This is a genomic window from Streptomyces sp. AMJ-169, assembly GCF_055597585.1.
The window spans coordinates 57,672-173,014 of the sequence record NZ_JBVLTJ010000010.1 but is presented as its reverse complement, the minus strand read 5'-3'; the positions used below and the strand labels follow the sequence as shown (position 1 = coordinate 173,014).

The 115,343-nt window shown below is 71.1% G+C and carries 91 protein-coding genes and 1 pseudogene (1 of these 92 only partly in view); 35 read left to right on the top strand and 57 right to left on the bottom strand.

Features of this window, described 5'->3' with window-relative positions; translation table 11 throughout:
* Positions 1-1,482: the 3' portion of an ABC transporter ATP-binding protein gene (locus tag ACYUD3_RS24795; protein WP_470973700.1), read on the top strand. 252 nt of this gene lie to the left of the window's left edge; 1,482 of the gene's 1,734 nt are visible here — the last part of the coding sequence; its start codon lies beyond the left edge, outside the window; its stop codon occupies positions 1,480-1,482.
* On the top strand, positions 1,482-3,410 hold the full coding sequence (locus ACYUD3_RS24790; RefSeq protein WP_470973696.1) for an ABC transporter ATP-binding protein: 1,929 nt from the start codon (positions 1,482-1,484) through the stop codon (positions 3,408-3,410). Before ACYUD3_RS24795 ends, ACYUD3_RS24790 begins: the two co-directional genes overlap by 1 nt.
* A 100-nt stretch (positions 3,411-3,510) precedes the next feature.
* On the opposite strand, the pseudogene ACYUD3_RS24785 reads toward ACYUD3_RS24790, so the two are convergent.
* The 5 genes and pseudogenes from ACYUD3_RS24785 to ACYUD3_RS24765 all read right to left on the bottom strand — a co-directional run bounded on the left by ACYUD3_RS24785 (position 3,511) and on the right by ACYUD3_RS24765 (position 10,238).
* Positions 3,511-4,767: pseudogene (locus ACYUD3_RS24785) on the bottom strand (RNA polymerase sigma factor).
* 104 nt (positions 4,768-4,871) lie between these two features.
* Complete coding sequence (gene dnaG, locus ACYUD3_RS24780; protein WP_470973692.1) at positions 4,872-6,773, bottom strand: DNA primase; 1,902 nt, start codon at positions 6,771-6,773, stop codon at positions 4,872-4,874.
* 45 nt (positions 6,774-6,818) lie between these two features.
* The gene (locus ACYUD3_RS24775; RefSeq protein ID WP_470973686.1) at positions 6,819-8,075 is read right to left on the bottom strand and encodes an NAD(P)/FAD-dependent oxidoreductase; all 1,257 of its coding nucleotides are present in this window, start codon (positions 8,073-8,075) and stop codon (positions 6,819-6,821) included.
* Positions 8,076-8,163: 88 nt separating this feature from the next.
* The gene (locus ACYUD3_RS24770) at positions 8,164-9,417 is read right to left on the bottom strand and encodes a deoxyguanosinetriphosphate triphosphohydrolase (protein WP_470973684.1); all 1,254 of its coding nucleotides are present in this window, start codon (positions 9,415-9,417) and stop codon (positions 8,164-8,166) included.
* A 56-nt stretch (positions 9,418-9,473) separates the two neighbouring features.
* Positions 9,474-10,238 (bottom strand): sirohydrochlorin chelatase, encoded by a 765-nt coding sequence (locus ACYUD3_RS24765; protein ID WP_470973681.1) that lies wholly within the window; start codon positions 10,236-10,238, stop codon positions 9,474-9,476.
* Positions 10,239-10,583: 345 nt separating this feature from the next.
* On the opposite strand from ACYUD3_RS24765, the gene ACYUD3_RS24760 reads away from it, so the two are divergent.
* Both ACYUD3_RS24760 and ACYUD3_RS24755 read left to right on the top strand, forming a co-directional pair.
* A complete protein-coding gene (locus tag ACYUD3_RS24760) occupies positions 10,584-11,456 on the top strand; it encodes a PRC and DUF2382 domain-containing protein (protein ID WP_470973678.1) in 873 nt (290 codons plus the stop codon).
* A 151-nt stretch (positions 11,457-11,607) separates the two neighbouring features.
* On the top strand, positions 11,608-12,279 hold the full coding sequence (locus tag ACYUD3_RS24755; RefSeq protein WP_470973673.1) for a SanA/YdcF family protein: 672 nt from the start codon (positions 11,608-11,610) through the stop codon (positions 12,277-12,279).
* Between the two features lie 257 nt (positions 12,280-12,536).
* On the opposite strand, the gene ACYUD3_RS24750 is transcribed toward ACYUD3_RS24755, so the two are convergent.
* The 3 genes from ACYUD3_RS24750 to ACYUD3_RS24740 are packed head-to-tail and all read right to left on the bottom strand — an operon-like array spanning position 12,537 to position 16,121.
* A complete protein-coding gene (locus ACYUD3_RS24750) occupies positions 12,537-13,298 on the bottom strand; it encodes an enoyl-CoA hydratase-related protein (RefSeq protein ID WP_470973669.1) in 762 nt (253 codons plus the stop codon).
* A 40-nt stretch (positions 13,299-13,338) separates the two neighbouring features.
* A complete protein-coding gene (locus tag ACYUD3_RS24745; RefSeq protein ID WP_470973665.1) occupies positions 13,339-14,598 on the bottom strand; it encodes a ferredoxin reductase domain-containing protein in 1,260 nt (419 codons plus the stop codon).
* Complete coding sequence (locus tag ACYUD3_RS24740; protein ID WP_470973663.1) at positions 14,595-16,121, bottom strand: amino acid adenylation domain-containing protein; 1,527 nt, start codon at positions 16,119-16,121, stop codon at positions 14,595-14,597. Before ACYUD3_RS24740 ends, ACYUD3_RS24745 begins: the two co-directional genes overlap by 4 nt.
* Positions 16,122-16,439: 318 nt before the next feature.
* Here ACYUD3_RS24740 and ACYUD3_RS24735 point away from each other — a divergent pair, with 318 nt between their 5' ends.
* Positions 16,440-18,500 carry a glycoside hydrolase family 36 protein gene (locus tag ACYUD3_RS24735; RefSeq protein WP_470973661.1) on the top strand — a complete coding sequence of 687 codons (2,061 nt, stop codon included), beginning with the start codon at positions 16,440-16,442 and terminating at the stop codon, positions 18,498-18,500.
* 276 nt (positions 18,501-18,776) lie between these two features.
* Positions 18,777-19,316: a hypothetical protein gene (locus ACYUD3_RS24730; protein WP_470973656.1), complete on the top strand. Its 540-nt coding sequence runs from the start codon at positions 18,777-18,779 to the stop codon at positions 19,314-19,316.
* Positions 19,317-19,319: 3 nt separating this feature from the next.
* On the opposite strand, the gene ACYUD3_RS24725 is transcribed toward ACYUD3_RS24730, so the two are convergent.
* Positions 19,320-19,505 carry a DUF397 domain-containing protein gene (locus tag ACYUD3_RS24725; protein ID WP_470973653.1) on the bottom strand — a complete coding sequence of 62 codons (186 nt, stop codon included), beginning with the start codon at positions 19,503-19,505 and terminating at the stop codon, positions 19,320-19,322.
* A gap of 4 nt (positions 19,506-19,509) precedes the next feature.
* The gene (locus ACYUD3_RS24720) at positions 19,510-20,397 is read right to left on the bottom strand and encodes a helix-turn-helix domain-containing protein (protein ID WP_470973651.1); all 888 of its coding nucleotides are present in this window, start codon (positions 20,395-20,397) and stop codon (positions 19,510-19,512) included.
* Between the two features lie 141 nt (positions 20,398-20,538).
* Here ACYUD3_RS24720 and ACYUD3_RS24715 point away from each other — a divergent pair, with 141 nt between their 5' ends.
* Positions 20,539-20,943: an ATP-binding protein gene (locus tag ACYUD3_RS24715; protein ID WP_470973646.1), complete on the top strand. Its 405-nt coding sequence runs from the start codon at positions 20,539-20,541 to the stop codon at positions 20,941-20,943.
* Between the two features lie 72 nt (positions 20,944-21,015).
* Here ACYUD3_RS24715 and ACYUD3_RS24710 read toward each other — a convergent pair whose 3' ends face one another.
* Positions 21,016-22,653 (bottom strand): M4 family metallopeptidase, encoded by a 1,638-nt coding sequence (locus ACYUD3_RS24710; protein WP_470973643.1) that lies wholly within the window; start codon positions 22,651-22,653, stop codon positions 21,016-21,018.
* A 438-nt stretch (positions 22,654-23,091) separates the two neighbouring features.
* On the opposite strand from ACYUD3_RS24710, the gene ACYUD3_RS24705 reads away from it, so the two are divergent.
* Positions 23,092-23,613 (top strand): hypothetical protein, encoded by a 522-nt coding sequence (locus ACYUD3_RS24705; protein WP_470973640.1) that lies wholly within the window; start codon positions 23,092-23,094, stop codon positions 23,611-23,613.
* 212 nt (positions 23,614-23,825) lie between these two features.
* Positions 23,826-24,443 (top strand): class F sortase, encoded by a 618-nt coding sequence (locus ACYUD3_RS24700; RefSeq protein ID WP_470973636.1) that lies wholly within the window; start codon positions 23,826-23,828, stop codon positions 24,441-24,443.
* 10 nt (positions 24,444-24,453) lie between these two features.
* Here ACYUD3_RS24700 and ACYUD3_RS24695 read toward each other — a convergent pair whose 3' ends face one another.
* Positions 24,454-25,236 carry a sulfite exporter TauE/SafE family protein gene (locus tag ACYUD3_RS24695; RefSeq protein WP_470973633.1) on the bottom strand — a complete coding sequence of 261 codons (783 nt, stop codon included), beginning with the start codon at positions 25,234-25,236 and terminating at the stop codon, positions 24,454-24,456.
* A gap of 151 nt (positions 25,237-25,387) precedes the next feature.
* Here ACYUD3_RS24695 and nirB point away from each other — a divergent pair, with 151 nt between their 5' ends.
* Positions 25,388-27,976 carry a nitrite reductase large subunit NirB gene (gene nirB, locus ACYUD3_RS24690; RefSeq protein ID WP_470973627.1) on the top strand — a complete coding sequence of 863 codons (2,589 nt, stop codon included), beginning with the start codon at positions 25,388-25,390 and terminating at the stop codon, positions 27,974-27,976.
* A complete protein-coding gene (gene nirD / locus ACYUD3_RS24685; protein ID WP_470973621.1) occupies positions 27,973-28,323 on the top strand; it encodes a nitrite reductase small subunit NirD in 351 nt (116 codons plus the stop codon). The genes nirB and nirD overlap by 4 nt, the downstream gene beginning before the upstream one ends.
* Before the next feature lie 9 nt (positions 28,324-28,332).
* Here the strand turns inward: nirD and ACYUD3_RS24680 are convergent, their stop codons facing one another.
* Positions 28,333-29,805: a sensor histidine kinase gene (locus ACYUD3_RS24680; protein ID WP_470973615.1), complete on the bottom strand. Its 1,473-nt coding sequence runs from the start codon at positions 29,803-29,805 to the stop codon at positions 28,333-28,335.
* Positions 29,802-30,776 (bottom strand): response regulator transcription factor, encoded by a 975-nt coding sequence (locus tag ACYUD3_RS24675; protein ID WP_470973612.1) that lies wholly within the window; start codon positions 30,774-30,776, stop codon positions 29,802-29,804. Before ACYUD3_RS24675 ends, ACYUD3_RS24680 begins: the two co-directional genes overlap by 4 nt.
* Before the next feature lie 227 nt (positions 30,777-31,003).
* Here ACYUD3_RS24675 and ACYUD3_RS24670 point away from each other — a divergent pair, with 227 nt between their 5' ends.
* Together ACYUD3_RS24670 and ACYUD3_RS24665 are read left to right on the top strand one after the other, a co-directional pair.
* Positions 31,004-31,609 carry a carbonic anhydrase gene (locus tag ACYUD3_RS24670; protein WP_470973607.1) on the top strand — a complete coding sequence of 202 codons (606 nt, stop codon included), beginning with the start codon at positions 31,004-31,006 and terminating at the stop codon, positions 31,607-31,609.
* A complete protein-coding gene (locus tag ACYUD3_RS24665; RefSeq protein ID WP_470973604.1) occupies positions 31,606-33,807 on the top strand; it encodes a SulP family inorganic anion transporter in 2,202 nt (733 codons plus the stop codon). Before ACYUD3_RS24670 ends, ACYUD3_RS24665 begins: the two co-directional genes overlap by 4 nt.
* Positions 33,808-34,199: 392 nt before the next feature.
* On the opposite strand, the gene ACYUD3_RS24660 is transcribed toward ACYUD3_RS24665, so the two are convergent.
* On the bottom strand, positions 34,200-35,405 hold the full coding sequence (locus ACYUD3_RS24660) for an SDR family NAD(P)-dependent oxidoreductase (RefSeq protein WP_470973599.1): 1,206 nt from the start codon (positions 35,403-35,405) through the stop codon (positions 34,200-34,202).
* A 428-nt stretch (positions 35,406-35,833) separates the two neighbouring features.
* Here ACYUD3_RS24660 and ACYUD3_RS24655 point away from each other — a divergent pair, with 428 nt between their 5' ends.
* The gene (locus ACYUD3_RS24655; protein WP_470973595.1) at positions 35,834-37,036 is read left to right on the top strand and encodes an IS110 family RNA-guided transposase; all 1,203 of its coding nucleotides are present in this window, start codon (positions 35,834-35,836) and stop codon (positions 37,034-37,036) included.
* A gap of 248 nt (positions 37,037-37,284) precedes the next feature.
* On the opposite strand, the gene ppdK is transcribed toward ACYUD3_RS24655, so the two are convergent.
* Both ppdK and ACYUD3_RS24645 read right to left on the bottom strand, forming a co-directional pair.
* Positions 37,285-40,005, bottom strand: coding sequence for a pyruvate, phosphate dikinase (gene ppdK, locus ACYUD3_RS24650; protein ID WP_470974203.1), 2,721 nt, complete (start codon positions 40,003-40,005; stop codon positions 37,285-37,287).
* Positions 40,006-40,384: 379 nt separating this feature from the next.
* Positions 40,385-41,617 carry an ROK family protein gene (locus ACYUD3_RS24645; RefSeq protein ID WP_470973591.1) on the bottom strand — a complete coding sequence of 411 codons (1,233 nt, stop codon included), beginning with the start codon at positions 41,615-41,617 and terminating at the stop codon, positions 40,385-40,387.
* A 124-nt stretch (positions 41,618-41,741) separates the two neighbouring features.
* On the opposite strand from ACYUD3_RS24645, the gene ACYUD3_RS24640 reads away from it, so the two are divergent.
* The 3 genes from ACYUD3_RS24640 to ACYUD3_RS24630 all read left to right on the top strand — a co-directional run bounded on the left by ACYUD3_RS24640 (position 41,742) and on the right by ACYUD3_RS24630 (position 47,118).
* Entirely contained in the window at positions 41,742-43,157 is a 1,416-nt protein-coding gene (locus ACYUD3_RS24640) for an MGH1-like glycoside hydrolase domain-containing protein (protein ID WP_470973588.1), read from the top strand.
* Positions 43,154-45,094 (top strand): amylo-alpha-1,6-glucosidase, encoded by a 1,941-nt coding sequence (locus ACYUD3_RS24635; protein ID WP_470973585.1) that lies wholly within the window; start codon positions 43,154-43,156, stop codon positions 45,092-45,094. The genes ACYUD3_RS24640 and ACYUD3_RS24635 overlap by 4 nt, the downstream gene beginning before the upstream one ends.
* A 272-nt stretch (positions 45,095-45,366) precedes the next feature.
* On the top strand, positions 45,367-47,118 hold the full coding sequence (locus ACYUD3_RS24630) for an alkaline phosphatase family protein (RefSeq protein ID WP_470973581.1): 1,752 nt from the start codon (positions 45,367-45,369) through the stop codon (positions 47,116-47,118).
* 11 nt (positions 47,119-47,129) lie between these two features.
* Here the strand turns inward: ACYUD3_RS24630 and dusB are convergent, their stop codons facing one another.
* Positions 47,130-48,269: a tRNA dihydrouridine synthase DusB gene (gene dusB / locus ACYUD3_RS24625; RefSeq protein WP_470973577.1), complete on the bottom strand. Its 1,140-nt coding sequence runs from the start codon at positions 48,267-48,269 to the stop codon at positions 47,130-47,132.
* Between the two features lie 106 nt (positions 48,270-48,375).
* Between dusB and ACYUD3_RS24620 the strand changes: the two genes are divergently transcribed.
* Positions 48,376-49,833 carry an MFS transporter gene (locus ACYUD3_RS24620; protein WP_470973572.1) on the top strand — a complete coding sequence of 486 codons (1,458 nt, stop codon included), beginning with the start codon at positions 48,376-48,378 and terminating at the stop codon, positions 49,831-49,833.
* A gap of 236 nt (positions 49,834-50,069) precedes the next feature.
* Positions 50,070-50,483 (top strand): hypothetical protein, encoded by a 414-nt coding sequence (locus ACYUD3_RS24615; protein ID WP_470973568.1) that lies wholly within the window; start codon positions 50,070-50,072, stop codon positions 50,481-50,483.
* 85 nt (positions 50,484-50,568) lie between these two features.
* On the opposite strand, the gene ACYUD3_RS24610 is transcribed toward ACYUD3_RS24615, so the two are convergent.
* A complete protein-coding gene (locus tag ACYUD3_RS24610) occupies positions 50,569-51,951 on the bottom strand; it encodes a glycine--tRNA ligase (RefSeq protein ID WP_470973565.1) in 1,383 nt (460 codons plus the stop codon).
* 151 nt (positions 51,952-52,102) lie between these two features.
* On the opposite strand from ACYUD3_RS24610, the gene ACYUD3_RS24605 reads away from it, so the two are divergent.
* The 4 genes from ACYUD3_RS24605 (at position 52,103) to ACYUD3_RS24590 (ending at position 55,211) form a co-directional block, all read left to right on the top strand.
* Complete coding sequence (locus ACYUD3_RS24605) at positions 52,103-53,059, top strand: metal ABC transporter substrate-binding protein (RefSeq protein ID WP_470973561.1); 957 nt, start codon at positions 52,103-52,105, stop codon at positions 53,057-53,059.
* A gap of 13 nt (positions 53,060-53,072) precedes the next feature.
* Positions 53,073-53,837, top strand: a complete 765-nt coding sequence (locus ACYUD3_RS24600; RefSeq protein ID WP_470973558.1) for a metal ABC transporter ATP-binding protein — start codon at positions 53,073-53,075, stop codon at positions 53,835-53,837.
* Between the two features lies 1 nt (position 53,838).
* Positions 53,839-54,732, top strand: coding sequence for a metal ABC transporter permease (locus ACYUD3_RS24595; protein WP_470973555.1), 894 nt, complete (start codon positions 53,839-53,841; stop codon positions 54,730-54,732).
* Between the two features lie 62 nt (positions 54,733-54,794).
* The gene (locus ACYUD3_RS24590) at positions 54,795-55,211 is read left to right on the top strand and encodes a Fur family transcriptional regulator (protein ID WP_470973552.1); all 417 of its coding nucleotides are present in this window, start codon (positions 54,795-54,797) and stop codon (positions 55,209-55,211) included.
* Between the two features lie 7 nt (positions 55,212-55,218).
* Here ACYUD3_RS24590 and ACYUD3_RS24585 read toward each other — a convergent pair whose 3' ends face one another.
* The 3 genes from ACYUD3_RS24585 to recO are packed head-to-tail and all read right to left on the bottom strand — an operon-like array spanning position 55,219 to position 58,221.
* The gene (locus ACYUD3_RS24585) at positions 55,219-56,535 is read right to left on the bottom strand and encodes a histidine-type phosphatase (protein ID WP_470973549.1); all 1,317 of its coding nucleotides are present in this window, start codon (positions 56,533-56,535) and stop codon (positions 55,219-55,221) included.
* A gap of 60 nt (positions 56,536-56,595) precedes the next feature.
* Positions 56,596-57,450 (bottom strand): isoprenyl transferase, encoded by an 855-nt coding sequence (locus ACYUD3_RS24580; protein WP_470973546.1) that lies wholly within the window; start codon positions 57,448-57,450, stop codon positions 56,596-56,598.
* 21 nt (positions 57,451-57,471) lie between these two features.
* The gene (gene recO, locus ACYUD3_RS24575) at positions 57,472-58,221 is read right to left on the bottom strand and encodes a DNA repair protein RecO (RefSeq protein ID WP_470973542.1); all 750 of its coding nucleotides are present in this window, start codon (positions 58,219-58,221) and stop codon (positions 57,472-57,474) included.
* Positions 58,222-58,269: 48 nt separating this feature from the next.
* Here recO and ACYUD3_RS24570 point away from each other — a divergent pair, with 48 nt between their 5' ends.
* Positions 58,270-59,472 carry an MFS transporter gene (locus tag ACYUD3_RS24570; protein ID WP_470973538.1) on the top strand — a complete coding sequence of 401 codons (1,203 nt, stop codon included), beginning with the start codon at positions 58,270-58,272 and terminating at the stop codon, positions 59,470-59,472.
* A 94-nt stretch (positions 59,473-59,566) separates the two neighbouring features.
* Here the strand turns inward: ACYUD3_RS24570 and ACYUD3_RS24565 are convergent, their stop codons facing one another.
* Both ACYUD3_RS24565 and leuA read right to left on the bottom strand, forming a co-directional pair.
* Complete coding sequence (locus tag ACYUD3_RS24565) at positions 59,567-60,256, bottom strand: tellurite resistance TerB family protein (RefSeq protein ID WP_470973534.1); 690 nt, start codon at positions 60,254-60,256, stop codon at positions 59,567-59,569.
* Positions 60,257-60,438: 182 nt separating this feature from the next.
* Positions 60,439-62,160, bottom strand: coding sequence for a 2-isopropylmalate synthase (gene leuA, locus ACYUD3_RS24560; RefSeq protein WP_470973532.1), 1,722 nt, complete (start codon positions 62,158-62,160; stop codon positions 60,439-60,441).
* A 317-nt stretch (positions 62,161-62,477) separates the two neighbouring features.
* On the opposite strand from leuA, the gene ACYUD3_RS24555 reads away from it, so the two are divergent.
* From ACYUD3_RS24555 to ACYUD3_RS24545, 3 genes are read left to right on the top strand one after another with little or no spacing between them, the layout of a single operon-like run.
* On the top strand, positions 62,478-63,539 hold the full coding sequence (locus ACYUD3_RS24555; protein WP_470973529.1) for a M4 family metallopeptidase: 1,062 nt from the start codon (positions 62,478-62,480) through the stop codon (positions 63,537-63,539).
* 22 nt (positions 63,540-63,561) lie between these two features.
* Positions 63,562-63,828: a protealysin inhibitor emfourin gene (locus tag ACYUD3_RS24550; RefSeq protein ID WP_470973524.1), complete on the top strand. Its 267-nt coding sequence runs from the start codon at positions 63,562-63,564 to the stop codon at positions 63,826-63,828.
* Positions 63,829-63,847: 19 nt separating this feature from the next.
* Positions 63,848-65,155 (top strand): GH1 family beta-glucosidase, encoded by a 1,308-nt coding sequence (locus ACYUD3_RS24545; protein WP_470973519.1) that lies wholly within the window; start codon positions 63,848-63,850, stop codon positions 65,153-65,155.
* Positions 65,156-65,261: 106 nt separating this feature from the next.
* Here the strand turns inward: ACYUD3_RS24545 and era are convergent, their stop codons facing one another.
* Positions 65,262-66,269, bottom strand: coding sequence for a GTPase Era (gene era, locus ACYUD3_RS24540; protein WP_470973515.1), 1,008 nt, complete (start codon positions 66,267-66,269; stop codon positions 65,262-65,264).
* 174 nt (positions 66,270-66,443) lie between these two features.
* Here era and ACYUD3_RS24535 point away from each other — a divergent pair, with 174 nt between their 5' ends.
* A complete protein-coding gene (locus ACYUD3_RS24535) occupies positions 66,444-67,754 on the top strand; it encodes an ammonium transporter (RefSeq protein WP_470974200.1) in 1,311 nt (436 codons plus the stop codon).
* Positions 67,751-68,089 (top strand): P-II family nitrogen regulator, encoded by a 339-nt coding sequence (locus tag ACYUD3_RS24530; protein ID WP_470973510.1) that lies wholly within the window; start codon positions 67,751-67,753, stop codon positions 68,087-68,089. Before ACYUD3_RS24535 ends, ACYUD3_RS24530 begins: the two co-directional genes overlap by 4 nt.
* A gap of 38 nt (positions 68,090-68,127) precedes the next feature.
* On the opposite strand, the gene ACYUD3_RS24525 is transcribed toward ACYUD3_RS24530, so the two are convergent.
* The 10 genes from ACYUD3_RS24525 to ACYUD3_RS24480 form a co-directional block, all read right to left on the bottom strand.
* Complete coding sequence (locus ACYUD3_RS24525; protein WP_470973507.1) at positions 68,128-69,108, bottom strand: DUF916 domain-containing protein; 981 nt, start codon at positions 69,106-69,108, stop codon at positions 68,128-68,130.
* 164 nt (positions 69,109-69,272) lie between these two features.
* Positions 69,273-70,595 (bottom strand): beta-xylosidase, encoded by a 1,323-nt coding sequence (locus ACYUD3_RS24520; protein WP_470973505.1) that lies wholly within the window; start codon positions 70,593-70,595, stop codon positions 69,273-69,275.
* Between the two features lie 170 nt (positions 70,596-70,765).
* The gene (locus ACYUD3_RS24515; RefSeq protein WP_470973500.1) at positions 70,766-71,242 is read right to left on the bottom strand and encodes a hypothetical protein; all 477 of its coding nucleotides are present in this window, start codon (positions 71,240-71,242) and stop codon (positions 70,766-70,768) included.
* 182 nt (positions 71,243-71,424) lie between these two features.
* Complete coding sequence (locus ACYUD3_RS24510) at positions 71,425-71,778, bottom strand: cytidine deaminase (RefSeq protein WP_470973496.1); 354 nt, start codon at positions 71,776-71,778, stop codon at positions 71,425-71,427.
* Positions 71,779-71,791: 13 nt separating this feature from the next.
* Positions 71,792-72,151 (bottom strand): MmcQ/YjbR family DNA-binding protein, encoded by a 360-nt coding sequence (locus ACYUD3_RS24505; protein WP_470973492.1) that lies wholly within the window; start codon positions 72,149-72,151, stop codon positions 71,792-71,794.
* Complete coding sequence (locus ACYUD3_RS24500) at positions 72,148-73,431, bottom strand: hemolysin family protein (protein ID WP_470973489.1); 1,284 nt, start codon at positions 73,429-73,431, stop codon at positions 72,148-72,150. The genes ACYUD3_RS24505 and ACYUD3_RS24500 overlap by 4 nt, the downstream gene beginning before the upstream one ends.
* On the bottom strand, positions 73,428-73,925 hold the full coding sequence (gene ybeY, locus ACYUD3_RS24495; protein WP_470973487.1) for an rRNA maturation RNase YbeY: 498 nt from the start codon (positions 73,923-73,925) through the stop codon (positions 73,428-73,430). The genes ACYUD3_RS24500 and ybeY overlap by 4 nt, the downstream gene beginning before the upstream one ends.
* A 12-nt stretch (positions 73,926-73,937) precedes the next feature.
* On the bottom strand, positions 73,938-76,067 hold the full coding sequence (locus ACYUD3_RS24490; RefSeq protein ID WP_470973485.1) for a PhoH family protein: 2,130 nt from the start codon (positions 76,065-76,067) through the stop codon (positions 73,938-73,940).
* Positions 76,068-76,216: 149 nt separating this feature from the next.
* Positions 76,217-77,359 carry a carbohydrate kinase family protein gene (locus ACYUD3_RS24485; RefSeq protein WP_470973481.1) on the bottom strand — a complete coding sequence of 381 codons (1,143 nt, stop codon included), beginning with the start codon at positions 77,357-77,359 and terminating at the stop codon, positions 76,217-76,219.
* Positions 77,360-77,591: 232 nt separating this feature from the next.
* Positions 77,592-78,908: a glucarate dehydratase family protein gene (locus ACYUD3_RS24480; protein WP_470973477.1), complete on the bottom strand. Its 1,317-nt coding sequence runs from the start codon at positions 78,906-78,908 to the stop codon at positions 77,592-77,594.
* Positions 78,909-79,045: 137 nt separating this feature from the next.
* Here ACYUD3_RS24480 and ACYUD3_RS24475 point away from each other — a divergent pair, with 137 nt between their 5' ends.
* Positions 79,046-80,254 carry an MFS transporter gene (locus ACYUD3_RS24475; RefSeq protein WP_470973473.1) on the top strand — a complete coding sequence of 403 codons (1,209 nt, stop codon included), beginning with the start codon at positions 79,046-79,048 and terminating at the stop codon, positions 80,252-80,254.
* Positions 80,255-80,397: 143 nt separating this feature from the next.
* Here ACYUD3_RS24475 and ACYUD3_RS24470 read toward each other — a convergent pair whose 3' ends face one another.
* The 4 genes from ACYUD3_RS24470 to ACYUD3_RS24455 form a co-directional block, all read right to left on the bottom strand.
* Positions 80,398-83,031: an immunoglobulin I-set domain protein gene (locus ACYUD3_RS24470; protein ID WP_470973470.1), complete on the bottom strand. Its 2,634-nt coding sequence runs from the start codon at positions 83,029-83,031 to the stop codon at positions 80,398-80,400.
* A gap of 134 nt (positions 83,032-83,165) precedes the next feature.
* Positions 83,166-83,702, bottom strand: coding sequence for a hypothetical protein (locus ACYUD3_RS24465; protein ID WP_470973467.1), 537 nt, complete (start codon positions 83,700-83,702; stop codon positions 83,166-83,168).
* A gap of 106 nt (positions 83,703-83,808) precedes the next feature.
* The gene (locus tag ACYUD3_RS24460) at positions 83,809-84,690 is read right to left on the bottom strand and encodes a hypothetical protein (RefSeq protein WP_470973464.1); all 882 of its coding nucleotides are present in this window, start codon (positions 84,688-84,690) and stop codon (positions 83,809-83,811) included.
* Between the two features lie 69 nt (positions 84,691-84,759).
* Complete coding sequence (locus ACYUD3_RS24455; protein ID WP_470973461.1) at positions 84,760-85,530, bottom strand: hypothetical protein; 771 nt, start codon at positions 85,528-85,530, stop codon at positions 84,760-84,762.
* Positions 85,531-85,616: 86 nt separating this feature from the next.
* On the opposite strand from ACYUD3_RS24455, the gene ACYUD3_RS24450 reads away from it, so the two are divergent.
* Positions 85,617-86,630, top strand: coding sequence for a heme/hemin ABC transporter substrate-binding protein (locus ACYUD3_RS24450; protein ID WP_470973459.1), 1,014 nt, complete (start codon positions 85,617-85,619; stop codon positions 86,628-86,630).
* A gap of 48 nt (positions 86,631-86,678) precedes the next feature.
* Here ACYUD3_RS24450 and ACYUD3_RS24445 read toward each other — a convergent pair whose 3' ends face one another.
* From ACYUD3_RS24445 to hrcA, 9 genes are all read right to left on the bottom strand, one after another.
* On the bottom strand, positions 86,679-87,668 hold the full coding sequence (locus ACYUD3_RS24445; RefSeq protein WP_470973456.1) for an adenosine deaminase: 990 nt from the start codon (positions 87,666-87,668) through the stop codon (positions 86,679-86,681).
* Between the two features lie 76 nt (positions 87,669-87,744).
* Complete coding sequence (locus ACYUD3_RS24440) at positions 87,745-88,650, bottom strand: ribonuclease Z (protein WP_470973454.1); 906 nt, start codon at positions 88,648-88,650, stop codon at positions 87,745-87,747.
* A 6-nt stretch (positions 88,651-88,656) separates the two neighbouring features.
* Positions 88,657-89,010 carry a histidine triad nucleotide-binding protein gene (locus tag ACYUD3_RS24435; protein ID WP_470973452.1) on the bottom strand — a complete coding sequence of 118 codons (354 nt, stop codon included), beginning with the start codon at positions 89,008-89,010 and terminating at the stop codon, positions 88,657-88,659.
* 55 nt (positions 89,011-89,065) lie between these two features.
* Positions 89,066-92,266, bottom strand: coding sequence for a S41 family peptidase (locus ACYUD3_RS24430; RefSeq protein ID WP_470973449.1), 3,201 nt, complete (start codon positions 92,264-92,266; stop codon positions 89,066-89,068).
* A gap of 45 nt (positions 92,267-92,311) precedes the next feature.
* Entirely contained in the window at positions 92,312-92,833 is a 522-nt protein-coding gene (locus tag ACYUD3_RS24425) for a hypothetical protein (protein ID WP_470973446.1), read from the bottom strand.
* Between the two features lie 56 nt (positions 92,834-92,889).
* On the bottom strand, positions 92,890-93,639 hold the full coding sequence (locus ACYUD3_RS24420) for a 16S rRNA (uracil(1498)-N(3))-methyltransferase (RefSeq protein WP_470973444.1): 750 nt from the start codon (positions 93,637-93,639) through the stop codon (positions 92,890-92,892).
* The gene (locus ACYUD3_RS24415; RefSeq protein ID WP_470973441.1) at positions 93,636-94,748 is read right to left on the bottom strand and encodes a nitronate monooxygenase; all 1,113 of its coding nucleotides are present in this window, start codon (positions 94,746-94,748) and stop codon (positions 93,636-93,638) included. Before ACYUD3_RS24415 ends, ACYUD3_RS24420 begins: the two co-directional genes overlap by 4 nt.
* A gap of 203 nt (positions 94,749-94,951) precedes the next feature.
* The gene (dnaJ, locus tag ACYUD3_RS24410; protein WP_470973439.1) at positions 94,952-96,091 is read right to left on the bottom strand and encodes a molecular chaperone DnaJ; all 1,140 of its coding nucleotides are present in this window, start codon (positions 96,089-96,091) and stop codon (positions 94,952-94,954) included.
* Entirely contained in the window at positions 96,092-97,108 is a 1,017-nt protein-coding gene (gene hrcA / locus ACYUD3_RS24405) for a heat-inducible transcriptional repressor HrcA (protein ID WP_470973436.1), read from the bottom strand.
* A 119-nt stretch (positions 97,109-97,227) separates the two neighbouring features.
* Here hrcA and ACYUD3_RS24400 point away from each other — a divergent pair, with 119 nt between their 5' ends.
* Complete coding sequence (locus ACYUD3_RS24400) at positions 97,228-97,962, top strand: MBL fold metallo-hydrolase (protein WP_470973434.1); 735 nt, start codon at positions 97,228-97,230, stop codon at positions 97,960-97,962.
* Between the two features lie 10 nt (positions 97,963-97,972).
* A complete protein-coding gene (locus tag ACYUD3_RS24395; protein ID WP_470973432.1) occupies positions 97,973-98,788 on the top strand; it encodes a DUF3097 domain-containing protein in 816 nt (271 codons plus the stop codon).
* On the opposite strand, the gene ACYUD3_RS24390 is transcribed toward ACYUD3_RS24395, so the two are convergent.
* From ACYUD3_RS24390 to lepA, 5 genes are all read right to left on the bottom strand, one after another.
* Positions 98,766-99,356: a Uma2 family endonuclease gene (locus tag ACYUD3_RS24390; protein ID WP_470973429.1), complete on the bottom strand. Its 591-nt coding sequence runs from the start codon at positions 99,354-99,356 to the stop codon at positions 98,766-98,768. The genes ACYUD3_RS24395 and ACYUD3_RS24390 overlap by 23 nt on opposite strands.
* A gap of 102 nt (positions 99,357-99,458) precedes the next feature.
* A complete protein-coding gene (gene hemW / locus ACYUD3_RS24385) occupies positions 99,459-100,691 on the bottom strand; it encodes a radical SAM family heme chaperone HemW (RefSeq protein WP_470973426.1) in 1,233 nt (410 codons plus the stop codon).
* A 66-nt stretch (positions 100,692-100,757) separates the two neighbouring features.
* The gene (locus ACYUD3_RS24380) at positions 100,758-102,689 is read right to left on the bottom strand and encodes a SpoIIE family protein phosphatase (RefSeq protein WP_470973423.1); all 1,932 of its coding nucleotides are present in this window, start codon (positions 102,687-102,689) and stop codon (positions 100,758-100,760) included.
* 248 nt (positions 102,690-102,937) lie between these two features.
* Positions 102,938-104,812, bottom strand: coding sequence for an AMP-dependent synthetase/ligase (locus ACYUD3_RS24375; RefSeq protein ID WP_470973420.1), 1,875 nt, complete (start codon positions 104,810-104,812; stop codon positions 102,938-102,940).
* Positions 104,813-105,089: 277 nt separating this feature from the next.
* Positions 105,090-106,958: a translation elongation factor 4 gene (gene lepA / locus ACYUD3_RS24370; protein ID WP_470973417.1), complete on the bottom strand. Its 1,869-nt coding sequence runs from the start codon at positions 106,956-106,958 to the stop codon at positions 105,090-105,092.
* 674 nt (positions 106,959-107,632) lie between these two features.
* Between lepA and rpsT the strand changes: the two genes are divergently transcribed.
* A complete protein-coding gene (rpsT, locus tag ACYUD3_RS24365; RefSeq protein WP_470973414.1) occupies positions 107,633-107,899 on the top strand; it encodes a 30S ribosomal protein S20 in 267 nt (88 codons plus the stop codon).
* An 880-nt stretch (positions 107,900-108,779) separates the two neighbouring features.
* Here the strand turns inward: rpsT and holA are convergent.
* The 3 genes from holA to ACYUD3_RS24350 form a co-directional block, all read right to left on the bottom strand.
* The gene (gene holA, locus ACYUD3_RS24360; protein ID WP_470973411.1) at positions 108,780-109,769 is read right to left on the bottom strand and encodes a DNA polymerase III subunit delta; all 990 of its coding nucleotides are present in this window, start codon (positions 109,767-109,769) and stop codon (positions 108,780-108,782) included.
* Between the two features lie 327 nt (positions 109,770-110,096).
* A complete protein-coding gene (locus ACYUD3_RS24355; protein WP_470973407.1) occupies positions 110,097-110,342 on the bottom strand; it encodes a hypothetical protein in 246 nt (81 codons plus the stop codon).
* Complete coding sequence (locus ACYUD3_RS24350; RefSeq protein WP_470974197.1) at positions 110,339-112,858, bottom strand: ComEC/Rec2 family competence protein; 2,520 nt, start codon at positions 112,856-112,858, stop codon at positions 110,339-110,341. The genes ACYUD3_RS24355 and ACYUD3_RS24350 overlap by 4 nt, the downstream gene beginning before the upstream one ends.
* A 79-nt stretch (positions 112,859-112,937) precedes the next feature.
* On the opposite strand from ACYUD3_RS24350, the gene ACYUD3_RS24345 reads away from it, so the two are divergent.
* Positions 112,938-113,570, top strand: coding sequence for a hypothetical protein (locus ACYUD3_RS24345; protein ID WP_470974227.1), 633 nt, complete (start codon positions 112,938-112,940; stop codon positions 113,568-113,570).
* Here ACYUD3_RS24345 and ACYUD3_RS24340 read toward each other — a convergent pair.
* Positions 113,515-114,273, bottom strand: coding sequence for a ComEA family DNA-binding protein (locus ACYUD3_RS24340; protein WP_470973405.1), 759 nt, complete (start codon positions 114,271-114,273; stop codon positions 113,515-113,517). The two genes, ACYUD3_RS24345 and ACYUD3_RS24340, sit on opposite strands and share 56 nt — an antisense overlap.
* Positions 114,274-115,343: the final 1,070 nt, after the last annotated feature.

Genomic DNA, 115,343 nt, shown 5'->3' with positions numbered 1-115,343 from the left:
GCGCTCGGGCGGGACCTGCGGGCGTCCGTGTTCGACCGGGTGCAGTCGTTCTCCGCGCGTGAGGTGGCCCATTTCGGGGCGCCCTCGCTGATCACGCGGACGACCAACGACGTGCAGCAGGTCCAGATGCTGGCGCTGATGACGTTCACGCTGATGGTGTCCGCGCCGATCATGTGCGTCGGCGGGATCGTGCTGGCGCTCGGCCTCGACGTGCCGCTGTCCGGGGTGCTGGTGGCCGTCGTCCCCGTGCTGGGGATCTGTGTGACGCTGATCGTGTCGCGGCTGCGGCCGTTGTTCCGGTCGATGCAGGTGCGGCTGGACACCGTGAACCGGGTGCTGCGCGAGCAGATCACCGGTAACCGGGTGATCCGGGCGTTCGTGCGCGACGGCTATGAGCAGGAGCGGTTCGGGAAGGCGAACGCGGAGCTGACGGAGATCTCGGTGAAGACCGGGAATCTGCTGGCACTGATGTTCCCGGTGGTGATGACGACGGTGAACGTGTCGTCGATCGCCGTCGTCTGGTTCGGGGCGCACCGCATCGACAGCGGTGGGATGCAGATCGGTGATCTGACGGCGTTCCTGGCCTATCTGATGCAGATCGTGATGTCCGTGATGATGGCCACCTTCATGTTCATGATGGTGCCGCGCGCGGAGGTGTGCGCCGAGCGGATCCAGGAAGTGTTCGCGATGGAGTCCAGCGTGGTGCCGCCGCTGGCGCCGGTGCGGGAGCTGCGCCGGCACGGGGAGCTGGAGCTGCGCGGGGCGGGCTTCCGCTATCCGGGCGCCGAGGAGCCGGTGCTGAAGCGAATCGACCTGGTGGCGCGGCCCGGTGAGACGACGGCGGTGATCGGCTCGACGGGCAGCGGCAAGTCGACGCTGCTGGGCCTCGTACCGAGGCTGTTCGACGCCACCGACGGCGAGGTCCTCGTGGACGGGGTGCCGGTCGGCGAGATCGAACCCGCGCTGCTGGCGAAGGCGGTGTCCCTGGTCCCGCAGAAGCCGTATCTGTTCGCGGGGACGGTGGCGAGCAATCTTCGGTACGGCAATCCGGACGCCACCGACGAGGAGCTGTGGCACGCGCTGGAGGTGGCGCAGGCCAAGGAGTTCGTGAGCGCGCTGGAGGGCGGTCTCGACGCGCCGATCGCGCAAGGCGGGACGAACGTCTCCGGCGGTCAGCGCCAGCGGCTGTCGATCGCGCGGACGCTGGTGCAGCGGCCGGAGATCTACCTCTTCGACGACTCCTTCTCCGCCCTGGACTACGCGACGGACGCGGCGCTGCGGGCGGCGCTGGGGCGCGAGACGGCGGACGCGACCGTCGTCATCGTCGCGCAGCGGGTGGCGACCATCCGGGACGCCGACCGGATCGTGGTGCTCGACGAGGGGCGGGTCGTCGGCGTGGGCACGCACCGCGAGCTGATGGCGGGCAATGAGACGTACCGGGAGATCGTCCTCTCCCAGCTGACGGAAGCGGAGGCCGCCTGATGGCCGGACCCATGGCACGCATGATGTCCGGCGCGGGGCCCGACAGTCACTCGCTGGACTTCAAGATCTCCGGGAAGCGGCTGCTGGCCCGCTTCAAGCCGGAACGGTTCACCATCTACCTCCTGCTGGCCTGTGTGGTGGTCAGCGTGGGGCTGAACGTCGTCGGGCCGAAGATCCTCGGCAAGGCGACCGACCTGGTGTTCGCGGGGATCATCGGGCGGCAGATGCCGGCCGGGGAGACCAAGGCGCAGGTCCTGGAGCAGATGCGCGCGCGGGGGCAGTCTTCCGTCGCGGACATGCTCAGGTCGACCGACTTCACGCCCGGCAAGGGCATCGACTTCGGTGCGGTCGGCAATGTGCTGGGGCTCGCGCTCGGGGTGTTCCTGGTCGCCGGGCTGCTGATGGCCGTCGCGACGCGGCTGGTCAACCGGGCCGTCAACCGCACGATGTACCGGATGCGGGAGGACGTGCAGCAGAAGCTGTCGCGGCTGCCGCTGTCGTACTTCGACAAGCGGCAGCGCGGGGAGGTGCTGTCGCGGGCGACCAACGACATCGACAACATCGGGCAGACGCTCCAGCAGTCCATGGGGCAGCTGATCAACTCGGTGCTGACCATCATCGGGGTGCTGGCGATGATGTTCTGGGTGTCGTGGCTGCTGGCGCTGGTCGCGCTGGCGACGGTGCCGCTGTCGGCGTACGTCGCGGCGAAGATCGGCAAGCGGTCCCAGCCGCACTTCGTGCAGCAGTGGCGCACGACCGGCAAGCTCAACGCGCACATCGAGGAGATGTACACCGGGCACACGCTGGTGAAGGTGTTCGGGCGGCAGGAGCAGTCGGCGAAGCAGTTCGCGGAGCAGAACGACGAGCTGTACGAGGCCGGGTTCAAGGCGCAGTTCAACAGCGGGGCGATGCAGCCGCTGATGATGTTCGTGTCCAACCTGAACTATGTGCTGGTGGCCGTGGTCGGCGGGCTGCGGGTCGCCTCGGGCTCGCTGTCGATCGGTGACGTGCAGGCGTTCATCCAGTACTCGCGGCAGTTCTCCATGCCGCTCACCCAGGTCGCCTCCATGGCGAACCTGGTGCAGTCCGGCGTCGCCTCCGCCGAGCGGATCTTCGAACTCCTCGACGCGGACGAGCAGCAGGCCGACCCGGTGACGCCGGTGCGCCCGGCGAAGCTGCGCGGGCGGGTGGAGCTGGAGCGGGTGCAGTTCCGCTACGAGCCCGACAAGCCGCTGATAGAGGACTTGTCGCTGACGGTCGAACCGGGCCACACGGTCGCGATCGTCGGCCCGACGGGCGCCGGCAAGACCACCCTCGTCAACCTCCTGATGCGGTTCTACGAGGTCTCCGGCGGCCGGATCACCCTCGACGGCACCGACATCGCGCAGATGTCCCGGGACGAACTGCGCGCCGGGATCGGCATGGTGCTCCAGGACACCTGGCTGTTCGGCGGGACGATCGCCGAGAACATCGCGTACGGCGCCTCGCGCGAGGTCACCCGGGGCGAGATCGAGGAGGCGGCGCGGGCGGCCCACGTCGACCGGTTCGTACGGACGTTGGCCGACGGGTACGACACCGTCATCGACGACGAGGGCAGCGGGGTGAGCGCCGGTGAGAAGCAGCTCATCACGATCGCGCGGGCGTTCCTGTCCGATCCGGTGATCCTCGTGCTCGACGAGGCGACGTCGTCCGTCGACACCCGTACCGAGGTGCTGATCCAGAAGGCGATGGCCAAACTCGCCCACGGGCGGACGTCGTTCGTGATCGCGCACCGGCTTTCGACGATCCGGGACGCGGACACGATCCTCGTGATGGAGAGCGGGTCGATCGTCGAACAGGGCACGCACACCGATCTGTTGGGGGCGGACGGGGCGTATGCGCGGTTGTACAAGGCGCAGTTCGCGGAGGCGGTGGCCGAAGTCGACTAACGCCGACTGAAGTCGGCTGACGGGGACGGGAGTTGCTGAAGTCCCTTATGGAGCAAGGGAGTTGAGGCGGGGGCCGCGCTCACGGGTGGCGGCCCCCGCTTCAGTCCAGGTAGCCCCGCAGCTGGTCGGCGAACGCGTGGTCGCGCAGCTTGTTCAGCGTCTTGGACTCGATCTGCCGTATCCGCTCGCGCGTCACGCCGAAGATGCGGCCGATCTCCTCCAGCGTGCGGGGCCGGCCGTCGGCGAGGCCGTAGCGCAGCTGGACGACCTTGCGCTCGCGTTCGCCGAGGGTCGACAGGACCGCCTCCAGATGCTCGCGCAGGAGGAGGAACGCGGCCGATTCGACGGGGCTCGCGGCGTCGCCGTCCTCGATGAGGTCGCCGAGCGCGACGTCGTCCTCCTCGCCGACGGGGGCGTGCAGCGAGACGGGTTCCTGGGCCAGGCGCAGGACTTCGCCGACGCGTTCGGGCGCGAGGTCGAGCTGGACGGCGACCTCTTCGGCGCTGGGCTCGTAGCCGCGCTCCTGGAGCAGCCGGCGCTGGACGCGGACGACGCGGTTAATCAGCTCGACGACGTGGACGGGGACCCGGATGGTGCGGGCCTGGTCGGCGAGCGCGCGGGACATCGCCTGGCGGATCCACCAGGTGGCGTAGGTGGAGAACTTGTAGCCGCGCGCGTAGTCGAACTTCTCGACCGCCCTGATCAGCCCCAGGTTCCCTTCCTGGACGAGGTCGAGCATGGTCAGTCCGCGGCCGACGTACCGTTTGGCGACCGAGACGACGAGCCTCAGGTTGGCCTCGATGAGCCGCCGTTTGGCCATGCGGCCCATGACGACGAGCCGGTCCAGGTCGAACGCCAGCTCGCTGTCCAGGTCGGGCTCGGCGCCCAGTTTCTCCTCGGCGAACAGGCCCGCCTCGACGCGGCGGGCCAGCTCGACCTCCTCGGCGGCGGTGAGCAGCGGGATGCGGCCGATCTCGCGCAGGTACTGGCGGAACAGGTCGGAGGAGGGGCTGCCGGTGTCGGCGCTGCGGGCGGGGGGCGGGGCGTCGAAGGGGTCGGGCCCGGTTTCAAGCGCTTTAAGAGGCGGTCCCTCCTCGGGGGCCGCCTCGGGGTGGCGCGCGGCGCGGCTCTGCGGGGGCACCGCGTCCAGAACGGTCTCGGTGTCGGTCTGGGTCAGAGTCTGGGTCTGCACGGGGGCGACCTCCAGGATGATCGCTGCCAGGGCGTTCGGCAGCGGCATTTCGGGGCGGAGAGCGTCCGGCCTGGCCGACTTCCGTCCCGTACGCGGTGAGCGCCGCCGCGGGGGTGGGGGCTGTCCGTGGAGGACGGAACGGTCGCGCTCCGAGTACTCAGGCACCGCACCCCAGTGTGGAGTACGACACATCGCCGCCACGAGGGGCGTGCGGTGACTTTTTGAGTCCGAGGGGTGAGCGGGCTGTGATCGGGGGCGGCGAGGCGGCTCTACAGCGCCGTGACGCCCTGCCCCTGAAGCGCCCGGTCGTACTCCTGGAGCACCCACAACTCGTTCTGGACACCGGTGAGTTGGGCCGGGTCACCGGCTGCGGCGAGGCGGGTCAGGTGGGACTGGATGTCCTGGATGCGGCGGGCCACGGCGCGGCGGCGGACGGTGACGAGCTGGGCGCCGGCGTAGAGGTCGTCGACGCTGCGGCGCATGATCGGCTCGACCGCGAGCTCGGTGACCATGGCGCGTACGGCGTCGTCGGGGGCGATCTCGCGGACGCACATCAGGTAGTCCTGGGCGTCCTCGATGCCGTACTCGGCGCCGCCCGCGTCCAGGATGGCCTGGCGGACGGCCGCGTAGGGGGCGCAGGTGAACTCGTCGACGCCGTACGCGTCGAAGGCCGGGGCGACCAGTTCGGGGCGCTGGAGGGCCAGTTTGAGGAGTTCGCGTTCGGTGGCGTAGACGGGGTTGCGCAGTTGCAGGGCGGGGCCCTTGATCGCGGGGCGCGGGGACTCGTCCAGTTCCGCGACGCGTTTGCGGGTGCGGTCCTGGGGGTTCTGGCCGCCGCTCGCGCCCCGGCGGACCAGGTAGCCGACGCGGTCGACGACGAACTCCTGGTCCAGGATGCCCACCAGGCCCGCGAGCTGGACGGCGACCTCGCGCCGTACGCTGCGCTCCTTGATCTTGGCGACGACCGGGGTGGCCTCGTCGAGGGCGGCGGCGCGGCCTCCGGCGGTGTCGAGGTCGTAGCGGGCGACGATCTGGCGCAGGGCGAACTCGAAGAGGGGCGTGCGGGGTTCGGCGAGGTCGGAGACCGCCTGGTCGCCCTTGGCCAGCCGCAGCTCGCAGGGGTCCATGCCGTCGGGGGCGACCGCGATGTACGTCTCGGCGGCGAACTTCTGGTCGTCCTCGAAGGCCCGCAGGGCGGCCTTCTGGCCCGCCGCGTCGCCGTCGAAGGTGAAGATGACGCGGGCGCTGCCGTTGTCCATCAGCAGGCGGCGCAGGATCTTGATGTGCTCGCCGCCGAACGCGGTGCCGCAGGTCGCGATGGCCGTGGTGACGCCCGCGAGGTGGCAGGCCATGACATCGGTGTAGCCCTCGACGACGACCGCGCGGCTGGACTTGGCGATCGGCTGCTTGGCGAGGTCGATGCCGTACAGGACCTGGGACTTCTTGTAGATCGCGGTGTCGGGGGTGTTGAGGTACTTGGGGCCGGTGTCGGCCTCGTACAGCTTGCGGGCGCCGAAGCCGACGACGTCGCCGCCGATGTCGCGGATCGGCCACATCAGGCGGCCCCGGAAGCGGTCGATGGGACCGCGGCGGCCCTCCTGGGAGAGGCCGGAGAGGAGGAGTTCCTTGTCGCTGAAGCCCTTGCCGCGCAGGAAGCGGGTCAGGTGGTCCCAGCCTTGCGGGCTGTAGCCGACGCCGAAGTGCAGGGCCGCCGACTGGTCGAAGCCGCGCTCGGCGAGGAACATGCGGCCGGTGTCGGCCTCGGGGCTGGTCGCGAGCTGCTCGGCGTACCACTCGGCGGCGACCTTGTGGGCCTCGACCAGGCGGATGCGTTCACCGCGCTGGTGGCTGGGGTTGTAGCCGCCCTCCTCGTAGCGCAGCGTGATGCCCGCGCGCGCGGCAAGCCGTTCGATCGCCTCGGAGAACGTGAGGTGGTCGACCTTCATCACGAACGTGATGGTGTCGCCGCCCTCCTGGCAGCCGAAGCAGTGGAAGAGCCCCTTGCTGGGGCTGACCTGGAACGACGGTGACTTCTCGTCGTGGAACGGGCACAGGCCCTTGTAGTTGCCCCCGCCCGCGCTGCGCAGCTGGAGGTACTCGCCGACCACGGCGTCGATCGGGACCGCGTCCCGTACCGCCTTCACGTCCTCGTCGTTGATCCGTCCTGCCACGCAGGAATTCTACGGGGACGGACTGACAAGCCCGTCCCCGCAGGGTCAGCCGCCGAGGCTCGTGAGGTCCACGCCCGGGTCCGCCAGGGCCTCGGGGTCCACCTGGGTGCCGCTGCCGATCAGTTTCTGGACGGCCTCTGTGACGTCCCACACGTTGACGTTCATCCCGGCCAGGACGCGGCCCCCGCTCAGCCAGAACGCGATGAACTCCCGCTTGCCGACGTCCCCGCGCAGGACCACCTGGTCGTACGAGCCGGGGGGCGCCCAGCCGCTGTACTCCATCCCCAGGTCGTACTGGTCGGAGAAGAAGTAGGGCACGCGGTCGTAGGCGATGTCCTGGCCGAGCATCGCCCGCGCGGCGGCCGGTCCGCCGTTGAGGGCGTTCGCCCAGTGCTCCACGCGCAGCCGGGAGTCGCCGGAGGGGAAGGCGGCGACGTCTCCGGCGGCGTGGATGTCGGGGTCGGAGGTGCGCAGCTGGGCGTCGACGGCGATGCCGCCGCCGTCCGCGCGGTCGGCGAGCGTGAGTCCGGCGGCCTCGGCGAGCGCCACGCGCGGGGCGGCGCCGATCGCGGCGAGGACGTCGTGCGCGGGGTGCTCCTCGCCGTCGTCGGTGCGGGCGGCGAGGACCATGCCGTCCTGGCCGACGATCTCGGTGAGTTTGGCGCCGAAGTGGAAGCGGACGCCGTGCTCGGCGTGCAGGTCGGCGAAGAGCTGGCCCAGTTCGGGGCCCAGGACGCCGTACAGGGGCGTCGGCTCGGGTTCGACGACGGTGACCTCGGCACCGTACGTGCGGGCCGCCGCGGCGACCTCCAGGCCGATCCAGCCGGCGCCGGCGATCACGAGGTGGCCGTTGTCGCGGCCGAGGGCCTTGAGGACGTGCCGCAGGCGGTCGGCGTGGGCGAGGCGGCGCAGGTGGTGGACGCCGGCGAGATCGGTGCCGGGGACGTCCAGGCGGCGCGGTTCGGCGCCGGTGGCGAGGAGCAGCTTGTCGTAGGCGATGACGGTGCCGTCGCCCAGGCGGACGGTCTTGGCCGCGCGGTCGATCGCGGTGACCGGCTGGCCGAGGTGGAGTTCGATGTCGTTGCGCGCGTACCAGGCCGGCTCGTGCACGAAGACGCTGTCGCGCTCGTCCTTGCCGAGGAGGTAGCCCTTGGAGAGCGGCGGGCGCTCGTAGGGGTGGTCGCGTTCGTCGCAGATCAGTATCACGCGGCCGGTGAAGCCCTCGGCTCGCAGCGTCTCGGCCGCCTTGGCGCCGGCCAGGCCTCCTCCGACGATGACGAATGTCTGATCCGCGTCGACCACTTGATGCCTCCTCGTAAGCGTGCCGCCACATGCGAGCGTCCCGCACGCGACGTGTTCGGGGAAGGGGTAGTACCCCGCCGGGGCGATCTCAAGTGGGGCCTATCAGCCTTGTGTGCAAGGACCTTGCGGACGCGTCGGTGAGGGAGGCGATCTGGTCGACGATCACCCTTTTGCGTGACCGGTCGTCGACAGCCGCGTCGTACAGCGCCCGGAACTGCGGCTCCAGGCCGTCGGGCGCCCGCGCGGTGAGCGCCTCGGCCAGCTCCGAGATGACGACCCGCTGATCGGCGCGCAGCCGCTCCTGCGCGGGCCGCTGCATGACGTAGAGGTCGGCGACGGCCTTGAGGACGGCGCACTCCAGGCGGGTGGCCTCGGGTACGACGAGTTCGGCGTCGTAGCGGGTGAGGGGGCCGGTGCCGTGGCGGGCGCGGGTGGCGCCCTCGGCGGCGAGGCAGAAACGGCCGATGAGCTGGCTCGTGGCGTCCTTGAGGCGGGCCTGGGCGGCGGCCGTGCCGTCGTACCCGTGGGGCCACCACTCCTCGTCCTGGAGGCGGTCCAGGGCGGCGGAGAGGGCCGCCGGGTCGGTGTCGGCGGGGACGTAGCGGCCCAGGGCGACGCGGAAGACCTCCTGGCGCTCGGGTTCCGCGTGCAGGCAGTTGGGGTCGATGTGGCCGGCGTGCAGGCCGTCCTCCACGTCGTGCACCGAGTAGGCCACGTCGTCGGACCAGTCCATGACCTGGGCCTCGAAGCACGCGCGCGTGCCGGGCGCTTCCTTGCGGATCCAGTCGAAGACCGGGCGGTCGTCCTCGTAGACGCCGAACTTGCCGGAGCCGGGGTTCGTGGGGTGTGCGCCGCGCGGCCAGGGGTACTTGGTCGCCGCGTCGAGCGTGGCCCGGGTGAGGTTCAGGCCCACCGAGCCTTCCGGGGTGAACCTCTTGGGTTCGATGCGGGTGAGCAGTCTCAGGGACTGGGCGTTGCCCTCGAAGCCGCCGCAGTCGCGCGCGAAGTCGTTCAGCGCCTGTTCACCGTTGTGCCCGAACGGCGGGTGCCCCAGGTCGTGCGCGAGACAGGCCGCCTCCACGAGGTCGGGGTCGCACCCCAGGGCCGCGCCGAGTTCCCTGCCGACCTGGGCGCACTCCAGGGAGTGCGTCAGCCGCGTACGGGGGCTCGCGTCCCACACCGGTCCCGCCGTGCCCGGGGTGACGACCTGCGTCTTGCCCGCGAGCCTCCTGAGCGCCGAGGAGTGCAGCAGGCGGGCGCGGTCACGCTGGAAGGCGGTCCTGCCGGGGCGCTTGTCGGGCTCGGGGGCCCAGCGTTCGGATGACTGCGGGTCGTAGGGCATATACCGACAGTACGTGCTCGTACTGACAATCGGGCTGTAGCCCCCGTGGGGCCCGGCTAGGCGGCCTTGCGGTGGCCGTTCGCCGCCGCGCGCTGGTCGTAGCGGTGCAGGAGCAGGCGGGCCATGGCGGGGTGGGCGCCCAGGGGGGCGGCCGCGATCCAGGGGGCGGCCTGGGCGGACTCCGTGGCGAAGCGGCCGGGGGCGGTGAAGTACGACGCCACGGCGATACGGGTGTAGCCCTTGGCGGTCAGGTCGGCGATCGCCTCGGGGACGGCGGGGCGGGCCGTGGAGGCGTACGCGGGGTGGACCGGGACGCCGAGGCGGGCGGAGAGGAGGTGGGCGGTGCGGGCCGTGTCGGTGGCGTTGTCGGGGTCGCGGGAGCCGGCGGCGGCGAGCACGACGGCGCTCCTACGGCGCTGCGCCGGGGTGGGGTGCGCGGGCCAGCCGGCCTCGGTCAGGCGGGCGGCCAGAGTGTCGATCAGCAAGGGGTGCGGGCCGAGGGCGGGCGCCACGCGCGCGTGGAGGTGCGCTTCGGCGGCCATCTCCGGGATGTCCCGCTTGACGTGGTAGCCGCGCCCCAGGAGGAGCGGTACGAGGACGGCGTCCTGGGTGCCCGCCGCGTCCAGGGCGGCCAGGGTGTCGGTGAGGAGGGGCGCGTTCAGCTCGATGTGGCCCAGGTGCACGGGGAGGCCGGGGCGCAGCGCGCGCACGCGCGCGAGGAGGGCGCCGACCGTCTCCAGGGCGCGCGGGTCGCGGCTGCCGTGGGCGACGACCACCAGGGCGGGGCATCCACGGGCTGCGAGGCTGAACGGGCTGGTCATGTCCCGATCCTGACGGGGGGAGGTTGCGCGGCCGTTGCACGGCCGTCACGGGTGTTTTCGGGGGGATCACCGCGCGGGGAGCGGGTGTGTGAGCCGTGCCCAATAGGGGCGACGAGTGGCCCCTTTGAGGTGCGATATTACCCAAATGGAGTAATGCTGAAAGTCATGGCCCCGGTGGCGCCGCAGCAGAAAGAACGGTCTGCGCACGCATACCGCAGTGGAGCGCCCGGCGGCTGCGGCGCCGGACCTGTGGCGCCGGTTTCCGAGTGGTGCGTCCGGAGCTGCAACGGGCTCTGTGAGGGGTCCGCCGGCCGCGCGTCACTGCCCAAGGGAGCGTGAGTGAACATGACCTCGGACGACGGTTTCCTCAGGACCGAGCAGATCAAGAACCTGACCGCGTACGACCCGAACGGCGAGAAGGTCGGGACCGTCGAGCAGGTGTACCTCGACGACAAGACCGGGCGCCCCGAGTGGGCCACCGTCAAGACGGGCCTGTTCGGTACGAAGGAGAGCTTCGTGCCCCTGGAGGGGGCCCGCAAGAGCGGTGACGGGCTGCGCATCGCGCACTCCAAGGACACCGTCAAGAACGCGCCGCACATCGACGCGGGCCAGCATCTCGACGTCCAGGAGGAGCGCCGCCTCTACACCCACTACGGGCTGACGGCGGGCGGCGGCGCGGCCGGCACCCAGCGCGGCCGGGCGGGCGCCCCCACGACGCCCACGACCACCACCACGGCCGCCGCGGCAGGACGCGGGACCACGGAGCAGCGGACCGCCGTGAACCGGCCCACCGAGCGCAAGCTGGCGGGCATGGGCACCCGGGGCGGCGACGAGCTGATCCGCTCCGAGGAGCAGCTCCGGATCGCCACCGAGCAGGAGGAGATCGGCGTGGCGCGGCTGCACAAGGTCGTCGTGACGGAGAACGTCACGACGACGGTGCCGGTCATGCACGAGGAGGTCCGCGTGATCCGGGAGCCGATCCAGGCCGGTGAACGCGTCAGGGCCGAGATCGGTGAGGCGCACACCGAGGTCACGCTGCACGCCGAGCGGCCGGTCGTCCGCAAGGAGACGGTGGCGGTGGAGCGGGTCCGCCTCGACACCGAGCAGATCACCGAGCAGCGGGAGATCTCCGACACCGTCCGCAAGGAGCGTGTGGAGTACGACAGCGGGATGCCCGGAGAGGGCGGCATCCGTCGAGGCCGGCCTGGCGAACGCTGAGGTCTGTCCAAGGCTCACCGGAGGGGCTGTTCCGTTGCGGCGGGACGGCCCCTCCGGTGTGCCCGCGAACCCTTGGGGACGATCTCACGTGAACCGGAGCGCCCCGGTGGACGTCTTTGCTGGTCGAGGCTTTCCGGGGAGGGGATTCAGCATGGGGAGACCGGTCATACGCGGCCCGCGCGCGGGACGTCGTCGGCTCGTGCAGGGGGTGATGGCCGTGTGCGTGCTCGCGCTGTTGCCGTCGACCTGGCTGTTCGTGTCGACGTCCGGCCGGTTCGGGGACGTCGGTGACGCCCCGCGCGCGGATGTCGCCGTCGTCTTCGGCGCGGGCCTGTGGAACGGCGAGCCGTCGCCGTACCTCTCCGACCGGCTGGACGCGGCGGCGGAGCTGTACCGGGAGGGGCGGGTCAAGGTGCTGCTCGTGACCGGGGACAACAGCCGTGAGGACTACGACGAGCCGGACGCCATGCGCGCGTACCTCGTGCGGCACGGGGTCCCGGACGCGCACGTCGTCAGCGACTACGCCGGGTTCGACACCTGGGACTCCTGCGTGCGCGCCAAGAAGATCTTCGGCGTGGACCGGGCGGTGCTGGTCAGCCAGGGGTTCCACATCCGCCGCGCGGTCGCGCTGTGCGAGGCGGCGGGCGTGCGGTCGTACGGGGTCGGGGTCGAGGCGAAGCACGACGTCACCTGGTACTACGGCGGCACCCGAGAGGTCTTCGCAGCGGGCAAGGCGGCCCTGGACGCCGTTCTGCGGCCCGATCCGACATTCCTGGGGCCCCGGGAGCAGGGGGTGGCCCGGGCGCTGGGAGGGGGGCGCTGAGGGGGTTTCGGTGAGGCGGCGGGCTCTGCCGGGGGCGGCGGAGGCCGGGCGGCGTCCTCAGCGGCTGGCTGAGCCGGCCTGCGGGCATCGCCGGCGCTCGCCCGCGCAGGCCTGCTGGGGGCGCCGGCGCTCGCCGAGGCAGGCCGGTCGCCGCGTCTTCGGCGCCCGGCTTCGGCGCCCGGCTTCGGCCGGCCGGCGTCGCCGGTGCAGACCGCCCGGCGCAGCCGACGCCCACCGGAGTTCCGCCCCCCGCCCCCTCAGCTCCCCCCGAACCGCGCCGCCCGCTTCTCCAAGAACGCCGTCATTCCCTCCCGCTGGTCCTCCGTCGTGAACAGCCCGTGGAACGCCCGGCGTTCATAGCGCACCCCCTCCCGCAGCCCGCTCTCCAGCGCCCGGTCGACGCAGTCGCGTGCGGCCCGTACCGCGATGCGGCCGTACGACGCGATGAGCGCCGCCGTCTCCAGGGCCTCGGGGACGACGCGTTCGTCGGGGACGATCCGGGAGACCAGGCCCGACGACTCGGCCTCGGGGGCGTCCATGAGGCGGCCGGTGAGGATCAGGTCCATCGCTTTGGCGCGGCCGACCAGGCGGGTGAGGCGTTGGGTGCCGCCGATGCCGGGGATGACGCCGAGCTTGATCTCGGGCTGCCCGAAGCGCGCGGACTGACCGGCGATGACGAGGTCGCACATCATCGCCAGCTCGCAACCTCCGCCCAGGGCGACGCCGTTGACGGCCGCGATCTTCGGGACGCGCAGGTCGGTGAAGTCCTCCCACGCCCCGAAGTAGTCCTCGGCGAGCATGTCGGCCGCCGATTTCCCGGCCATCTCCTTGATGTCGGCGCCGGCGGCGAACGCCTTCTCGGAACCGGTGATGACGACACAGCCGACCTCGTCCTCCAACGGGCCCAGCACGCCGAGGAGTTCGTCCAGTACCTGGGAGCCCAGGGCGTTGAGGACGTGCGGGCGGTTCAGGCGGACGAGGACGACGTCGTCGTGGCGCTCGGTCTTGATGTGCTGCACGGTGAATTCCCTTTCGGCTCAGGCTCGTTGACGAGATCGCTCAGGAGTCCCAGATCGCCCCGTACGCGGGTATGCCGCGCCGTTCGAGGCCGTGCACGACCTGCCAGGTGAGTTTCTTGTTGGAGATGCAGATGACCGCCTCGGCGCCGAAGTCCCGGTACGCCTCGTAGGCGAGCCGGACCATGTCGGGCTTGCCGTCGCGGGAGGTGTCCCAGACGACGGCGTCGGGCTGGACGGCGAGGATCTCGTCGACGAGCGCGTCTCCGTAGGTGGTTCGGGGGGCGCGGGTCGCCCAGACGAGGCGGGAGGGGACCTCGGCGGCGAGGAGGTGGGGCAGGCAGGGGCCGATGCCGCTGCCGGTGGCGACGTACACGACCTTGCTGAACAGGACCTCGATGTTGGCGACACCCGCGGTCGTGATTCCCTTGACCCAGACGTGAGTTGGGCGGTCGTCGATGAACCTGCCCGTCCAGTCGCCCGCCCGCGAGATCGTCAGGCGGAAGCCCGGTTCGCCCGGGGAGGGGACGTTGGCGAAGGAGTGCCACTCCAGGAGGGGGCTGCGGCTGACGGCCGTGGAGGAGCCGGCGAAGGGGGTCTCGCCGTAGTCGAAGCGGGCCAGCACGACGTGCGGGGACGGGCGTTCGACGCGGACGGGGACCTTGCGCAGCCGCAGCCAGGGCAGCGCCACACTGAACGTCACCACCGCGAGCACCGCCGGTTCCAGCGGGCCGGTCGCGGTCAGCAGCGTGTGCGTCCAGAAGAGGGCGAGCGCGCTCCAGCCGCCGAAGCGGTGGATCTTCTCGAAGTGGTCGTGGTGCCGGGAGCGGAAGGGCGGCAGAGCCGTCAGCAGGATTCCGGCGAGCAGGAGCAGCAGCGTCCAACTGACCGCCACCAAGGGCGTGTTGCCGCCTTCCGCCGTCACGGTCACCGTCAGTGCCACGAACCACGCCGTGCCCGCGAGCGCCCCGCCGACGTGCAGTCCGCCGAAGTGGTACACCTTCCCCAGCGTCCAGCGCACCTTCAGCGGCCAGCTCACCGGGGCCGAAGTCGCCAGCTTGAAAAGGGCGTTGATGACGTACTGCTGGCGGATCAGGATCGCCAGCGCGAAGTTCGCCAACACCGCGCGGGCCATGGGGACTTGGCCGATGGGCCAACTGAAGCCCAGCCAGAGCACGTTGGCGAGCAGGACCGTGCCCGCGAGCCGGTTGTAGTGCATCAGGCGCGGGTGCTTGAGGACGCGGCGCGGCCAGGAGGTCGGCCGGGGCAGCGGGGTTCCGGTGCGGTGGAGTTCGGTGGTCATCGGGCCACCGCCGTCCGGTCCAGGGCGAGTTGGAGGAGGGCCTGCTTGTCGGTCTTGCCCCGGTCCGTCACCGGCAGTGCTGGCAGGGGCATGACATTTTCGGGGACGCAGTAGTACGGCAGCGCGTCCGCGACCGCGCGGCGGGCGGTGTCCGGGTCGACGTCGGCGGGGCAGACGAAGGAGACCAGGGTGCGGTCGTCGCGCTTGAGGGTCACCGCGCGGGCGCAGCCCGGGACCCGCTCCAACACCGCCGACACGGAGTCGAGTTCGACCCGGAAGCCGCGCACCTTGACCTGGTCGTCGGTGCGGCCGAGGTGTTCGAGGCGGCCGTCGGAGGTCCAGCGGCCGAGGTCGCGGGTACGGAACATCCTGCGTCCGCCGCCGAGGAACGGATCGGGGGCGTACCGCTCGGCGTTGAGCGCGTCGTCGTCGAGATAGCCCGCCGAGACACAGTCGCCGCCGGCCCACATCTCGCCCGACTCCCCTATGGGCAGGGGCCGTCGGTCGGCGTCGAGGATGTACACCGTGTTGTTGGGGGTGGGGCGGCCGATGGTGAGCAGGGGGTTCGTGGGGTGGTGGCGGGCCATGGTGTTGACGATCGTCGTCTCCGTGGGGCCGCAGCAGTTGTAGAAGGCGGCGCGGCTCGCCCACGCGTCGGCCAGCGGGCGCGGGCAGGGTTCGCCCGCGACGGCGACCGCGCGCGCACGCGGGCAGGCGGCGGGGTCGATGCCGGCCAGGACGGTCGGGGTGGCGATGAGGACGGTGGCGGTGCGGGCGGCGGCGGGGATGTCCTTGCCGCGTACGACGAGGGTGGCGCCGTGCGCGAGGCAGCCGAGGATCTCCCAAGCGGCCATGTCGAAGGCGATGTTGAGGAGTTGGGCGACCCGGTCGCCGGGGCGGATGCCGAGTGAACCGGGCTGGGTGAGAAGGATGTTGGCGAGGTTGCGGTGGGTGACCTTCACCCCGTTGGGGCGGCCGGTGGTGCCCGAGGTGAACAGGACGTACGCGCCGTCGCCGGGCCCTGGGGCCGGGAGTCCGGCCGGGGCGGCGGGGGTCGGCAGCGGCTCGTCGAGGCTGATCAGGCGGTGGCCCGGCGGGAGCGGGACGCGGTGGGCGTGTTCGGCGCGGGTGAGGATGACGCGGGTGCGGGCGGTGCGGACGACGTGGTCGAGCTGGGCCGGGGGCGCGAGGCCGATGTCCTGCGGGACGTAGGCGGCGCCCGCCTTGAGGATGCCCAGCAGGCCGGTCAGCATCGGCAGCGAGCGGCGTACGAACAGGCCCACGTGGTCGCCGACTTGGACGCCTTCTTGACGCAGGCGGGCGGCGATCGCGTCGGATCTGCGGTCCAGTTCGCCGTAGGTGAGGATCTCGCCGCGGTGTTCGGCGGCGGGGGTGTGCGGGTGGGCGGCGGCCTGGCGGGTGATCGCGCGGTGGATCAGCGGGTCGGGTACGGGGACGGCGGGGCCTTGGCCGTAGTGGAGGAAAAGCCTTCTGTCGCGGGGGGTGAGGTGACGCAGTGGCATGGTCGGGGGACCTCCAGGCTGCTTCGAGGTGTCGGTGACATGGCCGGGGACGGCGGCATGCCCGGGATTTCGAACGCCGTGCGGGGTCGTGCGGATCGCACCGAGGGGCTGCTGGAGAGCCCGTGGCGATCGACTGTAGCGGGGGCCGACGGCGTCCGCTCATGGCGGTTCGGCCAACTAGCGGTGCGGAACAAGTCACTTGTGACATCGTTCGTCACAGCGGCCACGCGCGGGCGGGTCATGGCGGATGAGAGCGTTGGTGAGAAGTGCCCGCAGGGCAGGCCCGTTCTGCCCGGCCGAGCTCTAACCTGAGCCGCTATGACACGTTACGCGCACTCTTACCGCTGGGGCCACTCGGCCCTCACCCTCGACCTCGACCTCACGCCGACGGCCCCGCGCCTGCTGCGGGTGACCCGCCCCGGCGACCCCGAACTCCCCAGTGCTGGGCTGCCGTTGGCCGACGTGATCCTGCTCGGCGAGGGAACCGGCTGGTCGGGCCCCCATTTCACCGGCACAGCGCTCACCGCCCGCCTGCGCTGTCGTACCCACCACGCGGCGTACGACGGGGACGGCCGTCATCACCTCACCGTCGAACTCACCGATCCCGAGGAGCGGCTGACGGTCTTCGTCGAGTACTCCTCGCCCGAGGGGATACCGGTGCTGCGCTCGCGGGTGCGGGTGCGCAACACCGGCGACACCGCGTTCGCGCTGCGGCACGTGGGCAGTCTGCTGCTCGGCGGGCTGCCCTCCCCCGACGTCCTCGATGTGCACTCAGCGCGCAACGACTGGCTGGCGGAGTGCCGTTGGGGCTCCGCGCCGCTGCGGGAGGCGGTGCCCGACATCGGCCGGGAGTTCCACGAGCACGACTCCCGGTCCGCGTTCCGCCTTGCGGGCCAAGGGAGTTGGCCCACCGACGGGCATCTCGCCATGGGTGCGCTGAGCGGGCCCGGCGGCGCGCTGGTCTGGCAGATCGAGTCCGGCGCCGGCTGGTCCTGGTCGGCGGGCGAGGCCGCCGGGCACACCTGGATCGGCCTGGGCGGGCCGTCGTACGACGCCCATGGCTGGCGGCAACTCCTCGCGCCCAGTGAGGAGTTCGCCTCCGAGTACGCGGCCGTCGCGTTCGGGGACGACTTCGAGGGGGCGGTGGGGGCGCTGACCGCGTACCGGCGGCACATCCGGCGTCCGCATCCCGATCACGAGCGGCTGCCGGTCGTCTTCAACGACTACATGAACACGCTCATGGGCGATCCGACGACCGCGAAACTGCTGCCGCTGATCGACGCGGCGGCCTCGGCGGGCGCCGAGTACTTCTGCGTCGACGCCGGGTGGTACGACGAGGAGAACGGGGGGTGGTGGGACAGCGTCGGCGCCTGGGAGGCGGCAACTTCCCGCTTCCCGAGGGGAATTGGCGAAGTCCTTTCCCGGATCCGGGAGCGGGGGATGACCGCCGGGCTGTGGCTCGAGCCCGAGGTGATCGGGGTGCGCAGCCCTGTCGCGCGTACGTTGCCCGAGGCGGCGTTCCTCCGGCACGAGGACGGGACGCGGATCACCGAACAGGGGCGGCATCAGCTGGACTTGACGCATCCGGCCGCTCGCGCGCACCTCGATGCGGCCGTGGACCGGATCGTGGGCGAGTGGGGGGTCGGGTATCTCAAGCTCGACTACAACATCACGACCACCTCTCCTCAGTTGCTCGCGCATACGCGGGCCTGGCGGGAGTGGGTGGGGGCGCTGCTCGACCGGTATCCCTCGCTGGTCGTCGAGAACTGCGGGTCCGGGGGCTTGCGGATGGACGGGGCGTCTCTGGCGCTCGTCCAGCTTCAATCGACCTCCGATCAGCAGGACTTGATGCGGTATCCGCCGATCGCCGCGTCCGCGCCGACCGCTGTGCCGCCGGAGCAGGGGGCGGTGTGGGCCTATCCGCAGCCGTCGTTCAGCGATGCGGAGATCGGGTTCACGATGGGGAGTGCGCTGCTCGGGCGCGTTCATCTCTCCGGGCATCTGGATCGGATGTCTTCTCGGCAACTCGGGCTTGTGCGGGAGGGGTTGGAGGTCTACAAGCGGATTCGGGGGGACCTTGCGGTGGGGGTGCCGTTCTGGCCGTTGGGGTTGCCCAGGTGGACTGATGACTGGCTGGCGTTGGGGGTGCGGGCGCCGTTGGGCGGGGTGTCGTACGTGACCGTGTGGCGGCGGGGTGGGGAGGAGGCTGAAGTGCGGGTGCCTGTGCGGCACTTGGGTGGGGTGAAGGAGGTTCGGGTGGAGGTGTTGTACGGGGAGGCGTCCGCTGTGTGGGAGGGGGATGGGGTGTCGGTGCGGGTGGGGGAGGCGCCGGGGGTGGTGGTGTTGGGGGTTCGGGAGGCTGTTGAGGGGGGGTTGTGAGGGGGTTCGGGAGGCGGCCGTGGCGAGGGGGGGCGTTCCGTGAGGGCGGCCGTGGCGAGGGGGGCCTTCGTGAGGCCGTCGTGTCGAGGGGGCCTTCGCGGGGCCGTCGATCCGCTCGGTGCGCTCGATCCGCTCGACGCGCTTTCGCTTTCACTTTCACTCGAACGGGAGCGGTGGCGGGGGCAGGAGGTGACAGGCTGGGGGGCAGAACCCCCGACGGGGGTGCCGGTCGGAGGAACCGCGCCCCCGCGACGATCGATTGGGCTGGTGGCCGGAATGAGCGAGTGGCTCCTGCTGGGCGACGGGCCCGTGTACGCGGTCCGGCTGGCGCCGAGCGACTTCCAGGCGGTGCTGCGCGTCGAGATCGACTCCGAGGTGTTCCGTGCGGCGCGGGAGCGGTACGGGTCCTTCGGCGTCCTGACGGTTCGCGCGGAGGAGGCGCAAGGGGGCCTGTACTCCGGGGAGTTGTTCTTCGAGGGGGAGTCTCTCGGGCAGGTCTCCGGGGAGGTCGAGAAGACCCTCTACTACCGCCGCGCCGACGACACCGCCGCGCCGGCCCTGCGGTATCTCCTCTTCGGCGAGCGGGAGATGTTCCTTCAGCATGTGCCGGGCGGCGGTGCGGGGTTCGATCAGGTGCTGCGGGTTCGGTTCACCGCGTGGCGGGATCCGCTGCTCGATCCGGATGCGGCCGTGGTGGTCATCATCAGCGGGCGGGAGGACGCGGCGGGGGATCGGCTGACGCCCGGGGAGAAGATTTCGGTGCTGCGGGAGGATGTGCGGGTGGTGGCGGAGGTGTATTTGAGAACGGAGAGGTAGGGGCTAGAGGGCGCCTTCGGCGAGGGCTGCTTGGAAGTTGGTCCAGGTGGCGGGGGTGAGGGTGAGGTGGGGGTGCGCGGGGGCTTTCGAGTCGCGGACGGCGATGAGGGTAGGGATGTTGGCGGCCACTTCGACACACTCCCCGTTCTCATGGCTGTAGCTGGACTTGCGGTACTCGAACACGGGCACGGGCTCACAGTTCCTTACGTAGCTCATCGAGCAATGCCACCGACTCTCGCTCACTCAGCGAGTGTACGGCGATGCTCTCGAACAAAGCATCGTAAGCAGCTGCGCCGTCCCCTCCCTCTACCCAGCGCTCGTTGAAGGGAGACTCCATGTAGACGACATCCATGGCGCCGGGTTCGGCGAACGAGATGATGGTGAACGGGCCGTTCAGGCCCTGATGCGTCCCGGCGCTGAAGGGAAAGATCCGCAAGCTGACGTTCGGCGCCTCGGCCACCCGTGACAGCTCTTCGAGCTGGACCCTGGCGGTCGCCGCCCCACCTGGGATGTTGCGAAGGGCGGCTTCATAGATCACCGCCTGGAATGCGAGCAGCGGCTCCTCGCGCAGACGGCGCTGGCGAGCCAGCCGTGACTCGACGAGTTCGTCGTCCGGCTGTGATTCCTCCGTCACTACGGACATCGGGGCCTGCCTCGTCGCCCTTACGTATTCCGGAGTTTGGAGCAGCCCTGGAAGGTAGCCCGGCTGCCAAGCCTTGATGACGGTAGCCGCGTTCTCCAACGCCACGTACTCCTGAAGGACGCCGGACATCGAGTAGTCGTCCCACCAACCCTTCGCTCTGCGCCGCTCTCGGTCGAGCCTCGCCAACTCCAGCAGTCCACCCACGACTCCGGGATCCCGCACCCCATACAACTCACACAGAGCCCGAATGTCAGGGTCCCGCATCGAGACCCAACCGCCCTCCATCTTCGCCACTTTGGTCGTAGAGGCCGTCAACACCTTGGCAGCATGTCCCTGCGTCAGCCCGGCCGCTATGCGCAACTTGGCCAGCTCGCCGCCGAGTCGGCGTCCCAGGACCGAGGACGTGCTGTTGCCCTGCGTCAGTTGCTGTGTGCTCACGGCGATCAGTCTGGCCTCCTATACGACACCGCGCAAACCCCGAAAGGATGAATTCCTCCTTCGCTGCCTTGCGATGGAGGAATGCCTCCCCCTACCTTCAGTGACGTACCAGTAACGCATCTCCGTGTGGGAGGCAGCCCCATGCCCGTACCCGAAACCCCCCTCCACCAAGACCGCACCTACTACACCCCCTATCCCAAAAACGTCTCCACCGCCCGCCACCGAGCCCAACGCCTCATCGAAGACTGGGGTCACCCCGAACTCTCCGCCGACACCGGCCTCCTCGTCTCCGAGCTCGGTGGTAACGCCGTCTTCCACGGCACCCTCCGCGGTCGCCTCTTCCGTGTCGGACTCGCCCTCACCGGCACAGCCGTCCGCATCGAAGTCACCGACCCCCGGGGCGAGTTGCTCCCCGCCCTCAAGACCGCCACCCCCGACCACCTCTTCGGCCGCGGCCTCCGCATCGTCGAGGAGGTCTCCGACCGCTGGGGCGTCAGCGAACTCGTCGTCGGCAAAACCGTCTGGTGCGAACTCGACCTCCCCTGACCTCGAACCCCGTCCAAGGGAAACAGCCGCCCCGGTCAACTCCCTTTACCAGAGCGGCCGTCCACTCCCCCGCTAGTTCACATTCACCGCACTCCAAGCAGCCCCCACCGCGCCATATTCCGCGCTCCCGCTGCCGTACAGATCCCGCGCCGCGTTCAGCGTCGCCGTCCGCGCCGCCGCGTAGTTCGTCGACGACGTCATGTAGACCGTCAGCGCCCGGTACCAGATCGCCCCCAGCTTGTCCCTCCCGATGCCGGTGACCGTCGAGCCGTTGTACGTGGGCGAGTTGTACGTCACGCCGTTGACCGTCTTCGTGCCGCTCCCCTCCGCCAGCAGGTACGCGAAGTGGTTCGCCACCCCGGACGAGTAGTGGACGTCCAGGTTTCCGACCGAACTGCTCCAGTAGTCCGCCGAGTTGCCGTCCTTGCTGGGCTTGTCCATGTAGCGGAGGGCGTCGCGGCCGAAGCCGGGGCGGACCACCTTTTCGCCGATCAAGTAGTCGCCGGGGTCTGAGGAGTTGGCGGCGTAGAACTCGACGAGGGTGCCGAAGATGTCGGAGGTCGCCTCGTTCAACCCGCCTGATTCGCCGGAGTAGTTGAGGCCGGCGGTCTTGGAGGTCACGCCGTGGCTCATCTCGTGGCCGGCCACGTCGAGGGAGACCAGCGGGCCGAACTGGGTGCCGTCGCCGTCGCCGTAGGTCATGCAGAAGCAGCTGTCGTCCCAGAACGCGTTGGCGTAACTGCTGCCGTAGTGAACGCGGTTGTAGGAACCCTTGCCGTCATTGCCGATGCCGTTGCGGCCGTGGACGTTCTTGTAGTAGTCCCAGGTGACGTCAGTGCCGTACTGCGCGTCCACCGCCGCCGTCGCCCGGCTCGTCGTCGCGCCCGTGCCCCAGTGGTTGGTCGTGCCGGTGAACAGGGTCGCGGGGGCGCGGCTGATGCAGATGCCGAAGATGCAGAGGTCGGTCTTGTTCTCGGCGTCGCCGGTGTACGTGTTGCCGCGCGTAGGGTCCTTGAGCTGGTACGTCGTCCCGGAGAGCGTCGTCTCCAGCGGGACCGTGCCGCCGTACAGGGACTGGCCGTCGCCGGCGACGTTCTCGATCGTGCTCCACGCGTCGATCTGGGCGCCGGAGCGGGCGTCCGTCAATACAGTGCGGGCCACCGGGTTGCCCTGTGCGTCGAGGGCCACCACGTCGGTGCGCCACGCCAGCTTCGGGGTGCCGTGCGCGGCGTCAACTATCAGCTGGGGCCTGGACTTTATCTGCTTCAGCGGGACGCCGAGGTGCGCCGCCTTGAGCGCGTTCACCGCCTTGTCCGCCGCCGTCGGCGCGGAGACGGCCGGGGTGATCGTGGCCAGCTGGATCGCCGTCCGCGTTGCCCGGTCCGTGCTGCGGTAGCTGCCGTCGGGGGCTAGGTGGACCACGAAGTCGCCGCCGAGGACCGGGAGTTGGCGGTACGTGCGGTCGTACCGGACATGCTGCGTGCCGTCCTTGTCGACGATCACGTCCCGGACGCTGGTGGCCTCCGCCGGGGTCAGGCCCAGGTGGTCGGTCACCGCCTGCGCCGCGTTGCCGATCGCGTCCGCCCGGGTGGGGCGGACCGCCGCGTCGGCCGTGGGTGAGAGGACGGCCGCCAGCATCGTGGCCGTGGTGACGGCGATACCGGCCGTGGCGAGACGGGAACCCCGGGCGTGCTGCCGTATCCGGCTCATCTGTCTCCTCAGAAAGCCTCAGGGAGGCTCGGGAAGGCGCCCTCAGGCGCGGACGGGATGGCGCTGACTGACGTAGCCAGAGATTTAAGTGGGCATGACATGGCATGTCCATAGCGCCTCCACAGAGGGCTCCGGGTGCGGCCGGTACGAGGGCGCCGGGTGCCGTCTGTCCGAGGGCACCGGAAGACCCGCCGAAGGAGACCCGGTCACCCGTTCACACCTCCCCGGAAAGCTTTTCCGAAAGCATCCCCCACCACCCCCCTGACCTGCCGAAACGCCCCCCGACCCACCCCCCTCACCACCCCCTCCCCACCTTTCTGACACCCCCTCAGGGAGCGCGCCCGGCGATCTGCCCCTTACCTCGGAAAGGACGGCTCGAAGACAGCTCGTCGAGGAGCGCGGAGCCTCGTCGAGAAGCGAGGAGCAAGGAGCACGCGCATGCGACGTACCGCTCGGCTGCTGGCCGCCGCCGCGCTCGCCGGGGTCGCGGCGGGCGGGGCCGCGGCGCCCGCGTTCGGCGGGGACGCCGGGAGGCTCGAGGTGTTCCCGTCGACCGTGCTGCCGGGTGGGCAGGTCACCGTCAACACCGCCGCCTGCGGGGAGGGCGGGAGTGCGAACGGGGACGCGGGGGCTGTCGGCGCGGGGCGGTTCACGCTCGCGCCGTCCGCCCATGAGGGCGACGCCATCGGGCAGTTCAAGGTGCCGCCGAGCGCGCAGCCGGGGACGTACGAGATCGTCGCCGTCTGTGCCGAGGGGGGCAAGCAGGTCGCCGGGGACCTCGTCGTCACCCTCGCCGCGCTGCACAACCAAGTCCAGCCCAGGGGAAGTGTCAAGACGGGGGTCGGTGGCGCGCTGGGCCCCGACCCCGTGCAGACCGCGGCAGGTGTGGCGGCGCTCGCCGTCGCCGCCGCGGGCGGTACCTGGCTCCTGCATCGCCGGGCGAGAGGCGACGGGATCTGACGGACACCCTCCGCTGTCCGTCCCACCGGTACCGCTTCCCTCCCCCTCCGGGCCCGACGCCCCTCGCGGCCCGGAGGGGGGTACGGGGGTCGGCCGAGAGAGGGTCCGCCTCAAGGGCGGGCCAGTCGAGCGAGGGCCCCTCTCGAAGCGGGCCCATTGAGCGAGGGCCCGAGGCCGAGGCGAAGGCCCAGCCCAGAGAGGGGTCACACGCCATGCCCAAAGTCGGCAACACCGCGATAGCCGCCGTCACCGTCACCGCCCTCTGCTCCGGCGCCTGGCTGCTGCACAGCGCGGCCGAGACCAGCGCCCCGCCCCAGCCCTCCGCCGCGCAGGCCGGCACCGGCCCCGGCGACCCGCGGGCCGCCCCCGCGCTCGCCCCCTCTCCCCCGGACCGCATCCGCATCCCCTCCCTCCGCGTGGACGCGCCGCTGATGGGGCTCGGGCTCACTGCGGGCGGGAGCCTGGATGTGCCGCCCGCCGCGAAGAAGAACCTGGCCGGCTGGTACGAGGCCGGCACCACCCCCGGCGAGACCGGCACCGCCATCGTCGCGGGCCACGTCGACAACTCTGAGGGGCCCGCCGTCTTCTACTCGCTGGGCGCGGTGAAGAAAGGCGCCGCGATCGAGGTCGAACGGCGGGACGGGAGCGTCGCCGTGTTCACGGTGGACGCCGTCGAGGTCTACCGCGCGGACGCGTTCCCCGACAAGAAGGTGTACGGAGCAGCCGCGCGCCCGGAGCTGCGGGTCATCACCTGCGGCGGCGGATACTCACGCACGACCGGATATCAGGGCAACGTCGTGGTCTTCGCCCACCTCATCACCTCCCGCTGATCATCAGCTTTCACGCCAGCCACTGCTGATACGCCAGATTCGCCACCAGCGCGAACACCACCGTCAGCAACACCACCCGAACAAACCCACTCCCCCTCTTCAACGCCGTCCGCGCCCCGAGAGTTCCCCCCGCCAGATTGAACACCGCCATCACCGCCGCCAGCTTCCACATCACCGCCCCCTGCCACGCGAACGTCGCCAGCGCGCCCGCGTTCGTGCAGCAGTTGACGATCTTCGCGGTGGCCGACGCGGTCACCAGGTCCAGGTGGAGGACCGCCGTGAGGGTCAGGACGAGGAACGTCCCGGTGCCGGGCCCGATGAGGCCGTCGTAGAAACCGATGCCCACGCCCGCCAGGCCGATCGCCGCCAGGACGCGGCGCGGGCCCGCCGGGCCGGTCGCGGGGGCCGTGCCGAAGGCCGGGCGGGCGATGACGAAGGCCGCGACCGCCAGCAGGACGACCATGATGACCGGCTTCAGGACCGCCGTGCTCATGCCGGCCGCGAGGAACGCGCCCGCCGAGGAGCCGAGCAGCGCGGCGACGCCGATGCGGACGGCGAGCCGGACGTCCACGCGCGTCCTGCGGGCGTACGTCACCGCCGCCCCGGACGTCCCGACGATCGCGACCGCCTTGTTGGTGCCCAGCGCGTGCGCGGCCGGGGTGCCGGCGGGCAGGCCCAGCAGGAGCGCGGGCAGCAGGAGGAGTCCGCCGCCGCCCACGACCGCGTCGATCCAGCCGGCGGCCAGGGCGGCGAGGCAGAGCAGGGCCAGGGTGGCCAGGGGTATGTCGGGCATGATCGCGACTTTATGCGGCCCGTATCTCCCCTCACATCCCGCCCCCTCCCCCGCTGAGGGCAGCGTTCCCCCCGGGAAACAGCCGTGATGCGGCCGGGAAACCTCCGCGTCGCACGCTCGGGGTCATGACCTCGGACGACGGAGGCTGCTGATGCCCACGGACACCCCCACGATCGTGCTTGTCGGCCATGGCATGGTCGGCCAGCGCTTCCTCGAAGCGCTCGCCGCGCGCGGCCTGACCGCCACGCACCGCGTGGTCGTGCTGTGCGAGGAGACGCGCCCCGCGTACGACCGCGTCCGGCTGACCTCGTACTTCTCGGGCACGACCCCGGACGAACTCTCCCTGACCGACTGGGAGTTGATCGCCGAGCACGGCATCGAGCTGTACCTGGGCGACCCCGCCGAACACATCGACCGCACGGCCCGTACGGTAACGTCCCGCTCCGGCCTGGAAGTTGCGTACGACGTCCTCGTCCTCGCCACCGGCTCCTACCCCTTCGTGCCGCCCGTCCCGGGCAAGGACGCCGAGGGATGTTTCGTGTACCGGACCATCGACGACCTTCTGGCGATCGAGGCGTACGCGAAGTCCCGCGCGCGTGTGGGCGCGGTGGTCGGCGGCGGGCTGCTCGGGCTCGAGGCGGCGGGAGCGCTCCAGGGGCTCGGACTCACCAGCCACATCGTGGAGTTCGCGCCCCGGCTGATGCCCGTGCAGGTCGACGAGGGGGGCGGTGCGGCGCTGCTGCGGACCATCGAGGGGATGGGGCTGAGCGTGCACACCGGGGTGGGCACGCAGGAGGTCGTCGTCGGGGACGACGGCGCCGTCACCGGGATGAGGCTGTCCGACGGGTCCGAACTCGCCGCGGATCTCGTGGTGTTCAGCGCCGGTGTGCGCCCGCGCGACCAACTCGCCCGGGACTGCGGCCTGTTGGTCGGTGAGCGCGGCGGGATCAGTGTGGACGAGCAGTGCCGTACCGTCTCCGACCCGCACGTGTTCGCGATCGGCGAGTGCGCGCTGGCCGCCGACGGGCGGGTGTACGGGCTGGTGGCGCCGGGGTACGAGCAGGCGGAGACGGCCGCCGCGACGATCGCCGCCGACGAATCCGCCTTCACCGGCGCCGACTTGTCGACGAAGCTGAAGCTGCTCGGCGTCGACGTGGCCTCCTTCGGCGACGCGCACGGCACGTCCGGCGACTGCCTGGACGTCGTCTACTCGGACGCCCGCTCCGGGCTCTACAAGAAGCTGGTGATCGCCCGCGACGGCACCCTGCTGGGCGGCATCCTGGTGGGCGACGCGGACGCGTACGGGACCCTGCGCGCGCTGACCGGTTCGGTGCCGCCGGTCGCCCCCGAGTCCCTTGTCCTGCCCGCCGGTTCGGGCGGCGGCGCGCAGCTCGGGCCCTCGGCGCTGCCGGACGAGGCGGTGATCTGCTCCTGCAACAACGTCACCAAGGGCACGATCCGGGGCGCGGTCGCCGAGCACTCCTGCACGACCGTCCCCGAGGTCAAGAAGTGCACCAAGGCCGGTACCAGCTGCGGGAGTTGCGTCAAGGTCCTCGGCCAGCTGGTCACCGCCGAACTGGAGGCGTCCGGCGTCGAGGTCGACAAGGGGCTGTGCGGCTGCTTCGCGCAGACCCGCGAGGAGCTGTACGAGATCGTCCTGGCGCTGCGGATCGGCACGTACCAGGGGCTGTTGGACCGCTACGGCCGTGAGAGCGCCCGGGGCGGCGACGGCTGCGAGGTGTGCAAGCCGACCGTCGCTTCGATCATCGCCTCCCTCGCTCCGGCGATCGGCGCGAGCGGGTACGTCCTCGACGGCGAACAGGCCGCGCTCCAGGACAGCAACGACCACTTCCTCGCCAACCTCCAGAAGAACGGCTCCTATTCGGTCGTCCCGCGCGTCCCCGGCGGTGAGATCACCCCGGAGAAACTCATCGTGATCGGCGAGGTGGCCCGGGACTTCGGGCTCTACACGAAGATCACCGGCGGTCAGCGCATCGACCTCTTCGGCGCCCGCGTCGAACAACTCCCGCTGATCTGGGCCCGGTTGGTGGACGCCGGCTTCGAGTCGGGGCACGCGTACGGCAAGGCGCTGCGGACCGTGAAGTCCTGCGTGGGACAGACCTGGTGCCGTTACGGCGTGCAGGACTCCGTCCGGATGGCGATCGAACTGGAGCTGCGCTACCGGGGGTTGCGCTCGCCGCACAAGCTGAAGTCGGCCGTCTCCGGCTGCGCCCGCGAGTGCGCCGAGGCCCAGTCGAAGGACTTCGGCATCATCGCCACCGCCGGCGGCTGGAACCTGTACGTCGGCGGCAACGGCGGCGCCACCCCGCGCCACGCGGACCTCCTCGCCCAGGACCTCACCGACGCCCGACTCGTCCAGCTCATCGACCGGTTCCTCATGTTCTACATCCGTACGGCCGACCGGCTGGAGCGCACCTCGACCTGGCTGGAGCGGCTGCCCGGCGGCCTCGGCCACGTCCGTGAGGTGGTCGTCGAGGACTCCCTCGGCATCTGCGAGGAGCTGGAGTCGCTGATGGCGGCGCATGTCGCCGGGTACCGCGACGAGTGGGCCGAGACCATCGACGACCCTGAAAAACTCGCCCGGTTCGTGTCGTTCGTGAACGCGCCCGACACCCCCGACCCGGTCGTCGGCTTCGTGCCGGAGCGCGGCCAGATCAAGCCCGACCTGCCGCTGCTGTCCATCGGCACGCGCCCCATGGAAGGAAGCGTCCCGCGATGACCCTGGCCCCCGAGACGACCACGCTGAAGGTCCAAGTACGCCTGGAGGAGGGGTGGTTGGCGGTCTGCGACCTCGAACTCCTGCTGCCGGGGCGGGGGGTGGCCGCCCTGCTGCCGGACGGGCGTCAGGTGGCGCTCTTCCGGGACCGGGCGGGCGCGCTGTACGCCATCGACAACCGTGATCCGTTCGGCGGGGCGGCCGTGCTCTCGCGCGGGCTCACCGGGACCCATCAGGGACGGCCGTTCGTCGCCTCCCCGCTGCTGAAGCAGCGGTTCGACCTGGTCAGCGGGGAGTGTCTGGACGATGCTTCGGTGCGGGTCGCCGCTTATGAAGTGCGGGCCGCCTGAGGGGGGTTGCTAGGTGCGGGCCAGCTGACGGGAGTCGGCCCGGGGTGCCGTCGGAGGTTTCCCGGCCCGCCGCTCCTCGTCCGCGACCGCCTGGAGCCGTACGAAGGCGTCCAGGCCGCCCAGCGGTGCGGTGCGCAGGGCCGCTTCGCCGCCGCCCGCGTGGGCCAGCCGCTGGACCAGGGCGAGGCCGAGTCCGGTGCCGCCCTTGGGGGCGTCGGGGGCGCGCCAGAAGCGGTCGAAGGCGCGGCGGCGCTGCTCGGCGGTCATGCCGGGGCCCTCGTCCATGACGTGCACCTCGACGTGGGCGGGGGTCAACGAGCGGGCGGTGAACCGGCGTTCGGTGCCGCCGGGGCGGCGGGTGTCGATGCAGACGGTGGTGCCGGGGGGCGCGACGCGCAGGGCGTTGGAGAGGAAGTTGTCCAGGATCTGCTCCAGCGCGCCGGACACGGCGGTGGCGCGGCCGACGTGGTCGCCGGTGAACGCGAGCCGTACGCCGTGCTGTTGGTACAGGGGCAGCCATGCGTGGTGGCGTTCGGCGCAGATCAAGTCGACGTCGACCGCTTCGAGTTGGGCCGCCTTCTCGTCGAGGCGGGCCATCGCGAGCAGGCCTTCGACCATGCGGGCGAGCCGGTCGGTCTCGGTCATCGCGGCGGCGAGGCTGCCGCGGGCCTGGAGGGCGATGTGGTTCTCCAGGTTCTCAAGTCGCAGGCGCAGCGCGGCCAGTGGCGTCTTCAGCTGGTGCGACGCCTCACCGGCGAACGCCCGCTGGGAGGACAGGAGGTGTTCGAGCCGGGCGGCGGTGCTGTTGAACGTGGCGGCCAGGCTGCGCACTTCGGGCGGCCCGGCGGTGACGGCGACCGGCTTGGCGCTGCCGCCCGCCGCCAACTCGTGCGTGGCACGCTCCAGTTCACGGATCGGGCGGCCGGTCCAGCGGGCGATGGCGAAGCCGATGACGGCGACGGCGGCGAGCGCGGCGGCGCCGATCCCGGCGAGCAGCAGCCAGAAGTGGTGGACGCGTTCGTGGACCATGCGGGTCGGCAGGATGATGCGGACCGCGCCCTGGAGTTCGGCGCCGTGCAGGATCGGCCGGGCGACGGACAAGTACTGGACGCCGCCGATGTCGGAGGTCCGTACATCCGCCGTGGAGGTGCCCTTGAGGGCGGCGGTGATGTCGGGCCCGGTCTCCTCGCCCTGCTCAAGGGGGTGGGAGGTGGCGAGGAGGGCGCCCGCGGTGTCGACGATCAGCACTCTGCCGCCGATCCGCCCGGCGCAGTGCGCGGCGCGGGCGGGCAGGTCCTGGGCGGCTGTTCCGGCCTCCAGCGAGAGGGAGGCGTAGGCCGCCACCGACTCCGCCTCGTCCTGCGCCGAGTTGAGGACCCGCTCGCGTTCGGCGCCGGAGTAGATGTAGCCGAGGGGCAGTTCGAGGCTGAGCAGGAGGAGCGCGGCGAGGGTGAGGTAGCTGAGCAGGAGGCGGCGGGTCATCGCGCGGCCGTCCAGTCGTAGTCGCTGTGGTAGTCGCGGGAGCCGGAAGAGCCGTAGGAGGCGGTGGAGTTGGGGGAGCCGGAAGAGCCGTAGGAGGCGGTGGAGTTGGGGGAGCCGTAGGAGCTGTAAGGGTTTCCGTACGCCGGCTCGGGGGCGGGCGCCGGGGCCGGCGGGCGGCCTTGCACCGCGAGGCGGAAGCCGACTCCGCGCAGGGTCTGGATCCACGCCGGGTTGCCCAACTTGCGCCGCAGCGTGGCGACATGGACGTCCAGGGTCTTGGTCGGGCCCTGGTAGTGCGGGTCCCACACCCGGTCCAGGATCTGCTGCCGTGAGTAGACCGCGCCCGGGTCCTCGGTGAGCAGCGCGAGGAGGTCGAACTCCTTCGGGGTGAGGATGACGGTGTCCTCCCCCACCCACACCTGCCGGGTCCGCCGGTCCACGACCAACGGGCCGGTGAGACCGCCTTGTTGGGGTTGTGGAGGGATGTACGGCTGCTGCGTGTACGAAGGCTGGGGCGGCGGGGTGTACGAAGGCGTCGGTGTGAACGGCTGGGCCGCGTACGCCTCTTGGGTCTCGTTGCCGTGGTCCCCGGTGAACTCCCCGCCCCCGGAGACGCGTTGGGAGCGGCGGGTGACCGCGCGGACCCGGGCCACCAGCTCCCGCATGCTGAACGGCTTCGCGAGGTAGTCGTCGGCGCCGAGTTCGAGACCCAGGACCCGGTCGGCCTCCTCCCCCCGGGCGCTGAGGATGATGATGGGCACTTCCGAGACCTGCCGGATGCCCCGGCAGACGTCGATGCCGTCGATGTCCGGCAGGCCCAGGTCGAGCAGGACGACGTCGCCGTACGGTCCCCTCAGCCCCTCGGTCCCGTTGGGGACGTGCTGGACGGTCAGTCCGAAGTGGCCGAGACCCTCGACGAGCGGTTCGGCGATCGTGTGGTCGTCCTCTATGAGCAGGACTTGTACGCCCATACGTTCCGTCTCTTCCCGTTGTCTGGCCTGCCCCGGTCAGCGGCTCGGCGGATTCTTCACAGTACAAGAAAGCGGAGGCAAAAAGCCCTCCCTCCGTAAAAATGTCCGGGTCCTGTCTGCGATTTAGTGTTCCTCTAACCTTCCGCTGGGAGACCCCCCTCTACTGTCGAAGCATGCGGCTCTGACCTGCGGATATGGTCCGCAGTCCGGCTTCTTCGGGAGGAATCGTGCAGGCATTGCTGGAGCGGGCCCGGGCGTTCAAGCGTCGGGTCGACTTCGAAAGCGGCGAATACCGGAAATTGGCGGACGGACAAAGTCCGGAGGTCCTGTTCATCACCTGCTCGGACTCGCGGGTGATACCGGCGCTGATCACCGGAGCGCGGCCGGGTGAGATATTCGAGCTGCGTAATGCGGGGAATATCGTCCCGCCGCACGACGGAGCCGGCCCCTCCGGTGAGGCCGCCACCATCGAGTACGCGCTGGAGGTGCTCGGCGTTCAGGACGTCGTGGTGTGCGGTCACTCGCACTGCGGGGCGATGGGCGCGATCACCGCCGGGGACGACCTCTCCGAGCTGCCCGGTGTCGCGGCCTGGCTGGAGCTGGCCCGGCCGGAGCTGGCCGCCGCCCTGGACGTCGTACGCGGCGAGCGGTCGCTGCTCGGGGTCACTCAGCTGAACGTCGTCAACCAGCTTCAGCGGCTGGCGAGTTACCCGGTTGCGCAGCGCCGGATCGAGGCCGGGGAGCTGCGGTTGCACGGGTGGTACTACGAGGTGCACACCGGTCAGGTGCAGGAGCTGGGCGCGGACGGGGCGTTCCGGGTGCACGCGGCATGAGCGGGACGCATGCGGCGCGGACGCGGGGGGAGCGGGCGGCGGGCCGGGGCGGCTTCGCCGGGCCGGCGAGTTATCCGGGGTCGGCCGGGTATCCCGGGGGTTCTGGATACGCCGGGGGGTCCGGGGGGTCCGGGTACGTCGGGGGTTCCGGGTACGCCGGGTCCTCCGGGACATCCGGGGGTTCCGGGTCCTCCGGGACATCCGGGGCTGCCGGGTACACCGGGTCCTCCGGGGCATCCGGATATGCCGGTCCCTCCGGCCGCCCCGACTCCTCAGCCTCGTCCGGACACTCCGGCTACTCCGGGTCCGCCGAATACTCCGGCTCCTCCGGCCGGCCGGGCCCCTCCGGATACTCCGATCGCCCCAACTCCCCTACCTCCCCCGGCTATTCCGGATCCCGCGCGGCCCGCCCCGGCCCCTCCCCCAAGGGCTCCGCCCAGAAGGGCCCCAAGGTCGATCTCGCCACCGAGATCACCGCCTCCCTCGTCGTCTTCCTCGTCGCCCTCCCCCTGTGTATCGGCGTCGCCGTCGCCTCCGGGGTGCCCGCCGAGCTCGGGATCATCTCCGGGGTGATCGGCGGGCTCGTGGTCGGGGCGGCGCGTGGGTCGACGCTTCAAGTCAGCGGGCCCGCCGCCGGGTTGGCGGCGCTGGTGGCGGAGACGGTGCTGGAGCACGGGGTCGCCATGCTCGGCGTGATCGTCCTGTTCTCCGGGCTGCTCCAGATCGTGCTCGGGCTGGTCCGGCTCGGGCGGTTCTTCCAGGCGATCTCGCTGGCCGTCGTACAGGGCATGCTCGCCGGGATCGGGCTGCCGCTGATGTTCAGCCAGGCGTATCCGATGATGGACTCCAAGGCGCCGGGTACGCCGCTGGAGAACATGGCCGGTATCCCGGGGCTGCTCGCCAACACCCTTGCGGATCCTCAGGCGTTGATCGCGGCGGGGCTCGGCGTCGTCACCGTCGTCCTCAGCTTCCTGTGGAAGAAGGCGCCGGGTCCGGTCAAGAAGGTGCCGGCCGCGCTGGTCGCCGTGGGCATCGGGATCGCGGTGGCCTCGCTGCCCGGGGTCGACGTGAAGACGCTCCAGGTGGGGAATCTGCTGGCGTCGGTCAGCGTGCCGGGACCCGCCGAGTTCGCGGGGCTCGCGGACGTCGGGATCATCACGGCGATCCTGACGTTCACGGTGATCGCGTCCGCCGAGTCGCTGTTCACGGCGGCTGCGGTGGACCGGATGCACGACGGCGCGCGGACCCGGTACAACCCTGAGCTGATCGCCCAGGGGGCCGGGAACACCATCGCCGGGCTGCTGGGCGCGCTGCCCATCACCGCTGTCGTGGCCCGGAGTTCGGCGAATGTGCAGGCCGGGGCGAAGACGCGGCTGTCGCGGACGCTGCATGGGCTGTGGCTGCTGGCGTTCGCGCTGTTGCTGCCGCAGGTGCTGGCGCTGGTGCCGATCTCCGTGCTGGCGGGGGTGCTGGTGCACAGCGGGTGGAAGCTGTTCGCGCCGGAGGAGTTCCCGAAGATGTGGCGGCAGGACCGGGGGGAGTTCGCGGTCATGACCGTGACGACTCTTGTGATCGTCGCGACCGCGCTGCTGGAGGGGGTCGTCCTCGGGCTCGCCGCCGGGATCGTGCTGGCCGCCGTCCGGATGTCCAAGACCGTCATCCGGCGGCAGGTGAAGGACGACACCGCTGTCGTGGTCATGGCCGGGAACGCGACTTTCCTGCGGCTGCCCGAGGTGATCGAGGCGCTGGAGGGGGCCGCCGAGTCCGGCAAGGACCGCATCCGGCTGGACCTGACCGGCGTGACCCACCTCGACCACGCCTGCCGCAGCCAGGTGGAGGAGTTCACGGCACAGCAGCGGAAGAAGGGGCTCCGGGTGGAGCTGCTGATGCCCGGGGGCGCGAAGGCGGCGGCTCCTGCCGTGGAAACGGCCGAGGAGAGCGGGGAGTTCCCCGGGTACGACGACTTCCCCGCCTACCCGGCCTACCCCGACTCACCACCGGACGTGTCGGCCACGTACGCACGGCCCGGACAGGGGTACGGGGAGCCCCCGCTCCCTCGCCGCACCCCAGCACCGGCCGCACCCGCACCCGCACCCGCCGGACCGCCGTCGCCCACGGCGGAGTGGTTCTACTTGGACACGACACCGATGCCGGAGGATTTCGCGGAGCGGTATGCGGAGGGGTATGCGTATCGGTAGGGGGGAGGAGGGGGCTGGGGAGACCGGCGGGCCGGAGGGGGGCGGCTGGCCGGGGAGGCCGGCGCGGCGAGGGAGCCGACCCGGTGAGGGGGGCGGCTGGCCGGGGAAGCCGACGCGGCAAAGGAACCAGCCGAGCGAGAAGGCCAGCCGACCAGGGAAGCCGGCACGGCAAAGGAACCAGCCGAGCCAGGACGCCAGTTAGTCGGGGAAGCCCGCGCAGCGAAGGAGCCAGCCGTCCGGTGGATCGGAGGGTGTCCGGGCGCACCGCCTACGGCCGGCCCCGCTCACCCCCTCCGCGTCCCCGCCCGCCGACCGGTCAGGACATCCCCAGCCGCCGCCCGTACGCCGACCCGGCGCAAACCCCACAGCTCAAGACACCCGCACCCCGCCCCTCAAGACGCCCCCACCCCCTCCCCGTACACCACCCCCGTCAACCTCTCCGACACCTCCCACAGCCACTCCGCCAACCGGTCGTCCCGCGTACGCGGCGCCCGCCAGGACGGGGCGGGGGCGCCGCGCCACAGGGCGAAGGACGGGCCCGTGAAGGAGTCGGGGCGGACGCCGGGTGCGGTGGCCGCGTACAGCAGGGGCAGCGCGCCCGTCTCCGCCGGCTGGGCGAAGACCTTGTCGCCGACCTCCATCAGCGCCCGGCCGGCCCGTCCCCCGACCCCGGAGGACAGGCCGGTCGCGGCGTACCCGGGGTGGGCGGCGGCCACGACGACACCGGAGCCCGCGTCGGCGAGGCGGCGGGCGAGGGCGTGCGTGAACAGCAGGACGGCCGACTTCGAGCGGGCGTAGGCGGTCCAACGGTGGTAGCTGCGCAGGCCGTTGGGGTCACGGAGGTCGACGTTGGACATGGCGTGCATGGCGCTGGAGACGTTGACCACGCGGGGGACGGACGTGTACGAGGCTCCCAGCACATCCGCGCCCCCGGCCACCCCAACTCTCGCGGCCCCCTGCACCTCCGCCGCCTCTGCCACCCCGGCCCTCGCAACCCCCTCCGCCTCTGTCACCCCTTGCACATCCGCGCCCCCGGCCACCCCAACTCTCGCAACCCCCTCCGCCACCCCGGCCCGCGCGCCCCCCTCCCCCTCCGCAGCCCCCAGCACATCCGCAACCCCGGCCCCCGCAGCCGCCCCAGTCCCCACAGTCCCCTTCGCCTCAGCCGCCCCAGCCCCCTCCGCCGCCCCCAACAACCTCGGCAACAACAACCCCGTCAACGCGAAGTGCCCCAAATGGTTCACCCCGAACTGCGTCTCGAACCCGTCCGCCGTCGTCCCGTACGTCACCCCCATCACACCCGCGTTGTTGACGAGCAGATCGACCCGGTCGTACGGGAACCCCTCCGCGAACCGGCGTACCGAGCGCAGGTCGGCGAGGTCGAGGAGGCGGAACTCGGTCTGGGCGTCGGGGACTTCCGCGCGGAGGCGGTCGCGGGCGGCCCGGGCGCGAGGTTCGCTGCGGCAGGCGAGGATCACCGTCGCCCCCTTGCGGGCCAGCTCCCGCGCGGTGATGTACCCGAGTCCGGTGTTGGCCCCGGTGACGACCGCCACCCGGCCGCTCTGATCCGGGATCTCCCGCGCGCTCCAGCCGCCCATGCCCCGCAGCCCCCTTCTCCAGTGGTGATCCTCTCCACACTAGGAGGGAGCGTGTCGGGACGGCGTATGTATGTTGCGGATTACGACCGGTTTCGGACGGTTCGTCTACGCGCGTCCGGCATTCCTCGCACGCACGTCCGGCATCCCCTCCCAGAATCCCCGGCCCCCCCGTTATCTTCTACACGGTCCTGCAAGAGGGCCGCTGGCCTCCGGGCCCGGCATGACTGTTCCCCCCTGTCGAACGGATGACCTGGGGGGTGGTGTTCACCGGGCCCGAGAGGTGTTGTCGGAGACGCTGATGAGAGGCCCGGCCACCGTCCGGTCCGGTGCAATGCCGGGCAGTTCGCGGGCGGCAGGTCTGCATAACGTGGATGCGCGAGAACGACACCGACACCGAAGGCCAGCCGCACCAGAGGAGTTGAAGCACGATGTTCGACACCGGCGACGTGGGCGTCTTCCTCGGCCTGGACGTCGGCAAGACCGCTCACCACGGCCACGGGCTGACCCCGGCAGGGAAGAAGGTCTTCGACAAGCAGCTGCCCAACAGTGAGCCCAGGTTGAGGGCCGTCTTCGACAAGCTGGCCGCGAAGTTCGCCACCGTGCTGGTGATCGTGGACCAGCCCGCCTCGATCGGAGCCCTGCCCCTGACGGTCGCCCGGGACGCCGGCTGCAAGGTCGCCTACCTGCCCGGACTGGCCATGCGGCGGATCGCCGACCTCTACCCCGGCGAGGCGAAGACCGACGCGAAGGACGCCGCGGTGATCGCGGACGCCGCCCGCACCATGCCGCACACCCTGCGCTCGCTGGAACCCACCGACGAGATCACCGCCGAGCTGACCGTGCTCGTCGGCTTCGACCAGGACCTCGCGGCCGAGGCCACCCGCACCTCCAACCGCATACGCGGCCTGCTCACCCAGTTCCACCCGTCGCTGGAACGCGTCCTCGGACCCCGCCTCGACCACCAGGCCGTCACCTGGCTCCTGGAACGCCACGGCTCCCCGGCCGCCCTGTGCAAAGCCGGACGCCGCAGGCTCGTCGAACTGGTCCGGCCCAAGGCTCCGCGCATGGCCCAGCGGCTGATCGACGAGGTGTTCGACGCGCTCGACGAACAGACCGTCGTGGTCCCGGGCACCGGCACCCTCGACATCGTGATCCCGTCCCTGGCCCGCTCGCTCGCTGCCGTCCACGAACAACGACGAGCCCTGGAAGCACAGATCGGACAGCTGCTGGAGGCCCACCCTCTTTCCCCGGTCCTGACCTCGATTCCGGGAGTCGCGGTCAGGACCGCCGCCACCTTGCTGGTCACCGTCGGCGACGCAACCGGCTTCCCCACCGCCGCCCACCTCGCCTCCTACGCCGGCCTCGCCCCCACGACCAAGTCGTCGGGCACCTCGATCCACGGCGAACACGCACCCAGAGGCGGCAACCGACAGCTCAAACGCGCGATGTTCCTGTCCGCGTTCGCCGCCCTGCACGACCCCGCCTCCCGCACCTACTACGACAAATGCCGGGCCCGCGGGAAAACCCACACCCAAGCCCTCCTCCGCCTCGCCCGCCAGCGGATCAACGTGCTCTTCGCGATGCTCCGCGACGGCACCCTCTACGAACCCAGAACCCCACGCCCCGCTTGACGAAAGACATAGAGGCACCCCCCCAGAACCTCCGCCCCCCCAGAACCTCCGCCCCCCTCGGAACCTCCGGCACCCCCAGAACCTCCGCCCCCCTCGGAACCTCCGGCCCCAGAACCTCCAGCCCGCCCGTCGACCACACCCCCGCACAGAGGGCGGCACCCCCCGCACAGGGATGCCGCCCTCTCTTGTGTACCGGGAGCCGCCGCCGATCGGTGAGGGTCGGGGACCGGCCGCCGCTCTCCGGGGCCTCAGCGGTGGTCGCTGCCCGCCGACTGGGTCGCCGCGCGGCCGGCCTCCAGGCGGGCGACGGGGATGCGGAACGGCGAGCAGGAGACGTAGTCCAGCCCGACCTCGTGGAAGAAGTGCACGGACTCGGGGTCGCCGCCGTGCTCGCCGCACACCCCGAGCTTCAGGTCGGGCCGGGTGGCCCGGCCCGCCTCCGCCGCCGACTTCACGAGCGAGCCGACGCCGTCGCGGTCGATGGTCTCGAAGGGCGACACCCCGAAGATGCCCTTCTCCAAGTAGGCGGTGAAGAAGGAGGCTTCGACGTCGTCGCGGCTGAACCCCCATACGGTCTGCGTCAGATCGTTGGTGCCGAAGCTGAAGAACTCGGCGGCCTCGGCGATCTGACCGGCCGTCAGAGCGGCGCGGGGCAGCTCGATCATCGTGCCGATGGCCAGCTTGAGTTCGGTCCCGGTGGCCGCCTCGACCTCGGCGACGACCTGGTCGGCCTCCTCGCGGACGATCTCCAGTTCCTGGACGGTGCCGACGAGCGGGATCATGATCTCGGCGCGCGGGTCGCCCTTGGCGGCCTTGCGGGCGGCGGCGGCCTCGGCGATGGCGCGCACCTGCATGGTGAACAGGCCGGGGATGACGAGGCCGAGACGGACGCCGCGCAGGCCGAGCATCGGGTTCTGCTCGTGGAGGCGGTGGACGGCCTGGAGCAGGCGCAGGTCGTTCTCGTTGTGGTCCTTGCGGGCCTCGGCGAGCGCGACGCGGACCGACAACTCGGTGATGTCGGGCAGGAATTCGTGCAGCGGCGGGTCCAACAGGCGGACGGTGACAGGGAGTCCGTCCATCGCCTCGAACAGCTCGATGAAGTCCTGCTTCTGCAAAGGGAGTAGGGCCTTCAGTGACTCCTCGCGCTCTACCTCGGTGTCCGCGAGGATGAGCCGTTCCACCAACTCCCGCCGGTCGCCCAGGAACATGTGCTCGGTGCGGCACAGCCCGATCCCCTGGGCGCCGAACCGCCGTGCGCGCAGGGCGTCTTCGGCGTTGTCGGCGTTGGCGCGCACCCGCAGCCGGCGCTTGCGGTCGGCGAACGCCATGATGCGGTGCACGGCCTCGACGAGCTCGTCGGCCTCCTCGGCGCCCGCGTGCATCCGGCCCTCGAAGTACTCGACGACCGGGGAGGGCACGACGGGCACCTCACCGAGGTAGACCTTGCCGGTGGAGCCGTCGATGGACAGGACGTCGCCCTCCTCGATGACGTGCCCGCCGGGCACGGTCATCCGGCGCCGCTTGGTGTCGACCTCCAGCTCCTCGGCGCCGCAGACACAGGTCTTGCCCATGCCGCGCGCGACGACGGCCGCGTGCGAGGTCTTGCCGCCGCGCGAGGTCAGGATGCCCTCGGCGGCGATCATGCCGTCGAGGTCGTCGGGGTTGGTCTCGCGGCGGACCAGGATGACCTTCTCGCCGGAGCGCGACCACTTGACGGCCGTGTACGAATCGAAGACGGCCTTGCCGACGGCGGCGCCCGGCGAGGCGGCGATGCCCCGGCCGACCTGCTCGGCCTTGGCGTCCTCGGCGAAGCGGGGGAACATCAGCTGGGCGAGCTGCGCGCCGGTGACGCGCTGGAGGGCCTCGGTCTCGTCGATGAGGCCCTGGTCGACGAGCTGCGTCGCGATCCGGAACGCGGCGCCCGCCGTACGCTTGCCGACGCGGGTCTGGAGCATCCACAACTGGCCGCGCTCGATGGTGAATTCGATGTCGCAGAGGTCCTTGTAGTGGTTCTCCAGCGTGGTCATGATCCGCATCAGCAGGTCGTACGACGCCTTGTCGACCGTCTCAAGATCGGCGAGGGGGACGGTGTTGCGGATGCCGGCGACGACGTCCTCGCCCTGGGCGTTGGCGAGGTAGTCGCCGTAGACGCCCTGGTAGCCGGAGGCGGGGTCGCGGGTGAAGGCGACGCCGGTGCCGGAGTCGGGGCCGAGGTTGCCGAAGACCATGGAGCAGATGTTGACGGCGGTGCCGAGGTCGCCGGGGATGCGTTCCTGGCGGCGGTAGAGCTTGGCGCGGTCGCCGTTCCAGGACTCGAAGACGGCCTTCACCGCGAGGTCCATCTGCTCGCGCGGGTCCTGCGGGAAGTCGCGTCCCGTCTCCTGCTTGACGATCTTCTTGAAGGTGGCGACCAGCTTCTTCAGGTCGGCGGCCTCCAGGTCGGTGTCGACCGTGACCTTCTTCGCCTGCTTGGCCTTCTCCAGCGCCTCCTCGAAGCGGTCGCCGTCGACGCCGAGGACGGTCTTGCCGAACATCTGGATGAGCCGCCGGTAGGAGTCCCAGGCGAACCGCTCGTCCCCGGCCTGCGCGGCGAGGCCCTGCACGGAGGTGTCGGAGAGGCCGATGTTGAGGACGGTGTCCATCATGCCCGGCATGGAGAACTTCGCGCCCGAACGGACCGACACGAGAAGGGGGTTGTCGCTCTGGCCGAGCTTCTTGCCCATCCGGGTCTCAAGGGTGTCGAGGTGCGCGCTCACCTCGTCACGCAGTGCCGCCGGTTCCGCGCCGCTGTCGAGGTAGACCTTGCAGGCGTCGGTCGTGATGGTGAATCCAGGGGGGACCGGGAGGCCGAGGTTGGTCATCTCGGCGAGGTTGGCGCCTTTGCCGCCCAGGAGGTCCTTGAGGTCCTTGTTTCCTTCGGTGAAGTCATAAACGAACTTCGTGGTCCGCGGTGTTCTGTTCTCCGACACGGTTCTCGACTCCCTCAAGGACGCGACGGCTGCCCTGACGACGAGGAACATACCCAGATCCCAGGCCTGCGGGGAGGTCCGGCCGGGTGTCGCGAGCCGGAGTCCCGCCATGTACCAACGGTTCACAGGTCAAGGCCGAGCAAAGGACGGCGACCCCTTTCGTTCACTTCCTGAAGGCGGCCACATCTTCCCCACCCGGCATGACGCTCACGTGAGCGACATTCCACACGTATGAGTTCGCCCGGTGAACACTCAAGGAGTGGCACCCAGTGCCACCCCTTGAGGAAGTGCAGCCACCCACGATTCGCTCATGTGAGCGCAACCCTTATCAAGAGTGGCGAGTATCACGCCCCCTACCGGCGCCCCCGATACCGGCGCCCTAATACCCGAGCGCCGCCAACCGCCGCTCCACCCGCTCCGGCGCATACAGATGCTCCACGACCAGCGCCCCCGCCCCCACCAGCCCCGCCCGGTCCCCCAGCCGTGAGGTCACGACCTCCAGATGGGCGGTCGAGCGCGGCAGCGCCCGCTGGTACAGCAACTCCCGCACCCCGGTGAGGAACGGCGTCCCCGCGAGGTCCCCGGCGATCATCAGCACGCCCGGGTTGAGCAGCGTGACGACGGTCGCGAGCACGTCGCCGACCTGCCGCCCGGCCTCCCGCGCGAGCGCCGCCGCCTCCGTGTGCCCGGCCGCCAGCAGCTCCCGCACATCGGACCCGGACGCCGCCGGCACCCCGGCCTCGGCCAGCCGCCGCGCGACCGCGCCCCCGCTGGCGACGGCCGCGAGACAGCCGTACGAGCCGCAGCGGCACAGGGCGTCGGCGCCGACCCGGATATGGCCGAGGTCGCCCGCGCCGCCGTCGACGCCCCGGAAGATCGAGCCGTCCACGACGACCCCGGCGCCGATCCCGGTCGAGACCTTGACCAGGACGAACGCCGAGCAGTCGGGGTGGGCGGCGCGCTGTTCGGCGTACGCCATGAGGTTGGCGTCGTTGTCGACGAGGACGGGGACGGCCGGCGCGGAGGTGTGCTCGGTGAAGGCGCGGGCGAGCCGGCCCCTTATGTCGTAGCCGTCCCAGCCGGGCATGATCGGGGGCTGGACGACGCGGCCGGTCTCGGTGTCGACGGGGCCGGGTACGGCGAGGCCGATGCCGCACACCTCGTCCGCGCGGTGATCCGCCTTCGCCAGCAACTCCTTGAACCAGCGCCCGAGTTCACCGAGGACCTGTTCGGGTCCCTCCTCGACGACGAGGGTGCCGGAGAGTTCGGCGAGCACGTCGCCGGTCAGCGAGAGGACGGCCGCGCGGGCGTGCCGGGTGTCGAGATCGGCGGTGAGGACCACCGCGTGGGAGGCGTCAAACTCCAGGGTGATGGACGGGCGTCCGCCCAGGGGCGAGTCGACCGGCCCTCCGGCGCCCTCGCGCAGCCAGCCCGCGCGGAAGAGGCGGTCGAGGCGCTGGCCGACGGTCGCGCGGGACAGTCCTGTCGCCTGCTGGAGGGCGCCGCGCGTGGTGGCGCGTCCGCTTCGCACCAGTTCGAGCAGGTCTCCGGCGCTGCCCTGACCCCGAACCTGACCCCGAACCCCGCTACGGCCCTGCGTTCGATTCGTCATGCGCACCCCCTTGTGTTTCCCAACCCTGCATTACATATTGAGTTTTGCGTGTTAAATAGACGTAACCATACGGCGGCACCTGCCGAACCGGCCGGTGAGCCATGTCGCCTTCGGGGAGCCCCGAGTGGATCGCACCACCAAGTCCCGCACCAGCGCCGCCGCGTACGACTCCGGCGGACCACTGCACCAGGGTGCGGTACGGGTGCTGGAGGAGAACTGGACGGGCACGTCCACGGTCCCCTCGCGCAGTCTGTACCCGCACCAGTGGTCGTGGGACTCGGCGTTCATCGCGATCGGACTGCGCCATGTCGCGCCGCTGCGGGCCCAGTCGGAGCTGGAGACCCTGCTGGCGGCGCAGTGGGGCGACGGGCGGATCCCGCACATCGTGTTCAACCCCTCCGTCCCGCTCGACGCGTACTTCCCGAGCCCCGACTTCTGGCGCTCCTCGACCGCAGGGCGCGCGGCGGGCGCCCCGCGCACCGTACAGACCTCCGGCATCGTGCAGCCACCCGTCCACGCGCTGGCCGCCTGGCTGGTGCACCGGGCGGACCCCGCGCTGTCGCGGGCGCGCGGCTTCCTGGCCCGGGTGTACCCGCGGCTCGCGGCCTGGCACCGCTATCTGCGCCACCGCAGGGACCTGGGCGGGGGCGGGCTGGTGTCCGTCGTCCACCCCTGGGAGCAGGGGATGGACAACTCCCCTTGCTGGGATGCCCCGTTGGCGCGGATCACACCCGCGCCGGCCCGCTCCTTCCGCCGGGCGGACCTCGACCACGGGGCTGCCGAGGACCGGCCGACGGACCTGGACTACGGGCGGTACGTCCGCCTGGCGGCCGACTACCGGGACGGTCAATACGCGGATGGACAGGGGGAGTTCGCGGTCGAGGACCCGGCGTTCAACGCCCTGCTGATCGCCTCGGAACACGCACTCGCCTGTGTGGCCGAGGAGTTGGGCGCCCCGGGCACCGCCCGCCACGCCCGCGCGCGGCACTTGACGGACGTCCTGCTGGAGCGCCTGTGGGACCCGGCGGAGGGCATGTTCTTCTGCCGGGACGTGAAGGAGGGCGCCCTGATCCGCGAACGCGGCGTCTCGGGCCTGATCCCGCTCCTGCTGCCGGACCTGCCGCGCGACACGGTGAAGACCCTCGAACGCACCCTGGCGGGCCCGCACTTCGGCCTCGGTACGACGACCCGGCTCGCCCCGTCCTACGACCTGCTCGGCGAGGCGTTCGACCCGCACCGCTACTGGCGCGGCCCGGCCTGGTTCAACACGAGCTGGCTGCTGGAGCGGGGCCTGAGGCGGCACGGCGAACTCGCGCGGGCCGACGCGCTGCGCACCGCGTTCCTGGAGACGGCGGGCGCCTGCGACTTCGCGGAGTACGTCGACCCGCGCACCGGCGCGGCCTGCGGGGCGACCCGCTTCGGCTGGACGGCCGCACTCACGCTGGATCTGCTGCACGACAAGGAAGTTGACGAGGCGTCAGACATGGTGGCGCCCGTCATGACGATCGCGGGGACCACCAAGGGAGGGGACCTGGGATGACGGACCGGCATCATCTGCTCGTACACGGCGGGACGTTCGCCGCCATCGGCGACCGTGGGGACATCAGCGGCGTACGCGGTGCCGGCGCCTCTCCGGACGGGCTGTTCGTGCGGGACGCACGGCACCTGAGCCGCTGGCAGCTCACCGTCGACGGGGCGGTACCGGAGATACTGACCCCGGTCGCGGACAGTGACAGCGCGTCCTGCGTGCTCGTCCCGCGCGGCGGCCGGACCGAACCGCCCTCCTGCACCCTGTTCCGCGAACAGGCGGTCGGGGACGGCTCGTTCATCGAGTCGCTGCGGGTGGTGAGCAACCGCCCGGTGCCGACGACGGTCCGCCTCGCGGTGACCGCCGACGCCGACTTCACCGACCAGTTCGAGCTGCGCTCCGACCACCGCACGTACGCCAAGTCCGGCGCCGTCCGGCGCCGTCATGTCCTGGACGACGGCGTGGAGTTCACCTACCGGCGCGGCGAGTGGCGGTCCTGCACGACCGTCACGGCGGACCCGGCGCCCGACGGCGTCGAGGAGACCGGCACCGGCGCGCGCCGCCTGGTGTGGGACGTGGACCTCGAACCGCACGGCGCGGCCGAGCTGACCCTGCGGGTGATGGCGCGTCCGCACGGCGAGAAGCGCGCGCTGCGGGTGCCCAGCTCTCCGCAGGCCCTGCGCGGCGAACTCCTGTCCTCCGAGGGCGAGTTCATAGAGGGCGTCGCCTTCCCCACCGGCTGGCCGGAGCTGTCGGCGGCCTGCGCGCGCGGCCTCGCCGACCTCGCCGCGCTCCAGGTCGCCGCGCACGGACCGGACGGCGAGGAGCTGCGCGTCCCGGCGGCCGGCGCCCCCTGGTTCCTGGCGCTGCTCGGCCGCGACGCCCTGCTGACCTCCTTCTTCGCCCTCCCCTACCGCCCCCAGCTGGCCGCCGCCACGCTGCGCGCGCTCGCGGCGAGCCAGGCCACCGAGACGGGCCCGCAGACGGTCTCCCAGCCCGGCAAGATCGTGCACGAGCTGCGGCACGGCGAGCTCGCCCACTTCCAGCAGGTCCCCTACGGCCGCTACTACGGCTCGGTCGACGCGACCCCGCTGTTCCTCGTGCTGCTCGGCGCGTACGTGGAGCAGACCAGGGACGTGGCGCTGGCCCTGCGCCTGGAGCGGCACGCGCGGGCGGCCGTCGACTGGATGCTGGACCACGGCGGCCTCTCCTCGCGCGGCTATCTCGTCTACCGCGCGGACCAGGGCGGCCTGGCCAACCAGAACTGGAAGGACTCCCCCGGCGCGATCTGCGGCGCCGACGGCACCCGGGTGCGCGGCACGGTGATGGCGGCGGGCGCCCAGGGCTACGCGTACGACGCCCTGCGCCGCACCGCCCACCTGGCCCGCACGGCCTGGCAGGACGAGACGTACGCGGCCCTCCTGGAGCAGGCGGCGGCCGATCTGCGCGACCGCTTCCAGCGCGACTTCTGGATGCACGGCGCGGGTTTCCCGGCGCTGGCCCTGGACGGCGAGGGCCGCCATGTCGACGCCCTCGCCTCCGACGCGGGCCACCTGCTGTGGTCGGGCCTGCTCGACAAGGAGTACGGCAAGGCGGTGGGCCGGCGGCTGCTGGAGCCGGACTTCTTCTCCGGCTGGGGCGTGCGCACACTGGCGGCCGGGCAGCCGGCGTACCACCCGCTGTCGTACCACCGGGGTTCGGTGTGGCCGCACGACAACGCGCTGATCACGCTGGGGCTCGCCCGGTACGGGCTGCACGACGAGGCCCGTACGGTCGCCCACGCGCTCGTCGACGCGGCGACCGCGACCGGGCACCGGCTGCCGGAGGTGCTCGCCGGGTACGGGCGGGAGGCGCACGCGGCGCCGGTGCCCTATCCGCACGCGTGCATCCGCGAATCCCGGTCCGCCGCCGCGCCGTTGGCGCTGCTGACGGCGGTGGGCGGGGCCTGAGTCCGGTGTCCGCCGGGGCACTTGGGCGGGCGTTTGCCCGGTGTTTGCCGAGCGCTGTCCCGCGGAACTGAACACGCGCGCGGGACAGCCCGTACGAAACGGTGGCGGACCCGGCCCTCCACACCGGGTCCGCCGTTCCACCGGGTTTCGTACGGAAGGACCTTCGGGTGCCGGTCTCCACACGCTCACGTCAACTGCCGGAACCGGAATCGGAGCCTTCCGAGGGGGCCTCTGCGGGGGGTGAACCGGAGGCGGCGGATACGGTTGCCGGTGTGACAGGTGAGGCAGAGGGCGCTGTGCGGGTCAGCCTTGAGAAGGCTCCGCCGACTGAGACCCCCGAACCCCGGTTCGCCGCGCTGCGTTCGTGGCGGTCCTGGCGGGAGCGCTTCCCCCGCGCCGCCCGGATCGTGTGGTGGAGCGGGACGGTTCTCTCCGTGCTGTTCGTCTACGCCGCGATGCTGCTGCCGGTGCAGCCGGACGTCATGGGGCCTGCCGCGTTCGTGCGGGTGCCGGGTGAACTCATCGTGCTCGCCGTGCTGTTGATCGCGCTGCCGCAGCGGGCGCGGACCGTGCTGGCCGTCGTCAGCGGGGTCGGGATCGCCGCGCTGACCGTCGTCAACCTCATCACCATGGGGTTCTGGTCGTATCTGGGGCGCAGCTTCAACCCGGTGCTCGACTGGGGGCTGTTGGACGACGCGAAGTCGTATGTGGCGGACTCCATGGGGAAGTTGACGGCGAATCTGCTGGCCGCCGGGGTGGTCGTCCTCGTCGTGGTGGTGTTCGGCGGGATGGTCGGGGCGCTGCTGCGGATCGCCGCGGTTCTCGGGCGGGATGTCCAACTCGCCACGCGGGGGACCTTGTTGGTGGGGACCGTGTGGATAACCTGCTCGATCCTCACGCTGGATCTCGCCGGGCAGCCGATCGCCACGTACCGGGCCGCGGACTCGCTGAACTTCCAACGGCGGCAGGTCCAGGAGACGTTGCGGGACGAGGCCGAGTTCGCGAAGATCGCCAAGAGCGACAAGTTCGGGAACACGCCCGCTTCCCAGCTGGTGCCGGACCTGCGGGGCAAGGACGTCATCTTCACGTTCATCGAGAGCTACGGGCGCAGCGCGATCGAGGACCCGATCATGGCGCCCGGCGTCGACCAGATGCTCACCGAGAACACCGCCGCGCTCGCGAAGGCCGGCTTCCACGCGAAGAGCGGCTGGCTGACGTCGTCGACGTACGGGGGCGGGAGCTGGTTCGGGCACTCAACTACGCTCTCCGGGCTGTGGATCGACAACCAGCAGCGGTACCGGACGGTCATGGCGAGCGATCACCTCTCGCTGACCAAGGCGTTCCAGAAGACCGGCGCCTGGGACACCGTAGGGATCATGCCCGGGGTGCAGAAGAGCTGGCCGGAGCAGCGGTACTACGGGCTCGACCGGGTCTACAACGCCTTCCAGATGGGTTACCAGGGGCCGAAGTTCAGCTGGTCGACGATGCCGGACCAGTACGCGCTGGAGGCGTTCCAGCGGCTGGAGCACGGCAAGAAGCGGGACAAGCCGCTGATGTCCGAGATCATCCTGACGTCGAGCCACCAGCCGTGGGCGCCGCTCCCGAAGCTGGTGGACTGGGCGGACGTCGGGAACGGCTCGGTCTTCGACGCCATCCAGAAGGAGGGCCTGCACGTCTCCGACATCTACAACGACCAGACCAAGTCCCGTGCGGAGTACGGGAAGTCGGTCCAGTACTCGGTGACCGCGCTGACGCAGTGGATGCAGCGGTACGCGTCCGACAACACGGTTCTGGTGTTCCTCGGCGACCATCAGCCGATCGCCAAGGTGAGCGGCGACAAGGCGAGCCGGGACGTGCCGATCTCGATCGTCGCGAAGGACCCGAAGGTCCTGGAGAAGGTCGGCTCCTGGAACTGGACGGACGGGCTGCGCCCGGCGCACGACGCGCCGGTGTGGAAGATGGACCTCTTCCGGGACAAGTTCCTGACGGCGTACGGGTCGGTCCCGCACCCGACCAAGAACTAACCCTCTTTTTCTCAGCCCCCGGACGTGTCCAGTTCCGCGTCCTCGCTGATGCCCGCGCAGTCGTAGGGGTCCTTCAGCCAGCCGTCCGGCAGCACCACCCGGTTGTTGCCGGACGTACGGCCCCGCGGGCCGTCCGCGCCCAGGGGCCAGGCCTGGTCCAGGTCCAACTCCTGCAAGCCCTCGGCCAGTTCGGCGAGCGACGACGTGATCGCCAGCCGCTTGCGCATCTCGCTGCCGACCGCGAAGCCCTTGAGATACCAGGCGACGTGCTTGCGGAAGTCGACGACCCCCTTCTGCTCGTCCCCCAGCCACTCGCCGAGCAGCCGCGCGTGCCGGACCATGACCTCGGCCACTTCCCTGAGCGCCGGCCGCGCGTACTCGGTACGCCCCTCGAAGGCCGCCACCAGATCCGCGAACAGCCACGGCCGCCCCAGACAGCCCCTGCCGACGACGACCCCGTCGCAGCCCGTCTCCCGCACCATCCGCAGCGCGTCGTCGGCCGACCAGATGTCACCGTTGCCGAGCACGGGGATCTCGGGGACGTGCTCCTTCAGCCGGGCGATGGCGTCCCAGTCCGCGGTGCCGCCGTAGTGCTGGGCGGCGGTGCGGCCGTGCAGGGCGATCGAGGTGACGCCCTCCTCGACGGCGATCCGGCCGGCGTCGAGGTAGGTGATGTGGTCGTCGTCGATGCCCTTGCGCATCTTCATCGTGACGGGGAGGTCCCCGGCGCCGCTGACCGCCTCGCGCAGGATCGCGCGCAGGAGGTTGCGCTTGTAGGGGAGGGCCGAGCCGCCGCCCTTGCGGGTCACCTTCGGGACCGGGCAGCCGAAGTTCAGGTCGATGTGGTCGGCGAGGTCCTCTTCGGCGATCATGCGGACCGCTTTGCCGACCGTCGCGGGGTCGACGCCGTAGAGCTGGATCGAGCGGGGGGTCTCGGTGGCGTCGAACCTGATGAGCTGCATCGTCTTGTCGTTGCGCTCGACCAGGGCCCGGGTCGTGATCATCTCGCTGACGAACAGGCCTTTACCACCGCTGAATTCCCTACAGAGAGTACGGAAGGGCGCGTTGGTGATCCCGGCCATGGGGGCCAGGACGACCGGCGGCCGGACGGTGTGGGGGCCGATCTGGAGGGGGGTCACGGGCTCGGGCATTCCCCCATTGTCCCGCATCCGGCATGGTCACTTGTACGGGTGAAAGATTCCTCATGTAGCGACCATTAGTTAGACGCACTATCGAAATCGGCGTAGGGTGGCACACATGACCGAGCTGAGCCCGCGCCGCCGCATGCTGGTGCTCGTGATCTGCTGCATGAGCCTGCTGATCGTGAGCCTTGACGTCACCGCCCTCAATGTCGGCCTGCCCGTGATGCAGCGCGAACTGGGCGCGAGCACGGCAGGCCTCCAGTGGACGATTGACGCGTACACGCTGGTGCTCGCCTCGCTGCTGATGCTCGCGGGGTCGACGGCGGACCGGATCGGCCGCAAGAAGGTCTTCATGGTCGGCCTGGTGATCTTCACACTGGGCTCGCTGCTGTGCTCGCTCGCGCCGAATCTGGAGTCGCTGATCGCGTTCCGGATGCTCCAGGCGGTGGGCGGTTCGATGCTCAACCCGGTCGCGATGTCGATCATCACGAACACCTTCACCGACCCGCGCGAGCGGGCGCGGGCGATCGGGGTGTGGGGGGCCGTCGTCGGGATCTCGATGGCCGCCGGGCCGCTGGTCGGCGGGCTGCTCGTGGAGTCGGTCGGGTGGCGGTCGATCTTCTGGGTCAACATCCCCGTGGGCACCGCCGCGCTGCTGCTGACGCTGCGGTTCGTCCCGGAGTCCCGCGCCCCCAAGGCCCGCCGCCCCGACCCGGTCGGGCAGGTGCTGGTGATCGCCCTGTTCGGCTCGCTGACCTACGCGATCATCGAGGCGCCGACGGCCGGGGTGGGTACGGTCGTGCCGTTCGCGGCGATCGCCCTCGCCGCCCTGATCGGACTGCTGCGGTACGAGCCCCGGCGCGCGGAGCCGCTGATCGATCTGCGGTTCTTCCGCTCGGCGCCGTTCTCGGGGGCGACGGTGATCGCGATCTGCGCGTTCGCCTCGCTGGGCGGGTTCCTCTTCCTGTCCACGCTGTACCTCCAGAACGTGCAGGGGCTCAGCGCGCTGCACGCGGGGCTGTGGATGCTGCCGATGGCGGTGCCGATGTTCCTGTGCGCGCCGCTCGCCGGGCGGCTGATCGGCAGCCGGGGGCCGCGGATACCGCTGGTCGTCGCGGGGGTCGCCATGACCGCGAGCGCGCTGCTGTTCGCCGCCTTCCAGGCGGAGACGTCCGTGCCGGGCCGGCTGATCGGCTACACCCTCTTCGGGATCGGCTTCGGCTTCGTCAACGCGCCCATCACCAACACCGCCGTCTCCGGGATGCCGCGCAGCCAGGCCGGGGTGGCCGCCGCCGTCGCCTCCACCAGCAGGCAGCTCGGCTCGACCCTCGGGGTCGCCGTCGTCGGCGCCGTCCTCGCCTCCGGCATAGGTTCGTCGTCCTACCGCGCGACCTTCGTCTCCGCGGCGGGCCCCGGCTGGTGGATCCTCGCCGGCTGCGGCCTCGCCACCCTCGTCCTCGGTCTCCTGACCAGCGGCAGCTGGGCCCGGGCCACGGCCGAGCGGACGGCGCAGCGGCTGGAGATACGCGAGCCGGGGGCGGAAGAGGCGGCGACCGTCTCGGCGGCGGGGTGACTCCTGCAAAAGCGGCGGCCACTGTCTCGCCGACGGGCTGACCCCGGCTTCCCGCGTAAGAAACTTCCCCACCCCCGCCCACTCCCCACCTGCGCCTTTCCCCCCGCCCCCGGCCCCTTCCCGCCCTCCCCTCACCTCCCCGACTCGCGCCCTGACCCGAGCCGAGGAAACCTGGGAGGTGCGGCCCGGATCACCGGGCGGTTCACCCGGGGGGACACAGAGACCGGGAGTCATACATGAACGCCCTGCTCAGCCGCAGCACCCATGCCCTCGCCGCCGGCGCGCTCTCCGTGGCGCTGCTGTCGGCCGGTTCGGCGGGCGCCTTCGCCGCGAGCTCGCCCAAGCCGCACCCCTCGAACAGCATGTCCCCGATGACGATGGGGAGCATCACCGTCAAGGCCGACAAGACCACGGTGAAGTCCGGCGACGAGGTCACCTTCACCGGCCACACCAAGGGCCTGAAGATCGGCTCGAAGCTGACGCTCCAGCACCAGAAGGGCAACAAGTGGACGACGCTCAAGGGCTCGACCACCGTGAACAAGGGCAGCGGCTACACCCTCAAGCACAAGTTCAGCAACAAGGGCACCGAGCATCTGCGGATAGCCTCGGGCAAGGTCTACTCGCCCACCGTCACCCTCAAGGTGAACTGAGCCCGCGCCCCCACGCACCACAGCGCGGACGTGACAAGGCCGGGCCCCTCATCAGCAGAGGCCCGGCCAGTCCCCGCAGCGAAGATCAGCAGCCGACCAGACGGCTCGCGAGGTACCCCTCGATCTGGTCCAGCGAGACCCGCTCCTGCTTCATCGAGTCCCGCTCGCGCACGGTCACCGCGTTGTCCTCGAGCGTGTCGAAGTCGACGGTCACGCAGTACGGCGTACCGATCTCGTCCTGGCGGCGGTAGCGGCGGCCGATCGCGCCGGCGTCGTCGAACTCGATGTTCCAGTTCTGCCGCAGCGCCTGCGCGAGCCCCTTGGCCTTCGGGGACAGCTCGGGGTTGCGGGAGAGCGGGAGGACCGCGACCTTCACGGGAGCCAGGCGGTGGTCGAGGCGCAGCACCGTGCGCTTCTCCAGCTTGCCCTTGGCGTTGGGCGCCTCGTCCTCGACGTACGCGTCGAGCAGGAACGCCAGCATCGCGCGGCCGACACCGGCGGCGGGCTCGATGACGTACGGCGTCCAGCGCTCGTTGGCCTCCTGGTCGTAGAACGACAGGTCCTGGCCGGAGGCCTTGGAGTGGGCGCCGAGGTCGTAGTCGGTGCGGTTGGCGACGCCCTCCAGCTCACCCCACTCGTTGCCGCCGAACTGGAAGCGGTACTCGATGTCGGCGGTGCGCTTGGAGTAGTGGGAGAGCTTCTCCTTGGGGTGCTCGTACCACCGCATGTTCTCCTCGCGCATGCCGAGGCCGGTGTACCAGTTCCAGCGCTCCTGCATCCAGAACTCCTGCCACTTCTCGTCCTCGCCCGGCTTGACGAAGAACTCCATCTCCATCTGCTCGAACTCGCGGGTGCGGAAGATGAAGTTGCCGGGCGTGATCTCGTTGCGGAAGGACTTGCCCATCTGGGCGATGCCGAACGGCGGCTTCTTGCGCGAAGCGGTCTGCACCAGCGCGAAGTTGGTGAAGATGCCCTGCGCGGTCTCGGGGCGGAGATAAGCGACGGAGCCGGTGTCCTGGGTCGGGCCGAGGTGGGTCGACAGCAGGCCGGAGAACTGCTTGGGCTCGGTGAACTGGCCCTTGTTGCCGCAGTTGGGGCAGTTGATGTCGGCCATGCCGTGCTCGGGGAGGCGGCCGTGCTTGGCCTCGTACGCCTCCTCCAGGTGGTCCGCGCGGTACCGCTTGTGGCAGGCGGTGCACTCGGTCAGCGGGTCGGAGAAGGTCGCGACGTGACCGGAGGCCACCCAGACCTCGGAGGCCAGGATCACGGACGAGTCGAGACCGACCACGTCCTCGCGCGACGTCACCATGTAACGCCACCACTGGCGCTTCAGGTTCTCCTTGAGCTCGACACCCAGCGGGCCGTAGTCCCAGGCGGCGCGCTGTCCGCCGTAGATCTCACTACAGGGGAAAACGAAGCCACGGCGCTTGCTCAGGCTGACGATGGTGTCGATCTTGTCGGCGGCCACGGTGCTCTCTTCATAACGAGGATTACAGGGGTGCTCGGAGCGAATCCTCAGCGTACCGGCGGGGCCGCCCCTTGAACCAAATCGTTGCCTTCACTTCCTCTTACCCAAGGCTTGTTGACAACGGTTTCCATATTTGTTGAAAATGGCTTTCATGAACGTACGACGACTCATATCGGGCACCGCCCTCACGGCGGCCGGCGCCCTCTCCCTCGCCGCCCTCACCGGCTGCTCCTCCGACTCCGCCGCCGCGAGCAGCGACGGCAAGCTCGACGTCGTCGCGTCGTTCTACCCGATGGCCTTCCTCGCCGAGCAGATCGGCGCCGGACATGTGAGCGTGACCAGCCTCACCGAGCCCGGGCAGGAACCGCACGACCTGGAGATCAGCGCCAAGCAGACCGCGCGCCTGGAGAAGGCCGACGCGATCGTCTACCTGAAGAACCTCCAGCCGTCCGTCGACGCGGCCGTCCAGCAGTCCTCCGTGAAGACGAAGGTCGACGCCGCCTCCCTCGTCTCGCTGGAGAAGCACGGCAACGAGGTCGGCGGGCACGCGGCCGAGGCCGACCACACCAAGAACGACGAACTGGCCGGGCTCGACCCGCACATCTGGCTGGACCCGGTGCGCTACGCGCAGGTCGCCGAGGGCGTCGGCAAGGCCCTGGAGAAGGCCGACCCGAGCCACGCGGGCGACTACACGAAGAACACCGCCGCCCTGGTCGCGAAGCTGAACGCCCTCGACGCGCAGTTCAAGACCGGCCTCGCGGACACGAAGACGAAGGTCTTCATCACCACCCACGCCGCCTTCGGCTACCTCGCCGAGCGCTACGGCCTGACCGAGGAGGCCATCAACGGCCTCGACCCCGAGTCGGAGCCCAGCGCGGCGCGCGTGAAGGACCTTGAGAAGATGGCCAAGGCCGACGGCGTCACCACGGTGTTCTACGAGACGCTCGTCAGCGACAAGACCGCGAAGACCATCGCCTCCGACGCCGGACTGAAGACGGACGTCCTCGACCCGCTCGAGGGCATCACCGCGAAGTCCCGCGGCAAGGACTACTTCTCGGTCCAGGAGGCCAACTTGACGGCGCTGCGGACAGCCCTGGGGGCGAAGTGACTTGGAGGACGCCATGAACGGCACGAACGAGCCCGTCATAGCCCTGCGCGGGGTCCGCGCCGAGCTGGGCTCGCGGCCCGTCCTCCGCGGGATCGACCTCACCGTGCGGCGCGGTGAGGTCGTCGCGCTGCTCGGCGCCAACGGCTCCGGCAAGTCGACGGCCGTGCGCACCCTCATCGGGCAGGTCGCGGTCAGCGCCGGCGAGGTCGAGCTCTTCGGCACGCCCCGCAGGCGGTTCCGCGACTGGTCCCGGGTCGGCTACGTCCCGCAGCGCACGACCGCCGCCGGCGGCGTCCCCGCGACCGTCACCGAGGTCGTCTCCTCCGGCCGCCTCTCCCGCGCCCGCTTCGGGATGCTCCGCAAGGCCGACCACGCGGCCGTGCGCCGGGCCCTGGAACTCGTCGGCATGGCCGACCGTTCCAAGGACAACGTCGACGCGCTCTCCGGCGGCCAGCACCAGCGCGTCCTGATCGCCCGCGCGCTCGCCTCCGAGCCCGAGCTGCTGATCATGGACGAGCCGATGGCCGGCGTCGACCTCGCGAGCCAGGAAGTCCTGGCCGAGACCCTGCGCGCCCAGGTCGCGGCGGGCACGACGGTCCTGCTGGTGCTGCACGAACTCGGGCCGCTGGAGCCGCTGATCGACCGGGCGGTCGTCCTGCGCGACGGCTGCGTCCTGCACGACGGACCGCCCCCGCAGGCCGTGGGACAACACGCCCTGCCGGGTCACGACCACGTACACCCGCACGAGCCGCTGCACACCACGGGACTGCTGAGCTGACATGGACTTCCTCGACTACGCCTTCATGCAGCGGGCCCTGCTCGCCGCCGTCCTCGTCGGCATCACCGCCCCCGCCGTCGGCATCTACCTCGTCCAGCGCCGCCAGGCCCTCATGGGCGACGGCATCGGGCACGTCGCGATGACCGGCGTCGGCCTCGGCTTCCTGCTGTCCTGGTCCCCGATCTGGATGGCCACGCTGGTCTCCGTGCTCGGCGCGATCCTCATGGAGCTGATCCGCTGGTTCGGCCGCACCCGGGGCGACATCGCCCTCGCGATGCTCTTCTACGGCGGCATGGCCGGCGGCGTCATGTTCATCAACCTCGCCCCGACCGGCTCCAACGCCAACCTCACCTCGTACCTCTTCGGCTCCCTGTCGACCGTCTCGCAGTCCGACGTCACCGCGATCTGCCTGCTGGCCGCGTTCGTCGTGCTCGTCACGCTGGGCCTGCGCCGGCAGCTGTTCGCCGTCAGCCAGGACGAGGAGTTCGCGCGGGTCACCGGGCTGCCCGTGCGCGCGCTGAACCTGCTGACGGCCGTCACGGCGGCGGTCACCGTGACCGTCGCCATGCGGGTCGTGGGGCTGCTGCTGGTATCGGCACTGATGGTCGTACCCGTCGCCGCCGCACAGCAGTTGACCAGGAGTTTCGCCGCCACCTTCGCCATCGCGGTGGCCATCGGGGTGAGCGTCACGCTCGGCGGCACGATCACCTCGTACTACCAGGACGTACCGCCCGGCGCGACGATCGTGCTGCTCACCATCGGCGCGTTCATCCTGCTGACGGCGCTGTCGGCGCCGCTCGCCCGGCGGCGCGCCCGTGCCGCGGACCCGCTCGGGGACCCCGCGGAGTGCGCGATTCCGGCCAGCCGTCGGGCTGGTGCCAAGACCGGCGTCTGACCAGGCACAGTCCGGGCTGGCACAATGGCCCGGGCAAGTGCCCAGACGTTGAGGAGGCAACGGTGACGACCGCTGGACCACCCGTTAAGGGCCGCTCCACCAGGCAGCGTGCCGCTGTGGCCGCGGCACTCGACGAGGTCGACGAGTTCCGCAGCGCCCAGGAGCTCCACGACGTGCTGAAGCACAAGGGCGACTCGGTGGGCCTCACGACGGTCTACCGCACGCTCCAGTCACTGGCCGACGCCGGTGAGGTCGACGTGCTGCGCACCTCCGACGGGGAGTCGGTGTACCGGCGCTGCTCCACCGGCGACCACCATCACCACCTCGTGTGCAGAGCCTGCGGCAAGGCGGTCGAGGTGGAGGGGCCCGCGGTGGAGAAGTGGGCCGAGGCGATCGCGGCGGAGCACGGGTATGTGAACGTGGCGCACACGGTGGAGATCTTCGGGACCTGCGCGGAGTGCGCGGCGGCGATGCGGTAGCCGAAGGTCACGCCCTTCCGAAGCAGCGCTCCAGCTCATCCAGCGCGTAGAACGTGCTGCCCTTCTTCACCGGCGTGCACCCCGCCTTGAAGGGCACCTCCTTCTCGTTGTACAGCATCCTGACCAGGTACTGGTCGCCCTTCGCGTACACGTCCCACTGGATGTTCGCGCCCAGCGGCGCCACCGCCGCACCCCGCCAGGGGTTGTTCTCGTACGTGTAAGGCGTACCCGGCGCCGCCGCGGCCGTGCTGCCCGGCAGGCCCATCAGGGCCGCCAGCGGGATGATCTCCTCGGCGTGGGTGAAGCGGAGTTCGGCGCCCAGGGTGCTGGTGCCCGCCCTCTTCGCCTCCGCCTTCTTGAAGAAGTCGTCGAGCAGGACGCCCGCCATCTTGTAGGTGATGTCGGAGTCCTTGAAGCCGGGGCCCTTCTCGTAGAAGTCCTCGGCGTCCCCGAGGTAGCCGAACCAGGAGGCGTCCGTGCGGGAGAGGTAGCGGTCCATGCCCCAGCCCTTGCCGCCGGGGCTCTCCTGGCTCATCGCGGGGGCGATGGCGTACAGGTTGTAGACGGCCTCGGCGGCGGCGACCTGGTCCGTGATGCCCGCTACGAACGCCGGCTTGAAAAGCTTCCGCAGAACGCTCACCGCCGCCTGAGACGTCTTCGGCTGCTCCTCGACCGACTTCAAAGTCGCCGCCAGCCGCTGGTCGCCCGCAATGTAGTCCCGATAAGCGGCCCCGCCCGCCGCCTTGTGGAAGTACAACAGGTCCTTGTCGGTGCGGGTTTCACCGATCAGCGGCTTCAACGCCGGGTCCTTGGCTGCGAGTTCACCGGCGTACTCGTTCGCGCTGTCGATCGCCCGGCCCTGCCCCGAGCTGACGACGTCGATCTTCTCGCCGCCCGCCGCGATCCTCGTGAACAGCGACGGCAGCCGGGCCGCCATACGGTCCGCCGTGTCCCGCATCTCCTCGCGGCCCCGCCCGCTGAGGTTGCCGTACCCGACCTTCGCCATCGCGGCCAGCAGCGCCCGCACCTTGGGCCCGAACTCCTCGCCCTTGCCGGTGAGTTGACCGGACGCGGCGGCCTTGTCCCACAGCCCCAGGATCAGGTCCCCGTCCTCGCTGTCGGTGGCGGCCCGGGAGCCGTGCCGGGAGACGTTCTCCGTGAAGACGGGAGCGAACCCGGCGGGCGCCTTCGAGTAGGAGGTCTGCTGCGGGGAGTACGGCGCCTTGGTGCCGTAGCTCTCCAGGTGGGCCGGGGGCGCGGCGGAGGCGGGGCCGGCGGTGGCGAGCAGGGCGCACAAGGCGACGACGGGGGTTACGGGCTTCATGGGCGGATCGTCCGTGAGCCGCGTGAACCCCCGGCCGCCGGGGGCGTGAACCAGAGGCGACTACGGGGTGTCGTCCGACTCCCCGCCCGCCGCCGCCTCCATCGCCATCAGCTCCTCGTTGGGGATCGCCCCGCCGAACCGCCGGTCGCGGGAGGCGAATTCGAGGCAGGCCCGCCACAGGTCACGGCGGTCGAAGTCGGGCCACAGGACGTCCTGGAACACCATCTCGGCGTAAGCGCTCTGCCAGATCAGGTAGTTGGAGGTGCGCTGCTCGCCGCTGGGGCGCAGGAAGAGGTCGACGTCCGGCATGTCGGGGTAGTACAGGTACTTCGCGAGGGTCTTCTCGTTGACCTTGGACGGGTCGAGGCGGCCCGCCTTCACGTCCTCGGCGAGCGCCTGCGCGGCGTCGGCGATCTCGGCGCGTCCGCCGTAGTTCATGCAGAAGTACAGGGTCAGCCTGTCGTTGCCCTTGGTCTGCTCCTGGGCGACCTGGAGCTCCTTCGCGACCGACTTCCACAGCTTGGGCATCCGCCCGACCCAGCGCACGCGGATGCCGAGCGCGTCGAGCTGGTCGCGGCTCTTGCGGATGAAATCGCGGTTGAAGTTCATCAGGAAGCGCACCTCGTCGGGCGAGCGCCGCCAGTTCTCGGTGGAGAAGGCGTACAGCGAGATGTTCTTCACACCCATCTCGACGGCGCCCTGGAGGACGTCGAGGACCTGCTCGGCGCCGACCTTGTGCCCCTCGGTGCGGGGCAGCCCGCGCTGCTTGGCCCAGCGGCCGTTGCCGTCCATGACGATCGCCACGTGCTCCGGCACCAGCTCGCCGGGCAGCTTCGGCGGGCGCGCGCCGGAGGGGTGCGGGTCCGGCTCCCGGTACTCGCGCCGCTGCCGCCCCAGAATCCCGCGTACGACCATGACCTATCTACTCCCTACCGATCAGGACTTCTCTACGTACCGCAGTGAGCGCAGCCCGCGCTCCAGGTGCCAGTGCAGATAGGCGGAGACCAGCCCGCTGCCCTCCCGCACGTGCCGGGGCTCGCTCGCGTCCGCGGTCGCCCAGTCCCCCGTGAGCAGCGCCCCGAGGAGGACCAGCGTCTGAGGCGAGGGTACGACGCTTCCGGGGACCCGGCAGTCAGGGCATATCGAGCCGCCCGAGGCCACGGAGAAGAACCGGTTCGGCCCGGGCAGCCCGCACTTGGCGCAGTCCCCGAAGCTGGGCGCGTACCCGTTCACGGCGAGGGAGCGCAGCAGGAACGCGTCGAGGACGAGATGCGGCGCGTGCTCCCCGCGCGCGAGAGTGCGCAGTGCTCCCACGAGGAGCAGGTACTGCTGGACGGCGGGCTCGCCCTCGTGGTCGGTGAACCGTTCCGCCGTCTCCAGCATGGCCGTCCCGGCGGTGTACCGGGCGTAGTCGGCGACGATCCCGCCACCGTACGGCGCGATGGTCTCACTCTGTGTGCACAACGGCAGGCCCCGGCCGACCAGTTCACTGCCCCGGGTGAAGAACTGCACGTCGACGTGGGAGAACGGCTCCAGCCTGGCCCCGAACTTGGACTTGGTGCGGCGCACACCCCGGGCGACGGCGCGTACTCTGCCATGGCCGCGGGTGAGGAGAGTGATGATGCGGTCCGCTTCGCCGAGCTTCTGGGTGCGCAGCACGATGCCGTCGTCGCGGAACAGACTCATGGGCCCATTCTCGCCTACGCGGGGACGCGGAAGGGAAACGTACAGAGCGTGACGCGGGATTTCCGGTGGCTGTGGGGGGCCTATGCGGTCAGTGTGCTGGGGACGTGGCTGGCGTTCGACGCGTTCCCGCTGATCGCGGTGCTCGTGCTGGACGCGCATCCGGCGCAGGTGTCGCTGCTGGCGGCGGTGGGCCCGGCGGTGGGCGCGCTGGCCGCCGTGCCGCTCGGGCCGTGGGTGGAGTTCCGGCGCAAGCGGCCCGTGCTGGTCGGGGCGGATCTGCTGCGGTGCGCGGCGATGCTGAGCGTGCCGCTGGCGTACGCGTGCGGGGTGCTGGGGCTGGCGCAGCTGCTGGTGGTGTCGATGGTCGTGGCGGCGGCGGACATCACGTTCACGGCGGCCAGCGGGGCGTACGTGAAGTGGCTGGTGCCCAAGGAGCAACTGCTGGGCGCCAACTCGTGGTTCGAGTCGACGACGTGGACGGCGACCATGCTGGGGCCGCCGCTGGGCGGGGCGGCGATCGGGATGTTCGGTCCGGTCGTGACCGTCGTGGCCAACGCGGCCAGCTTCCTGCTGTCGGCGCTCGGCATCCGGGCGATCAAGGGGCAGGAGCCGGAGCCGCGCAAGGCGCCCGTGATGAGCGGGCGGGAGGTCCTTGAGGGCTGGCGGTTCATCCTCGCGCACCCGGGGCTGCGCCCGCTGTTCTGCAACGTCGTCCTCGTCAACGGCCTGATCATGGCGACCGCCCCGCTGCTCGCCGTCCTCATGCTGGGCCGGCTGGGCTTCGCGCCCTGGCAGTACGGGCTCGCGTTCGCCCTGCCGTGCGTCGGCGGGCTGCTCGGCTCGCGGCTGGCCCGGCCGCTGACCGCGCGCTGGGGGCGGCGCCGGGTGCTGGTGTGGGCGGGGACGCTGCGGGCGTGCTGGTCGGTGGGGCTGGCGTTCGTCGGGCCCGGGGTCGCCGGGCTCGCGCTGGTGATGGCCGTCGAGTTCGTCCTGATCCTCGGCGTGGGCGTGTTCAGCCCGCTCATGGCGACGACCCGGCTGGAGCTGGTCCCGGCCGACCGGGTGACCCGGGTGCTGTCGGCGTGGTCGGTCAGCACGAAGGCGGGGATCGCGTCGCTGACGGCGCTGTGGGGGGTGCTGGCGGGGGTGGTCGGCACGCGGACGGCGATCGGGGCGGCGGGGGTGCTGCTGATGCTGACTCCGGTGCTGCTGCTGGCGGTTCGGGAGGAGGGGGTGCTGGCGCCGGCCTGACTCCCTTGCGTATCGGCCTTGTTGGCCGGCTCCCGCGTTTCAGGAAGGCGCCCCCCGTCGCCAACTCCCGCGTTTCAAGAAGGCGTCCGCAGCTTCAGGAAGGTGTCCGCGCCGCCGCCAGCAGCCGTGTCACATCCTCCGCGCAGATCGTCAGCGCCGCCCCCACCGTCGCCAGCGTCTCCCGTTCCGCCGGGGTGTACGGGCCGTCCGCGAGCGCGATCCGCGCGCCCTGCAAGAGGATCGACTCCCGTCCCACGCACGCGAGATGGGGTGCCAGCGGGTCCAGCGCCTCGTGCAGCTCTATCGCCAGTCCCGGCCCGCAGGGGGTGCCGTACGCGCGGCCGGTGTCGGCGGCCACCGCCTCGACCAGGGCGACGAGTTGGTCCTCCGTGCAGTCCGGGAAACCGGCCGCCCGGACCGCGCCGACGGCGGTGTCGAGGGCCGTGCGGGAGGTGGTGCCGCCGGCGGAGAGGACCGCGAGGGCGACGGTGTGGACGGCGTCGCGGAGCATCGCGGAGAAGCGGGTGGTGGTCGGGTGGGTGAGGACGTCGAGGCCGTGGTGGCGGCGGCAGGCCGCGCACTCGATCACCGGCCCGGCCTCGCCGCGGGGCAGTACGGGCACGCCGAGGCAGGTCAGCCGCCGTCTGCCGGTGAGCCGTTGGTAGTTGCGGTCGCCGCCGCAGCCGGGGCAGAAGAACTCCCCGTCGCCCACGGGCGTCCACGCGGTCCGGGTGCCCAGGAAGCGCCTCGTCATACGGCCGTCTCGTCCCCGTCCTGGCAGCACGTCGCACCTCCATCCCGCCGCGGCCCCATCGCCACGTCTGCGTGATGTTAGCCACATCCGGGACGTGCAGTCAGCCCTTCTGACGAGACCGGTCCGTTACCTGGGGGCGTGGGTGGCCGATATGCGTCGGGGCCTTGACCGTCGTACACAACGGTCAAGGCCCCGGTTCACCGGCGGGTGAGCTACCTCGTCGCGCGGTTGACGGCGGAGACGACCGCCTTCAGGGACGCGCGGGTCGTGTTGGCGTCGATGCCGATGCCCCACAGCACCTTGTCACCGACGGCGCACTCGATGTAGGAGGCGGCCTGCGCGGAGGCGCCCTCGCTCATCGTGTGCTCCTGGTAGTCCAGCAGCCGTACGTCGATGCCCAGGCTCTGGAGGGCGGCGAAGAAGGCCGAGATCGGACCGTTGCCCGAGCCGGACAGGACGGTGTCCTCGCCGTCGACGGTCGCCTCCACCGTCAGCGTGTCCACGCCGTCCGTGTCGGTCGTCGACTGCCCGGTCTTGACCTGGATACGGCCCCACGGGTTGCCGGGGTTGGGCAGGTACTCGTCCTGGAAGACCGTCCAGATGTCGGCGCCGGTGACCTCGCCGCCCTCGGCGTCCGTCTTCGCCTGGATCAGCTTGGAGAACTCGATCTGCATCCGGCGCGGCAGGTCCAGCTTGTGGTCGTTCTTCAGGACGTAGGCGATACCGCCCTTGCCGGACTGGGAGTTGACGCGGATGACGGCCTCGTAGGAGCGGCCGACGTCCTTGGGGTCGATGGGCAGGTACGGCACGGCCCACTCGATGTCGTCGACGGTGACGCCCTTGGCGGCGGCGTCGGCCTCCATCGCGTCGAACCCCTTCTTGATGGCGTCCTGGTGGGAGCCGGAGAAGGACGTGTAGACCAGGTCGCCCACGTACGGGTGGCGCGGGTGGACCTCCATCTGGTTGCAGTGCTCCCACACGCGGCGGATCTCGTCGATGTCGGAGAAGTCGATCTGCGGGTCGACGCCCTGGGAGAAGAGGTTCATGCCCAGGGTGACCAGGTCGACGTTGCCGGTGCGCTCGCCCTGTCCGAACAGGCAGCCCTCGACGCGGTCGGCGCCGGCCATCAGCGCCAGTTCGGCCGCGGCGACGGCCGTACCGCGGTCGTTGTGCGGGTGGACGGAGATCACGACGTGCTCGCGGCGGGAGAGGTTGCGGCTCATCCACTCGAAGCGGTCCGCGTGCGTGGAGGGGGTCGAACGCTCCACCGTGGCGGGCAGGTTGAGGATGATCTCGCGGCCCGGGCCCGGCCGGTAGACGTCCATGACCGCCTCGCAGACCTCCAGCGCGAAGTCCAGCTCGGTGTCGGTGAAGATCTCGGGGCTGTACTGGTAGCCGAACTCCGTCTCGGGGCCCAGCAGTTTGTCGGCGTACTCCATCACCAGGCGGGTGCCGTCGACGGCGATCTGCTTGATGTCGTCCTTGGAGCCGCGGAAGACGACGCGGCGGAAGACCGGCGCGGTCGCGTTGTAGAGGTGGACGGTCGCGCGGTGGGCGCCCTTCAGGGACTCGACGGTCCGCTCGATCAGGTCCTCGCGGGCCTGGGTCAGTACGGAGATCGTCACGTCGTCGGGGATCGCGCCCTCTTCCTCGATGATCGAGCGCACGAAGTCGAAGTCGGTCTGGCCGGAGGCCGGGAAGCCGACCTCGATCTCCTTGTAGCCCATCTTGACCAGCTGGTCGAACATCCGGCGCTTGCGCTCGGGCGACATGGGGTCGATCAGGGCCTGGTTGCCGTCCCGCAGGTCGGTCGACAGCCAGCGGGGGGCTTGAGTGATGCGCTGCTCGGGCCACGTGCGGTCGGGGATGACGACCTGCTCGTACTGACCGTACTTGTGGATCGGCATGTTGCTGGGCTGCTGGCGGTTCGCCATGATCGCGAGGCTCCTCAGGGGGTCCGGAAGGCCGGCCGACTGTGCAACACGAAGCTCCGCGGGGAGGGAGTCGACCTGTCTACAGGCCCTCGCCGCGGCAGCTAAGGAGAAGCAGCCCGAAACGCATAGTGATCGAACTGTAGCTGAGCTTGCCGTGCCGTGCGGCTCCGTCCCAGTATGCGGGACCGCTGGGACGAACGGGACAAAACGTGCGCTGTACCACACAAGAGCATGGATCACCGCCCTATGTCACCGTATTTCACCAATCATGGTGGCCGGTAGTGACAGCTTCATGACTCAGTGCCAAGGTGCGGGGCATGACCACCTCCGGGGGCCTTGAGCCCGTCTTCTGCACGATCATCCCGCCGCACGTGCTCGACCAGCTGGCCCAGCACGACAACGCGGACGTCGCCGACCGCGTCCGGCGCACCCTGGAGCACGACGCCGCCCAGCGCACCCGCCGCCGGATCACGGCCCTGCGCGCGACCGCGGTGGCCCCGACCACGGGCACCGGCAAGCCCGACCGCACCATCTACGACGCCGGGCACACCACCACCCTCCCGGGCACCGAGGTCCGCGCGGAGGGCGCCGACCCCGTCCAGGACGCCACCGTCAACCGCGCGTACGCGGGCCTCGGCGCGACCTTCGACCTCTATCTGAAGGTTTACGCGCGCGACTCCATCGACGGCGCGGGCCTGCCCCTCAACGCCTCCGTGCACTACGACCAGAACTACGACAACGCCTTCTGGGACGGCACGCAGATGGTCTTCGGCGACGGCGACGGCGAGGTCTTCCTCGACTTCACCATCCCCGTCGACGTCATCGGCCACGAGCTGACCCACGGCGTCACCCAGCACACCGCCAACCTGGAGTACTACGGCCAGTCCGGCGCCCTCAACGAGTCGGTCTCCGACGTCTTCGGCTCCCTCATCAAGCAGTACGCCCTCGGCCAGAGCGCCGCCGACGCCGACTGGCTGATCGGCGCGGGCCTGCTGGCCCCCGCGATCCACGGCACGGCCCTGCGCTCGATGAAGGCCCCGGGCACCGCGTACGACGACCCCCAGCTCGGCAAGGACCCGCAGCCCGGGACGATGGACAAGTACGTGCGGACGAGCCGCGACAACGGCGGCGTCCACATCAACTCCGGTATCCCCAACCACGCGTTCTACCTCTTCGCCACCGAACTCGGCGGCAACGCCTGGGAGAAGGCGGGGCAGGTCTGGTACGACGTGCTGACCGGCGGGGAGTTGCAGTCGGACGCCCAGTTCACGGACTTCGCGAAACTCACGCTGGCGGCGGCGAAGGCCCGGTACGGGGACGGTGATGCGGTCCAGGCGGTGACGAAGGCGTGGTCGCTCGTAGGGGTGCCGACGAGTTAGCCGATGCGTTAGACAGGACCCCATGCGGATTCAGGTGACGCGCACCGGCGGTTTCGCCGGCATCGTACGGCGGGCCGAGGTGGACACCGAAGGGCGTCCCGACGCGGCGGAGTGGCGGGCCCTGGCCGAGCGGGCGCTGACCGCCGGCCAGGGCACCCGCCCCTCGGGAGTGCCCGACGGCTTCAGCTACGAGATCACCGTCGGCACAAAAACCGTCTACGCGGCGGACCCGAAACTGTCCGAGGCGCAACGGACCTTGATCTCAAGGGTGTTGAAGGAGGGGGCGTAGGTGACGGATGATCCCGCCCATGGCGACTGATCCTCAACTCCCCCGTTTCCCCGAGGACTTCCTCTGGGGCGTGTCCACCTCCGCCCAGCAGATCGAGGGCGCGGCGGGCCGTGAGCCGTCCATCTGGGACGAGTTCGCGGCCCGGCCGGGGGCGGTGAAGGACGGCTCGGACACCGCGGTCGCCTGCGACCACGTCCACCGCTACCGCGAAGACGTCGCCCTGCTGGCCGGCTTGGGCGTCGGCGCGTACCGCTTCTCGATCTCCTGGCCGCGCGTACGCGCCGAGGGCGGGCTCGGCTTCTACGACCGGCTCGTCGACGAACTCTGCGCGGCCGGCGTCCGCCCGGTCCCGACCCTCTTCCACTGGGACCTGCCGACGGACCTGGACTGGCTCCAGCGGGACACGGCGGCGAAGCTCGCGGAGTACGCGGCGCGGGTCGCCGACCGTCTGGGCGACCGCGTCAGCAAGTGGATCACCGTCAACGAACCCGCCGAACACACCTTGCTGGGCCACGCGTTGGGCACCCACGCCCCCGGCAGGCAGCTCCTCTTCGACGCGCTCCCCGCCGCCCACCACCAGCTCCTGGCCCACGGCCTGACCGTCCAGGCCCTGCGCGCGGCCGGCGCGGACGACATCGGCATCGCCAACTCCCACGGCCCGACCTGGCCGGCGTCCGAGGACCAGCCGGACGTGGAGGCGGCGGCCTTCTACGACCTGCTGCTGAACCGGCTGTTCGCGGAACCGGTGCTGCTGGGTGAATACCCGGACGGGATGGGCGAGTTGATGCCCGGCGATGTCGCGGCCGACCTGAAGGTCATCTCCGAGCCCGTCGACTGGTACGGGATCAACTACTACGCCCCGACCCGCGTCGGCGCTCCCCAGGGCGCCGAGATCGACTTCGGCGGCGTCCGGATGCCGGCCGAACTCCCCTTCTCCGTACGGGAGATCGAGGGCGTCCCGAAGACGGACTTCGGCTGGCCGGTCGTGCCCGAGGCGCTGACGGAGCTGCTGACGGGCTTCAAGTCCCGGTACGGCGACCGGCTTCCGCCCGTCGTCATCACCGAGAACGGCTGCTCCGGCGACGGCGTCGACGACCGGCACCGGATCGAGTACCTGAGCGGCCACCTCGGCGCCCTGCACCGGGCGATGGCCGAAGGCGTGGACGTCCGGGGCTACTTCGTGTGGTCGCTGCTCGACAACTTCGAGTGGGCGGAGGGGTATGCGCGCCGGTTCGGCCTGGTCCACGTGGACTTCGCGACGCAGGCGCGGACGCCGAAGTCGTCGTACACCTGGCTCCGCAGAGCCCTAGAAGCCCAGTCGGCGTAGCTGCTTGGGGTCCCGCTGCCAGTCCTTGGCGACCTTCACGTGCAGATCGAGGCTGTATCAATTTGCGGCTACCGCCGCGCGGCCGGCGTACACCCCGATCTGCCGATCAGAACCCCAGACGACGCAACTGCTTCGGGTCCCGCTGCCAGTCCTTGGCGACCTTCACGTGCAGATCGAGGAAGACCGGCGTACCCAGCAGCGCTTCGATCTGCTTGCGGGACTTGATGCCCACGTCCTTCAGGCGCTTGCCCTGGGGGCCGATGATGATGCCCTTCTGGCTGGAGCGCTCGATGTAGATGTTGGCGTGGATGTCGAGGAGGGGCTTGTCGGCGGGGCGGTCCTCGCGGGGGAGCATCTCCTCGACCACCACCGCGATGGAGTGCGGGAGTTCGTCGCGGACGCCCTCCAGCGCGGCCTCGCGGATCAGCTCGGCGACCATGACCTGCTCGGGCTCGTCCGTGAGGTCGCCCTCGGGGTAGAGCATCGGGCCCTCGGGGAGCAGCGGGACGAGGAGGTCGGCCAGCAGGCCGATCTGCTTCTCCCCCACCGCCGAGACGGGCACGATCTGCGCCCACTCGATGCCCAGCTCCTTGCCGAGCTGGTCGACGGCGATGAGCTGTTCGGCGAGTGTCTTGGAGTCGACGAGGTCGGTCTTCGTGACGATCGCGACCTTCGGCGTCCGCTTGATCCCGGCCAGCTCCTTGGCGATGAACCGGTCGCCGGGGCCGAGCTTCTGGTCGGCGGGGATGCAGAACCCGATGACGTCGACCTCGGCCCAGGTGGTCCGTACGACGTCGTTGAGCCGCTCGCCGAGCAGCGTGCGCGGCTTGTGCAGCCCCGGGGTGTCGACCAGGATCAGCTGGGCCTCGGGGCGGTGGACGATGCCCCGGACCGTGTGCCGGGTGGTCTGCGGCCGGTTGGAGGTGATCGCCACCTTCTTGCCGACGAGAGCGTTCGTGAGGGTCGACTTGCCCGCGTTGGGCCGGCCCACGAAGCATGCGAAGCCGGAGCGGTGGGCGGGTTCGCCGGAGCGATGGGCGGGTTCGCCGGACTTCGCCCCCGGCTTTCCGGTCGGCTTGCCGGCCTCCGGCGATGACTGATTACGAACGCTCATGCTCCCATTCTCCCTGATCCCCACGGCCCCGCCGCACACGCGCTCGGACCCGTCCCCCAACGGTGAGCTTCCGGAAACCCACCTGCAACGAAACGCCACCGAAACACCGGCGTACGCGACCGGAAACGCACACCGGTGAACCTCTGACGAGCCCCGCACCCGTTGGAGATCACTGTGTACCTAGCCGCCGCGCAGGTGGACACCGGCGACACCGCCTGGCTGCTCGCCGCGACCGCTCTTGTTCTGCTGATGACTCCGGGCCTGGCCCTCTTCTACGGCGGCATGGTCCGTACGAAGAGCGTGCTCAACATGCTGATGATGAGCTTCGTGTCGATCGCGCTGGTCACGGTGGTCTGGCTGGCCGCCGGCTACTCGCTGGCGTTCGGCGAGGACGCGGGCGGCGGGCTGATCGGCGGACTGGAGCACGCCGGGATGGCGGGCCTCGGCCCGGACAGCGTGCACGGCACCGTCCCCACCCTCCTCTTCGCGACCTTCCAGCTGACCTTCGCGATCATCACGGCCGCCCTGGTCAGCGGCGCCATCGCGGACCGCGCGAAGTTCGGCGCGTGGCTGGTCTTCGTCCCCGTCTGGGCCCTCCTCGTATACGTTCCCGTCGCCCACTGGGTCTGGGGCCCCGGCGGCTGGATCCTGGAGAAGCTCGGCGCGCTGGATTTCGCGGGCGGACTGCCGGTCGAGATCACTTCGGGCGCGTCCGGGCTGGCGCTCGCGCTGGTCCTCGGCCCGAGGCTGGGCTTCAAGAAAGACTCCATGCGCCCCCATAACCTCCCCATGGTCATGATGGGCGCCGGCCTCCTCTGGTTCGGCTGGTTCGGCTTCAACGCCGGCTCCGCGCTCGGCGCGAACGGCCTGGCCGCCGCCGCGTTCCTCAACACGATGGCCGCCGGCTGCACCGGCCTGCTGGGCTGGCTCTTCGTCGAGCAGAAGCGCGACGGCCACCCCACCACCCTGGGCGCGGCGTCCGGCGCGGTCGCCGGCCTGGTCGCGATCACCCCGTCCTGCGGCTCGGTCTCCCTGCCGGGCGCGCTGGTCATCGGCCTGGCGGCGGGCGTCGTCTGCTCGTACGCCGTGAGCTGGAAGTTCAAGCTGAACTACGACGACTCCCTGGACGTCGTGGGCGTCCACCTGGTCGGCGGCATCATCGGCACCCTCCTGATCGGCGTCTTCGCGGCGGCGGAGATGACGGGCGGCACGGACGGGCTGCTGTACGGCGGCGGGATCGGCCAGTTGGGCAAACAGGCGCTCGCGATCGTCGTCGTAGGGGTCTACGCCTTCGGGGTGACGTACGGGATCGGCAAGGTCATCGACAAGCTGATCGGGTTCCGCGCGGACGAGGAGCACGAGCACACCGGCCTGGACCTTACGGTGCACGCCGAGACCGCCTACGATCACGGGGTCCTGGGCCATGGCGCCCCGGTCGCCCACTCCGTCCTTCCCTCCGCCCAGAAGGTGACGCCCCCGGCATGAAGCTCATCACCGCGATCGTCAAGCCGTACCGCCTCGAAGCGGTCAAGACGGCGCTCCAGGAACTCGGGGTGCACGGCCTGACCGTCACCGAGGCCAGCGGGTACGGCCGGCAGCGCGGGCACACCGAGGTGTACCGGGGCGCCGAGTACCAGGTCGACCTCGTGCCCAAGGTCCGTATCGAGGTGGTGGTCGAGGACGACGACGCCGAGCCCGCGATGGAGGCGGTCGTCAAGGCGGCGCGGACCGGGAAGATCGGGGACGGGAAGGTGTGGGCGGTGCCGGTGGAGACGGTGGTGCGGGTACGGACGGGGGAGCGGGGGCCGGACGCGCTTTAGCGGTCCCCTAGGGGGCGAGGCGGTCCCCTAGGGATTCCCTAGGTGGCGTTCGCCGGGGTCGGGGCACCCTTAGGGGTCGCCGTCGGCCTCCGGCGCCTCGCCTTCGCGAGGACGACTCCCCCGGCGATCCCGGCCCCGAACGCCACCCCCACCGCGAGCCACGGCACCGCCAGGAACGACGCCCCCGCGGCCTCCTTCGTCCCGGTCGCGCTGGCCGTCAACGTCACGTCCCCCCAGTCGAGTTGGGGCGCGTCCCGCCATGGTTCGCTGAGCCGTACCTTCTGCCCCGGCAGCAGCTCCGCCGGGATCCTGGTGAGCCTCCGTTCGAGCAGCGTCCGCCCGAACAGTCCCTTCGCCTTCAGCTCCACCTGGGGGTGGAGGGTGACGTTGCCGGTGTTGTGGAGGGTGTAGGAGACGGTCGCGGAGCTGTCACCGAGCCCGGGGACCAGCGGCTGGCGGTGTCCGACGCGGACGTCCTCCACAGCGAGCGCGGGCAGCTTCGCCCCGCTGACCTGCAAGTAGACCCGCGCCCCGACAGCCCGCCGCACCCCTAGGGCAACCCCCGGGCCGGCCTTCGCCACCTGCTCGTCCAGCGCGACGATCGCCCCGGGATGATCTCCGGGTTCGGCCCCTAGGGGTACGGAGATGCTGAACGGGACGGTCACGGACTGCCCGCCGGCGACGGTGACCGCCGACTCCGGCAGCTTCGCCCACGCACCGACTCCCAGCATCCTCTCCCCGGCCGACTTCACGGCGAAGCCCCCGTCGCGGGCGGTGTTGTAGGCGTCGGCGGCGTAGAGCCGGAAGGTGAGGGGGCCGGCCGTCTTGTTGGCGACGACGACCTTGTCCTCGACGGTCCGGCCGGGGGCGGTGGAGAGGTAGAAGTAGGGGCGGGCGGAGACGGCGGTGGCGACGGGGTAGACGGACCAACTCCCGTTGTCGGCGGCGTGACTTGGCGCCGGGGAGCCGAGCAGGGCGAGGAGGAGGGCGCCGAGGATGACGTACAGCTTGTCCCGCATGGGCGGCAACTCCTCGCGGAGGGAAGGGGGTTGGGCGGCCGGACGGGTGCGGGCCTCCGGTGCGGGAGGCGCCCGGACCGCTTGTCGGACTCGGACCTGAACTCGGGCTCGGGCTCGGCTCAGCTAAGGTTCGGGCCCAGGCCCAGCCCAGCTCAGGTTCGGGCTCAGGTCAGCGTCAGTGTCAGCACCCCCGCGTACGCCCCCGGCGGCGTGAACGCCGGTACAGCAAGCGAGAGTTGCGCGTCCGCCGTGAACTCCCCGCCGGTCATCGTCCCGTCGGGCGTCGAGGCGAGCGTCGCTCCCCCGCTGCCGACGACACCGGCGCTCCCGGCCTGGCACACACTCGGCGACCCCGTCTTGGTCGCGCACTTCGGTGTCCAACTCAGCTTGTCCGCCCCGATCTTGGCGCCGGACCCGGTGAAGTCGGTGACCTTGCCGGTGAGCGACCAGCCGGCCGGGCCGCCGCGGAAGTCCTTGACGGTGACGGTCTGGAGCGCGCCGGTCGAGGAACCGCCGCTGCCGAAGTCGACGGCGGACAGCGCGACCGAGTCCCCGGCCTGGGACATGGAGAGCGTGCCGGCCTTGACGGTCGTCGTCACCTTCTGGCTGTTCGCCGGGATCGGCGTGTTGTCGATGACGACGTACGCGACGGGCCCGGCGCCTTTGTCCGCGCTCCACGCGCCGCCCTCGTAGGCGACGATCCCGGTGGTGGTCAGGTCACTGACGGTCAGTGAACCCGTAAAGGAACCAGCTGAGTTGGCGGTGGCCGTCGCCGTGTCCTGGGTCTGGGCGGTGCCGGAGCGGCCGGCGAGGGTGACGGTCGCGCCCGGGGTGAAGTTGCTGCCGGTCACCGCAACTGCCGTACCGGGGCTGCCGGATGCCGAACTCAGGGAGATCGCACGGGTGTTGGCGGGCGGGTTGGCGGCGGCGGTGACCGTCTCCGACACCGGGGCGGGCGGGTTGGTGACCGTGCAGGGGGTGTCGAGTTCCAGGATGTAGCTGGTGTGGATGTTGTAGTCGCCCGGGGAGAGGGTGATCGCGCCGGGGGCGGTGACGGTGAACGTGCCGGTCATCGAGAAGGACGGGAAGGTGCCGCGGCCGGGCACCGGGTCGTTCTTCTTGGGCCCGGCGACGGTGACCGTGCCGGTCTGGGCGCCGCCGAGGACGACCTTGCCGGTCGGGGTCATGATGTCGGCCGGGAGGGCGAGGTCGGTGGGGTTGTTCGCGGCCGGGGTGACGACCGTGTAGGTGACCGTGACGGTGTCGCCGACCTTGGGCGCCGTGTTGTCGACGTCGATCCGGGCGGTCGTGGTGCCGTCGATGGGCGGCAGGCCCGCGACGGCGGGCGGGATGCAGTGGGTGGCGAAGTCGACGTTCTGCCCGGCCGCGCCGGCGGGACAGGCGAACGCCGCGCCGGCGGCACCGGCCAGCAGGACCGCGCCGAACAGCGATATGAGGCGCCGTCTTCGAGTGGGTGTCGAACCCATGGGTGCCCCCTCCTTCCAAGGGGTCGGCTTCGTCCGCGCCGACAGGGGGCATTGACGGGCAGCGGCGGCGAGAAGTCAATGGAGCGGGAGAGGGAAACTGACGGTCAGTCAGCTTCAGGAACTGACTGACCGTCATATCACTTTGCTTCGGCGCGGATTGGACCCGCGGCTCAGCTGTAGACGAACGGCCCCGGCGACTGCGCGGCGCTGGTCGTACAGGTGACGGTCACCCCGAAGATGACCATCGAGAGGCTGCCGCCGTAGAAGTCGAGGCTGTCGCCGGAGGCGACGGTCCCGGTCAGCGGGCCGACGGTGACGGGGTCGCCGGCGGCCAGCGCCGGGTTGACCGTACCGGTGAACACCCGGTTGGAACCAGTGGAGTTCGCCATCGTGAGGGTCGAGGTGATGCTGTTGGCGCCGAGCGCGAGCGGTGTGGTGACCGCGCTGGACGAGAGGGTGAGGGTGCCCGTGGTGCCGCTCTGGGTGGCGGTGAGGGTGGCTGCGCCGCCGCCGAAGATGCCGCAACTGGCCGTGAACGTGGCGGTTCCCGGGCTGACGGCCGCGGCGGCGGGCGCGAACGCCAGCCCCGCGGCGGCGAGTACGCCCACCGCCACCGCCGCACCTGTTCCGATTCGCTTGCCTCTCATGGCTTTCCGGCTCCTTCCGGATCTACTGCGAGAGACGGACGGCCGGAGGCGGGGCGGGCGGGTGCGGTCACCGGCCCCGTGGGGGGTGGATCTGACGGTCCGTCGGAATCAACGGTTCCATTGATACGTGCGGGACACCCCCCGGCAAGGCACATTTTCGGCCAACGGCGGGGCTTGAGAGGTCAGTTGACGGTAAGGGTCTCCCGCACGACCCCGTCAGGACCGGCCACCAGCACCGCGGTCCCGGCCCCGCCGAGATCCCGCACGACGTCGAGATCGGCGTCGCCGACCGCGTCGCCGGAGGTCACCAGCGCCGCCGCCTCCAGGGCCTGGGCCCCCGAAGCCGCCGCCATGGCGACAGCGGTCTGCAACGCGCTCAGCTTCAGCGAAGGCAACGCGACGGTCGAGGCGACATAGGTCCGCCCGGTCTCGTCCCGCACGGCCGCCCCCTCAAGGGCCCCGTTCCGCGCCCGCGCCGAACGGGCGAGCGTGACGATCTTCTGGTCCTCGGGGGCAAGCGCGTTGCTGTCGGTCATGGTCAGAGCATAACTAGGGCCGGTCCAGCCGCAGCCGCTCCGCCCTCGGCAGTCCCGCGACGACGAGGTCGTACGAGTCCTCCACCAGCTCCCGGATCAGCCGGGGCGGGAGGTCGCCGTCGAGGCGGACCGTGTTCCAGTGGCGTTTGTTCATGTGGTAGCCGGGGGTGATCAGGTCCGGGTGTTCCGCGCGCAGGCGGATCGCGTCCTCCGGGTCGCACTTCAGGTTGACCTTCAGGGGACGGTCGTCCAGCCAGCTCAGCGCGAACATCTTCCCGGCGACCTTGAAGACCGAGATGTCCGGGGAGAACGGGAAGTCCTCGACCGCCGCGTTGAAGGAGAGGCACAGCGACCTCAACTCCCGCTGGTTCACGACGACTTCTCCCCCACCGGCTCGACCAGGACCGTCACGATCTTGTTGCGCCGCCCGGCGGCGGCCTCGGCGGTGAGCCGCAGATCACGGTCGTCGGGGAGGCGTACGACGCTGGAGGCGCCGGCGATCGGGACGCGGCCCAGGTGCTTGGCCAGCAGGCCGCCGACGGTCTCGACGTCCTCGTCGTCGTACTCCTCCAGGCCGTACAGCTCGCCCAGGTCGGTGATGTCGAGGCGGGCCGTGACGCGGTAGCGGTCCTCGCCGAGGTTCTCGACGGGCGGGAGTTCGCGGTCGTACTCGTCGGTGATCTCGCCGACGATCTCCTCCAGGATGTCCTCGATGGTGACGATGCCTGCGGTGCCGCCGTACTCGTCGATGACGACGGCGACGTGGTTGCGCTCCTGCTGCATCTCGCGCAGCAGGTCACCGGCGTTCTTGGTGTCGGGGACGAAGGCCGCCGGGCGCATGGCCGTGGAGACCAGGTCGGACTCGGCGTCGCGGCTGATGTGGGTCTTGCGGGCCAGGTCCTTCAGATAGACGATGCCGACGATGTCGTCCTCGCTCTCCCCCGAGACCGGTATCCGGGAGAACCCCGAGCGCAGAGCCAGGGTCAGGGCCTGGCGGATCGTCTTGTAGCGCTCGATGACGACGAGGTCGGTGCGCGGGACCATGACCTCGCGCACCAGGGTGTCGCCGAGCTCGAAGACGGAGTGCACCATCCGGCGCTCGTCGTCCTCGATCAGCGACTCCTGCTCGGCGAGGTCGACCAGCGCGCGCAGCTCCGCCTCGGAGGCGAAGGGGCCGCGGCGGAAGCCCTTGCCGGGGGTGAGGGCGTTGCCGATGAGGATCAGCAGGGACGGGATCGGGCCCATGATCCTGGCCAGCGGCAGCAGGACGTACGCGGCGGCCGTCGCGGTGTTGAGGGGGTGCTGGCGGCCGATGGTGCGCGGGGAGACGCCGACGGCGACGTACGAGACGAGGACCATCACGCCGATCGCGGAGAGCAGCGCGGCGGCGGTGCCGTCGATGGACCTCAGGCAGGCGTACGTGACGAGCGCGGCGGCGGCCATCTCGCAGGCGACGCGGACCAGCAGGGCGACGTTCAGATAGCGGGTCGGGTCGGCGGCGACCTGGGCGAGCTTGGCGCTGCCGCGGCGGCCGGACTTGACGGCCTCCTCGGCGCGGAAGCTGGAGACGCGCGCGAGGCCGGCCTCCGCGCAGGCGGCGAGCCAGGCGACGACGACCAGGGCGACGGCGCCGGCGACGAGCTGGACGCTCATGAGACGGTCGGGGCCGGGGAGGGACCGGTGAAGCCCTTCTCGGCGCGCCAGCCGTCGACGATCGCCGCCTGGAGGCCGAACATCTCGGCCTTCTCGTCCGGCTCCTCGTGGTCGTAGCCCAGCAGGTGCAGCACCCCGTGGACGGTGAGGAGCTGGAGCTCCTCGTCCATGGAGTGCTGCGTCGGCGCCTCGGCGCCCTGCTTGGTGGCGACCTCGGGGCACAGCACGATGTCGCCGAGCAGCCCCTGGGGGGGCTCCTCGTCGTCCTTGGACGGCGGACGCAGCTCGTCCATGGGGAACGACATGACATCCGTCGGTCCGGGCAGGTCCATCCACTGCACGTGCAGCTGCTCCATGGCGTCGGCGTCCACGACGATCACCGACAGCTCCGACAGCGGGTGGATCCGCATCCGCGCCAGCGCGTAGCGGGCGATGTCGAGGATCGCCTGCTCGTCGACCTCGGTTCCGGACTCGTTGTTGACGTCGATCGACATGCGCTGGTTTCGCTACTTCCGTTTGGGCCGGCCGCCCTTGTGGCCGCCGTTCTCCGTACCGTTCTGGCTGTCGTACTTCTCGTACGCGTCGACGATACGGCCCACCAGCTTGTGCCGGACGACATCCTGGGACGACAGCCGCGCGAAGTGCACGTCGTCGACCCCTTCCAGGATGTCCTGCACCTGCCGCAGCCCACTCTTGGTCCCGCTCGGCAGGTCGACCTGCGTCACGTCACCCGTGATGACGATCTTCGAGTCGAACCCGAGCCGGGTGAGGAACATCTTCATCTGCTCGGCGGAGGTGTTCTGAGCCTCGTCGAGAATGATGAAGGCGTCGTTGAGCGTGTTGTGGGTCAGCAGGTAGTCCGTGGTGACGTAGAGGCTGTCCTCCGCCGCCACCTGGATGCAGACGGTCTCCTCCCGGCCCGCCGGCTCGATCGAGTCGATGAACCGCATCGGGCGTCCGCCGCCGCCTGCCGCGAGGTACTTGTCGCGTTTGCGGGCGAGGCGGAAGGGGGCGATGTCTTCGGGGAGGCGGATGTCGACGACGTGCGCGTCACGACGGTGCGCGCCCAGCGCGCTTCCCTGCTCACGTCCCTCCGCCATGCGGCGGCGGGTGTACGCCACTCCGCCGAGCGACTGCACGAGAGCGATCACATCGTCCCGGAGCATGATCGACGTCGTCGAGTACTGGATGCGGCAGGTGCGGTCCTTCTGGACGACCGGGCCGCCGTCGGAGTCGAGGAGGCCCTGAAGGACGGCGAGCCGTACCTCGGCGGAGTTGTACAGGTAGGCGTCCGGGACGAACTTGGTGTGCGAGCGGGTGCGCAGGAGATCGAGTTCACGCAGGACCCGGGTGACCGGGTTCTCCAGGGTGACGACATCCCCAGGGGACTTGACCCGGTTGATGATGTAGTCGGGCCCGCTCTTGTGCCGTACGTGGACTCCGGGCAGCGCCGATTCCAGCGCGACCGCCAGTTCGGGGTCCTCCGTGGCGAACGAAGGCGTGGTGGAGCCGGTCAGGCAGCCGTCGCCCAGCAGGAGCCCCAGCGCGTACGGGTCCATGGGGACCGCCTGCTCGGGGAGGCGCACCGGCGCCGTGAGCATCGGCAGCTCGTACCGGCGGGCATGGCCCGCGCGCAGGTTGCCGATCATCTCCTGGGTCTCCAGGACCCGCCACGGCTTGTCGCGGCGCTTGTCGTCGCGGGTGCGGACGGTCCAGAGGTGTTCACCGCAGGCGAGGGTCCAGGAGCCGTCCTGGGCGGTGACCCGGTAGATGTCCTTCTCGCCCTGCGGGTAGACGCCCAGGACCGGGGTCGGTTCGCCGTTCGAGCCGATGACCAGGTCACCGACCTGGAGGTCACCGATGGGACGCCAGCCGTCAGGCGTCAGGACGTTCGTGAACACAGCCTGCGCGCGGCCCCGCATGTACGCCAGCGGCGCCACCTCGATCGTCCCCGCTGCCATCAGCCTCGGGATCGAGTCGGGGTCCAGCATGTCGTGGAGGGCGTCGTACAGGGGGCGCAGGTACGGGTCGATCTTTTCGTAGAGGGTGCCGGGGAGGAAGCCCAGGCGTTCGCCCGCCTCTACGGCGGGGCGGGTCAGGATGATGCGGTTGACCTGCTTGGACTGGAGGGCCTGGACCGCTTTGGCCATGGCCAGGTAGGTCTTGCCGGTGCCGGCGGGGCCGATGCCGAAGACGATCGTGTGTTTGTCGATCGCGTCCACATAGCGCTTCTGGTTGAGCGTCTTCGGGCGGATCGTGCGCCCCCGCGAGGACAGGATGTTCTGTGTGAGCACCTCGGCCGGGGTCTCCTGGCCGTCGCTCGTCCCGTTCTCGCTCGCCCGCAGCATGGCGATCGAGCGTTCCACCGCGTCCTCCGTCATCGGCTGCCCGGTGCGCAGCACGAGCATCATCTCGTCGAACAGGCGCTGGATCAGGGCGACTTCCCTCGGGTCGCCGACCGCGCTGATCTCATTGCCCCGGACGTGGATGTCGGCCGCCGGGAAAGCCGTCTCGATCACGCGCAACAGGGAGTCTCCGGAGCCCAGCACGGACACCATCGGGTGCTGAGCGGGGACCGTGAACTGCGCTCGCGCCTTCCCCTGAGCGGGGGGCTGGGCTGTGGGTGTCTGAGTCATAGGCCGGCCCGAAAGCCTCTACGTCCTCCCGGATGCGTCTCGCCTGCCACAAGGGCGGCCTGGCGATTTCAAGAGTACGCCTTGCCACTGACAAGACCGCAGGGGTTTTCGCGCACCCGTTCGCCCGCCCGACCACCCCGTTCAGCCCCCTACGCCGACCTCCTGAACCCGATCGTCGGCACCGCTCTCCGCAGCGGCCACGGCCTCGCCGTCGACTCGTCCAGCAGCCCCGCCAGGAACGCGTACCGCTGGAGCGCCTCGGGGTCCTGGCCGTCCAGGGAACGCACCTTGCGCCACCACGCCGCGACCTCCGCCCAGCCGGGGGCCGAGAGGGAGCCGCCGAACTCCTGGACCGACAGGGCCGCCGTCAGGCCGGCGAAGGCCAGGCGGTCGGAGAGGGGCCAGCCGGCGAGGGTGCCGGTCACGAAGCCCGCCACGAAGACGTCGCCCGCGCCGGTGGGGTCGAGCGCCTCCACGGCGATGGCGGGGACCTCCGCCGTCTCCCCCGTCCGCCGGTCCACCGCGTACGCGCCCTGCGCCCCCAGCGTCACCACGGCGAGCGGCACGTGCGCGGTGAGCGCGTGGGCCGCCGCGCGCGGGCAGTCGGTGCGCGTGTAGCGCATGGCCTCCTCGGCGTTGGGGAGGAACGCCTCGCAGTGCTCCAGGTCGGCGAGGCCCGCGAGGTCCCACTTGCCGGTGTCGTCCCAGCCGACGTCGCCGAAGATGCGGGTGCCTTTGGCGGCGGCCTGGGCGATCCAGGGTTCGCGGCGGCCGGGGGTGAGGGAGGCGACGGCCGCGCGGGAGTACGGCGGGCAGGCGGGCGCGGACTCCTCGGGGGGCGGTTCGTGGCCGTGGGAGACCATCGTGCGCTCGCCCTCGTACGCCATGGAGACGGTCACGGAGGAGTGCCAGCCGGGGACCGTGCGCGACGGGGAGAGGTCGATGCCCTCGCCCTGTTCGAGGGCGTCCCAGCAGTACTCGCCGTAGTGGTCGTCACCGAAGGCCGCCGCCAGGGACGTACGCAGGCCCAGGCGGGCCAGGGCGGTGGCCATGTTGGCGACGCCCCCGGGGCTGGAGCCCATGCCGCGCGCCCAGGACTCCGTGCCGCGCACGGGGGCCGAGTCGAGGCCGGTGAAGATGATGTCCAGGAAGACGGGGCCGGTCAGGTACACGTCCCACGGAGGATCGTCCGGAGCGCGCACGGCGGCCAGCGGGTCCAGCGGACACGGCCGGGCCCATGAGTGCGTGCTCCTCGGTGCGGTCTCTCCTGCCGACGCGGCGGACGGGGTCACGGTGCGCTCCCTGCGAGTGGTGCCGATCCAGCCAGTCTGCACCACCCCACTGACATCACCGCCCACAACACCGCGAGGCCGCGCGCGGATCAGCAACCCGCGCGCGGGTTCACGAAAACGACATGAACGAAACGAGCGAACGCCCGCGCGCGGGACGACGAAAGCGCCAGTACCGATCAACTCCGGTCAGCCCCGATCGCGCCCTCACCAACGGCCCCTCGTCAACGCCCCCTCACCAACGCGGCACCCCCGGCGTCACCCACCCCGCCTCCGCCACCCGCATCGCCGCCGCGTCGTCCCGCTCCCGCAGCCCCCCGTCGTCCTCCACCCACCGCCGGTGCAGGAACTCCAGCTTCCCCCGGTCGAGTTCGACCCCGAGCCCCGGCGCGTCCGGCACCCGCAGCCTGCCGTCCTCGAACTCCAGCCGCGAGGTCAGCACGTCCTCCGACTGCCACGGATAGTGCGAGTCGCACGCGTGGTGCAGGTTCGGGACGGTGGCCGCCACATGGGTCATCGCCGCGAGCGAGATCCCGAGGTGCGTGTTGGAGTGCATGGACACCCCGACCCCGAACGTCCGGCAGATCGCGGCGAGTTGCTGGGTGTTGCGCAGCCCGCCCCAGTAGTGGTGGTCGGAGAGGACGACCTGGACGGCGCCCTTGGTGAACGCCTCGGGTATCTCCGCGAACGTCGTCACGCACATGTTGGTCGCGAGCGGCACGCCCGCGCGGGCGGCGACCTCGGCCATGGCCGGGGTGCCGAGGGCGGGGTCCTCCAGGTACTCCAGGACGTCGCCGAGCTCCTTGGCGACCATCAGCGAAGTCTCCACGGACCAGGCGCCGTTGGGGTCGAGCCGCAGCGGGTGCCCGGGGAACGCCTCGGCCAGCGCGCGGATCGCGGCGATCTCCTCCTCCGGCGGGAAGACACCCCCCTTGAGCTTGAACGACGTGAACCCGTACCGCTCGGTGAACTTCCGCGCCTGCTCGACGACCCCGGCCGGGTCGAGGGCGGCCCCCCAGTCGTCGCGCTCGGCGGCGACCCCTTCCGGGTGACCGGCCCACTTGTAGAACAGGTAGGCGCTGTACTCGACGGCGTCGCGCACCTTCCCGCCGAGCAGCGCGTGCACGGGCTGCCCGACCGCCTTGCCGTACGCGTCGAGACAGGCCACCTCGAAGCCGGAGACGACGGACAGCCGCAGCTTGTCGGCGGTCTGGACGCCGCGCAGCCCGCCGACGTCGACCTGGTCGGAGACCCGCGCGCGGTCGACGTCGATCCCGTCCATGACTGTGAACAGCCCGTTGAGATCGGCGACGGACCGCCCGACGATCCGCTCCGCGAACGGCCGCGCGAGTTCGAGGTACTTGGTGTCGCCGTAGGTCTCCCCGGCCCCGACCACCCCGTCGGCCGTGACGACCTCGACGATCAGCCGGGGTGTGTACGGCTGGTGCACACCCTGGGTGTTCAGCAGCGGCGGGTCGGCGACCAGGATCGGCGTGAGGCGTACGTCCGTGACGGTGAGGTCCACCTGGTCCACTCCCTCGGTAAACGGCATCCACATACAGGAACAGAGGCTAGATACCTGAACAACAGCCGTCAATGGCTCCGTCGGCCATCCCTCACACCCCCGACACACACCACTCTCACCCGCCCCGGCCCCCACCGCCCCCTCACCCCTGATACAACTTCGCCGTGTACAACCGCACCACCCCCTGGCCCGCCGTCGCCCTGTTCACGGCCGGGTACCTCGCCCCGTATCTCCTCCCCACGATCGTCGGCCGCCTCGGCAGCGGACTGCCCCTCACCCCGACCGAGGCCGGCGCGGTGGGCAGCGGACTGCTCCTCGCCTCCGCCTCGGCGGGCTTCCTGCTCGCCGCCCGCGTCGAACGCATCGGCCCGCGCACCCTCGCCCGCGCGGGCCTCGCCCTGTCCGTCCTCGGCTACGGCACGGCCGCCCTCTCCGGCTCACTCCCGGTGGTCGTCGCGGCGACCGTCCTGGGCGGTTTCGGCTCCGGCACGGCGACGACGGTCGCCGCGACCCGCGTCGCCGCCGCCCCCGACCCGCACCGCGCCTCCACCCTGGGCCTGCTGACCGTCAGCGCCCTGGCGGCGGCCCTCTACCTCACGGTCCCCCACCTCGGCCCCGGCCACGCCCAGCCCCTCGCCGCCATCGCCCTGACCGCCGTGGCCGCCTGGCCCTGGACCGCCGCACTCCCCGACCGCCGCGCGCCCCGCCCCGAGGGGTACGACGACCAAGGCGCCCGCCGGCTGCCGAACCTGCGCCCGGGGATCGCGCTGGCGCTGGCCATGCCGTGCTGGGCGCTCGTCCAGAACTCCCTGTGGGGCGTCAGCGGGCGCATCGGGCTCACCCAGGCGGGGCTCGGGGAGGCGGCCGTAGGGGTCGTCTTCGCGGTCGCCCTGGGGGCCGGGCTCCTCGGGGTCCTCGGCGCCGGGGCGCTCGGCGCGCGGGCCGGGAAGGCGGTGCCCATCGGCGGCGGCACGGTCCTGATCGCCGCGTGCGTGACGCTGGCCGCCACCTCACGCGGGCCCCTGACGTTCGCCGTCGGCGAGATCCTCTGGAACGCCGTCTACCCGGTCGTCATGTCGTACGTCATCGGCCTCGCCGCCGCGCTGGACGGGCGGGGGCGGTGGGCCGTCCTGGTCGGCTCGGCGGGGTCCCTGGGGACGGCGGCGGGGCCGCTCACCGGGAGTCTGCTCGCGCAGGGGCTCGGGTTTCCGGCGATGGGGAGTCTGCTGGGGGTGGTGCTGGTGACGGTCGCGGTGCCGATGACGCTGGTCGCGCTGTACGTGGAGGGACGGCCGGGACTCAGAGTGGTCCCGGCCGCCCGGACGGGGGTGGGGGCGGAGACGGTCGACCGTGCGGTGCCTCGGGTGCCCTAGAGGTGGGGTCCCTTAAGGGGGAGCTGTCCCCTAGGGGAGCTGTCGCCCCTTAAGGGATCTCCGGCCCCTAGGGGATTCGCCGTCCTTTAGGGGAGTTGCCGTCCCTTAGGGGAGTTGCCGCCCCTTAGGGGATTCACCGTCCCTTAGGGGGCCTCCGGCCCCTTCGCCGCTCGTGCGCGCCGCATCGCGAACCAACCCGCCGCCGTCAGCAGGGCCGCGAGCCCGGCCATCGTCCCGACCGTCGCCCCGGTCGAGGCGAGGCTGCCGCCGCCCGTGGTCGTCGTGCCGGTGCCGGTTCCGGTGGAGCCCGTGGAGCCGGTCGTGCCCGTGGCGCTTCCGGTCGAGCCTCCGGAGGACGTCGTGCCTCCGGTGCTGTCCGAGCCGCCGGTCCCGCCGGTCCCGCCGGTGCTCCCGCCCTCGGGGTCCGTCTCCACCGGGGCCTGGCCGACGAAGCTCACCGGGACCTTCACGTCCTGCGAGCGGTCCCCGGAGAGGGTGTGGTCGGCCCTCGTCGCCAGGACGCACGTCACCTTGAAGCAGTCGGTGTACTCGTCCTTCGCGTCGACGGTCAGCTCCACCGAGAAGGTGCCGCCGTCTCCGTACGGGGTCGCCAACTCCTTGCCGTAGTCAGGCGGGTTGGAGGAGATCCAGGCCGACGAGTGCGAGGCGCCGGTCATGTCGACGCCGCCGACGCAGGGGGTGGGGAGTTCACCGGGGCCGTTGTCGACGCAGAGGGCGGCGTAGATGCCCTTCTCCTCGTCGTACCCGGCGCCGCTGACCTTCAACTTCTGCTGTTCGGTGGCGAGTTGGTTGACCGGGGTGACGGTCAGGGTCTGCCCCTCGGGCCCGGTGACCGTACGGGTCCCGGACGGTTCGCCGGTGCCCGGGGTCTCCCCTCCCCCGCTGCTGCCGCCGGCCGCGCCCACCGTCAGCGTGAACTCCGAACTCCGCGTCGTACCGGCCGAGTTGGTGAAGACGACCCGGTAGCGGTAGCCGTCCTGGGCGGCGCGGGCGGTGAAGGTGTACGTGTTCGACGTCGCGCCCTGCACGGTCGTCCAGGTCTGCCCGCCGTCGGGGCTGACCTCCCACTTCAGGGCCGGCGCCGGGACGCCCTCGGCCGCCGCGACGAAGGTGACCTGGTCGCCGGCGGTGACGGTCTGGTCGGTCGGGGTCTGGGTGACCTTCGGGGAGACCCGCAGGTCCAGCTTGACGACCTTGCTCTCCGCGTACTTGGTGAGATAGACGGACGTCGCGCCGGGAGTGACTGCGACGCCCGCGTAGGTGGAGCCCGCGATGCTGCCGGGCAGGGCGACCGCCGCGGCCGCCTCTTCGAAGGTCGCGTGGTCGAGGATCTGGAGCGCGCCGGCGCCGTCCGCGCCCTCGGCCTCGGTGCCGTAGTCCTCGCGCAGCACGAAGGCGCGCCCGGAGGTCTTGTCGAAGGCCATCGCGAGCGGGCGGTCCTTCGCGGTGAGCGTCTTCAGCGGCTTGCCGTCGCGGTCGAAGACGAGGACGTCGTCCCCGCTGCCCACCCAGACGTTGCCGTTGGCCGGGTCGGTCTCCACGAACCAGACGGATCCGGCGGGGAGTTGGGCGGTGGCCGTGACCTGGAACGCGGCCGTCCCGGTGTCGACGCGGCGCAGGACCTTGCCGGTGCCGTCCGAACCGACCGACCAGGCATAGCCGTTGACGGTGTCGGTGCCCAACTGGGCGCCGCCCTCAAGGGAGATGGTCCGCTTGACCGTGCCGGTCGCGGTCTCGACCTCGGAGAGCGCCGCGCCCTGGGCGACGAGAACGGTGGTGGCGGTGGCGGGCCCGGTGCCGGTGACCGTCGAGCCGTTCAGCCAGACGCCCTGCGCGACGCCGTCGCCGTCCTTGGCGGTGGCGAGGCCGCGCAGCGGGAAGTGGAAGACGACGCCGTCGCCGGGCAGCGGCGCCACGAGCTGCCGGACCACGCGCGCGGCGAGCGCGCCGCCCGCGCCGGGGGCCTGGGCGATGTGGCTGAGGACCTTGCCGTCCGCCGGGTCGAGGGCGTAGAGGCCCTGTTCGGCGATGTCGGCGGTGTCGGGGATGTTGTCCGAGCCGACGTACAGCTTCCCGGAGTCGGGGTGGATCAGCAGGTCCAACGGCCGTCCGGCGGTGGTGAATTCGGCGCTCTTCACATAGCTGACGGTCCCGGCCGGCACGTCGACGCCGGCGCCGCCGTCCTCGCCGCCGCCGGTGTCCTGGCCCTGGAAGGTGACGGGGATGCGGACGTCCTGGGAGCGGTCGCCGGCGCCGTTGTGGTCGACGCGGGTGACGACCGCGCAGCTGACCTGGGTGCAGTCGAGGCCGCTGTCCTTGGCCTTGATCCCGAGTCCGACGTCGAAGGTGCCGCCCGCGCCCCACTTCTCGGCGACCCCGGCGGGGGCCTCGGCGGAGTCGGCGGGGACGATCCACTTGGAGGCGCCGCTGCCGCCGGTCTGGTCGGCGCCGCCGACGCAGGGCGTGGGGACGCGGTTGTCGCCGTTGTCCTTGCAGAGGGCGACGTAGATGCCCTTGGTGACGTCGTAGCCGGAGCCGGTGACCCTGAGGGTCTCCCCCTCCGGGTCGAGGTTCGCGGAGGCGGCGACGGTCAGCTTCTGGCCGTCCTTGCCGAGCGCGGTCCGGGGGGTGTCGGCGGCGTGCGCGGCCGGGCCCACCGTGACCGCGACGGCGGCCGAGGCCACGAGGGCCGCCGCGCCGAGCAGCGCGGCGGGGCGCCGCGGCCGCCGGCCCCGGCCGGGGGTGTCGTCTGTCATGGGGTGTCCTCGATCGAGGGGCTGGCGGTCGGGAACGGGCCGGCCGGGTGGGGCGGCCGGCCCGTACGGGGACCCGTACGGGTCTCAGGGGGACGCGTACGGCCCCTGGGGGAAGCCCTTAAGGGGCCGCCGGACTACTGGAAGCTGATCGGGACGTGCACGTCGTAGCTGCGGCTGTTGGTGTTGAAGTGGTCGGCGCGGGTCACGACCGCGCACTCGACGTCCTCGCCGCAGACGCTGCCGTCCTCCAGGGTGGCCTTCACGAAGATGCTGACACTGAAGGTGCCGCCGGTGGAGAACTTGGAGCTGTTGGCGAAGAGGCCGCCGAAGGTGTTGTTCACCCAGTGCGAGGCGCCGGTGGCGCCGGACTCGTCCTGGCCGCCGAGGCAGGGGGTCGGCTTGTTGACGCCGGCCGCGCCGTCGACGACACAGAGGCCGACGTAGATGCCCTGGCCGGTGTTGTAGCCGGAGCCGGAGACGGTGACGACCTGGCCGGCCGCGGCGGCGGTGGCCGGGGAGGTCAGCGACAGGTTGTAGGTGACACCGCCGTCGGTGACGGTGCGCGTCGAGGTCGCGGCGGAGGCGGAGGTGGCCAGGCCCAGGGTCAGCGCGGAGGCGGCGGCGACGGCGAGGCCGGCGCGGGCGGCGGTACGGGCGGAGGCGACTCTCATGAGGGAGGACCCTTCTGATCGGTCCGAGCCCGAACGGCTCGAATTTAGGTAAGGCTAACCTAAATACGATCTTCGGTTGTTTGTCAATGGACGGTAAAGAGGAGGTTCAGCTACCGGCCGCGCTCACCGTGAACTCGGCTTCCAGCGACTGGAGTTCACCGGTGACGGCGGTCACGACGACCGTGTGCGCGCCTTCAACAGCGCTGTCGTACACGGGGAATTCGACCGCGAACCTCCCGTCCGCGCCGGCCACCGCCTGGTACCGGGTGTCCCCGTCGATCGCGACGAGCACGACGGTCCCGGGGGCGAACTCCGTGCCGCTGAGCTGCTGTTGACCGCCCGGCGGGAGGGCCGGACGCGCGAGGGACACGGCAGCGGCGGCTTGGGGCGCGGCCTCCTTCTCAGCAGGCGCCGCCGGAGGCTCCTCCGCAACGGGAGCCTCCGACGGCACCGCCTCCGGGGCCCCGACCGTCACATCGAGCACCCCGAGCTCACCCCCGGCCACGAACTCCCGCCCGCTCCAGGCGGCCAGCAACTCGGCCCCCTCGGAGGAGAGTTCGGCCCTCAGTCCGGCCCGGCCGGCCGTGGTGACCTGGGCCAGCGTCAGCACCCGGGCCCGCCCGTCGACGACCGTACGGGTCTGGAGAGCGCCGGCACCCACGGTGAGGTGGAGGGTCAACCCCGCGAGAGTCAGGGGCTGTCGGGCGCCGGGGGCGGAGAGCTGGACGGCGCCGCCCAACCGGACGTCCCCGTTGGCCTGTTCGGCGTCGAGAGTGCCGCCGACGACAGGGAAGGAAGCGCCCGCCGATTCGACAGCGGGTTCTGTCACAGCGAACGAGACGCCCAGCGCGGTGAGTTGGGCATCGACGCCGGTCCAGCTCGCCCGCCCCTCGGAGCTCCCGGCGGATGGGCCGGCCAGCGCACCAGGGCTGCCCAGCATGAGCGACGCCCCGGCCGTCAGCGCGACAAAGGCCATTCTCTTGGCCATGTTCAGTTCTCCCTCAGCTGTATGAGGATCAGTCAGTTCATCTGTCAGGGGCGACCGGCGCAGCCCCGCTCAGCCCGCCGTCGACCGGCGCCGCCACGCCCACCACCACGCCCCGCCGCCCAGCGCCAGCAGCCCCGCCGACGCGAGCCCGAGCGGCATCGCCAGGCCGCTGCCGGTGCTGGCCATCGAGCCGGACGGGTCGGCGGAGGCCGATGAGACGACCGTCCCGGAAGCACTCGCGCTCGGTGTCGCGGACGGCGAGACCCCCGTACCCCCCGTCCCCGAACTCCCGGCGGCCGTACCGGAGTCGGCCGTACCGAACGTGACCGGAATCCGTACCGTCTGGCTCTGGTCCCCGCCCCTGGTGTGGTCGTTGCGCGTGATGACCGCGCACGTCACGCCGGCCGCCGTGCAGTCCGTGTTCGCGTCCTTCGCCCGTACCTTCACCTGGACGCTGAACGTCCCGGCGTGCCCGCTGCCGCCGTACGGCTTGGCGAGGCCCTCGCCGTAGGAGGGCGGGTTGGAGGAGACCCACACCGAGGCGCCCGACTCGCCGGACATGTCGACGCCGCCGACGCAGGGCGTGGGCGTCTTGCCGGGGCCGTTGTCGACGCAGAAGGCGACGTAGATGCCCTTCTCGGTGTTGTAGCCGGTGCCGCTGACGGTGACCGTCTCGCCGGCGGCGGCGAGGCCGGACGTTTTCGACACGGTGAGTTTCTGGCCCTCGGGACCCGTCGCCGTACCGCTCGCGGCGGATGCCTGTGAGACGACCGCGAAGAGTGCGACGGCCGTCAGAGAACACACAACTCCGTGACCGCGCAGGCCACTTGCCGGTGCCATGAGAACACTCCCACCAGGAGGAACTAAGGACAGCCTAACCTAAACTAATTCTCAACCGGATGCCAGGCGACTGGAAAGGAAAGACCATGCGGAGACGGCTGGCCGCCCTCGGGCTGGGCCTCGCACTGCTGACGGGCGCGTGCGGCGGAGGCGGAACGACGACGGCCGACGCGACCCCCGGATCGGCGGGCGCACGCGCCGCCGCGGCGGTGGAACAGCTCGCGAAGAACTCGGTCGTACCGCTCGAAGGACCGGCCCCCACACCGGAGTTGCCGGTCACCGTCGACTCCTCCGACGGGCGGAAGGTGACGGTGAAGGACGCCTCGCGGATCCTCCCTCTCAACGGGGGGATCGCCGAGATCGTGTTCACGCTCGGCCTCGGGGAGCAGGTCGTCGGCCGGGACATCACCGCCACGTTCGCGGAGGCCAAGAAGCTTCCCCAGGTCACCAAGGCGCATGACGTGAGCGCCGAGAGCGTGCTGTCGCTGCGGCCGACGGTCGTGCTCGCCGACACCGACACCGGGCCCAAGGAGGCGATCGACCAGATCCGGGACGCCGGGGTCCCCGTCGTCGTGCTCGACCCGGCGACCAAGCTGTCCGACGTCACGACCCGAACGACCCGCGTGGCGGCGGCACTTGGGGTTCCGGACGCCGGGAAGGCGCTCAACTCGCGGATGAGCGAGGAGCTTTCGCAGGCGAAGGCGAACGTCCCCGCAGGGAGCAGGCCGAAGGTCGCGTTCCTCTACATGCGGGGCAGCGCGGCCGTGTACCTCATCGGCGGGAAGGGGTCCGGCGCGGACTCACTGCTCGAAGCCGCCGGGGCCCAGGACGCCGGGGTGGCGGCCGGGTTCACTCGGCCCTTCACGCCGATCACCACCGAGGCGCTGGCGCAGACGAGTCCGGACGTCATCCTCATGATGACCAAGGGGCTGGAGTCGGTCGGGGGCGTCGACGGGCTGCTCCAGGTCCCCGGGATCGCCCAGACCCCGGCCGGCATGAACAAGCGGGTCGTCGACCTGGAGGACGGCGTGCTGCTGAGCTTCGGCCCGCGCACGCCGCTCGTCATCGACATCCTGGTCGACAGGATCCACCGGAAGTGAAACCGGCCAGAACACCCCCAGCCCCGTAAGCCTCAGAAGGCGTAAGCCTCAGAAGACGTAAGCCTCCACCTCCGCAAGGTACTTGGCCCGCAGCTCCTCATCGTCGTCCAGGAACGACGCCACGAACGAGTTGCGGGCCAGCTCGCGCAACTTCTCCTCCGACAGCCCGAGTTGAGCGGCCACCGCGTCGAAGTTGTCCCCCGCGTACCCCCCGAAGTAGGCCGGGTCGTCGGAGTTCACCGTGCACAGCAGCCCCGCCTCCAGCATCGCCGGCAGCGGGTGCCCGGCCAGGACGTCGACCGCCCGCAGCCGTACGTTCGACAGCGGGCACAGCGTCAGCGGCACCCGCTCCCGCACCAGCCGCTCCACCAGCGCCGGGTCCTCCATGCAGCGCAGCCCGTGGTCGATCCGCTCCACGCCGAGGACGTCCAGCGCCTCGGTGATGTACGCGGCCGGGCCCTCCTCACCGGCGTGCGCGACGCGGCGCAGGCCCAGCGCGGCGGCGGCCTCGTACACCTCGCGGAACTTCACCGGCGGGTGCCCGACCTCGGCGGAGTCCAGGCCGATGCCGGTGATGCGGTCGAGGTACGGCTTGGCCGCGTGCAGCGTCCGCATCGCCGACTCGGCGGACTCGTCGCGCAGGAAGCACATGATCAGCCGGGTCGAGACGCCGTGCCGCGCCTCGCTCGCGCCCAGCGCCCGCCACAGCCCCTCGACGACCGTCCCCATCTCCACGCCCCGCGCGAGGTGCGCCTGCGGGTCGAAGAAGATCTCCGCGTGCCGCACCCCCTGCGCGGCGGCCCGCGCCAGATAGGCGTCGGCGAGGTCGGCGAAGTCCTGCTCGGTGCGCAGGACCGCCATCAGCGCGTAGTACAGGTCCAGGAACGACTGGAGATCGTCGAAGTCGTACGCCCGCCGCAGCGCCTCGGCGTCCGCGTACGGCAGCTCCACGCCGCCCCGTCCGGCCAGCGCGAACGCCAGCTCCGGTTCCAGCGTGCCTTCGATGTGCAGGTGCAGTTCTGCTTTGGGGATGGGCATCGAAGTATCCTACGCCCGCTTTGCCGGAGTTTCGAAACCGGCGCCCACAACCTCGGAGCCGGCGCCCGCCGGAAGCTCACCGCCGCTTCGGCACCGGCACCCTCAGTAGATCCCGCGCCACACTCAGCTCCCCGGTAAACCCGGCAGCCCGCGCCTGCCGCTCGAACTCCTCCGGATCGCTGTACCGCTGGCTGAAATGCGTCAGCACGAGATGCCGCACCCCGGCGTCCCGGGCCACCCCCGCCGCCTGACCCGCCGTCAGATGCCCATGATCCGCCGCCAGTTGAGCGTCCTCGTCGAGGAACGTCGACTCGATGACGAGCATGTCGCACCCTTCCGCGAGCGCGTACACGCCCTCGCACAGCCGGGTGTCCATGACGAACGCGAACCGCTGCCCGCGCCGCACCTCGCTGACGTCGTCCAGCGAGACGCCCCCGAGGGACCCCTCCCGCTGGAGGCGGCCCACGTCGGGCCCCGCGACTCCGTGCGCCGCGAGCAGCTCGGGCAGCATCCGCCGCCCGTCGGGCTCGACCAGCCGGTAGCCGTACGCCTCGACGGGGTGCGAGAGCTTGTGGGTCTCCAGCGTGTACGAAGGGCCAGCCGCGACAGAGCCGTTCTCCGAAACCGGCGCCTCCGTCACCCCCACGGTCTCCCGGTACGCCGTCGAGTACCGCAGCCGGTCGAAGAACCGCTGGCCGGAGCGGGGGTAGTGGGCCACCACGGGGTGCGGGACCTGGTCGAGGTTGATCCGCTGGATCACGCCCGCGAGCCCCAGCGAGTGGTCCCCGTGGAAGTGCGTGACGCAGATCCGGTTGAGGTCGTGCGCGGCGACCCCGGCGCGCACCATCTGCCGCTGGGTCCCCTCGCCGGGGTCGAAGAGGATGCCCTCGCCGTCCCAGCGCAGGAAGTACCCGTTGTGGTTGCGGTGCCGGGTGGGCACCTGGCTCGCGGTGCCGAGCACCACCAATTCACGTACGGACATGGCGAGTTACCCGGGCGGCCACTGGAGGCCGCGCCCGGCGAGGACGTGCGCGTGCGCGTGGAAGACGGTCTGTCCGGCGCCGGCGCCCGTGTTGAAGACGATCCGGTAGCTGCCCGCCTCCTCGCCGGCGGCGACCTCGCCCGCCTCCCGCAGGACGTCGGCGGCGGCCTCGGGGTCACCGGCCGCGAGGGAGGCCGCGTCCGGGTAGTGCGCCTTGGGGATCACCAGCACATGGGTGGGCGCCTGCGGGTTGATGTCCCGGAACGCGACGGTCGTGTCGGTCTCCCGCACGATGGTCGCCGGAATCTGCTTGTCGACGATCTTGCAGAACAAGCAGTCGTCCTGCGGCTCCCCAGCCATACGCGTGCCTCCTAGAGTGTCGTGAGGGAAATGGTAATGGCCCGGAAAAAGCGGGCTACGGCCGCTCCGGCGCTACCTTCGCCGGCCGCTCGCCCAGCGCCTCCAGCGCGATCCGCACGGCCTCGTCCAGCTGGACGTCGCGCCCGGCGGCGTAGTCCTGGGGCCGTACGACGACCTCCACGTCCGGCGCGACCCCGAAGTTCTCGACGCCCCACCCGAACCCTTCGAGCCAGATCGCATACTTCGGCTGAGTGACCAGCGTCCGGTCGACGAGCCGGTAGCGGCTGTCGATCCCGACGGTCCCGCCCCAGGTCCGCGTGCCCACAACCGGCCCGATCCCCAAGGCTTTTATGGCCGCGTTGACGATGTCCCCGTCCGACCCCGAGAACTCGTTGGCGACGGCGACGACCGGCCCCCGGGGCGCGTCCGCCGGATACGTCGTCGAGGTCATCCCCCGGGCCGCCTCCCACCCCACGACCCGCCGCGCCAGCTTCTCCACGACGAGCTGCGAGGTGTTCCCGCCCCGGTTCTCCCGCACGTCGACGACGAGCCCCTCGCGGGCCACCTCGACCCTCAAGTCCCGGTGGATCTGGGCCCATCCGGGCGCCTGCATGTCCGGCACGTGCAGATACCCAAGCCGCCCACCGGACTTCTCGTGCACATAGGCCCGCCGGCCGGCGACCCACGCGTGATACCGCAACGCCTCCTCGTCGGAGATCGGCACGACGACGGGATGCCGCACCTCGCCCCCGCCGGCCGGCGACACGGTCAGCTCGACGGGCTTGCCCGCAGTCCCAACGAGCAGTGGGGCAGGGCCGGTTACCGAGTCGACAGGGTGCCCGGCGACGGCGACGATGGCGTCCCCGGCCCGTACGGCGACTCCAGGCGCGGCGAGCGGTGAGCGCGCGTCCGGGTCGGAGGTCTCCGACGGCAGGATCCGGTCGATCCGCCAACTCCCGTCCGCGTGCCGGGAGATGTCGGCGCCGAGGAGACCTTGCCGGGGCTCCCGCCCGTACGGGCGCGACCCGACGTACGCGTGCGAGGTCCCCAACTCCCCCTGGACCTCCCAGAGAAGGTCGACGAGATCGTCGTGCGTGGCGACCCGTTCCAGCACCGGCCGGTAGCGGTCGAGCACTCCCGTCCAGTCCACCCCGGCGAGGTCCTCCCGCCAGTAGTTGTCCCGCATCAGCCGGCCCGCCTCGTCGTACATCTGCCGCCACTCGGCGGCCGGGTCGACGGTCTGGCGGACTCGGGCGAGGTCCACGGTGACGTTGCTGTCGCTGTCCTCGTCCCCGGAGGCGCGGCGGTCGCTGGGGACGACCTTCAGCTTGCCGTCGGTCCACAGCAGCAGCCGCTTGCCGTCGCCGCTGACCTCGAAGCCGTCGGCGTCGTCCGCCAAGTGCTCCACGCGCCGCTGGGCGAGGTCGTAGCGCTCCAACTCCGTGGTGGGGACCGGGTCTTCGGGGGTGGCCCGGGAGGCGCCGAGGACGCCGTGGACGGGGTGGCGCAGCCACAGGACGCCGTCCTTCGCGGCGCGCAGGGCGGAGTAGCGGCCGGCCTCGACGGGGAACGGCACTATGCGGTCGGCCAGGCCCTCCAGGTCGATGCGGGTCGCGGGGGTGCCCTCGCTGTCGGGGGTCTCCTCCTTGTCCGGCGCCTCGAAGGGGCGGCCGTGGCGCTGCGGGCCGAAGGGGGACGGGGTCGTCGCGGCGAGGGTGATGAGGTGCGGGCGGGCGCCGGAGACGAACGACAGGTCGAAGACGTGCTGGTCGTAGACCGGGTCGAAGGCCCGCGTGGACAGGAACGCCAGGTGCTTGCCGTCGAGGGTGAAGGCGGGCGCGTAGTCGTGGAAGCGCAGCGGGGTCGCCTCGGTGACCGAGAGGTCGGTGGTGTGCGCGAGCTTCAGCTGGGCGAGCGGGGCGGGGCCCGGGTGGGACCAGGCGAGCCAGGCCGAGTCGGGCGAGAAGACCAGGTCGGAGACCTCGCCGTCGGCGCTGCGGGCGACCTCGCGGACCTCGCCGGTCTCGCGTTCGACGAGCAGCAGCCGCCCGTCGTGCGCGGCGACGGCGGCCCGGCTGCCGTCGGGCGCCATGGCCAGCTCCAGGACCCGGCCGAGCCGCCCGCCCGCGAGCCGGCGCGGCGGCGAGCCCGGCGCGAGCCCGGTGGACGGGGCGAACTCCAGGGCGTCCTCGCCCTCCGCGTCCGTCACCCACACCGCCCACTCCTCGCCCTCCGGGGTGCGGAAGACGCGCGGCGAGCGCGCCCGCACCCCCGGCTCGGCGGCGAGCGCCCGCGCGGGCCCGGCCCGGTGCGTCACCCAGTGCACGGCCCCGCGCACCTCGACGGCGCTGCCGCGCGCGGTGTGATCGGGCGCGGCCTCCTCGACCCACCCGGCCGCGTTGACCGTACGGGGCCGCCGGTCCAGCCGCTGCCCGCCGAGCCGTACGTCCAGCCGGCGCGGCTCGGCGCCCTCCAGGTCGTCCAGGATCCACAGCTCACCGGCCGCCGCGTACACGACCCGCGTGCCGTCACCGGCGGCGTGCCGGGCGTAGAAACCGTCCAGCGGGGTGTGTCTGCGCAGGTCGGAGCCGTCGGCGAGGGACGAGTACAGCGCGCCGGTGCCCTCGTGGTCGGACAGGAACGCGATCCTCTCGCCCGCCCACACCGGGCACTCCAGGTTCCCGTCGAGATCCGCGTGCAGCCGTACGAAGTCGCCCTCGCCGCCCGTGTCGATCCACAGCTTGCCGGCCATGCCGCCCCGATAGCGCTTCCAGTGGGCGGCTTCCCGGCCGCCGCGCGCGGACAGCAGGACCGGGTGCGGGCCGAGGGCGACGGTGTCGACGACGCCGTAGGGCAGGACCGTCGCCGGGCCGCCGTCGAGGGGGACGGCGCGGGCCCAGCTGCGGGAGCGGGAGGCCTGGTCGTGGGTGGCGACGGCGAGGACGTGCCCCTCGGGGGTCCAGCCGCACACGCGGGTCGTCGAACTGCCCCAGTGGGTCAGGCGAGTTGACGGGCCGCCGGCGACGGGCGCGGTGTGGATCTCGCGGGCGCCGTCGCGGGTGGAGGTCCAGGCGAGGGTCTTTCCGTCCGGCGCGATGCGGGGCGTGGCGACGGGGGTGTTGTCGGCGCTCACCCGCCAGGCCCGGCCGCCGTCGAGGGGCGCGAGCCAGACGTCGTCCTCGGCGGTGAAGGCCGCCAAGTCGCCGTGCAGGTGCGGGAATCGGAGATACGCAGCGGGCGTCGCGGACTGTGTCACCCGATCACCCTATGCAAGGAACGCCCGGACAGACACCGTTTCGGATCACTTGCCCTGCGCCGGCCAGCACGTCGGATCGCCCTTGCACCACACGGTCTTGGTGACCGTGACGGTGACCCGCCCCTCGGGCCCGCCCGTCGACGGCGGGTTCACGGGCGACGGCGACGAGCAACTGCCCAGCCCGCTCACCCGGAACACCTGCTTGCCCGCGACATCGGCGACCAAGTCCCCGCGCACGCAGGCCCCGTCGACGGCCCGCGTCACCCTGCCGGTGACGGTGATGGCCTTGCCGTCCTTGGTCTGCCCGGTGCAGTCCACGGAGACGATGGTGTCCTCACCGGCGCTCGGCGTCGCGGACACCCCTGAACTGCCGTACTTCCCGGTGCAGTTGAGCCAGTTGACGTTGACGTCATGCTGCTGGAGCTCTTTGGTGGCCGTCGTGCCGGTCGTGTAGGCGACGTCCGTCGCCCCGATCCCGCCGGTCGGGTCGCACGCCGCCAGCGCGCCGACGAGGACGGTTCCCGTCCCCGTGACGACGGCCGCTCGCATCCACTTCGATGCACGCATACGGCAAGCTTCCCACCACGGGGGCGGACGTACCAGAGCCCTTCAAAAGAGGGGGGTCAGCTCCAGCGGCCGGTGCGGCCAAGTACCAGTGCGGCGGCGGCCGTTCCGGCGGTCGACGTCCGCAGCACGCTCGGCCCCAGCCGGAACGTCTTCGCCCCGGCCTCCCTGAACAGCGCCAACTCCTCGGGGGAGACGCCCCCTTCGGGCCCGACGACCAGCAAGATCTCGCCCTCGGCGGGGAGTTCGGCGGTCGCCAGCGGCTCGCTCCCGTACTCCCGGTCCTCGTGCAGCACGACGGCCAGGTCCGCCTTCGCCAGCAGCGCGGCGACCTGCTTGCTGCTCGCCGGCTCGGCGACCTCGGGGAAGCGCACGCGCCGCGACTGCTTGCCGGCCTCCCGCGCGGTGGCCCGCCACTTCGCGAGCGCCTTCTGCCCGCGCACGTCCTTCCACTGCGTGACACAACGGGAGGCGGCCCAGGGGACGATGGCGTCCACACCGACCTCGGTCATCGTCTCGACGGCGACTTCACCCCGGTCGCCTTTGGGGAGGGCTTGGACGACGGTGATGCGGGGCTGCGGCGGCGGCTCCTCCGACAGGGACTCCAGGTCCATGACGGTCAACTGGTCCTTGCCTTCAGCGGACTTGACCACGCCCTCGATCCAGCGCCCGCGCCCGTCGGTGAGGACGACGTCCTCGCCAGGGCGCAGCCGCTTCACGGACACCGCGTGCCGCCCCTCGGGCCCGTCGAGCACGAACTCGGGCCCGATGCCGAGGAGTTGGTCGACGACGAAGACCGGCGCCGTCATCGCGCGATACCCCCGTCGGCGGTCGGCGCGTCGTCCGGCACCGGAGCCGTCGCGGACAACGCGCAGCGCGCCGCGTCGAGTTCATCGGCGAGGACCGCCACCAGCTGCCCGGCGGGCAGCTCGCGCGCCATCCGGTGCCCCTGCCCCGCCCACAGCGCCATGCCCTGCGCGTCTCCCGCCTTCGCCGCCGCCTTGCGCAGCGGGGAGGTGAGGTGGTGCAGCTCGGGGTAGGCGGCCGGGGCGTAGGGGCCGTGCTCGCGCAGGAAGCGGTTGACGAGGCCGCGCGCCGGGCGCCCGGAGAAGGCGCGGGTCAGCTCGGTGCGGGCGAAGAGGGGATTGGTCAGGGCCTGCTTGTGGACGGCGGCGGCGCCGGACTCGGGGGTGGCGAGGAACGCCGTGCCGAGCTGGGCCGCGCACGCGCCGGCCGCCATGACGGCGGCGATCTGGGCGCCGCGCATGATGCCGCCGGCGGCGATCAGCGGCAGGGAGACGGTCTCGCGGATCTGTGTCAGCAGGGTCAGCAGACCGGTGCCGGCGCGGTCGTTCTCGGGGTTGTCGCGGTGCGTGCCCTGGTGGCCGCCGGCCTCGACGCCCTGGACGATCACCCCGTCCGCGCCGGCCCGCTCGACCGCGTGGGCCTCTTCGGGGGTGGTCGCGGTGACGAGGGTCAGTGTGCCGGCCCGGCGCAGCGCGGCGAGGATCTCGGGGGCGGGGGCGCCGAAGTGGAAGGAGACGACCGGGACCGGGTTGTCGAGCAGGACGGCGAGCTTGGCGTCGAAGCCGTCGTCGCGTCCGCTGTCGGGGTCGCCCAGCTCGGTCTCGTACCAGGTGCTCTCGCCGGCCAGCTGGTGCGCGTACAGCTCGACCGCGCCGGCCTCGGCGTACTCGGGCTGCGGCAGGAACAGGTTGACGCCGAACGGCCGTGAGGTCAGCCCTCGCAGCTGTTTGATCTCCTCGTACATCCCGTCGGCCGTCTTGTACCCGGCGGCGAGGAATCCGAGGCCCCCGGCCTCGGCCACGGCGGCGGCCAGTTGGGGCACGGAGACACCGCCCGCCATGGGCGCCTGCACGATCGGGAGCGGGAGGAGACCGGTGAGTGCGGAGGACATGACGGCATGGTGTCACGTCCCCCGGACCACATCGAATCGGGCCCGCGTTTTGGCATACGCCAAGTTCAGCGCTGCCTCACGTACGCCCGTTGAACGCGTCCTTCAGCCGCGAGAACAGCCCCTGCTGCCCCGGCTGACTGTGCCTTCCCGGGGGACGACCCCCGGACCCCCAGCAGTGGCTCAGCTCCCGCCGACTCGCATCCTCACGTACGCCCGTTGAACGCATCCTTCAGCCGCGAGAACAGCCCCTGCTGCCCCGGCTGGAACTGCCCCTGGGGCCGTTCCTCGCCGCGCAGCTTCGACAACTCCCGCAGCAGGCGCTCCTGTTCGGGGTCGAGCTTGGTCGGGGTCTGGACCTCGACGTGGACGATGAGATCGCCCCGCCCGCCGCCGCGCAGATGCGTGACACCCCGGGCGTGCAGCGGGATGGACTGGCCGGACTGGGTGCCGGGCCGGATGTCCACCTCCTCCAGGCCGTCCAGCGTCTCCAGCGGCACCTTCGTGCCGAGCGCCGCCGCCGTCATCGGGAGGGTGACCGTGCAGTGCAGGTCGTCGCCCCGGCGCTGGAACATCGCGTGCGGCAGCTCGTGGATCTCGACGTAGAGGTCACCGGCGGGACCGCCGCCGGGCCCGACCTCGCCCTCGCCGGCCAGCTGGATACGGGTGCCGTTGTCGACGCCCGCCGGGATCTTGACGGTCAGCGTCCGCCGCGAGCGGATGCGGCCGTCGCCGGCGCACTCGGGACACGGGGTCGGGACGACCGTACCGAAGCCCTGGCACTGCGGGCAGGGCCGGGACGTCATGACCTGGCCGAGGAACGAGCGCGTGACCTGGGAGACCTCGCCGCGCCCCCGGCACATGTCACAGGTCTGCGCGGTGGTGCCCGGAGCCGCGCCCTCGCCGTTGCAGGTGTTGCAGACGACGGCGGTGTCGACCTGGATGTCCTTGGTGGTGCCGAAGGCCGCCTCGTCGAGGGTGACCTCCAGGCGGATCATCGCGTCCTGGCCGCGCCGGGTGCGCGAGCGGGGCCCGCGCTGGGACGCGGTGCCGAAGAACGCGTCCATGATGTCCGAGAAGTTCCCGAACCCGCCGGCGCCGAAGCCGCCCGCGCCCGCGCCGCCGCTCGCCGAGAGCGGGTCGCCGCCGAGGTCGTAGACCTGCTTCTTCTGCGGGTCCGACAGCACCTCGTAAGCGGCGTTGATCTCCTTGAACCGCTCCTGGGTCTTCGGGTCCGGGTTGACGTCCGGGTGCAGCTCGCGCGCGAGCCTGCGGAACGCCTTCTTGATCTCATCCTGGGACGCGTCGCGGCGCACGCCGAGCACGGCGTAGTAGTCCGTGGCCACTTACGACTCCGCCAGGATCTGTCCGACGTACCTCGCCACTGCGCGTACCGCTCCCATCGTTCCCGGGTAGTCCATGCGGGTCGGTCCGACCACGCCGAGCTTGGCGACTGCCTCGCCGCCCGAACCGTAGCCGACCGACACGACGGACGTGGAGTTGAGTCCCTCGTAGGCGTTCTCGTGCCCGATACGCACGGTCACGCCCGGATCTCCGGCCTCGCCCAGCAGCTTGAGGAGCACGACCTGCTCCTCGAGGGCTTCCAGGACGGGCCGGATGGTGAGGGGAAAGTCATGTCCGAAGCGGGTCAGATTGGCGGTTCCGCCGATCATCAGCCGCTCCTCGTTCTCCTCGACGAGCGTCTCCAGGAGAGTGGAGAGCACCGTCGAGACCGTACCCCGGTCCTCGCGCTCGAAAGCCTCCGGGAGGTCCTCGACGAGCAGGGGCACATCGGTGAAGCGGCGGCCCGCGACCCGGCTGTTGAGCCGGGCGCGCAGATCCGCCAGCGAGGACTCCCCGAACGGCGCCGGGCAGTCGACCATCCGCTGCTCGACCCGTCCCGTGTCCGTGATCAGCACGAGCATCAGCCGCGCGGGCGCGAGCGCCAGCAGCTCGACGTGCCGGACGGTGGAGCGGGTGAGGGAGGGGTACTGGACGACGGCGACCTGCCGGGTGAGCTGCGCGAGCAGCCGTACGGTCCGCGCGACGACGTCGTCGAGGTCGACCGCCCCGTCCAGGAAGTGGTGGATGGCGCGCCGTTCGGGGCCGGTCATCGGTTTGACCCCGGCGAGCTTGTCGACGAACAGCCGGTAGCCCTTGTCGGTGGGGATGCGCCCCGCACTCGTGTGCGGCTGCGCGATGAACCCCTCGTCCTCCAGGACCGCCATGTCGTTACGGACGGTGGCCGGCGAGACGCCGAGGTTGTGCCGCTCGGTGAGCGCCTTCGACCCCACCGGCTCCTCGGTCCCGACATAGTCCTGGACGATCGCGCGCAGCACCTGAAGCCTGCGTTCACTCAGCACCGCGCCCACCTCCAGAAGTCGACCCCGACGGCACCTGGCACTCTTCACATACGAGTGCCAGTGTACGGCGGCCAGGCGGTACCGAGGCAAGGACGGCCGCTGACGGTTAGCGTCGCGGTATGACGGTGACTTGGGAAGAGCTGGGCTGGGAACGGCTCGCGGGCGGGGTCGGGCGGGTGCGGCTGCCCGGGTGGGACTGTACGGCGGGCCTGGTGATCGGCGCGGGCGGGGTTCTCTTGATCGACGCGGGGTCGAGTCTCGCGGAGGGCGCGCGGCTGCGGCGTGATGCAGAACACCTCGCCGAACGCAATGTGACCCATCTCGCGCTGACCCACCCCCACTTCGACCACGTCTTCGGCGCGGCGGCCTTCCCGGACGCGGAGATCTGGGCGGCGGGGCGGAGCCTCGGGGAGCCGGAGGAACTGCGGGCGGACGCGGTGCGCAATGGGCTGCCGCCGGAGGAGGCTGAGGCGGCGGCGGGGGTGCTGGCGGGGGTGGCTCGGGTGATCACGGCGGAGGGGGAGCTGGAGCTGGGCTCCTCCGAGCAGGTCCGGCTGGTCAACTTGGGGCCCGCGCATGCCCCGTACGACATGGTGGTCCGCGCCGGCGGCGTCGTCTTCTGCGGCGATCTCGTCGAGGAGTCCGGGGAGCCGCAGGCCGGTCCGGACGCGGCGCCCGCCGCCTGGCCCGCCGCGCTGGACCGGCTGCTGGCGCTGGGCGGGGAGGACGCGCTGTACGTGCCCGGCCACGGCGCGGTGGTCGACGCGGATTTCGTCCGCCGCCAACGGGACGCGCTGGCCCGCCGGTTCGGCGTGTCGGGGCGGCTCGGCGGCGGGTGGGGGCCGGAGCACTAAGGTCACTCAGATGCGCCAGTACTCCCCCGACTTCACGCCCCCCTGGAAGAAGCCGAAGCAGCTCCCCGAGGTGCCCGCCGACCCCGGTCTGGTGATCGAGGAGCCGCGTACGGGCTTCTGCGGCGCGGTGATCCGCTGCGAGGCCGGCACGGTCACCCTTGAGGACCGCTTCGGCAAGCACCGCGTGTTCCCGCTGGAGCCCGGGGCGTTCCTCCTGGAGGGCCAGGTCGTGACGCTCGTCCGCCCGGCAACCGCCGCCCCGTCCCGCCCCGCCCGCACCGCCTCCGGCTCGATCGCCGTCCCCGAGGCACGTGCCCGCGTGGCGCGTGCCGGGCGGATCTATGTCGAGGGGCGGCACGACGCGGAGCTGGTGGAGAAGGTCTGGGGGGACGATCTGCGGATCGAGGGGGTGGTGGTGGAGTACCTGGAGGGGGTGGACGATCTCCCGGGCATCGTGGCCGAATTCGCACCGGGTCCGGACGCCCGGCTCGGTGTCCTGGTGGACCACTTGCTGCCGGGGACGAAGGAGTGGCGGATCGCCCAGCAGGTGACCAGCGAGCACGCGTTGGTCGTGGGCCACCCGTACATCGACATCTGGGAGGCGGTGAAGCCGGCGTCGCTGGGGATCGAGGGGTGGCCGAGGGTGCCGAGGGGGGAGGACTGGAAGACGGGGGTGTGCCGGGCGCTGGGGTGGCCTTCGGAGAACACCGGGGCGGTATGGTCGGCGATCCTGAAGAGGGTCAGCTCCTACAAGGACCTGGAACCGGAACTCCTGGGCAGGGTGGAGGAGTTGATCGACTTCGTCACGGGTAGCGGTGGGGCCTGACCTTCTCGTACGTCTCGAATTCGCTGGTGTCCAGTTCGAGGCCGAGGGGTTCAAGAGGCGTAAGGTCGCCGAACTTGGTGAGCCGCTGCCGCCGGTAATCCGCGTCCTCCCCATGCCCCACAGGCTCCGTGAGCAGTACGCACTGAGCCATGATCGGGTCGATGATGAAGTAGGCAGGGATCTTTGCCGCCGCGTAGATCGATCGCTTGACGCCGTAGTCGCGTTCCACGCTCGTCTTGGAGACAACCTCCACGAGCATGGTGATGACCTCGGACGGCATCAGCCTTCCGCGTGCTGGGCCGAGTCCTCGTTCAATCACCACAAGGTCAGGCTGCGGTTGGCTGCTCTCCTCAAGGATGACGATGTCGGTGTTGTGGATGCGCCGCCAGCGTTTGCGGGGAATCTGGTCCTGGACCGCCTCCAAGATGTCGTTGTGGGCCACGTCCGGCCCCGCCATCATCACAATTACCTCCCGGAGGAGCTCCGCTTTGAAGCCTTCGGGAACCTCAAGGTCCTCGAAGATCTTCATCATGCGGCTGGTCATCGGTCGGTCGTCCACAGCGGTCATCTCCGTGACCCTCCATTTCCGCCGCGCCATCTGTCGGCGGAAGCCTATGAACCAGGTTAGGCGCCGAACCCCCGTTCCCCCCGCATTCACCCACCCGAGTGATCAGTCCACCAGATCCCTGACCACCGCGTCCGCCAACAGCCGCCCCCGCAACGTCAGTACGGCCCGCCCGGTGTCATAGGCCCCCCGTTCCAGCAGCCCCTCCGACAGCGCCCGGCCGGCCGCCGCCAGACCCTCCGTCCGCAGCAGGTCCAGCGGGACCCCCTCCCGCAGCCGCAGCTCCAGCAGGATGCGTTCGACCCGGCGGTCCTCCTGCGACAGCAGCTCACGGCCCGCCCCCGGAGAGCGGCCCTCCGACAGCGCCGCCGCGTACGCCCCGGGATGCTTCACGTTCCACCAGCGGACCCCGCCCACGTGGGAGTGGGCGCCGGGGCCCGCGCCCCACCAGTCCGCGCCGCGCCAGTACAGCTCGTTGTGCAGGCAGCGGCCCGCAGGAGAGGTCGCCCAGTTGGAGACCTCGTACCAGTCGTAGCCCGCCGCCCCCAGCACCTCCTCCGTGATGAGGTACCGGTCCGCGTGCACGTCGTCGTCCGTCATCGGGACCTCGCCCCGGCGGATCCGCCGGGCCAGCCGCGTGCCCTCCTCGACGATCAGGGCGTAGGCGCTGATGTGATCGGGGGCCGCGCCCAGGGCGGAGCCCAGCGTCGCCCGCCAGTCCTCGTCCGACTCCCCCGGCGTCCCGTAGATCAGGTCGAGGTTGATGTGCTCGAACCCCGCCGCCCGCGCCTCCGCCACGCAGGCCTCGGGACGGCCGGGCGTGTGGGTGCGGTCCAGGACCTTCAGGACGTGCTGCTTCGCGCTCTGCATCCCGAAGGAGATCCGGTTGAAGCCGCCCTCGCGCAGGACCGACAGATACTCGGGGTCCACGGACTCCGGGTTCGCCTCGGTCGTGATCTCGGCGTCCGGCGCGAGCCCGAACTCCTCGCGGATCGCGGCGAGCATCCGGACGAGGTCGGCGGCGGCGAGCAGGGTCGGCGTACCGCCCCCGACGAAGACCGTACGGACCTCGCGCGGGTCCCCCTTCAGCACCTTCCGCGCGAGCCGGACCTCCTCGACGAGAGTGTCGGCGTAGTTGTCGCGGGAGGCGAGGACCCCGCCCGTGCCGCGCAGCTCGGTCGCGGTGTAGGTGTTGAAGTCGCAGTAGCCGCAGCGGGTCGCGCAGTACGGGACGTGCAGGTAGAAGCCGAGGGGACGGCCGGCCGCCCCGGCGAGCGCGGAGTCCGGCAGCGCGCCGTCGTGCGGGACGGGCTCACCGTCGGGAAGTGCGGAAGGCATGTCTCCCATTGTCCGGCATCGCCGGATGCCCGCCGCTCCCCTCCTGAGCCCGTGCCCCAGCCACCCTCACTCCGCCTGCAACACCAGCAACGCCAGATCGTCCTCCGCCGGCCCCTCCCCGAACGCGTGCACCAGCCGCCGGATCTCCTCCGCCACGCTCTCCGCGTCCAGCCCCGCACACCCCGCGAGCGCCCGCGCGAGCCCGTCCTCGTCGTCGAACTGCCGTGTCCCGTCCCGCCGTTCGGTCACCCCGTCCGTCACGCAGAGCAGCGTGTCCCCGGGGTGCAGCCGGATCACCTCGCTCGTGTAGGTGGCGTCCTCGATCACCCCGAGGAGGGTCTGTGGGTGGGCGGTCGTGCGGACGCTCCCGTCGGGGCTCAGCAGGAGCGGCAGCGGGTGGCCGGCGGAGGCGAGGGTGCATCGGACGCCCCCGGCGTCGGGGGCCAGCTCGCCGTAGAGCAGGGAGAGGAAGCGGGTCTGGGGGCCGTCCGCCGGGCCCGAGGGACCCACGAACGCCCGTGCGGCGGCGTCGGCGGCCTCCGTCGCGTCGTCCAGGAGGAGCTGGTTGAGGCGGTCCAGGACGTCGGCCACCCCGTACCCCTCCCGTGCCAGCAGCCGCAGCCACGGCCGGGCGAGGCCGATGACGACCGCCGCTTCCGGGCCCTTGCCCTGGACGTCGCCGACGGCGAAGCACCAGCGGCCGTCGGCGGCGGGGAACAGGTCGTAGAAGTCGCCGCTGGGGCCGCCTTTCTCGCGCGGCTCGTAGACCAGCGCGCTGCGTACGCCGGGGATCTCGGCGACGGCGCCGGGCAGCAGGCCTTTCTGGAGGACGGCGCTGATGGTGGCCTGGCGGGCGTACTGGCGGGCGGCGCCGATGGCGAGGGCGACGCGGCGGGCGAGGTCCTCGACGAGGCCGGTCACCTCGTCGGGGAAGCGGACGAGTCCGGAGCGGCCGATGACGAGGGTGCCGAGCGGACGGCCGCCGACGACGAGGCGGTAGCCGAGGGCCGCGCCGTGCGGGCCGAGCGCGCGGGCCGGCCAGGGGTGGCCGTAGGGCTGGGTGCCGGCGGGGCCGTCGGGGTCCCGGCGCGGCGGCTCCTTCTCCAGTTCGCGGCGCAGCTCCTCCAGGTGCCCCTCGCTCTCGTGCCAGACCCGCGCGAGCCGCACCCCGCCCCCGCCGGGCCCGTCGCCCCACCCGCTGACCTCCTCCTCCAGCCATACGGCACACCAGTCCGCGACCCTCGGCACCAGCAGCTGTCCGGCGAGCGCGGCCACCAGATCCTCGTCGAGCTGCCCGGCGAGCAGGTCGGAGGCCTCGGCGAGGAAGGAGAGCGCGCCGTGGTTGAGGCGGTCGGGTTCGAGGGGTGCAGGGGCGAGGGCGGCGGCGAGGCCGAGGGCGGGGCGGGCCATGGGTACGGGGGACGTGCCGTCGGCGGGCAAGGGCTGGTCCGCGAACGCCAGCGGCCCCTCCGACACCGACACCCGCGCGCCCCACGCGATCCCGGCCCCCTCCCCGACCCGGGCCCACACGGTCTTGCCGTCGCGCCGGTAGGTGACCCCCCACTCCAGCGCCAGCGCCGTCACCAGCCGCAGCCCCCGCCCGGACTCCGGCGGCTCGTGCGCGGACTCGGGCTCGCCGTCGCGCAGCGCGCGGGAGGGGTGGCGGTCGCGGACCTCGACGACGATGTCGTAGGCGTCGCAGGCGGGCGCGGCCTGCTCCTCGGAAGGTTCCTCCAGGCGGCAGCTGATCTCGATGTCGGTGCCGGCGTGGACGACGGCGTTGGTGACCAGTTCGCTGACGACGACGGCCGCCTCCTCGCCGGTCCGGTCCGGGACGGGCAGGCCGAGCGCGGCCCACTCGGTGAGCGCGGCGGCGAGGAGGTCGCGGGCGGCGCCGGGGGCGAGCGGGCCCGGGGTGAGGGTGGTGGCGACCTGGGTGCGGCGGCCGGCGGACGCGGCGTGGGAGCGGGTCTCCCGCTGTGCCGGAATGGCCCCCATGGGCGGCTCCTCCTCCCCGGACCGTTGGACGACCCCGCAAGAGTGACAGACCGCCCCGACCCATAAGCAAGGAGTTACCGGAGAGATACGGCAAGAAGGACGAAAAAACTCACCGAGTGCTCGGATACGGTCGTTTCGGCGACCACATCCGAGCACTCAGGGCTCAACTTCTGCACAGGGCGCGCATTGGCGCACCGGAGCCGCGTGCACCTCAGGCCAACGCGCGCCCCCGGGTCCCCCCGCGCCCCCTACGCCTCGCGCGTCCCCGCGTACATCTCGTCGATGAGGTCCTTGTACTGCCGCTCGACGACGGGCCGCTTGACCTTGAGGCTGGGGGTGACCTCGCCGTGCTCGACGTCCAGGTCGCGCGGGAGCAGCCGGAACTTCTTGATGGTCTGCCAGCGCTGGAGCCCGGTGTTCAGCTCGTCGACATAGCCCTGGACGAGGGCGACGGTCGCGGGGGCGGCGACGACGTCGGCGTACGGCCTGCCCGCGAGGCCGTTGTCCGCCGCCCACTCCATGATGGACGGCTCGTCCAGGGCGATGAGGGCGGTGCAGAAGTTCCGGTCGGCGCCGTGCACGAGGATGTTGGAGACGTAGGGGCAGACGCCCTTGAACTGGCCCTCGACCTCGGCGGGCGCGATGTACTTGCCGCCGGAGGTCTTGATCAGGTCCTTCTTGCGGTCGGTGATGCGCAGATAGCCGTCGGGGGACAGCTCGCCGATGTCGCCGGTGTGGAACCAGCCGTCGGACTCCAGGACCTCGGCGGTCTTCTCGGGGAGCTTGTGGTAGCCCTGCATGATGCCGGGGCCGCGCAGCAGGATCTCGCCGTCGTCGGCGATGCGCACCTCCGTGCCGGGCAGCGGCTTGCCGACGGTGCCGGTGCGGTAGGCCTCGCCGGGGTTGACGAAGGACGCCGCCGAGGACTCGGTGAGCCCGTAGCCCTCCAGGACGTGGACGCCGGCGCCGGAGAAGAAGTAGCCGATCTCGGGGGCGAGCGCGGCCGAGCCGGAGACGGCGGCGCGCAGCCGGCCGCCGAACGCCTCGCGGATCTTGGCGAAGACCAGCGCGTCGGCGGCCTTGTGCCTGGCGGTGAGCCCGAAGGGGGCGCTGCGGCTGCCGGTGCGCATGAAGGTGTCCTGGGTGACCTTCGCGTACTCGCGGCCGACCTCGGAGGCCCACTGGAAGACCTTGTACTTGGCGGGCCCGCCCGCGCGCGCCTTGGCGGCGACCCCGTTGTAGACCTTCTCGAAGATCCGGGGCACGGCGGCCATGTAGGTGGGCCGTACGACCGGCAGATTCTCGATGATCTTGTCGACGCGGCCGTCGACGGCCGTGACGTGCCCGACCTCGATCTGCCCGGAGGTCAGCACCTTCCCGAAGACGTGGGCGAGCGGCAGCCACAGGTACTGGACGTCGTCCTTGCTGATCAGCCCGGTCGCGGCGATCGCCTTGGCCATGTACGACCAGGCGTCGTGCGCGAGCCGTACGCCCTTGGGGCGGCCGGTGGTGCCGGAGGTGTAGATCAGGGTGGCGAGCTGGTCCTTGGTGATCGCGGCGACGCGCTCCTTGATCAGCTCCGGCTCCTTCGCGAGCCGTTCGGCGCCGCGCCGCCGGAGCTCGTCGAGGGTGATGACCGACTCGGACGTCTCGACCCCTTCGGGATCGATGACGACGACGTACTTCAGCTCAGGCAGCTCACCCCGCCGCTCGACGGCCTTGGCGACCTGGGCCGCGTTCTCCGCGATCAGTACGCGGCTCCCGGAGTCGGAGAGGATGTACGCCGACTCGTCGGCGTTGGTCTGCGGGTAGATCGTGGTCGTCGCCGCTCCGGCGCACATGATGCCGAGGTCGGCCAGCACCCAGTCGAGCCGGGTCGCGGAGGCGAGCGCGACGCGCTGTTCGGGCTCGACGCCGAGTCCGATGAGACCGGCGGCGATGGCGTGCACCCGCTCGGCGGCCTGCGCCCAGGTCAGCGGCTTCCAGTCGTCGGGACCCTGCCCCGAGGCGGCCGGCACGGGGTACCGGTAGGCCTCCGCGTCGGGCGTGGCCGCCACCCGTTCCAGGAAGAGGCCTGCCACGGAGGGCGGACGGTTCTCGATCAGGGTCTGTGTGTCGCTCACGACATCCTCCGGGGCCCGCGACGGTGCGGCTGGCTGTTGGCTTCGTGGGTTCATGGGGGGGCGTGGGGGTGGGGCGGGAAGCTGTCTCGAAGCGGCTGTTTAACTCACGAGTAACCTCCGGCTGGAGATCAGACTAGAGCCCGAGTGCCGGGTACGTAAGGCCCCCCGGCGGGTGGCTTCCCACCGGAACTCCCCGCGACGCACACAGGGGCCCGCCGTACGGTCGTACGGCGGACCCCTGTTCGCCGGGTTTGCCGGGGAACGGCGTAACCGGCGGTTACTTCTTGCCCTTGGCCGATCCCGCGCTGTCATCGCTGCTGAGCACGGCGATGAACGCCTCCTGCGGAACCTCCACAGAGCCCACCATCTTCATCCGCTTCTTGCCTTCCTTCTGCTTCTCCAGCAGCTTCCGCTTCCGGGAGATGTCACCGCCGTAGCACTTGGCGAGGACGTCCTTGCGGATGGCGCGGATGGTCTCGCGGGCGATCACCCGGGAGCCGATGGCCGCCTGGATCGGCACCTCGAAGGCCTGCCGCGGGATCAGCTCCCGCAGCTTGGCGACGAGCCGCACCCCGTAGGCGTACGCGGCGTCCTTGTGCGTGATCGCCGAGAAGGCGTCCACCTTGTCGCCGTGCAGCAGGATGTCGACCTTGACGAGGCTGGAGGTCTGCTCGCCGGTGGGCTCGTAGTCCAGCGAGGCGTAGCCGCGGGTCTTGGACTTCAGCTGGTCGAAGAAGTCGAAGACGATCTCCGCGAGCGGCAGCGTGTAGCGGATCTCCACCCGGTCCTCGGACAGATAGTCCATCCCGAGCAGCGTCCCGCGCCGCGTCTGGCACAGCTCCATGATCGACCCGATGAACTCGGTCGGCGCGAGGACCGTGGCGCGTACGACGGGCTCGTACACCTCGTCGATCTTGCCCTCGGGGAACTCGCTCGGGTTGGTGACGACGTGTTCGGCGCCGTCCTCCATGACCACCCGGTAGACCACGTTCGGCGCGGTCGCGATGAGGTCGAGCCCGAACTCGCGCTCCAGCCGCTCGCGGATCACGTCGAGGTGCAGCAGCCCGAGGAAGCCGACGCGGAAGCCGAAGCCGAGGGCGGCGGAGGTCTCCGGCTCGTAGACGAGCGCGGCGTCGTTGAGCTGGAGCTTGTCCAGGGCCTCGCGCAGCTCCGGGTAGTCGGAGCCGTCAAGGGGATAGAGCCCGGAGAAGACCATGGGCTTGGGGTCTTTATAACCACCCAGCGCCTCGGTCGCGCCCTTGTGCTGGCTGGTGACGGTGTCGCCGACCTTGGACTGGCGGACGTCCTTCACGCCGGTGATGAGGTAACCGACCTCACCGACACCGAGACCGTCGGCGCCGAGCATCTCGGGCGAGTTGGTGCCGATCTCCAGCAGCTCGTGGGTCGCGCCGGTCGACATCATCTTGATCCGCTCACGCTTGTTGAGCTGACCGTCGATGACACGGACGTACGTCACGACGCCGCGGTAGGAGTCGTAGACCGAGTCGAAGATCATGGCGCGGGCCGGCGCGTCCTTCACGCCCACCGGGGCGGGGACGTCCCGGACGACGCGGTCGAGCAGGGCGTCGACGCCGACACCGGTCTTCGCGGAGACCCGGAGCACGTCGGAGGGGTCGCAGCCGACGAGGTTGGCGAGCTCCTCGGCGAACTTCTCCGGCTGGGCCGCCGGGAGGTCGATCTTGTTGAGCACCGGGATGATGGTGAGGTCGTTCTCCATCGCGAGGTAGAGGTTCGCGAGGGTCTGGGCCTCGATGCCCTGGGCGGCGTCGACGAGGAGGACGGTGCCCTCACAGGCGGCCAGCGACCGCGAGACCTCGTACGTGAAGTCCACGTGCCCGGGGGTGTCGATCATGTTGAGGATGTGCGTGTCGCTCTTGTCGTGGGTCGGCGCCCACGGCAGCCGCACAGCCTGCGACTTGATCGTGATTCCGCGCTCACGCTCGATGTCCATCCGGTCGAGGTACTGAGCACGCATCTGGCGCTGCTCGACCACGCCGGTCAGCTGGAGCATCCGGTCGGCGAGCGTGGACTTGCCGTGGTCGATGTGCGCGATGATGCAGAAATTGCGGATCAGAGCCGGGGCGGTACGGCTCGGCTCGGGCACATTCTTAGGGGTCGCGGGCACGCAGGGTCCTGTCTCTTGAGGCGCCTTATGCCTCGGGTCGGATCGATACGTAGCTTCTATGGTCCCATGGCGTGGGGGGCGGGGGGGTTGGCGGGCGGTGCGGGGGGTTGTCGGGTGGGGGGTGGGGGGGTTGGTGGGCTGGGGGTGCGGGGAGTTGTGGGGGCGGGGTCGTCGTCTCTTTGTGGGGGGGGGCGGGGTGCGGGGAGCTGTGAGGACGGGGGGGCGGGGAGTTTGCGGGGGCTGTGGGTTTGCGGGGGGGGGCTGGGGGTGCGGGGGTTTGCGGGGGCTGGGGGGTTTGCGGGGGCTGGGGGGTTTGCGAGGCTGGCCTGCTCCTTGTGGGGGGCGGGGCATGTCTTTGTGGGGATGGGGTCGGCGTACGGGGGCGGTTCTTGTTCCGGGCCGGCGTACGGGGGCGGCGCCCTGGCTGTCGCCCAGGCCGTCGTCCGGGTCGTCGCCCAAGCCGTCGCCCAAGCCGTCGCCCAAGCCGTCGTCCGGGCCGTCGTCCGGGCCGTCGTCCGGGTCCCGGAGGCCGGTTTGGGTGGGCCGGAAAGCCGCTGGTACTGTAGGGGGCTGTGTCTCTTGCCCTCTCAGCGCGAGACGCAACCCATAGAAATCACCTGGTGCAGGGGCCCTGTTTCTCCGGGCCCGGCGCCTGAACCTGCAAAGGCTCATTCGTGGCGAACATCAAGTCCCAGATCAAGCGCATCAAGACCAACGAGAAGGCGCGGCTGCGCAACAAGGCCGTCAAGTCCTCCCTGAAGACCGCGGTCCGCAAGGCTCGCGAGGCCGCTGCCGCGGGCGACACCGAGAAGGCCACCGAGCTCCAGCGCGCCGCCTCGCGCGCCCTCGACAAGGCCGTCTCCAAGGGCGTCATCCACAAGAACCAGGCCGCCAACAAGAAGTCGGCGCTTGCTTCGAAGGTCGAATCCCTCAAGGGCTGATCGCGCTACCTGATCGAACGCCCGCTGCCCTGAGATGTCGGGGCTGGAGGGCCTGAGATCTCAGGGTCGCAGGACCCCGAGTTCCGGGGCCCGACGGCCTTGCGGTTCAGGTCCGAGGGCGCAGCCGGAAGGACCCGAGCGGGCCCTCTCTCATCCGCTCCCGACCGGCCCCAGTATCAGCGCGCGGCCTGCGTTCGCCACGCGGGCGCTGATACGAACGCTTTGACTGGAGACCCCGTTTCCTTCCTGTTTCTGCGGGAGGGGGATGGGGTTTTTGGTGTGTGCGGGAGGGGTGGCGGGGCGGAAGCGTCCAGCCCAGGCCGGCAATCCCAGCCTCCGGGGCTTGGGAACGGGGCTTGGCCGATCTCGGCTTGTCTGACGCTTGAGGACGGGGCTCGGCCAATCTCGCCTGCCTGGCGCTTGAGGACGAGGCACGGCCAATCTCAGTTCGTCCGGCGCCTGGGACGGCGCTTGAGAACGGGGCCCGCCGAATCCCAGCCTGCCTGGCGCTTGAAGACGAGGCTCGACCAATCTCAGTTCGTCCGGCGCCTGGGACGGCGCTTGAGAACGGGGCCCGCCGAATCCCAGCCCGTCCGGCGTTGAGGACAAGGCTCGCCCATTCTCAACCCGTCCGGTGCTTGGGAACAGGACCCGCCCAACCCCAGCCCGTCCGGTACTTGAGGACGAAGCCCGCGCAAATCTCAGCCCGTCCGGCGATTGAGGACAAGGCCCGTTCAGGGCCGACGGGGTCTGGGGCGGAGCCCCAGGAGCCGCCCACCAAGGGCCAGGGCCGGGGTGGAAGGGGCGGAGCCCCTTCAGGATGGGACGGGTAGGGGCGGCGGGGGCGAACCCCCCTAGGCCCACCCTCTATGCCCACCCCCTACGCCCGCCCCCGAGCCCGAGCAGCCCGAGCCACAGCAACAACAGCCTTCTCCAACGCATACTCAGGATCATCCCCACCCCCCTTAACCCCCGCATCCGCCTCAGCAACCGCCCGCAACGCCACCGCCACCCCATCCGCAGTCCACCCCCGCATCTGCTGCCGCACCCGATCAATCTTCCAAGGCGGCATCCCCAACTCCCGAGCCAAATCCCCCGGCCGCCCCCCACGAGCCGACGACAACTTCCCAATAGCCCGCACCCCTTGAGCCAACGCACTGGTGATCAACACCGGCGCCACCCCGGTGGACAACGACCACCGCAACGCCTCCAACGCCTCAGCCGCCCGCCCCTCCACCGCCCGATCGGCGACGGTGAAACTGGAAGCCTCGGCCCGCCCGGTGTAATACCGCCCCACAACAGCCTCATCGATGGTCCCCTCGATATCCGAGACCAACTGAGACACAGCGGCAGCCAACTCCCGCAGATCACTCCCGATCGAATCGACCAACGCCTGACACGCCTCAGGAGTCGCCGACCTCCCCGTCCCCCGAAACTCCTGCCGCACGAACGCGAGCCGATCAGCGGGCTTGGTCATCTTGGGACAGGCAACCTCCCGAGCCCCCGCCTTCCGCGCAGCGTCGAGCAGAGCCTTCCCCTTGGCCCCCCCGGCGTGCAGCAGCACAAGCGTGATCTCCTCGGCAGGCGCCCCCAGATACGCCTTCACATCCTTGACGGTGTCCGCCGAAAGATCCTGCGCGTTCCGTACGACGACGACCTTCCGCTCGGAGAACAGCGAGGGACTGGTCAACTCGGCGAGCGTCCCCGGCTGCAACTGCTCGGGATTCAGATCCCGCACATCGGTATCGGAATCAGCGGCCCGAGCAGCAGCCACGACCTCCTGCACGGCCCGATCAAGCAGAAGCTCCTCCTGCCCCACACCAAGCGTCACAGGAGCGAGCAGATCATCACCAGCACTCTTCTTAGCCATCGCCCCAAGGATGACACGCCCCACTGACACAGCACCCGAGCCACCAGAAGCCCACCCCCGACAAGACCTGCCAGGACGGACCTAGCCCAAGGACCACCACTTACCGAAACCACTTCCCGCGGGGACAGCCACTCACCAGAACCGCTTTCCCCCGGAACAACCACTCACCAGAACCACTCCCCGCAGGGACGGCCGCTCACCAGAACCGCTCCACCTCGGAACAGCCACCGCCCAGAACCACCCCACCTCCCCCCCCCGGCCCAGACCGACTCCGCCTCACCCAGCCCAGACCGACCCCACCCCACCCGGCCCAGAACGCCAAACCCCCTAAGGCTCCTCCCGCCACCCCTCCCACTCCCGCACGAACTCGTCCAGTTCCTCAGCCCCGAACCGCCCACCCTCGTCCCCCAGCACGACCAGCCACTGCGCGTCCTCCGCATCGTCCTCACCGGCGAGCGCGTCCCGCACGACCAACGGCTCCTCCACCACCCCGAACCGCTCCGCCAACGCCTCGACCACCTCCTCGGCCGCATCCCGATCCGGCAGCACCAGTACATGTCTCACATCGCTCACACCCCCATTCTCCCCACCCGCACCCCGTCCCCCTCCCCACTGACCGCCAACGCCCCATCCAGATCGGTCTGCAACACCACGGCCCCCGCCTCCCGCAACGCGGAGACGGTACGAGGAGCAGGGTGCCCGTACGAGTTCCCGGCCCCGCAGGAAATCAGCGCCACCCGCGCCCGAACGGCCCGCATCAGCCCGGCATCCTGGTGAGCCGACCCATGATGGGCGACCTTCAGCACATCGACCCCACCCCGCAACACCCCCGCAGCTTCTCTCAACAGGGCCTGCTGGGAAGGCGGTTCAAGATCCCCCAACAACAACAGCCGCAACCCACCGGCCCGCACGAACAAAGTGACGCTGGCGTCATTGGGATTAACAGCAACACCCGCCCCAAGGCCCGAACCCCCCACCCCCGAACTACGACTCCCCACCACAGCCCCCACCGAAGAGCCCACAGGAAACCTCGCAGGAGACTTCACCGGAGATCCCGCAGAAGCCCCGGCAAGGGACCCCACCGAAGATCTCACAGAAGCCCGCGCAAGAGACCCCAGCGAAGACCCCGCAAGAGACCTCACCCAAGATCCCGCTGGAGACCCCGCAGAAGAGCCCACCGAAGACCCCGTTGGAGGCCCCACCGGAGATCCCGCAGGAGCCCCCGCCGGAGGCCACAACACCTCCCACTCAAGCCCCCCGACCCTCCTCCGCTCCCCCACCCCCGCCCGCACCACCGGCACCCCCTCCTCCCCCGCCACCCGCCGCACGAACTCCACCTGCTCCCTCGGCTCCTCGAACCCGGTCACCTCCACCGCCCCGACGGCCCGCCCCCGCAACACCCCAGGCAGCCCGGCCACATGATCCGCGTGGAAGTGGGTCAGCACGACAAGCGGCACCCGGGTGATCCCCAACCCCCGCAGACACCGGTCGACGGCCCGAGGATCAGGCCCGGCGTCCACCACGACCCCGGTCCCCTCCCCCGCCGCGAGAACACCGGCATCCCCTTGCCCCACATCACACATCACGAACCGCCACCCGTCCTGCGGCCACCCCCCGATCACCCGCACGAGAGGCACCGGCTGCCACACAGCAACCACCAGCAACACCCCACACACGACACACCCCCACCTCCGCCGCACCAGCCGCCACCCGAACACCACCCCCAACACGGTCACCACCCCGAGCACGGCAGCCCCACCCCACCCCCCGGGCCAGTCCACCCCGGCCCCCGGCAACGAGGCCCCGGTCCGAGCCACCCAAGCGATCCACCCGGCGGGCCAACTAGCGCACCAGGCCAACCCTTCGGCAACCGGCATCGCCACCGGAGCGACAGCGAGCGCGGCGAACCCGAGAACCGTGGCCGGAGCGACGGCGAACTCCACAAGGAGGTTGCACGGCACCGCGACCAGACTGACCCGCTGCGACAACATCGTCACCACCGGCGCGCACAACGCCTGCGCCGCCCCCGCCGCCGCCAACGCCTCGGCAAGCCGCGCCGGCACCCCCCGCTTGCGCAGCGCCACCGCCCACCGGGGTGCCAGCGTCAGCAGCGCCCCGGTCGCCAGCACCGACAGCAGAAACCCGTAACTCCGGCTGAGCCAGGGATCGTAGAGAACGAGCAACAGAACGGCCGTGGCGAGCGCGGGAACCATCGAACGACGCCGCCCGGTCGCCAGAGCGAGCAGCACGACGGCTCCGCAGGCCGCTGCCCGCAGCACACTCGGATCGGGCCGGCAGACCACGACGAACGCCAGCGTGAGCCCACCGCCGAGCAGCGCCGTCACCCGCAACGACACCCCGAGCCTGGGCGCGAGCCCCCGCCGCTCGATCTGCTGGGCGAGACCGGGCGGGCCGAGGAGCAGAACGAGGATGATCGTGAGATTGCTGCCGGACACGGCCAAGGTATGAGCGAGATCGGTCTCTTTAAATGCCTCATCCAGCTCGGCGGAGATCCGAGAGGTATCCCCGACGACCAACCCAGGCAACAACGCCCGCGCATCCCCGGACAACCCATCAGTAGCCTCCCGCAACCCCGCCCGCAACCGCCCCGCAACCCGCTGCACCACGGAGGCCTCCCCCACCACCTCAGGCCCCCCTCGCACCCGCAACACACCAGCAACCTCACCCCCCAAAGCCGGCACCAACTGCCCCCCAACCCGCACCCGAACAGAAGGCAACAACCCCAACCACCCGAAGCCCGACCGAGCCTCCTCCCCCAACCCCCCTGCCTCTCGCCCCTCCCCAAACTCCCCCAACACCCGAGCCCGCCCCAGCCCACTCGCCGCCCCCAACTCACCGGACGTAGCTGGGGAAGCTGGCTCACCCAGAGCCTCAGACCCACCCGACTTGCCCAGACCTCCCGACTCAGCTGGGGAAGCTGCCTTGTCCAAAGCCTCCGGCTCAGCTGCGAGGACTGGCCTAGCCAGCTTGCCCAGATCTCCCGACTCACCCGACTTAACTGGGGGAACTGGCCTAGCTGGCCTGTCCAGAGCCTCTGGCTCACCCGGCTCAGCCAGTTCGCCTCGCACACCCGGCTCAGCTGGCTCAACTGGCTCAACTGTGAGGACTGGCCTAGCCAGCTTGCTCAGAGCTCCCAGCTCACCCGACTTGCCCAGATCCCCTGGCTCACCCGACTTCCCCGACACCCCCAGCTTCCCCAACTCCCCTGACTCACCTGGCTTCCCGGATCCCCCGGACGCCCCGGACGCCCCGGACGCGATGATCAGCACCGGCGCCCGAGTCCTCACGACCCGCCCGCCCGGCACCGTCACCTCCCGGACCTCCCCGTCCACCAGGATCGCGTCCCGGCTCATCCGGTCCCCCTTCACCTTCGGCAGGGTCCGCCGAGGATCGGAGGTCAGCTCGATCTCGGCGGTCACCCACGTGTACCGCCCCGCCAGCTCCGGCACCGGCCCCCGCCGCACATCGGCGCCATGCACCCCACCCACCGCCGCCGCAGCCGCCACGCACAGCAGCACCCCCGCGCCCGTCACCCCGCACCACCCGGCCCGCCGCCGCAGCAACAACCCCACGCCCACGACCAGACAGCCGACCACCACCCCGATCACCACCCCGGCCGAAGCCGCCAGCGCCCACGCCGCCGTCACCCAGGCCGCGACCGCCGGCACCACCAGCCGCAGATCCACCGCCGCCCCACGCGCCCGCCCCGTCCCCTCGCCGCTCCTCATGGCCGCACGAGATCCCGCAGTTCGGCGAACCGCCGCTCACCGATGCCGTTGACCTGCCGCAGCTCGTCCACCGAACGGAAGCCGCCGTGCTGCGCGCGGTAATCCAGGATGTGTTGCGCCAGCACCGGCCCCACCCCGGGCAGCCCGTCGAGCTGCTCCAAGGTCGCCGTCCCCAACGAAACCGGCCCACCCCCGGCACCCCCACCTCCAGATCCAGCGCCGCCACCCCCAGCCCCTCCGCCTCCTGGCCCACCCCCACCAGCCGGAACCCCACCTCCCGCAGCGGGCGGCACCCCCACGGCCACCTGCTCCCCGTCCACCAGGAACCGCGCCTGATTCAACCCGGCCGTGTCCACCCCGGGCCGCACCCCACCCGCCGCCTTCAACGCGTCCACCACCCGAGACCCGGCCGGCAGCCGATGCACCCCCGGATCGCGCACCTTCCCACTGACATCCACGACGATCTCCCCACCCGGACTGCCGGACGCCACCCCAGAAGAGGCCACCCCGGACGCACCCGCCCCCGCCGAACCCCCCGCACCCGAAGTCCCCGGGGCCACCTCACCCGCACCCCCCAAAGCCGCCGGCGTCTCATACGGCTCCGCCGCCCGCACCACTTCCGGCGCCCGCACGGTCTCACTCCGCCCCGCCCAAAAATGCCAACCAGCAACCAAGGCAACACCCCCCAACACCACCCCCAACGCAACAACTCCCCGCCGCTCCACCCCACACCGCACCTGCACCCACCCCGGCATCCGCTCCCACACAGCACCCCTGACCCGCCCAACCAAGGAAGACGACGGGTGCTGCGACAGGGAGGGGAAGGGAGGCGAGGCGAGGAAGGAAGGGGAGCGGGAGGAGGACGACAGGGACGAGGCCGAGGACAGGGAAGAAGACGGGGACGAGGCCCGGGCCGGAGAGGGAGGCAGCGCCAAGGACGGGATCGGACCGGGGTCCAGGACGGAAGCCGGGTCCAGATCCGGGATCGAGGCCGAACCCGAGACCGGAGCCGGGGCCGAGACCGGGTAAGGAGACCGGGAACCACTCCGGACCGAGGCCGTGACCGGGGCTGGGGCTGGGGCTGGGGCCGAGACTGGGGCCGCAGCCCAGACCGTGGCCGGAGACGAAATCGAGCCCGCAGCTAGGGCTGGGACCGAGACGGAAGCCGGGCCCGAAGCCGAAGCCCGGGCCGAGACCGGAGCCGAAGCCGAAACCGAGACCCGAGCCGGGGCCAGGGTCAAAGCCGAAGCCGGGATCGAAGCCGAGGCCAAGGCCGGGATCGGGACCGAAGCCGAAACCGAAACCGGGGCTGGGACCGAAGCCGAGACCGGGGCTGAAGCCGGGGCTGGGACTGAGGCTGAGGAAGGGACCGGGACCGAAGCCAGGGCCAGGGCCAAAGACGAGATCGAACCCGCAACCGGGGCTGAGACCGAGACGGAAGCCGGAGCCGAAGCCGGGATCGAGGCCGAGGCCCGGGCCGAGACCAGAGACGAGACCGAGGCCGAAGCCAGGACCCGAGCCGGGGCCAGGGTCAAAGCCGAAGCCGGGATCGGGGCTGGGATCGAGACCGGGGCCGAGGCCAGGGAAGAGACCGGGGCCAAGGAAGGGGCCGAGGCCGGGGAAGGGGCCGAGGAAGGAGACCTGGAACTACTCCAGACCGGGGCCGAAGCCGAGACCGGGACTGGGACCTGGGAGCTGCTCTGGACCGGAGACGGAGATGGGGCCGCGATCGAAGCCGAGGCGCGGGTCAGGGATTGGGCCTGGGTCGAGATCAGAGCCGGAGAAGGAAACGGGGACAAGGCCCAGGCCGGAGACGGGGATGCAG

Coding starts and splice junctions, on each gene's coding strand:
- ACYUD3_RS24790 (WP_470973696.1), top strand. CDS start 1,482: ATGGCCGGACCCATGGCACGCATGATGTCCGGCGCGGGGCCCGACAGT.
- ACYUD3_RS24770 (WP_470973684.1), bottom strand. CDS start 9,417: ATGCCCTACGACCCGCAGTCATCCGAACGCTGGGCCCCCGAGCCCGAC.
- ACYUD3_RS24765 (WP_470973681.1), bottom strand. CDS start 10,238: ATGACCAGCCCGTTCAGCCTCGCAGCCCGTGGATGCCCCGCCCTGGTG.
- ACYUD3_RS24760 (WP_470973678.1), top strand. CDS start 10,584: ATGACCTCGGACGACGGTTTCCTCAGGACCGAGCAGATCAAGAACCTG.
- ACYUD3_RS24755 (WP_470973673.1), top strand. CDS start 11,608: ATGGGGAGACCGGTCATACGCGGCCCGCGCGCGGGACGTCGTCGGCTC.
- ACYUD3_RS24745 (WP_470973665.1), bottom strand. CDS start 14,598: ATGACCACCGAACTCCACCGCACCGGAACCCCGCTGCCCCGGCCGACC.
- ACYUD3_RS24740 (WP_470973663.1), bottom strand. CDS start 16,121: ATGCCACTGCGTCACCTCACCCCCCGCGACAGAAGGCTTTTCCTCCAC.
- ACYUD3_RS24735 (WP_470973661.1), top strand. CDS start 16,440: ATGACACGTTACGCGCACTCTTACCGCTGGGGCCACTCGGCCCTCACC.
- ACYUD3_RS24730 (WP_470973656.1), top strand. CDS start 18,777: ATGAGCGAGTGGCTCCTGCTGGGCGACGGGCCCGTGTACGCGGTCCGG.
- ACYUD3_RS24715 (WP_470973646.1), top strand. CDS start 20,539: ATGCCCGTACCCGAAACCCCCCTCCACCAAGACCGCACCTACTACACC.
- ACYUD3_RS24710 (WP_470973643.1), bottom strand. CDS start 22,653: ATGAGCCGGATACGGCAGCACGCCCGGGGTTCCCGTCTCGCCACGGCC.
- ACYUD3_RS24705 (WP_470973640.1), top strand. CDS start 23,092: ATGCGACGTACCGCTCGGCTGCTGGCCGCCGCCGCGCTCGCCGGGGTC.
- ACYUD3_RS24700 (WP_470973636.1), top strand. CDS start 23,826: ATGCCCAAAGTCGGCAACACCGCGATAGCCGCCGTCACCGTCACCGCC.
- ACYUD3_RS24695 (WP_470973633.1), bottom strand. CDS start 25,236: ATGCCCGACATACCCCTGGCCACCCTGGCCCTGCTCTGCCTCGCCGCC.
- nirB (WP_470973627.1), top strand. CDS start 25,388: ATGCCCACGGACACCCCCACGATCGTGCTTGTCGGCCATGGCATGGTC.
- nirD (WP_470973621.1), top strand. CDS start 27,973: ATGACCCTGGCCCCCGAGACGACCACGCTGAAGGTCCAAGTACGCCTG.
- ACYUD3_RS24680 (WP_470973615.1), bottom strand. CDS start 29,805: ATGACCCGCCGCCTCCTGCTCAGCTACCTCACCCTCGCCGCGCTCCTC.
- ACYUD3_RS24675 (WP_470973612.1), bottom strand. CDS start 30,776: ATGGGCGTACAAGTCCTGCTCATAGAGGACGACCACACGATCGCCGAA.
- ACYUD3_RS24665 (WP_470973604.1), top strand. CDS start 31,606: ATGAGCGGGACGCATGCGGCGCGGACGCGGGGGGAGCGGGCGGCGGGC.
- ACYUD3_RS24660 (WP_470973599.1), bottom strand. CDS start 35,405: ATGGGCGGCTGGAGCGCGCGGGAGATCCCGGATCAGAGCGGCCGGGTG.
- ACYUD3_RS24655 (WP_470973595.1), top strand. CDS start 35,834: ATGTTCGACACCGGCGACGTGGGCGTCTTCCTCGGCCTGGACGTCGGC.
- ACYUD3_RS24645 (WP_470973591.1), bottom strand. CDS start 41,617: ATGACGAATCGAACGCAGGGCCGTAGCGGGGTTCGGGGTCAGGTTCGG.
- ACYUD3_RS24635 (WP_470973585.1), top strand. CDS start 43,154: ATGACGGACCGGCATCATCTGCTCGTACACGGCGGGACGTTCGCCGCC.
- dusB (WP_470973577.1), bottom strand. CDS start 48,269: ATGCCCGAGCCCGTGACCCCCCTCCAGATCGGCCCCCACACCGTCCGG.
- ACYUD3_RS24620 (WP_470973572.1), top strand. CDS start 48,376: ATGACCGAGCTGAGCCCGCGCCGCCGCATGCTGGTGCTCGTGATCTGC.
- ACYUD3_RS24615 (WP_470973568.1), top strand. CDS start 50,070: ATGAACGCCCTGCTCAGCCGCAGCACCCATGCCCTCGCCGCCGGCGCG.
- ACYUD3_RS24605 (WP_470973561.1), top strand. CDS start 52,103: ATGAACGTACGACGACTCATATCGGGCACCGCCCTCACGGCGGCCGGC.
- ACYUD3_RS24600 (WP_470973558.1), top strand. CDS start 53,073: ATGAACGGCACGAACGAGCCCGTCATAGCCCTGCGCGGGGTCCGCGCC.
- ACYUD3_RS24595 (WP_470973555.1), top strand. CDS start 53,839: ATGGACTTCCTCGACTACGCCTTCATGCAGCGGGCCCTGCTCGCCGCC.
- ACYUD3_RS24585 (WP_470973549.1), bottom strand. CDS start 56,535: ATGAAGCCCGTAACCCCCGTCGTCGCCTTGTGCGCCCTGCTCGCCACC.
- ACYUD3_RS24580 (WP_470973546.1), bottom strand. CDS start 57,450: ATGGTCGTACGCGGGATTCTGGGGCGGCAGCGGCGCGAGTACCGGGAG.
- recO (WP_470973542.1), bottom strand. CDS start 58,221: ATGAGTCTGTTCCGCGACGACGGCATCGTGCTGCGCACCCAGAAGCTC.
- leuA (WP_470973532.1), bottom strand. CDS start 62,160: ATGGCGAACCGCCAGCAGCCCAGCAACATGCCGATCCACAAGTACGGT.
- ACYUD3_RS24555 (WP_470973529.1), top strand. CDS start 62,478: ATGACCACCTCCGGGGGCCTTGAGCCCGTCTTCTGCACGATCATCCCG.
- ACYUD3_RS24550 (WP_470973524.1), top strand. CDS start 63,562: ATGCGGATTCAGGTGACGCGCACCGGCGGTTTCGCCGGCATCGTACGG.
- ACYUD3_RS24545 (WP_470973519.1), top strand. CDS start 63,848: ATGGCGACTGATCCTCAACTCCCCCGTTTCCCCGAGGACTTCCTCTGG.
- era (WP_470973515.1), bottom strand. CDS start 66,269: ATGAGCGTTCGTAATCAGTCATCGCCGGAGGCCGGCAAGCCGACCGGA.
- ACYUD3_RS24530 (WP_470973510.1), top strand. CDS start 67,751: ATGAAGCTCATCACCGCGATCGTCAAGCCGTACCGCCTCGAAGCGGTC.
- ACYUD3_RS24525 (WP_470973507.1), bottom strand. CDS start 69,108: ATGCGGGACAAGCTGTACGTCATCCTCGGCGCCCTCCTCCTCGCCCTG.
- ACYUD3_RS24520 (WP_470973505.1), bottom strand. CDS start 70,595: ATGGGTTCGACACCCACTCGAAGACGGCGCCTCATATCGCTGTTCGGC.
- ACYUD3_RS24515 (WP_470973500.1), bottom strand. CDS start 71,242: ATGAGAGGCAAGCGAATCGGAACAGGTGCGGCGGTGGCGGTGGGCGTA.
- ACYUD3_RS24510 (WP_470973496.1), bottom strand. CDS start 71,778: ATGACCGACAGCAACGCGCTTGCCCCCGAGGACCAGAAGATCGTCACG.
- ACYUD3_RS24500 (WP_470973489.1), bottom strand. CDS start 73,431: ATGAGCGTCCAGCTCGTCGCCGGCGCCGTCGCCCTGGTCGTCGTCGCC.
- ybeY (WP_470973487.1), bottom strand. CDS start 73,925: ATGTCGATCGACGTCAACAACGAGTCCGGAACCGAGGTCGACGAGCAG.
- ACYUD3_RS24490 (WP_470973485.1), bottom strand. CDS start 76,067: ATGACTCAGACACCCACAGCCCAGCCCCCCGCTCAGGGGAAGGCGCGA.
- ACYUD3_RS24480 (WP_470973477.1), bottom strand. CDS start 78,908: ATGCCGTTTACCGAGGGAGTGGACCAGGTGGACCTCACCGTCACGGAC.
- ACYUD3_RS24470 (WP_470973470.1), bottom strand. CDS start 83,031: ATGACAGACGACACCCCCGGCCGGGGCCGGCGGCCGCGGCGCCCCGCC.
- ACYUD3_RS24465 (WP_470973467.1), bottom strand. CDS start 83,702: ATGAGAGTCGCCTCCGCCCGTACCGCCGCCCGCGCCGGCCTCGCCGTC.
- ACYUD3_RS24460 (WP_470973464.1), bottom strand. CDS start 84,690: ATGGCCAAGAGAATGGCCTTTGTCGCGCTGACGGCCGGGGCGTCGCTC.
- ACYUD3_RS24455 (WP_470973461.1), bottom strand. CDS start 85,530: ATGGCACCGGCAAGTGGCCTGCGCGGTCACGGAGTTGTGTGTTCTCTG.
- ACYUD3_RS24450 (WP_470973459.1), top strand. CDS start 85,617: ATGCGGAGACGGCTGGCCGCCCTCGGGCTGGGCCTCGCACTGCTGACG.
- ACYUD3_RS24445 (WP_470973456.1), bottom strand. CDS start 87,668: ATGCCCATCCCCAAAGCAGAACTGCACCTGCACATCGAAGGCACGCTG.
- ACYUD3_RS24440 (WP_470973454.1), bottom strand. CDS start 88,650: ATGTCCGTACGTGAATTGGTGGTGCTCGGCACCGCGAGCCAGGTGCCC.
- ACYUD3_RS24435 (WP_470973452.1), bottom strand. CDS start 89,010: ATGGCTGGGGAGCCGCAGGACGACTGCTTGTTCTGCAAGATCGTCGAC.
- ACYUD3_RS24425 (WP_470973446.1), bottom strand. CDS start 92,833: ATGCGTGCATCGAAGTGGATGCGAGCGGCCGTCGTCACGGGGACGGGA.
- ACYUD3_RS24420 (WP_470973444.1), bottom strand. CDS start 93,639: ATGACGGCGCCGGTCTTCGTCGTCGACCAACTCCTCGGCATCGGGCCC.
- ACYUD3_RS24415 (WP_470973441.1), bottom strand. CDS start 94,748: ATGTCCTCCGCACTCACCGGTCTCCTCCCGCTCCCGATCGTGCAGGCG.
- ACYUD3_RS24400 (WP_470973434.1), top strand. CDS start 97,228: ATGACGGTGACTTGGGAAGAGCTGGGCTGGGAACGGCTCGCGGGCGGG.
- ACYUD3_RS24395 (WP_470973432.1), top strand. CDS start 97,973: ATGCGCCAGTACTCCCCCGACTTCACGCCCCCCTGGAAGAAGCCGAAG.
- ACYUD3_RS24390 (WP_470973429.1), bottom strand. CDS start 99,356: ATGACCGCTGTGGACGACCGACCGATGACCAGCCGCATGATGAAGATC.
- hemW (WP_470973426.1), bottom strand. CDS start 100,691: ATGCCTTCCGCACTTCCCGACGGTGAGCCCGTCCCGCACGACGGCGCG.
- ACYUD3_RS24380 (WP_470973423.1), bottom strand. CDS start 102,689: ATGGGGGCCATTCCGGCACAGCGGGAGACCCGCTCCCACGCCGCGTCC.
- holA (WP_470973411.1), bottom strand. CDS start 109,769: ATGGCTAAGAAGAGTGCTGGTGATGATCTGCTCGCTCCTGTGACGCTT.
- ACYUD3_RS24340 (WP_470973405.1), bottom strand. CDS start 114,273: ATGCCGGGGTGGGTGCAGGTGCGGTGTGGGGTGGAGCGGCGGGGAGTT.